Below are 104,458 nucleotides of genomic sequence, written 5' to 3' on the forward strand. Positions count from 1 at the left end.
CTACGTAGCTCAGCTGGTTAGAGCACATCACTCATAATGATGGGGTCACAGGTTCGAATCCCGTCGTAGCCACCATTGATTAGATTGCCAGTTCAGGCTGACAGTCAGTAGATTTAAGATGCGGAAGTGGCGAAATTGGTAGACGCACCAGATTTAGGTTCTGGCGCCGCGAGGTGTGAGAGTTCGAGTCTCTCCTTCCGCACCATCTTAAATTAATCTACAATATCAAAACTTGCGGAAATGGCGGAATTGGTAGACGCACCAGATTTAGGTTCTGGCGCCGTAAGGTGTGAGAGTTCAAGTCTCTCTTTCCGCACCATTCTTTCTTGAAAAAGAAAGACATAGTCTCTAATGACTATACCTGTAGGGCTATCGCCAAGCGGTAAGGCAGCGGCTTTTGATGCCGCCATTCCCTGGTTCGAATCCAGGTAGCCCTGCCATATACAATGTTTTCGAGGTTCACCAATAACCTTGATGACTACAAGATAAGTTGCGGAAGTGGCGAAATTGGTAGACGCACCAGATTTAGGTTCTGGCGCCGCAAGGTGTGAGAGTTCGAGTCTCTCCTTCCGCACCATCATTGAAAACCCAGCATTAAGTTCGCTGGGTTTTTTCTTTTTCTGGACCCGGTAGATCGTTAGATTTATCGGATTAAAAAAGCGAGCTTGATGCTCGCTTTTTTTCTATCTATCTGAAAACCTGACGGTTAATTACATACCTAGGGCGTATTTGAGAACTTGAGCTTTAATTGGCCCTGAATGTTCAGCCAGCTTTAACGCGGCATTTCGTGCAAACTTCAATGGGCCAAGATCATTGCTAAAGCCTTTATAGAAGAAGTCCATACCGGTCTGCATTAACAAATTATCCGGGCGGCGAGCACGCTCATATTTAGCCAACAGCGCATCAGTAAGTTCATCTTGCCCCTGCGTTACAGCCAGCAATACATCAACGTCTTTAAAACCTAAGTTCACACCCTGACCAGCTAACGGGTTGATGGTATGAGCCGAATCTCCGACAAGTACACAGCTTTTATTGGAATACGACTGCGCATGACGACGAGTCAAAGGAAAAGATCCAAACTGAAGTACTTCAATATCACCTAACTCATTTGGAAAATGACGCAGTATTTCTTCTCTCAATTGAGGCTTAGTCATTGCACTCAGCTGTTTAATGCGTTTTGGCGAGTCATACCAGACTAAAGAACCTTGCCCGACTTCCTGACCTTCTTCATATAACGAACACAGTGGTAAGAAAGAGCGAGGACCACTTGGGGTAAACTGCTGCCAGGTAATATCTTGTTGCTCTAATTCGGTCTTAACATTGATCAGCATACAATGCTGGCGATAATCCCAGGCCGTGATCCCTATCCCGGCCAGTTCGCGTACTTTTGAATTTGCACCGTCAGCACCGATGACCCATTGCGCTTCAAACTGCTTACCGCTTTCTAACGTCACGCGATTAACATCGCCAAATTCGATGGTTTTCAAACGTGCCGGACATTCAAGAGCGAGGTTGTCATATTCTGCAAAGGCTTGCCATAACCCCAATTGAATTAAACGGTTTTCGACAATATAACCAAGTTGCTCTAAAGACAGTTCATCGGAATGAAATCGAGTGCGGCACTCTGGGTGTTCCCACGTTTCCAAACGACGGTAAGGACAGACACGCATTGCTTGAATCGATGCCCAGGCACCAAGTGACTCAAGTAATTGAACCGATTGATGCGAGATGGCGGATACGCGAATATCCATTGCTTGTGACGGTTCAAACGCCTTTGGCTCTGTGCCTTCGACGACAGCAACACTTCTGCCCTGCTGTGCGAATCCTATCGCGATTGCAGCACCAACCATACCTCCACCAATCACGGCGATGTCATATCTGTTCATTTTTATTCTTCATTACTTCGATTAAATGGCACTTTGAATTGTACGTTCAGCCATTCCATTTACAAAACAGTTTATCCCTTCGCTTCCCAAAGATGCGTAGCCTGCACAATTTACCCCTGCTAAAACTGCGTTTTGTGCCTAGTTATCGAGCATTAAAACCTTGTTCAATATAAGGCAAAAGCCTAGATTTCATCAGGCTTTGCAGAGAATTGGCCAGATCACTAGTCAGGTGCTTTTTAAAGCAGTACAATACGCCGCTTACCGCCGAGATGGCGGCTATAATTTGAGCAATAGCTCTCCGATTTAAGTACAACTGAACGAGCGAAAGTGAGATGAGTAAGAAACTGCTAATTAAAACCTGGGGCTGCCAGATGAACGAATACGATTCATCAAAAATGGCCGACCTGCTTAATGCTGCAAACGGCTATGAGCTGACGGAAGAGCCAGAGGAAGCAGACGTACTTCTACTTAACACCTGTTCGATCCGTGAAAAAGCGCAAGAAAAAGTATTCCACCAGCTTGGCCGTTGGAAAACACTAAAAGATAAAAAACCTGGCGTAGTTATCGGCGTAGGTGGTTGTGTAGCAACGCAAGAAGGCGACCATATTCGTGAGCGTGCACCGTACGTAGACGTAATTTTTGGCCCACAAACTCTGCACCGCCTACCAGAGATGATCAAACAATCTCAATCTGACGATGCACCAGTAATGGATATTTCTTTCCCAGAAATTGAAAAGTTCGACAGCCTGCCAGAGCCACGCGCAGAAGGTGCAACGGCTTTCGTTTCAATTATGGAAGGCTGTTCTAAATACTGTACTTACTGCGTAGTGCCTTACACACGTGGTGAAGAAGTAAGTCGCCCAATGGATGACGTACTGTACGAAATCGCTCAGCTGGCGGAACAAGGCGTACGTGAAGTAAACCTGCTAGGTCAAAACGTAAACGCGTACCGTGGCCCAATGCACGACGGTGAAATCTGCTCATTTGCAAACCTGCTTCGTTTGGTTGCGTCTATCGACGGTATTGATCGTATTCGTTTTACCACTAGCCACCCGCTAGAGTTCACAGACGACATCATTGCCGTTTACGAAGATACTCCTGAGCTAGTAAGCTTCCTGCACTTACCAGTACAAAGTGGTAGTGACCGTATCTTAACGATGATGAAGCGTCCACATACAGGCATAGAGTACAAGTCTATCATCCGTAAACTTCGTAAAGCGCGTCCTGATATTCAGATCAGTTCTGACTTTATTGTTGGTTTCCCAGGTGAAACAGACAAAGACTTCCAAGACACGATGAAGCTGATCAAAGACGTAGACTTTGACATGAGCTTCAGCTTTATCTTCTCTCCACGTCCTGGTACGCCAGCAGCGGATTACCCATGTGATGTGTCTGAACAAGAGAAGAAAGAACGTCTGTACGAACTACAGCAAACCATCAACGCACAAGCTATGCGTTACTCTCGCTTAATGCTTGGCACAGAACAACGTGTACTGGTTGAAGGCCCTTCTAAGAAAAACCTAATGGAACTGCGCGCTCGTACAGAAAACAACCGTGTAGTAAACTTTGAAGGTAGCGCAGACCTAATTGGTCAGTTCGTTGACGTGAAGATCGTAGACGTATTTGCAAACTCATTGCGTGGTGAGCTAGTACGTACTGAAAAAGACATGGACCTTCGTAGTGTGATTTCACCGACGCAAATGATGGCGAAAACACGTCGCGAAGATGAGCTGGGTGTAGCTACTTTTACGCCATAAGCTCGTACAGATAGCCACAGAGAGCCTGGTCGTTATCAGGCTCTCACAAAGTGGCACAAAATGAGAGGCAACATTGAGCAATAAAATCGTAACTCTAGAAATTAACCTAGAACCTTCAGACAACCGCCGACTTGCTAGCCTGTGCGGTCCTTTCGATGACAACATCAAGCATTTAGAACGCCGTTTGGGCGTTGAAATCAACCACCGCAGTGAGCATTTCACCATTGTTGGTCAACCTCACACCTCAGCCGCTGCGCTGGATATCCTGAAAACGCTTTATGTCGATACCGCACCAGTGCGTGGTGAGATCCCAGATATCGAACCGGAACAGATCCATTTAGCGATCAAAGAGTCAGGTGTTCTGGAACAAAACACCGAGTCCAATATTGTGCACGGTAAAGAAGTTTTCGTTAAAACCAAAAAAGGTGTGATTAAGCCACGTACACCAAATCAGGCTCAGTATCTGGTTAACATGGTGACACACGATATCTCATTTGGCGTCGGTCCTGCTGGTACAGGTAAAACCTATCTGGCAGTAGCGGCGGCGGTTGACGCTCTGGAACGTCAGGAAATCCGTCGTATCCTTTTGACGCGTCCTGCGGTTGAAGCCGGTGAAAAACTGGGCTTTCTACCTGGCGACCTGAGCCAAAAGGTAGACCCATACCTTCGTCCACTGTACGACGCTTTATTCGAGATGCTAGGCTTTGAAAGAGTTGAAAAACTTATCGAACGAAACGTGATTGAAGTGGCACCGCTGGCGTACATGCGTGGCCGTACCCTGAACGATGCATTTATCATTCTGGATGAAAGTCAAAACACAACGGTAGAACAAATGAAAATGTTCTTAACACGTATTGGCTTTAACTCGCGTGCGGTTATTACTGGTGACGTGACTCAGATTGACTTGCCGCGTGGTGCGAAATCTGGCCTGCGTCATGCTATCGAAGTACTGAACGAAGTTGATGACATCAGTTTCAACTTCTTCCAGGCAGATGACGTGGTACGCCACCCTGTCGTTGCTCGTATTGTTAACGCTTACGAGAAATGGGAAGCGCAAGACCAGAAAGAGCGTAAAGAGTTTGAAAAGCGTCGTCGGGATGAACGAGATGCCAAACTGCTCGAGGCAGCAAAAGCAGAACTAAGCGCTCAAGTAGCGGCGGCTAAGGAATAATCATGGCGATTGAACTTGACCTTCAACTGGCAGTCGAAAGTGAAGAAGGCTTACCTTCAAGAGAAGACTTTCAATTGTGGCTGGATAAGACCATCCCTCTGTTCCAGCCGCAGGCAGAACTGACCATTCGCATAGTCGATGAGCAAGAAAGCCATACGCTCAACCATGAGTATCGTGGTAAAGACAAGCCAACGAATGTGCTCTCTTTTCCATTTGAAGTGCCTCCGGGTATGGAAATGGATCTGCTTGGTGATTTAGTTATCTGTCGCCAAGTAGTTGAAAAAGAAGCCATAGAGCAGAACAAACCGCTGCTAGCACATTGGGCTCATATGGTTGTACATGGCAGCTTGCATCTGTTAGGTTATGATCATATCGAGGATGACGAAGCCGAAGAGATGGAGTCCCTCGAAACAGAAATCATGCAAGGTATGGGTTACGAAGACCCATATATTGCTGAAAAGGAGTAACCGCTGGTTGCTCAATTGGGAAAGGCGAATTACTTAAAATACCCTCATGGTCGCCTTTCTATGTGAGCTATCACACATCTGATAGCGTTACTTATTTGAGAAACAATGAACGAAGATAATTCTCCCTCTTCTAGCGAAGGTAAAAAAGAAAAGGCAGAAGGTCCGAGTAGAAAGTCCTTCTTTGAACGTCTAGGTCAACTATTTCAAGGCGATCCTAAAGACCGCCAAGAGCTTGTGGATGTGATCCGCGACTCTGAGGAAAATGACCTGATTGACCATGACACCCGCGATATGCTCGAAGGTGTGATGGAAATCTCCGAAATGCGTGTACGAGACATCATGATCCCGCGCTCGCAAATGGTTACTGTTGAACGCACTTTCGATTTAGATACGTTAATCGCACTAATTACGGATGCTCAACACTCTCGCTACCCAGTGATCAGCGAAGACAAAGACCATGTGGAAGGCATTCTATTAGCGAAGGACTTACTTAAATACTTAGGCTCAGGCAGCAACCCATTTGATATTGAAGAAGTAATTCGACCTGCAGTTGTGGTTCCGGAAAGCAAACGAGTTGACCGCCTGCTAAAAGAGTTCCGTGAAGAACGCTATCATATGGCGATTGTTGTTGATGAATTCGGCGGTGTTTCTGGTCTGGTAACCATTGAAGATATCCTCGAAGAGATCGTCGGCGATATCGAAGATGAGTTCGACGAATCTGAAGAGACCGACATTCGTAAACTAAGCAAACACACGTTTGCTGTCAGAGCTCTGACAACGATTGAAGAGTTTAATGAGACATTCGGCACCAACTTCAGCGATGAAGAAGTGGATACGGTCGGCGGTATGGTAATGACTGCCTTTGGCCACTTACCTTCTCGCGGTGAACTGGTTGAAATTGAAAGTTATAACTTCAAAGTCACCGCTGCCGATAACCGTCGTGTCATTCAACTCCAAGTGACCATTCCAGACGAAGAGACACTGGTTGAAGCCACTCAAGAGTAACGCGATACCCTACCGGGAATATCAGAAAAATATAATGATGAATGTACTCTTTCATCGCCTCAAGCGGCCTCTAATGGCCGCTTTTGTTGGCGCTTCCACTACCCTGGCTTTTGCTCCTTATCAACTATGGCCTATCGCTATTCTTAGCCCTGCGATACTGCTCATCCTTCTTGCCAATCAAACACCTAAACGCGCGCTTTGGATTGGTTACTCATGGGGTATTGGCCAATTTTCTACCGGCGTCAGCTGGGTTTACGTCAGTATTTCTGGTTTTGGCGGCATGCCGCTGATTGCCAATCTATTTTTGATGGGATTACTGGTCGCCTATTTGGCGGTCTATTCTGGTCTGTTTGCCTGGCTAAATAATAAATTCTTCCCTCAATTTACTTTAAGCAAAGTACTCCTTGCAGCACCTGCGCTCTGGCTGATTACCGATTGGCTGCGTGGCTGGGTCATGACGGGTTTCCCTTGGTTATGGCTTGGATACAGTCAGATCGATACACCATTTGCAAGTTTTGCCCCTATCGGTGGCGTAGAACTTCTTACATTGTTCATTCTGATTTCCGCAGGGGCTCTCACTTACGCCTGGGTTCATAAGCAATGGTTAATGCTGGTGATTCCTGCAGTATTGCTGAGTACAGGCTATGGTATTCGTCAATACGACTGGGTCACTCCTCGCCCGCAAGACACGGCCAAAGTGGCACTTATTCAGGGTAACGTAGACCAGAAACTGAAATGGTTACCAAGTCAGCGCTGGCCGACCATTATGAAGTACACCGATTCAACTCGTGAAAACTGGGATGCTGACATTATTGTATGGCCTGAAGCTGCTATACCTGCTTTTGAAGTTGAAGTGCCTTCATTCCTGCAAAATTTAGACAGTGCAGCAAAAATGAACCACAGCGCCGTCATTACAGGCGTTGTGAATCAAGGAGAAGATCGCCAGTTCTACAACAGCATTCTTTCGCTGGGCGTCACACCATACGGTGATTACAGTTTTGATTTGAATGAGCGCTACCACAAACATCATTTGCTGCCATTTGGTGAATTTGTACCGTTTGAGAACATCTTGCGTCCACTTGCGCCCTTCTTTAACTTGCCGATGTCCTCATTCAGCCGTGGTGCATTCATCCAGCCAAATATTGTTGCTAATGGTATGCATATGGCACCAGCACTGTGCTATGAAATCATCTTTAACGAGCAAGTGCGCCAAAACGTGAATGACGAAACTGACTTCATTCTGACACTTTCTAACGATGCGTGGTTTGGTCACTCAATCGGTCCGCTTCAGCATATGGAAATTGCCCGTATGCGTGCTCTGGAACTGGGCAAGCCTCTGATTCGTTCTACGAATAACGGCTTAACGGCAGTAACTGACCACAAAGGAAAGATAGTTGAACAAGTGCCTCAATTTGAAACGGCGGTGCTGCGAGCTGAGCTGACGCCTACCGATGGGCAAACGCCTTACCGCATCCTTGGAACTTGGCCATTGTATATCTGGGTTGCGTTGAGCTTGATGCTTGGATGGTGGCGAAAATCCCGTTTAATTTAATCAGTCATCCTGAACAGCGACGAAGGAGCGTGATTCAGGATCTACTATCCGAGTTTGTCGTATTTAAAGGAGTTCGCTTCAATTTACGCACATGCTTTGAATAGATTCCTGATGTCGCTAATGCTCCTCGGAATGACACGAGTGAGTGAGAGTTATTTTAAAAATTGTCAGGCGATCGTCACTACCAACTAAAAAGAGGCGTTTTAGCCTCTTTTTCCTTTCTTGCTAAGGCTTTAAAGAGTGTCGACTAAAGCCGGTATGACCGCACTTGATACAAGGAATGATAATGGTTGGGTGATTGTACGTCGTTTTATGGCCACATTCATCGCAAACCAAAGTGCCTAAACCTATCACCTCGCCAGCCTCATACAGGCCTTGATGTTCAAGATCATCAAACAACTCAACCCACTCTACTTTGGTTCTGTCGGTGATCTCTAACAATCCTTGCCAAATAGTATCTGCGACAGTTAAGTAGAAAGGTCCACTTTTGCTCTCTTCGTAACTTTCTGAAAACTCTTTTAAATCAGATTTAACGTACGCTTTAATCAAAGCTAACTCATCTTTGGTCAGGTCATTAGCGGCCTCCACCACTTTGCCTGACGTCTCTATCGCTTTGTTAACTTCTTCGGGACTGTGCTTCAAGGTTTCGATCACATCCTCGAGCATTTCCTCATAACCTGTTTTACGTTTAGGCATAACTGACCTCCATCTTTCTCCTGCCTGCGTGACTTGAGTACGCAAGGGTACAGATTGGCTATTGTTGTGATCCCTAGCTTTAGGTATTCTATGACGATCTATTTAAGTCTGTTCTAACCGAACTCACAAATTCCAAGATAACCGGATATCATCGATGCAAGAGCAATACAACCCACAAGACATTGAACAGAAAGTTCAAAAGCACTGGGATGACAACAAGACCTTTGTTGTAAGTGAAGACCCAAATAAAGAAAAATTCTACTGTCTATCTATGTTCCCATACCCAAGCGGTCGACTGCACATGGGTCACGTGCGTAACTACACCATCGGTGACGTAGTATCTCGTTTCCAACGCCTACAAGGCAAAAACGTAATGCAACCGATTGGTTGGGATGCGTTCGGTCTGCCTGCAGAAAACGCAGCGGTAAAAAACAAGACAGCGCCAGCACCATGGACTTACGAAAACATTGAGTACATGAAAAACCAGCTTAAATTGCTAGGTTTTGGCTACGACTGGAATCGCGAATTCGCAACTTGTACACCTGAATACTACCGTTGGGAACAAGGGTTCTTCACTAAGCTTTACGAAAAAGGCTTGGTTTACAAGAAGACTTCATCTGTTAACTGGTGTCCAAACGACCAAACTGTACTGGCTAACGAGCAGGTTGAAGATGGCTGCTGCTGGCGTTGTGACACACCGGTAGAGCAAAAAGAGATCCCTCAGTGGTTCATCAAGATCACTGAGTACGCCCAAGAGCTACTAGACGATCTAGACAATCTTGAAGGTTGGCCTGAAATGGTGAAAACCATGCAGCGTAACTGGATTGGTCGCTCTGAAGGTGTTGAACTGCGATTTGCCTTGAAAGAAGGCCAAGTGAAAGACCAAGCTCAAGACCTGGAAGTTTACACGACTCGCCCTGACACGCTAATGGGTGTGACTTACGTGGGTATCGCAGCAGGTCACCCTCTCGCTACAATGGCAGCGCAAAATAACCCTGAGCTTGCTGCATTCATCGAAGAATGTAAGAACACGAAAGTGGCAGAAGCTGAGCTTGCGACAATGGAGAAAAAAGGTATGGCAACAGGCCTTACTGCAATTCATCCATTGAATGGCCGTGAAGTACCAGTATACGTCGCTAACTTCGTATTGATGGATTACGGTACTGGCGCAGTTATGGCAGTACCAGCTCACGACCAACGTGACTTTGAATTCGCAACCAAATACGGCCTGGACATCGTTCCTGTCATCAAGCCAGTTGACGGCAGCGAACTGGACATCTCTGAAGCAGCATACACCGAGAAAGGCGTTCTATTTGATTCAGGCGAGTTCGACGGTCTGGAATTCCAGGCTGCATTCGATGCAATCGCAGCCAAACTAGAAGCTGAAGGTAAAGGCACTAAAACGGTTAACTTCCGTCTACGTGACTGGGGCGTATCGCGTCAGCGTTACTGGGGTGCACCAATCCCAATGGTAACCACTGAAGATGGCGTAGTTCACCCGGTACCAGCAGACCAGCTACCAGTGATTCTTCCAGAAGACGTGGTTATGGATGGCGTAACAAGCCCAATCAAAGCCGATCCAGAGTGGGCGAAGACAACGTTCAACGGCGAACCAGCTCTACGTGAGACTGACACGTTCGATACGTTCATGGAATCTTCTTGGTACTACGCACGCTACTGTTCACCACAAGCGGACGACATCCTGGATCCTGAAAAAGCAAACTACTGGCTACCAGTAGACCAGTACATCGGTGGTATCGAGCACGCTTGTATGCACCTACTGTACTCACGTTTCTTCCACAAACTTCTCCGTGATGCTGGCTACGTAACGTCTGATGAACCGTTCAAGCAACTACTATGTCAAGGCATGGTACTGGCTGATGCGTTCTACTTCGAGAACGAAAAAGGCGGTAAAGAGTGGGTTGCTCCTACTGACGTGAAAGTTGAGCGTGACGGTAAAGGTCGCATCACTTCAGCTATCGATAGCGAAGGTCGCAACGTTGAGCACTCAGGCATGATCAAAATGTCTAAGTCGAAAAACAACGGTATCGACCCTCAAGAAATGGTAGACAAATACGGTGCAGATACCGTTCGTCTGTTCATGATGTTTGCATCTCCAGCAGACATGACACTTGAATGGCAAGAGTCTGGCGTAGAAGGTGCGAACCGCTTCCTGAAACGTGTTTGGAAACTAGTGAATGAGCACACATCAAAAGGAGTTGCAGAAGCGGTTGATGCTGCTGCACTTTCTGCTGATCAAAAAGCGCTTCGTCGCGACGTTCACAAGACCATCGCTAAAGTAACCGATGATGTGGCTCGTCGTCAGACGTTCAACACGGCTATCGCAGCAATCATGGAAGTGATGAACAAGTTAGGTAAAGCACCACAAGAATCAGCACAAGATCGTGCCATTCTTGATGAAGCTCTGAAAGCGGTGATTGTAATGCTTTACCCGATCACTCCGCACATTTCATACGAACTATGGGCGGCGCTTGGTCAATCAGACATCGACAACGCAACGTGGCCTACTTACGATGAGAAAGCACTGGTTGAAGACGAGAAAACTGTCGTTGTTCAGGTAAACGGTAAACTACGTGCAAAACTGACCGTAGCGGCAGACGCGACCAAAGAGCAAGTTGAAGAGCTTGGCCTGAGCGATGAGAACGTGACTAAGTTCACCGATGGTCTGACCATCCGTAAAGTTATTTACGTTCCAGGTAAGCTTCTAAACATCGTTGCAAACTAATCACAGCTTGCAATTTTTCTCAGCTTAGCGAACTTATTTGCTAATCAAGAGTCATTAAACAGGGTAGTTCTCTACCCTGTTTATTTACCTCAACCCATTTGATCTAAAGTGGTTTGAGGTAAATAACCTTCTTCAATTTAGGATGAATACAATCAATGCGCTTTTTCTCTTTGATTAAACTACCTGTGGTATTGGTATTAGCTGGCTTTCTTTCTGCCTGTGGTTTTCACCTTCGTGGCGAGTATTCAGTACCGGAAGAGCTGCATACCATGTCATTCACCAGCTACGATGAGTATAACCAACTAACGCGTTATGTACGTTCTCAGCTAAAACTGAATAAAGTTGACTTGGTTGAGCCATCATCAGCGATACCAAACCTGGATTTAATTGAAGCAACTCTCGACGAGCGTACACTGTCGCTTTATCAAAATAGCCGAGCGGCAGAGAAAGAGCTGACTTATATCGTCCAGTATCGCGTCACTATTCCGGGACATGGTTCAAAAAATTACACAACAACGGTAAACCGTAACTATCTGGATAACCCATTAACAGCTCTGGCAAAATCCGTTGAGCGTGACGTTATCGAGGATGAAATGTACTTACAAGCAGCCAAGCAGATGATGCGTCAGTTAGGCCGCGTCCGTGCAGAGTACGAATCAGGTGAAATTAACGAGCCAATCACGAACACGAATTCTTAATTAACATGCGAGTTTATGCTGACAAGCTGGCGGAACATTTAGCCAAACACATTAAGCCGATTTATCTGATCTTTGGTAATGAGCCGCTGTTGATTCAAGAGAGCCGTCAGGCCATCCAAAAAACTGCACAGCAACACGGTTTTGAAGAAAAACACCGTTTTTCCGTGGATTCAAGTATCGACTGGAACCAGGTTTATGATTGCTTTCAGGCACTCAGCCTCTTCTCCAGTCGTCAGTTGATTGAGCTAGAAATACCGGAAAGCGGCATCACTACTGCCGTAAGCAAAGAGCTACAAACGCTGTCAGATATGATGCATGACGACATCATGCTGGTCATAGTTGGCAGCAAACTGACCAAAGCTCAGGAAAACAGTAAATGGTTTAAAGCACTGAGCACAAAAGGCGACTGGGTAAGTTGCCTGACTCCAGATCTTCAACGCCTGCCAATGTTCATTCAGGCTCGCTGCCGAATTTTGGGGTTAAAGCCTGATCAGCAGTCGTTGCAGATGTTAGCGCAGTGGCATGAGGGGAACCTTTTCGCACTATCGCAAAGCTTAGAGAAACTAGCCCTGATCTATCCTGATGGTGAGCTTACCATCGTTCGCTTAGAAGAAGCCTTAAGCCGTCACAACCATTTTACGGCCTTCAACTGGATTGATGCTCTACTGGCAGGAAAAGCAAATCGTGCGCAACGAATCCTGCGTCAGCTCGAAGCTGAAGGTGTCGAGGCAGTGATTCTCATCCGCAGCGTGCAGAAAGAGTTCAGCCAACTCCTGAGCATGCATCAGGATATGACTCAAATGAGCATCAGCCAAGTGTTTGAAAAGCATCGGGTGTGGCAGAATAAGCGTCCGCTGTATAACTCTGCATTAATTCGACTGTCAGCAAGCCGGATATATAAGCTTCTCTCACTCTTGACACAGGCCGAGATAAAAGCCAAAACCCAATATGAAGAATCTGTATGGCCAACTATTCATCAATTGAGCCTGGAAACCTGCTCTCCTGATATTAAGCTGGCAATTTAAAAATCAAAGCGTGTTATAGTGCGCAACCTATTTTGCCGACGACCGAGCAAAATAAGTCAGATACAAGATACAAACCGAGGAAAACCGAGTGCTTCGCGAAGAACTGAAAGACTTTTTAGCTGATAAAGCCGACGATATGAAAGCGGAAGATATTATTATCCTGAATGTGGAAGACAAGTCGAGCGTCACAGATTACATGATCATCTGTACTGGCACGTCTAAACGCCACGTTTCATCCATCGCTGATCACGTTGCGTCTGAAGTGAAAAAGGCAGGACTTGTACCTCTTGGCATGGAAGGTGAGAACGAAGGTGAATGGGTTGTTCTGGATATGGGCGATGCGATGCTGCATGTAATGCAAGAAGAACATCGCGAACTGTACCAGCTAGAAAAACTCTGGGGCTGATCTTTTGAAAATTCAATTAATTGCCGTTGGGACAAAAATGCCGAAATGGGTCGAGGAAGGATTCCAGGAATACCGCCGTCGTTTCCCACATGACATGCCACTTGAGTTGGTAGAGATCTCAGCAGGCAAACGCGGTAAAAATGCCGATATCGCCCGAATTCTGCAAAAAGAAGGCGAAGCGATGTTGGCAGCAGTACCAAAAGGAAACCGCATAGTCACGTTAGATATCCCGGGCAAAAAGTGGGACACCCCACAATTAGCCGAGCAATTGGAAGCCTGGAAACTGGATGCTCGTGACGTGTCGATCTTAATCGGCGGTCCTGAGGGTCTGGCACCTGCGTGTAAAGCAGCGGCAGACCAAAGCTGGTCTTTGTCAGCATTAACGTTACCACATCCTTTGGTACGTATTGTGATGGCTGAAAGCTTATACCGAGCGTGGAGCATTACTGCGAACCACCCTTATCACCGCGAATAATCGCCATTTAAACTCAGAGACAAGCGTTAATGATTCGTAAACGCCGCACTCAAATTCGAGATTATCAAGCCGAAGCACGCCTGTTTGCCAGTCGTGCTGTCGTGTCATTTGTCGGTATCGTCGTTTTAATGGGATTGCTGGTCGCCAACATGTACAACATTCAGGTTAACCAGTTCCAGGATTATCAAACTCGTTCAAATGACAACCGTATTAAAGTCGTTCCGATCGCGCCTAACCGAGGGCTCATTTATGATCGTAACGGCGTCTTACTGGCTGAAAACCGCCCTGTCTTTAATCTGGAGTTAACTCCAGAGAAAGTAAAAGACATCGACGAGACCATCAAAGAACTACAAACCATTCTGGAAATCACGCCAGAACAAATTGAACGCTTTCATCGTGAGCGAATCCGCACACGTCGCTTTAAATCGGTTCCTCTCCTTACCCAACTCGATGAAAAGCAAGTAGCGGTATTCTCGGTTAACCAATACCGCTTTCCGGGCGTAGAAATCAGCGCAACACTCAAACGCTACTACCCATTCAGCGAAGTGCTTACTCATGTGATTGGCTACGTTTCTCGTATTAACGATCGCGATATACAGCGACTGGTCCGTGAAGAAAAAGATTCAAACTATCAAGCCACTCGTGACATTGGTAAGTTGGGTATCGAAAAATACTACGAGGATCTGTTACACGGGACGGCAGGTTACCAAGAGGTGGAAGTCAACAGCCGTGGACGCGTGATCCGTACTTTGAAATACGTGCCACCTATCCCGGGTAAAGACATTGTCTTAAATCTAGACATTAATTTGCAGTTGTATGTTCATCAATTACTCGATGGCAGACGCGGAAGTGCGGTGGTGATAGACCCAAGAGACAGCGGCATATTAGCCATGGTCTCAAGCCCGAGCTACGACCCGAATGCTTTCGTGCATGGCATCTCAGGGAAAGCGTACCGAGACTTACTCAACGATAACAACCGCCCGCTGGTTAACCGAGCTACATTAGGTATTTATCCGCCCGCCTCTACCATCAAGCCATTTATGGCGGTAGCAGCATTACAAGAAGGGGTTATCACGCCGAAAACAACACGTAGTGATCCTGGATACTGGCGCATTCCTAACTCAGATACGCGCCCTTTCCGCGACTGGTTACGTTGGGGTCATGGCCGAGTTGATGTCATCAAATCTATTGAAGAATCGGTGGATACCTTCTTCTACCAAGTCGCTTATGACATGGGTATTGACCGTATTTCAAACTGGATGATGATGTTCGGCTTTGGTGATTACACAGGTATTGATATCTACGAAGAAAGTAAAGCCAATATGCCGACGCGTGAGTGGAAATACTCTCGCCATAAAACTCCCTGGTATAAAGGCGATACCATTCCTGTCGGTATCGGTCAAGGGTACTGGACGGCCACTCCGATGCAAATCGCTAAAGCGACCACGGTGCTAGTGAACGACGGAGCAGTTACCGCCCCTCACTTACTTAAAGCCTCAATCAACAATGGCGGCGAATTTGACGAGCAACACACAGAAGACTACTTGACCTATCCACCCATTAAGGATGTGCCGAAAAAATACTGGGATATGGCAAAAGAAGGGATGCATAGAGTCAACCATGGCGTACGAGGCACAGCCCGTCGTTCATTTACCGATATGAGCTATGAAACCGCAGGTAAGTCCGGTACTGCGCAGGTATTCGGCTTGGCTGAAAACGAAGTGTACAAAGCTAACGAAGTTGCCGAGCATTTGCGTGACCATGCCTTGTTCACGGGATTTGCTCCGTTTGATGATCCAAAAGTTGTCGTGACTGTGGTACTGGAAAACGCGGGTGGTGGCTCAAGTAATGGTGCGCCAGTAGCAAGAAAAATCTTTGACCGTGTCGTGCTTGGCCCGGAAGAAATTAAACCAGAAGACGATATTGCCAACGAGAAGAAAGAGGCAACACAATAATGAAAATGGATCCCTCTACAGGAAAAAACCGCGCCCTGTTTGAACGCTTCCATATCGACTTGCCACTGCTATTAGGCATATTGGCACTGATGGGATGTGGCTTGGTGATCATGTACAGCGCCAGCGGTCAAAGCTTGACGATGATGGATCGCCAGGCGATGCGTATGGTGCTCTCTCTGGTCGTAATGATAGTACTTGCTCAGCTTTCACCACGTACCTACGAAAGCTTAGCGCCTTTGATGTTTAGCGCCGGTGTTATCTTATTGTTTGGGGTGCTATTTTTTGGTGAAGCATCTAAAGGTGCACAGCGATGGCTCAACCTCGGATTCGTTCGATTCCAACCATCTGAGCTGCTCAAACTTGCAGTTCCGTTGATGGTTGCACGCTACATTGGTCGTCAGCCACTTCCGCCAACCTTTAAGACGCTGACCATCGCATTGGTGATGGTGTGTGTACCAACAATATTAATTGCCAAACAACCTGATTTGGGAACATCCATCCTGATCGCGGCTTCGGGCATCTTTGTTATCTTCCTTGCCGGTATCAGCTGGAAAATCATTGCTGCAGCAGCTGTTGCTCTGGGTGGATTTCTTCCAATATTATGGTTTTTTCTGATGCGAGAGTATCAGAAAACCCGTGTACGGACGTTATTTAACCCCGAGTCCGATCCTTTGGGTGCTGGCTACCATATTATTCAGAGTAAAATTGCCATTGGCTCTGGTGGTATATCAGGTAAAGGTTGGCTACATGGTACACAGTCGCAGCTGGAATTTCTTCCTGAGCGACACACTGACTTTATCTTTGCAGTAATTGCTGAAGAATGGGGTATGATTGGCTTTCTGTGTTTATTATCCATCTATCTGTTTATTATTGGTCGAGGCCTCTACCTTGCGAGTCAGGCACAGACTGCTTTTGGACGAATGATGGCGGGAAGTATTGTACTTAGTTTCTTCGTGTACATTTTTGTTAATATCGGCATGGTAAGTGGCATTCTACCTGTTGTAGGTGTACCACTACCTTTAATTAGTTACGGCGGCACCTCGATGGTGACACTGATGGCAGGGTTTGGCATATTAATGTCGATTCACACGCACCGGAAAGCATTCTCTAAGGCGACCTAGACATGCAAAAACGCGCTTTATATTCCTTAGTTTTCTCTGCGATCATTTTGGCTGGCTGTTCATCAACCAGTGAGAAAAAGCAGGATGGTCGTTACGAACTCGAATCCGATGTTGCTCCAGATACACCGCTTTCGCTCGATCATATCGAAGACGCCTACCCAAAATATGAGCCTTATAGCTTAGGGGGGAATAGAGATTACTACCTGCGTGGTAAGAATTATCAAATCATCCGAGACGCTAAAGGCTTCTCACAAAAAGGTCGCGCTTCCTGGTATGGCAAAAAATTTCAGGGGCATTTAACCTCAAACGGTGAAATTTACGACATGTACTCAATGACAGCGGCACACAAAACGCTTCCGTTGCCGAGCTATGTGAGAGTAACTAATACCGATAATGGCAAAACAACGGTAGTACGTGTGAATGACCGAGGTCCATTCCACGATGGCCGAATTATTGATTTGAGCTACGTCGCCGCTCATAAGCTGGGCGTCATTAAAACAGGTACAGCGAATGTCAAAATAGAAGTCATTAGTGTAGACAAACCAACTGATAAAAAGTCATTAGGCAATCACCCTAAATACGTTATTCAGGTCGCATCTTCAAAAAATGAAAGCAGCGCCCGAACTTTAGGGTCAGAACTTGGTCAAAAGCTGGATACGGAAACTTTCCTTGAAAATGCGAAAGAATCGTATCGCTTGTTATTAGGCCCGTTTAGTGATTATTCTCTGACGCAAGCCACACTGGATAAAGTAAAGTTGCTCGGCTATCCGTCTGCCTTTATTAAAAAACACAACACTGCCAAATGACGTAGGTTCATCGATTTCTCATTGAATCCCCTCTGAATATCATCGGGGATTCTGATAAGATATCCGCAGTTAAACCCAAAAATTTGAATTACCATGAATAAAAATAAGTTTGTGAAATCTATTTTCGTCTCATCCGTTGTTCTTTCAGCAACCTTTGCTCAATCAGCTCTTGCCGCACCGATAGTGGTACCAGATTCTCCTCAAATCGCAGCCAAAGGCTACGTGTTGATGGATTACCATTCAGGTAAAGTTCTGGCAGAAAAAGAGATGAACACAAAATTGTCTCCTGCGAGTCTAACGAAAATGATGACTAGCTACGTCATTGGCCAAGAGCTAGCACGTGGTAATATTTCAGAAGATGATGACGTCACCATCAGCAAGAATGCATGGGCGAAAAACTTCCCGGACTCTTCAAAAATGTTCGTCGAAGTGGGAACTACCGTAAAAGTAAAAGAACTGAACCGCGGCATTATTATCCAGTCTGGTAATGATGCTTGTGTAGCAATGGCAGAACACATTGCGGGCTCTGAGGATGCATTTGTCGACCTGATGAACGCGTGGGCAAATACACTGGGCATGACTAACTCACACTTTGCCAACGTTCATGGCTTAGATAGCCCGGAGTTGTACTCCACGCCATACGACATGGCTTTGCTAGGTAAAGCGCTTATCCGCGATGTACCAAGTGAGTACCGTGTTTACTCAGAGAAGAAATTCACCTACAACGGCATCACTCAATACAACCGTAACGGCTTGCTTTGGGATAAGAGTATGAACGTTGACGGTATCAAAACTGGTCACACAAGCAATGCTGGTTACAGCCTGGTAAGCTCAGCAACCGAAGGCCAAATGCGTCTGGTTGCAGTAGTGATGGGCACTAAAGATGCAAACGCACGTAAATCAGAAAGTAAAAAGCTGCTGAGCTACGGCTTCCGCTTCTTCGAAACCGTTGCTCCGCACAAAGCGGGTGAAACATTCGTAGAAGAAAAAGTATGGATGGGTAACAAAGACACGGTTGCACTGGGTCTGGATAAAGATACGTACGTCACTCTTCCTCGTGGTGAAGCGAAGAACCTAAAAGCAAGCTTCGTACTTGAAAAAGAGCTAGAAGCCCCAATTAATAAAGGTGATGTAGTTGGTAAGCTATACTATCAGATCGATGGTGAAGACATTGCCGAGTACCCATTAATGGCGCTTGAAACTGTCGAACAAGGCAGCCTGTTTAGCCGCATGTGGGATTACATCGTATTGTTAGTTAAGAGTTTCCTCTAAAACTAGCTATAGATTAGCAAACTGATTTGCAAAGCCGCCAACCATGGCGGCTTTTTAAGTTTGCGGGTCTAACCTTGAGTTCACCTCAAATTGACTGTACTATTTCGCACCGCAACGAATACCAACTGGAGTTACCGATATGCTAACCATCAACTCAGATGCTAAATTAAAAGACCTGCTTGAGTTCCCTTGTTCTTTTACTTACAAGGTAATGGGTCATGCAAAGCCTGAGCTACCAGAACTTGTTCTTGAAGTAATCCAGCGCCATGCTCCAGGTGACTACAGCCCAACAGTCAAACCAAGTGCGAAAGGAAACTACCACTCGGTGTCTATCAATATCACTGCGACTTCAATCGAACAGGTTGAGATTCTTTACAAAGAGCTGGGCGAAATCGAGATTGTTCGCATGGTTCTGTAATTATTTGATATTTTAAATTTTTTTTGAAAGCAGCTACGGCTGCTTTCTTTTTACATATCAACAAGATAGTAAAAAACCTTTCACCTTTGAGTTAAAAATCTGTTACTCAACGGTAGAGTAGATGGATTATCCAGTTTATAATCCGAACACTTTATAAAATAGCGACAGGAAATGCCATGCAACACCAACTTGTTGTGAAACGACTTGGCCGCCAGGACTATGAGCCGGTATGGAAGGCAATGCATGAGTTCACAGACCAACGCACCGAAGAAACATGTGATGAAGTTTGGCTGGTAGAGCATAACCCAGTATTTACCCAAGGTCAGGCCGGCAAAGCCGAGCATCTTATTAACACTGGAGATATTCCTGTCGTACAAAGCGACCGCGGAGGTCAGGTGACCTATCATGGTCCAGGTCAGCTAGTGGCTTACTTCCTGATTAACCTGCGTCGCAAAAAATTAGGAGTACGAGATCTCGTTACCAACATCGAGAATCTCGTGATCAACACGCTAAAAGCATACAATATCGATTCTGCTGCACGACCAGACGCTCCGGGCGTGTATGTCGATGGCAAGAAAATATGTTCTCTCGGTCTGCGCATTCGTAAAGGATGCTCCTTTCATGGTCTCGCCCTGAACGTAAATATGGATTTGACACCATTCCTACGTATCAACCCTTGCGGCTATGAAGGCATGGAAATGGTTCAGGTTAGCCAATTGGGCGGACCAGACAATGTAGAATCCGTAGAAAAACAACTCGTACAAGAACTTGTTACTTTGCTCAATTACGAGCAAGTAGAGTTCAGCACAGAAGCACCTTCTCAAGGTAATAAAGCATGAGCAAACCAATCCAGATGGAAAAAGGCGTTAAATATCGTGACGCCGACAAAATGGCATTGATTCCAGTAAAGAACATGCCTTCAGAGCAGAAACAAGTGCTGCGTAAGCCTGATTGGATGAAGATCAAGCTACCAGCCGATAGCAAACGAATTCAAGACATCAAAGCCGCGATGCGTAAGAACAAGCTTCACTCAGTTTGTGAAGAAGCTTCTTGCCCTAACCTGGCTGAGTGTTTTAACCACGGTACTGCGACCTTTATGATCCTGGGCGCAATTTGTACTCGTCGTTGCCCTTTCTGTGACGTTGCTCATGGCCGTCCTCTGCCTCCAGAAGCAGAAGAGCCACAAAAACTGGCGAAAACCATCGCTGATATGAAGTTGAAGTATGTGGTAATCACCTCAGTAGACCGTGACGATCTACGTGATGGTGGTGCTCAGCACTTTGCTGACTGTAACCGCGAGATCCGTGCGCTGAACCCTGAGATTAAGATTGAAACTCTGGTTCCTGATTTCCGTGGTCGTATGGACGTCGCACTGGATCTGATGAAAGATAACCCGCCAGATGTGTTCAACCACAACCTGGAAACTGCACCGCGTCTTTACCGTAAAGCTCGTCCTGGTGCGAACTACAAGTGGTCTCTGCAACTACTGCAGAAATTCAAAGAGCAGCATCCAGACGTACCGACTAAGTCAGGTCTGATGATGGGGCTTGGCGAGACAAAAGAAGAGATCATCGAAGTACTGAAAGATCTGCGTGAACATGGCGTAACTATGCTAACACTTGGTCAGTACCTGGCACCAAGTCGTCACCACTTGCCAGTAGAACGTTACGTTCCACCAGCAGAGTTTGACGAGCTAAAAGAAATCGCACTAGAACTAGGCTTCACACACGCCGCGTGTGGTCCATTTGTTCGCTCTTCATACCATGCCGACATGCAAGCACAAGGTCTTGAGATCAAGTAAGTAACTCGAGATAACTCACTGAAAAGGTTGGCACTACGCCAACCTTTTTTGTATCTATCGTTCAGAAAAAGAGATTCCCTATCCCACTCGTTCCTAGATTGTAGGGAATACCGAACCCATTCCAAACGCCAGACAAACAAAAAGGCCCTCAATTGAGGACCTTTAATATATCAATGTTCAAAATAGATGAGTCGAGTTCTAGGAGAACACACGGAATTTGCGCGAGCAAATGAGTATGTTCGACACCGAAATCGGCTCACTCTATGAAGAAGCTATCGTTTACAAAGCAAATTATGCGTAAACTGGCAGACGCTTACAGATATCTAGCACTTTTTGCTTAGTAGCTTCGATAACTTCTGCGTTGTCGATGTTATCAAGAACATCACACATCCAGTTCGCTAGCTCTTTTGCGTCTTCTACAGTGAAGCCACGACGAGTGATCGCTGGCGTACCAACACGGATACCAGACGTTACGAATGGGCTACGTGGGTCATTTGGTACTGAGTTTTTGTTTACTGTGATGTTCGCTGCACCTAGTGCTGCGTCCGCTTCTTTACCAGTGATGTTCTTGTCGATTAGATCAACCAGGAACAGGTGGTTTTCTGTACCATTAGAAACAATTTTGTAACCGCGCTCTTGGAACTGAGCAACCATTGCTTTCGCGTTTTCAACTACGCGAGCTTGGTATGCTTTAAATTCAGGTTCCATCGCTTCTTTGAACGCTACTGCTTTACCAGCGATAACGTGCATTAGAGGACCACCTTGACCACCAGGGAAGACAGCTGAGTTCAGCTTTTTGTACATCTCTTCGCCAGCGTTAGACAGGATAAGACCACCACGTGGACCTGCTAGTGTTTTGTGCGTTGTTGTTGTTACAACGTGTGCGTATGGTACTGGTGTTGGGTAAACGCCTGCTGCGATAAGACCAGCAACGTGAGCCATATCTACGAAAAGGTAAGCATCAACTTTGTCTGCGATTTCACGCATGCGTTTCCAATCAACGATTTGAGAGTAAGCTGAGAAACCACCGATGATCATCTTAGGCTTGTGCTCAAGCGCTAGCGCTTCCATCTCGTCGTAGTTGATTTGACCAGCTTCGTCGATACCGTAAGGGATAACGTTGTAGTGCTTACCAGAGAAGTTTACTGGTGAACCGTGAGTCAGGTGACCACCGTGCGCCAGGCTCATGCCTAGTACTGTGTCGCCTGGGTTTAGAAGCGCCATGTATACTGCGCTGTTTGCTTGAGAACCTGAGTGAGGCTGTACGTTTGCGTACTCACAACCGAACAGTTCACACGCACGATCGATTGCTAGTTGTTCCGCTTTATCTACGTACTCACAACCGCCGTAGTAACGCTTGCCTGGGTAGCCTTCAGCGTATTTGTTCGTTAGCTGAGAACCTTGAGCTTCCATTACACGTGGGCTTGTGTAGTTTTCAGAAGCGATAAGTTCAATGTGTTCTTCCTGGCGAAGAGTTTCTTCCTGGATAGCTGCGAACAGTTCCGCATCGTAATCTGCGATGTTCATATCACGCTTAAGCATCTGTATCTCCTGACTCAGATTAATACTGAAATTGGCAAAAAAACTGTTTAATGACCGAGCGCAAACGTTTTCGTCACTCTAATGGCGCGCATTCTACATAATTTGATCTGGGTCATAAAGAGAAAATTAAAATTTTTCTCATGCAGTTTTTTCATGATGACCAGTAATAAATATCATGTCGATGTTGCAATCATTTTAACAACGACATTACTGTCAATTTTGTGCTTTACACCCTGTAAAACAGCAATTACATAGGTTTACCGTAAATTTTAGCCTCTAGCTACCGAAAAGATCATCTTTTTACTATCATGCCTGCCTTATTTCTCACCGGCGACTGAAAATTGATGGAAAAACACTCACTAAAAGAAGACTGGGTAGCAATTCTCACGGGTACCTTTTTGGTTGCTCAAGGCGTTTTCTTTCTCCAATCTGCGCAACTCCTTACAGGAGGAACCACGGGATTGGCATTGCTTATTAGCCAATTTACACCTTTTACCTTTGGTGTGCTGTATTTTTTGATTAACACTCCTTTTTATTTGTTAGCCTGGAAACGTTTTGGGCGTCATTTTGCAATCAATAGTGTCATTTCTGGTGCTTTAGTCTCGATTTTTGCCGATCATCTTTATTTACTGATCTCGTTAGAATCAGTAAATGAAATCTACTGTGCGGTTGCAGGCGGATTACTGATGGGATTAGGTATGCTGATCTTGTTCCGCCATCGTTCGAGTCTGGGCGGCTTTAATGTCTTGTGCCTGTTTATCTACGACAAATTCGGCATTTCTGTCGGCAAGAGTCAGATGGCGATTGATGTGTGTATTGTATTGGCGTCGATGTTCTTCGTCTCACCTTGGGTAATCGCGTTGTCAGCCTTAGGGGCGTTTGCGCTTAATCTGGTACTTGCGATGAACCACAAACCACATCGCTATTCCGTGACCTACGGTTCGTAACGAAAAGCTAAATGAAAAAAGGCTTTGGGGAGCATTCCAAAGCCTTTAGTGGGAACAAAAGTCCTAGAGGGGCGTTTTCTTATTCTTCAATCAACAATATTCGCGTTTCATACGGACGCAGTGTCTGATGACGAGAAGCAACCGCACTTGCCGAATTATGGTAGTTGGACAACAAACGCTTGGCTTTAGTCATCTCAAAGTACTCTGGCAATACACATTCTACCTCTTCACCATAGTAGTTATTGATACACAAAAGAGTCTGAGTTTCATTCTGGCGAGCGTAAGCAAAAATACGCGAATGCTCTGGCAGCAAATCTTCATAGCTGCCGTCCGTGATGACTGGGACCTGTTTGCGCAGCTCAATTAAGCGCTTGTAGAAATAAAATACGGAGTTTAAATCTGCTACAGCAGACTCGGCATTGATTTGCGGATAATTCTGCGCGACCTCGAGCCAAGGCGTTCCTTTGGTGAAACCAGCATACGGTTGGCCATTCCATTGCATAGGAGTTCGAGAGTTATCTCGTGATTTCTGAGCCAGAATAGCCATCATTTCCTGATGCGATACCCCGTCGCGATTGACCATAATGTCGTACATGTTAGTACTCTCGACATCACGATACTGACTGATCTCGGTATAACCCGGATTCGTCATGCCAATCTCTTCACCCTGATAAACATAAGGCGTACCCTGCATCATGTGAACAGACGCTGCCAGCATCTTCGCAGACTCTGTGCGGTACTGCTGATCATTACCAAGTCGACTGACCACACGTGGCTGATCGTGGTTACACCAGAACAGTGCTCCCCAGCCTTTACCGTTTAATCCTGTCTGCCAGTGATTAAAGATTTGTTTGAGCTGAAGAAAGTCAAACGGCGCTTTTGTCCACTTTTCGCCATTGGGGTAATCCACTTTTAAGTGGTGGAAGTTAAACACCATAGACAGCTCTTTGCCATCTAAAGACGAATATTGCTGGCAGTGCTCAAGAGTGGTCGAAGACATCTCTCCTACGGTCACACTGCCGTGTTTTTGAAATACCGCGTTACTTATCTCTTGCAGGTACTCATGCACCCGTGGGCCATCGGTATAAAAACGACGACCATCGCCAATATCATCGCTCGGGAAATCTTGCTGCTTGGAAATCAGGTTAATGACATCCAGACGGAATCCGTCCACGCCCTTCTCTGCCCAAAAGTTGATCACGTCTTTAACTTCTTCGCGAACGACCGGATTCTCCCAGTTTAAGTCCGCTTGTTCTTTCGCAAACAGGTGCAAGTAGTACTGACCAGTGGCTTCGTCCAGTTCCCATGCGTTACCGCCAAACTTAGACTGCCAGTTGTTTGGCTCAGCCCCGTTTACAGGATCTTTCCAGATGTAGTAGTCACGATAAGGGCTGTTTTTGTCGCCCAATGCTGACTGGAACCATTTGTGCTCAGTTGAGGTATGGTTGACGACAATGTCCATGATGATTCGGATACCAAGCTGATGAGCCTCCACCAGCAAAGAATCAAAGTCAACCATTGTGCCGAATTCAGGGTTGATCGAGTAGTAATCGGAAATATCGTAACCGTTATCGATCATTGGCGATGCGTAAACCGGTGTCAGCCAAATTGCATCCACACCAAGGTGTTTCAGGTAATCCAGCTTAGAAATGATCCCTTTGATATCTCCGGTGCCTTTGCTGCCACTATCGCAAAAGCTTTTCGGGTAAATTTGGTAGATAGTTGCGGTTTTCCACCAGCTATCAACTTGCTTGGTCATTGTCATTTCTAACACTCACTTACCTATAATTTAAAGAAGGTTGCGATGGCCTACTGGGTGAGTAGCCATCGCTTGTTTAAGCTTATTACGCGCTTGCTGTCTCAAGCTCGCCTTTGGCTTTCGCACGTTTATAAAGAATCAGCGTCAATCCAGCAGGCACCACTATCGCCACTAACATTGCGAGGGCGAACACACCCCAGAACTGTGGCTGGATAGACAAGATACCTGGCAAACCGCCAACACCAATGCCGTTTGCCATTACGCCAGCACTGCCACACACAGCGGCTGCACATGCACTACCAATCATTGCGCTCAGCATTGGGAATTTGTATTTAAGGTTGATACCGTACATCGCAGGTTCAGTAACACCGAGATAAGCGGAGATAGCGGCTGGAACGGAGATTTCACGCTCATCTTGCTTTTTGCTGATGATAATGATGCCTATAACGGCCGATGCCTGAGCAATGTTTGAAAGTGCAATCAAAGGCCAGATTGGTGTACCACCAAGCTCTTGCATCAGTTGGAGGTCCACGGCGTTGGTGGTGTGGTGAATCCCCGTGATAACTAACGGCGCGTATAGGAACCCGAAAATTGTTGAGCCAATGATGGCAAAATCACCAGTCATGGCAGCTTTAGCGGCGAATGCCACGCCATTACCCAGCATGCGTCCAAATGGACCGATGATAGAGTGCGCAAGAATCACCGAAACAATGATGGATACAAACGGTACGATAACCAGATACAGGTAAGATGGTGTGATGCGTTTTAGGTATTTCTCAATATACGCCAGTACCACACCCGCGAGCATGGCAGGAATCACCTGCGCCTGATACCCTACTTTTTCAATCACAAACCAACCGAAATCCCACACTTCCGGTGCTTGTTTACCGATCAAATAGGCGTTCATCAACTGTGGAGAGACCAGCGTCACACCCAATGTGATACCGAGAATCGGCGTCCCACCAAGCTTTTTCACCGTTGACCAACAGACTCCTACTGGGAGGAAGAAGAAGATCGCTTCGCCAATCAGCCATAAGAATGAATGCACCGTCGCCCAGAACTGGCTGATTTCCGTCAGCGTTTGGCCATCAAACATCTTGATGTCGCCAATCACGTTACGGAAACCAAGAATCAGACCGCCGGTGATAATGGCTGGTAACAGAGGAACGAAGATTTCTGCAAGGTGAGAGATGCCACGTTCAACGATATTCATGTTCTGACGCGCCGCATTTTTTGATTCATCTTTGCTGGCTTCGCTTTTACCAGTTATCTCGATCAGTACCTTATAAACCTCATCAACTTCAGTGCCGATAACGACTTGGAACTGCCCTGCATTGGTAAAACAGCCTTTAACTATTGGCAGTGCTTCTAACTGCTTTATATCAGCCTGCTCCGTCTTATTCAGCACAAAACGTAAACGAGTTAAGCAGTGGCTCACACTAGCAATGTTGTCAGAGCCCCCGACCAACTCAATAAGACGCTGTACATCTTTACGCGCAATCTTACTCATAACTTTGCCCACCCTGTATTGGATATGTTTAACTTTTCATTGTATTTATTATTAATGGGAACATTCCCATGAAGTGGTTTTATATTGCCACCTGAAGATAAAAAACAAAATGGGAACAGTCCCATTAATTGAAAAGGATCACAAACTAAGTCTAGGGCAGAATATCCGTTATGCGACTACAGCATATGAACAAGTCACTACTGACTAACGGGCTTCTGGGTAAAGTGAAGTAAAGAAGCATTGCCGTTCAACTGATTAATCAGCATGTTAGAGGCTTTTTTACCGGCATGAGCATAGCCGGGATCAACGCTGAATACTTTTGGGAAAAGAAAGGAGAGAAGTTCATTACCACCAACACCGGTGACCACCACATCTTCGCGGCCCAGTTCTTGTAAACGCTTGATAACGCCCAGAGCAAGTGTATCACTGGCACAAACAATAGCTTGAGTGTCCTCTTGCAATACTTGCTCTGCCAACTGGTAAGCACTCTCATGGCTAAGCGCTCCGGTCTTAAAACAAGGCGGGATATTTCTGCTCTGGCACCACAATAGGTAAGCATTCAAACGCGCGAATCCCGTTGTTCTGTCGTCAGAGTCCACGCCAATATAAGCAATTCGAGAAAGCGATTGTTGCTCTAAATGGGACAGGGCCATATCAATCACACCCTCGTTATCGTAATTGATAGACGAAACGTCACTCGTATCCATGGCGATCACCACAATGCGATTGCCCCACTCCGCGAGTGCTTGTTCATCACAGCCGGTAAAACCAAACACAATTACACCATCGACATTACGCCTTCTGAGCACTTCTAAATGCTCAATGGTTTTTTCACGATCGAACTGACTTTCCATGATCACTACGTCATACCCAGCAGAATATAACTCTTTGAGCATAGTGCCCACGGCCTGATTTTCTGATGGAGAATCCAAACGAGAAATAATCACGCCCACCACCTTTTGACTGCCACCTCGCATCGACTGAGCAGACTTGGAAGGTACATAGCCTGAATCACGAATGATATTTTCAACCTTCTTACGCGTTTCTGGCTTTACTTTCGGATCGTTAGTGAGCACACGGCTAACCGTCGACTTGCCAACGCCAGCCAATTTTGCGATATCAAGAATGGTGAGTTTTTTGCTCATAGGTGATCAAACTCAAGTAGGTAGAAATTTAGGTAATTGAACTTTAACAACAAATAGAGAAAAGGGAAGCCAGTGCTTCCCTTTATAATAGACAGACAATGCTATTTATTTAAATAAGCTGGGACGTCGGCAATACTATCCAGCACCACAGTCGCCAGTGCTTCACCTTGCTCTGTAATTGGTTTGCCAGTACGCACTAGAATCTTGGTTCCTACGCCAGCGGCTTCTGCTGCCATCATATCTTCGGCTTTATCACCGACCATTACCGACTTTTCCATATCGATCTTCAGGAAATCGCGTGCAGAAATGAACATGCCTGGTTTTGGTTTGCGGCAATCGCAATCTTGTTTGTATTCACCGACACCATGCTCTGGATGATGCGGACAGTAATAGAAGCCATCGAACTCAACGCCGTGGTCGACAAAATTCCAGTCCATCCACTGAGTCAGGGACAAGAAACGGTCTTCACTGAATTTACCGCGTGCAATACCTGACTGGTTAGTAACGAGCACCAATAAGTACCCCTGGTCCTTCAGCGCTTTCGTCGCCTCAAACACACCGTCAATGTACTCAAAATCATGTTCGTCATGAACGTAACCATGATCAACGTTAATCACGCCATCACGATCGATAAAAACAGCTGGTTTTGCCAAAACGTATTTCTCTATTAACTCGGTTTAAGCAGATTATTACATACCTTATAAGCTTCAACACTATCTATTTGGATTGACATCGCGACAAAATAAGACGCGACATCTCAAGAATCGTTGAATATTGGGGGCTGAAATATCATGCGTAAAAATACAGGTCTAATATAATCAGGTTTCTATATCAGAGCGCTTGCACATTTAGACGTCTAGACGTAAAAATATCTATTGACTTAAATCAACTTACCCCATAGCATCAACTGTAAATTGAGATAGAGCTCAACATTAAGTTCTGTCAAAAGCCGTTTTTGACAACGAAGTTACCCATATCTCTATGCAGGTTGAAACATGATAGAAATACAAAACGTCAATAAAATGTTCTACCAAGGCAATAAAGAAATACTTGCCCTGAAAGACATTAACCTACATATCGCCAAGGGCACCATTTTTGGGGTGATCGGCTCTTCAGGTGCTGGTAAAAGTACTCTGATCCGCTGTGTGAACATGCTAGAAGCACCGACTTCTGGCTCAATCATCGTAGATGGCGTTGACCTGACTAAATTAAGTAAATCACAACTGGTAGAAACACGTCGTAACATCGGCATGATCTTCCAGCACTTTAACCTGCTGTCGTCTCGTACCGTGTTTGATAACGTGGCACTGCCTCTTGAACTTGCAGGTAAAGATAGCTCGCATATCAATGCAAAAGTAACCGAACTGCTTAAATTAGTCGGCTTGGAAGACAAACACGAAAGCTACCCTGCGAATTTAAGTGGCGGTCAAAAACAGCGTGTGGCAATTGCCCGTGCACTGGCATCCGATCCAAGCGTTCTGCTGTGTGATGAGGCCACCAGCGCACTCGATCCAGCAACCACTCAATCGATTCTTGAGCTATTAAAAAAGATCAACCGTAAGCTCGACATTACTATTTTGTTGATCACGCATGAAATGGAAGTGGTAAAAAGCATCTGTCACGAAGTGGCGATCATCGGCGGTGGTGAACTGGTTGAGAAAGGCACCGTTGGTGAAATTTTCGCTCACCCTAAAACAGAATTGGCGCACGAATTTATTCGCTCGACATTGGATCTTTCGATTCCAGAAGATTATCAAGCCCGACTTCAATCAAATCGTGTTGAAGGCAGCTACCCTCTGGTCCGTATGGAATTCACTGGCGCGACGGTTGATGCTCCTCTGATGTCTCAGATTTCACGTAAATACAATATTGATGTGAGCATCCTAAGTTCAGACCTTGACTACGCTGGCGGCGTGAAGTTCGGCATGATGGTCGCAGAACTGTTTGGTAATGAAGAAGATGATAACGCAGCCATCGAATATCTGCGTGAGCATAACGTGAAAGTAGAGGTACTTGGCTATGTCCTTTAATACTGTATCTGAATGGCTGAGCCTGAATAGCTCTCTTCTACTAGGGGCGACTTGGGAAACCTTATACATGGTAGCGGTTGCGGGCATTGTAGGCTTCGCCATCGGTATCCCATTGGGTGTCGTTTTACACACGACCAAAAAAGGTGGCCTGTTAGAGAATACTAAGCTCAACAGCATTCTGGGTGCCGTTGTTAACGTTGGCCGTTCCGTACCTTTCCTAGTACTGATGGTTGCAATTATCCCAGTAACAAAAATTTTGGTTGGTACCTTTATCGGCACAACCGCAGCAATCGTACCACTCACCATTGGCGCAATCCCTTTTGTTGCTCGCCTAATCGAAGGTGCCTTGCTTGAAGTACCAACAGGTCTGGTGGAAGCGGCACAATCTATGGGCGCTACACCTGTACAAATCATTACAAAAGTTCTGCTGCCTGAGGCAATGCCGACTATTGTTAACTCAGTAACGATTACACTAGTGACGCTAGTTAGCTACTCAGCGATGGCAGGTACCGTTGGTGGTGGTGGCCTTGGTGACGTTGCTATTCGATACGGTTTTCACCGCTACGATGTGACCATCATGGCTGTAACCGTGGTAATGCTGATTGTTCTGGTACAAATTATTCAATCTATTGGCGACGCAGTGGTACGCCGTGTAGATCACCGATAAGCAATAAATTATAAGGAGATACAGATGAAATTTAGCCTTAAAGGTCTTTTGACTGTCGTAACAGCAGCTTCTGCTCTTGCACTTACTGGTTGTGGTGAAAAAGAAGTTGATGTTAGCAAAGTAAAAGTCGGCGTTATTGCTGGCGCTGAAGCACAAGTTGCTGAAGTTGCAGCGAAAATTGCAAAAGAGAAATACAACCTAGATGTTGAGCTGGTTACTTTTACTGATTACGTAACACCAAACGCAGCACTAGACGACGGTTCTGTTGATGCAAACGCATTCCAGCACAAACCATATCTGGATCAGCAAATCCAAGACCGTGGCTACAAACTGGCGATCGCTGGTAACACCTTCGTTTACCCAATTGCTGGTTACTCAAAGCAAATTAAATCTGTTGACGAAATCCCAGATGGCGCACGTATCGCAGTACCAAACGATCCAACGAACCTAGGTCGTTCACTGCTTCTTCTGCAACAACAAGGTTTGATTGAGCTACGTGAAGGCGTTGGTCTGCTTGGAACAGTACGTGACGTCGTAGGCAACCCTAAAAACATCGAAATCATTGAGCTTGAAGCACCACAACTTCCTCGTTCACTGGATGACGTAACGCTGTCTATCATCAACACAACATACGCAAGTTCTATCGATCTCTCTCCAGAGCGTGACGGTGTATTTGTTGAAGACAAAGAATCTCCATACGTAAACCTAATCGTAGCGCGTGAAGACAACGTTAACGCTGAAAACGTACAAAACTTCGTGAAAGCTTACCAAACTGAAGAAGTTTACGAAGCAGCAAAAGAGCTTTTCAAAGGCGGCGTTGTAAAAGGTTGGTAATCAATACAGGCCGTAGTAGATAACTCTGCTGATATACGCACAAACAAAAGGGCTGATGTGAAAACATCAGCCCTTTTACTATTATTCAGTAAGTTAAAAAGACAGTAACTTAAACAAAAGCCTTACTTAAGATGATCCCAGGATATATTCGAGACAATTCGGCAGTCATCGCACTTAAAGTAGAAGATGTCATGCAATGGTTCTTCTAATAGCCACTCCCCTTCACACTTCGGGCACTTACGCGCTTTTTCACTCTCAAGAGACTGACCGCCCACACGATACTGATAGTAGTAAGTCGGAATTTTAGTGATGTATTCAATACGTCCACGCAAATCCCAGCCTCGACGGAACAACACGCTGTCAACGTCACAGATTTCGTGCAGTGCGGCGTGCTCAGCACGGCATCCGCCCGCCATTTGGATTTCATCGCAGGCTTGCCATTCTGTTTGCCACTTAATGACCGCTTTGTGGTCACCGTTCAATGTTGGTTCATTGCGGTACAGAGGGATTGGCAACAACGTTTCACCGCTACGCAGAGGTGAGCAGGTATGCACGTAAGTGGTGTAAAGCACTTGCCAGCTCGGTGTTGCTTCTTCCGCGGCTTGCTCAGAATTCAGATCACGACCAAGCATACGCATTTTGGGGGCGAGTAAGGATGCGTCCGATAACCGATTCATGCACACTTTGACAAAATCAGAATGGTAACGCGGATGCAAACTGTCTTGCTCAGGGCAAACCACACGAACAAAAAACTCACCATCTCCCATCACAATCGGAAACTCACGACCCAGTACCTGACCGTTATAGCGCAGCGCATCCATCAGACCATTGATGGCCTTATCTACTGCACTGATAGTGGTGTTATCAAAGCACTCAAACTGTAACTCAACAACGTACATGCTTACACCGCTGCCTCTAGGTTGGTCAGAAACTCACTCACATTATCTGCAAGCACATCACGCTGAGACGTCCCCAGACGTTCAAGAATCACGTTACCAGTTAAGTTACAAATCGAGATCACATCCAGCTCTGCGTCGGTCGCGGCAATAAATACCGTTGGCTTGAGCTTAAGACGACGCTGAGTCACCAGATGACCAAGAATGTTTTCTTGCAGACGTTCAAAATCGTCATCGCTCCATACCTGCAGCAGTGTCAGTTCATTTCCCTTCCAGGTGGCGTCCATGTCTGCACTGTATTGCGAACCATAGAAAGCTTTAATGTCATCGTGCAACTTCAACTCAATCGCATTTTCTACATTAGTAAAATCCGCCATTTCTTCACGTGGGAAAGATTTCCATAGTACAGCCCCATCACGTTTCTCTTCGACACATGGAGATACAAGATCCGCAAGCTCTTCGCTGCGAGGCAAGTCATTGTGTTTAGTTTGCCAGGCTTGTTGGTAGCGCAGGCTGAAGTCTTGTAACGCCTGAGTAACGGGTTGGGTCATGAATATCTCCTCATTCCTTAGTTGTCAGATAGCAGATTGGTTCGAAAGCGAGATTGTTAGGTAGCAGGTTTGTTAGAAAGCAAGTCTGCCGGATAGCAATTAATCAGCGGATTCAGTAAAATTCTTGTCATTCTAATCGAAAATGACCACAAAGTATGAGCAAATATTCTGACTCGAAAGAGCTTGCTGGCCTGACTCTGGGCAAAAAGACCGAGTACGCTAACCAATACGACGCAAGTCTGCTGCAGCCGGTTCCTCGTAGCCTGAACCGTGATGACCTTGAACTGGGTGAAACCCTGCCGTTCCTTGGCCATGACATTTGGACGTTATATGAACTGTCGTGGCTCAATAGCAAAGGCTTGCCACAAGTTGCCGTTGGAGAAGTATATATTCCGGCAACCAGTGCCAACCTGATTGAGTCAAAGTCATTTAAGCTATACCTGAACAGTTACAACCAAACCCGTTTTACGAACTGGGAAGAAGTGACAGAGCGTTTAGTACAGGATCTTTCAGCTTGTGCTGGTGAACAAATCATCGTTGAAGTAAACCCGGTAACGCATTACACCGATAAGCCTATCGTCACGATGCAAGGCGAGTGTATCGACGATCAAGATATTGAAATCAACAGTTACGACTTTGATGCAACGCTTCTTCAAGGTGCTGCTGGTGAAGAACAAATTGAAGAGACACTGCACAGCCACTTGCTAAAATCAAACTGTTTGATCACCAACCAGCCTGACTGGGGTAGCGTCGAAATCCGCTATCAGGGTGCGAAGATTGATCGAGAAAAACTGCTGCGTTATCTGGTTTCATTCCGAGAACATAACGAATTCCATGAACAGTGTGTGGAGCGTATTTTCACTGACCTGATGAAATATTGCCAACCAACCAAGCTAACCGTGTTTGCTCGTTACACGCGTCGTGGCGGTTTGGACATCAACCCTTATCGTTCGACAGAGCAAGACAAGCCAGAGCACAACCATCGTATGGCTCGTCAGTAATTATTTAGTAGCAGAGACACGTTCAGCAATCTATTGGATTGCTGAACTTTTTATCGGCCAAGCATGATATTATACCTAAGCATCTCAAGGTAACTTGGGGATATCAGCTAAATCTAAACCAGTTCGAGGGAACGAAAGGATGTTTTGGGACAGATCGCGTCTATTCAGATTATTAGGCTTTTTCTGCTTGTTATTAGCACAGCCACTTCACGCGACCATTTTATCTTCCGCTTTGCTCAATGAAGCCCAACAACTGGCCGAAATCGACCCATCGAAAGCGAGGCAGGCTGCGACAAACTACCTGATGCAGCGAGAGCTGATTGAGCGCAGTGAAAGCGATAGCCCTTCGGCAATGTCTCGCGAAGAAACTGACCGCAGTATCCGCACACCCAGCAGTACGATAGAAGCCTTTAAAATCATTGCCCAGGCAAACTACACGATGGGCGATGTAAGCGCGGCAATTAAAAATCTCAATGAAGCACAAGTTTTAGCCAAAAAGTACGAGTTGCCTTACCTGAATTTGGATGTAAAGCTTATTCGCAACCAAATGATATGGATGGGCAATAAAAACTACGCCGCAGCGGAAGAAAACCTGAATCAGATTGAAAAAGAACTGGACCAAGCAGATGCCGTATTGCAACGAACAGATAGTATCCGCTATCGATTGATCATGCAGCGCGCCTTATTAGAATCTTATCGTGGTGACACGGTAAGCGCTGAACGCTTTTATACACAAGCGAAAGCAATGCTGGAAATAAACCGCTCCGACTTAACGCTGATCGATTACTACACCACAGTCGGAGAGTTTTACCTTAACGATAAAAAGTACAACCTGGCACTTTCAGAGCTTTTGTACGGTTACTGGCAGTCGATTGAAAGTGACAGTGGAGCCAGACTGGCGAAAGTAAATCGTTTACTGGCCAGGCTGTTTCAGGAGCGACGCGTATACGACAAAGCCATGGAGTACTTGTCGCAGGCTGCAGATTTTTATGATGCGTATCCAAACTCACCAATCTTAGCTGACGTGCTCGAACAAATGGGCGACGTTTACTTTTATCAAGGCAAATTTAATCTCGCTTTGGTCCACTACTTCAACGTGTTGGACCACGAGAGCACGAGTAAAAGCATTAATCGCATGATTCAGATTCGCTTGAGCCTTGCCGCAACGTATCTGCAGCTTTTTAACTACGCGCTTGCCGAGCAATACTTAGACAGCTCCACCGAGCTGTTGGAATATGCTGATCTACCGGAATTAAAAGCGAAGGCCGCCCTTCTTCAATCCGGGCTTGCTTACCACCAGAACGACAGTGCAAGCGTGATTAAAAATGCGACAAAAGCACTCACGTTCATCGAGTCATCACCAGAACAAAACAATTTTATCAGGCAACAGTCTTACCGTTATCTCGGACTAGGTTACGAGCAGGCGGGTGAATATCAACGCTCTTTGGAAGCGCATAAGCAATATACCCGCCTTGTGAAACTGGAGCAGGTACAGCTAAACCAAATCAGCGAAGACGCTTTCCGCCAACAAAAAGAGTTCGCAGAGCAGACAATCCATTATGTGGGATTGACCGATCGCCTAACTCAAGTGGAACGGGAGCATCGTAAATTCCAGAAAATCTCCTTTGCGTTGTTCATTACCGTACTGGTCATGTTTCTGTTCATCATGCGCCGTGGTGTCATCATTCAACGCCAAACAACCGAGATCGAAAAGTTGCGTAATGATTTATTTACCCACTCACGCTCGCGATTAAACAACTTGCGTATGCTTAATGTAAAACTATCCCGATCTCTGAAGAAATCGAGCGATACCTTCGAACAATGGCAGTTGGGCGAGTTAATCCACGAACCGCTTAATGACCGTTTGCGCTTTGTGATGATAGACCTGCCTTTTCTACGCAGCATGTATGTTCAGAACGGCTATAAAGCCGGGCTAGAGTTAGAGCGCGCATTTGGTGAATTCCTGGCAGAAAAAGTCCACAAGCCAGCGCGTTTGTATCACTTCTCTGACGCGAATTTGCTTTATATCGAACCAAATGCAGATCGAGATTCATCGGCGGAATTAATGTTTGATAAGTTCCAAACCTGGGTAGATGAATTCGCGAGACAGCATAATGTGAGTCGTACCGTCCGTATGGGGATCAGTGATTACCCGTTCTTACCAAGAGCATACACGGCAATAAATGATGCAGAGTTACTGGATCTGTTGCTGCTTGCTACTCATATCGCGCGCGAAATCAGTCTGAAAGATAAGCAAAGCCACTGGGTATTCCTGAAAGCGATAGACAATGCGCCCGCAGCCAGCTTTGCTACGGGTGATATCAGAAAGGCGTGCCAACACGCTATCAATCAAGGATTAATCAAGATTCACTCTTCATATAAGAATGAGGATGACATCAAGAAAATATTAAAAAATGGATAATTAACTGGCTCTTAGAATTAATAACAGATGACGCTATAAGGATTTTTGTTATTATCAGGTGATTGTCAATCGTACTTGGATTTAAACACAGTCGTTTCATGGGAATCTTGGAATCCGATATTCAGGCGCAGCTTCATCAGCTAAGTTGTCAACTTGATCAGCTCAAGCTGACACACCGTGATAGCTCGCTGAAATTTAAGCGCGAACAACAAGTACTCAAACGCGTTGTGGCATCGTTGTCTGCAGCTTGTTATGGATGCGATTCGCAATTATCCCGCTCCCTGCATGAAGTTCAGCAAGAGCTGCAACATCAATCTGACATCAGTGCTTTAATCCCGCGTTTAGCGGTGCTGGAGAGAATGCTCAAACAGCAGGCTAAAACGTCGGAAAAACAGAGTGCACACTTGTCCACGCAAGCCAAACGAAGCGGGGAAACATTACAGCGTGTGACCGGATTACCGCCCCAACTCAAGCGAGAATTACGAGATCTGCTGAGCTTTTCTGAAGTTCACTCGGAAACAACCATCGCGCAAGCGACCAAACTGCTCAGCATTTACGACCGAGCGCTAAAAATCATCACCGCGAATTCCCGCTTACATCTTACCAAATTCGATAATCATCCAGATAAGTCTCAGATCGACTGCCTGACTAGCGACTTGCAGCACACGATTACCGAGCTGGATTTTGTTGGTGAATTCGGAGAAAAACTGCTTGATGTCAGAACCAAGCTGCTCTTAGGAGTGAATGTAGAGTCTTTGATTGAGCTGACATTAACCACACTAAAATTCGTGGTTGAAGCGACAAAATCCGAGCGAGAAGCATCAAGTCAGTTCCTGGATCAGTTAAATACAGCGATTGCAAGTAACATAAAAACCGTTCATCAAAACGCAGAACAACATCAAACTTACTTTGAGCACCGCCAAGAGCTGAATACTGAAATGAACACGTTGGTTGAACAGAGCCAACGGTCTTTGAGTCAGGCTCAGGACCTGTCCGAGCTGAAGAAGGAAATGTCACCGCTGCTTGCGCAAATGGCCTCATTGACCGAGCGTTTGCAAATGTTCGAGTCACGAGAGCAAGCACTGCAAGAGCGTATGAATTACAGTAAAAATCAACTGGATGATGTATTTGAGACGACTAAAGACTATCGCCGTCGCCTCGAAGACCAAGCGCAGCGTATGTTGCTTGATCCACTGACAAAGGTCTACAACCGCACGGCGTTTAATGACCGTCTGGAACTGGAATATCGTCGTTGGATCCGCTCACAGCGAAATCTGCGTCTGGTGATGTTTGATGTTGATAACTTCAAGTCAGTGAACGACAGTTATGGCTATACGGCGGGTGACAAAGCGTTGAATATCATTGCCCGTACCATCAGCAAACGGGCGTCAGATTTAGAAACTGTGGCTCGATTCGGTGGTGAGGAATTCATCTTACTGATCCCAGAACAAGCGGAAGAGTACACGCTGGAGTTGATGAAAGGTATCCAGCGAGAGATCGGCCAATTGCCATTTAAGTTCCGTGAGAAAAGTATCATGATTACACTGACTGCAGTATCGACTTCATTCAGAGAATCCGACACGCCAGAACACGTTCTTAGTCGTCTTGGGAAGATGTTACAAGATACGAAAAAACTCGGTACGAGCCAGCTCAACTGGAGTTAATTTGTTCAAAAAACGAGCAAACAAACAGGTTTCATCCTTTTATCCTGCTTATATTCACCAATTTTCAACAAGTTATCACATTTATCCTTTTGTAGTCTGCTAAGCTTCTATTATCCAACCTACCAGTCACCTACCTCAAACAACACGTATAAACCAAAAGGTGATGTAGTACTTTCCCTCATAATAACCACAACAAGGAGGCGTTATGATTACCCATATAAGCCCCGCTGGTAGCATGGAGTTGCTATCACAACTGGAAGTTGAGCGTTTAAAGAAAACCGCTTCGAGCGACCTTTACCAGCTTTATCGTAACTGTACGTTAGCGGTCTTAAACTCTGGCAGCCACACGGACAATTCAAAAGAGCTGTTAGACCGCTACCAATCGTTCGATGTGGATGTGCTTCGCCGTGAGCGCGGCATCAAATTAGAACTGACTGATCCGCCAGAACATGCCTTTGTCGACGGAGAAATCATTAAGGGGATACAAGAACACCTATTTTCAGTGCTACGCGATATCGTGTATGTGAACATGCATCTGGCCGATAGCCAGCGTCTGAATCTGACCAATCCTACTCATATTACCAATCTGGTTTTTGGCATATTGCGTAACGCTGGCGCACTAACGCCGGGTATCACCCCCAATCTGGTGGTTTGCTGGGGTGGTCACTCTATTAATGCGACCGAATATCAATATACCAGAGAAGTTGGTAACGAACTCGGTTTGCGCGAGCTTAACATTTGCACTGGTTGCGGTCCCGGAGCAATGGAAGGCCCGATGAAAGGAGCGGCAATTGGCCATGCAAAACAGCGATATACTGAGCAACGTTACCTTGGCCTAACAGAGCCATCAATCATCGCTGCTGAGCCGCCAAACCCTATCGTAAATGAGTTGGTTATCATGCCAGACATAGAAAAACGTCTGGAAGCATTTGTCCGTATGGCGCATGGCATTGTGATATTCCCGGGTGGCCCGGGTACCGCCGAGGAGCTGCTTTATGTTCTGGGCATTATGATGCACCCAGAAAATGCGGATCAGCCGATGCCGATTGTTTTGACGGGTCCAAAAGAGAGTGAGGCCTATTTCCAGTCTATCGACGAATTTATTCGCGATACACTCGGCGAAGAGGGTCGAAAACATTATCAGATCGTGATTGATAACCCGGCAGAAGTAGCCCGGATAATGAAACGCTCGATGGATGATGTTCGTACGCACCGTAAAGAAAAAGGCGATGCATACAGCTTTAACTGGTCACTCAAAATCGATCCTCAATTTCAGCTGCCATTTACACCCAACCACGATTCGATGGAACAACTGGATCTGCACTTTGGTCAGGAGCCCCAAGTGTTGGCAGCCAACTTACGTCAGGCATTCTCTGGCATCGTCGCCGGCAATGTTAAGGCTGAGGGCATCCGCGAAATCGAATGCAGAGGCCCATTCACCATTCATGGCGATCCAGTTTTGATGAAAAAGCTCGATAAAGTGCTTCAGGACTTTGTTGAGCAGCACCGAATGAAACTCCCTGATGGTTCCGCGTATGAACCTTGTTACCGAATCGCTCATCCTGAAAATGATGGTCGATAGTCAGGCTAGCATTCGTTACACTAGGGGCATTACGCCCCTTTTTATTGCTAAGTCATTATGTCTATTCATCTTGTTATTATTGATGCCCTAAACCTAATCCGTCGAGTGCACTCCGCTCAGCCGGATCCTAGCGACATAGCAAGAACCATCACCACCACACAAAGAACCCTGACTCGCATCCTGTCAGAGTCTCAACCAACCCATATCATTGCGGTATTTGATCATCATGAACAAGACCGAGGTTGGCGAGCGAAAATACTTCCCGACTACAAACAGAATCGTAAACCTATGCCAGAGCCATTGATGCAAGGTCTCGATGCGATTCAGCAAGCCTGGTGGGAACAGGGTATTGATTCATTACTGTCGGAAGGTGATGAGGCCGATGATCTGGTCGCAACACTGGCCACCAAAGTCGCTGGTCACGGCGAAAAGGTCACCATAGTTTCGACCGACAAAGGGTACTGCCAACTGCTCTCACCTACGCTGCAAATTCGTGACTACTTCCAGCATCGCTGGCTGGATGAGCCCTTTATTGACAAAGAGTTTGGGGTTAAGCCGAATCAGCTGGCTGATTACTGGGGACTGGCAGGTATCAGCTCCAGTCAGGTGCCTGGTGTACCGGGCATTGGTCCTAAAGCAGCGAAAGAGATCCTTACCCAATTTGAAGATATTGAAGCCGCTTACGTCAGCGATGAACTCGCACCTAAGTATCGTAAAAAGCTGGACGAACATATCGAATCAGCTCGTTTATGTAAGCAAGTCGCCGCCCTTAAATGCGATATCGAGCTTGGTTTCAACCTACAAGACATTCGCTTTACTGGGCCAAATAAAGTGGAGTAACAAACATCATGTAACAAAAAGTACCTATTCGAAGAGAATAGGATTCTATAGATTGAAAGTGTTCACTGTACACTCATCACCGTCATTCCAGCGAGCCTTAGCGAGACTAGGAATCTAATATCAGCATGCGGTGAAGTATTAGGAACGACCTTAGCGACAAAGCGCTCGGAGAGTAGATTCTGAATCACGCTCGTGCCTCGCTGTTCAGAATGACGAGGTGGCATGGCCATGCTGCTCGATAAGAAAGCTGCATGGCCAGTTCAAAAGGCGCTTTTTGATCCTAGAAGATTAGTGCGGAGAGATGTTTGACAGACACTGAATGTGAATCGTGATCTCTTCACGGTCGTGGTAAAGGTGCTTCGCTTGCAGCTTAAACTTCACTTTGTTCTCAATCAGGAAGGTTTTTAAGTTCTCAAGATCTTGCAAAACCTCGTCGTAACGACCTTTCATCGGCAGTTTTAAGTTAAAGATGGCCTCTTTCGCCCAACCTTTAAGAAGCCACTGTCCCATCAGGTGTGCAACACGCGCTGGTTTCTCGACCATGTCACACACAATCCAGGTGACATTCTTACGGTCTGGTTCAAACTTGAAGCCATCCACCATATGGTGCTTGATCTGGCCAGTTTCCATCAGGCTGTCTGCCATCATGCCGTTATCTACACAGTGAACGAACATCGAGCGCTTCACCAGTTGGTAAGTCCAGCCACCCGGACACGCCCCCAGATCGACACCCCACATGCCAGGCGCAAGACGCTCGTCCCACTCTTCACGTGGAATAAATACGTGAAACGCTTCTTCAAGTTTCAGTGTTGAACGGCTTGGAGCATCTGCCGGGAACTTCAGACGAGGGATCCCCATGAAGAACTGCGAGTTATTACCCGGGAATGAGTAACCCACGTAACAATGACCCGGTGCGACAAAACAGATATGCAGTACTGGCTTCTTCGCGTTGTCTTTATCCCACATCAGGCCTTTACCACGCAGAGCCTGACGCATTGGCACGGTAAATTTACGGCAAAACTTGAGTAACTCTTTTGCTTCATTCGTATCTGGCGTTTCAATACGCAGATCACCACAACGAGGGAAGTCTTCGACTTCAGACAACGCCTCAAGAATTGGACTGATACGATCTTCGCTTGGCAAAGATTCACACTCAGCCGCAACAGCAAACATTTGGCGTGCAAAGATCAACGAGCTGAAGTCCAGACCTTTAACCAGTTTGTCTGCGTCTCCATCCTGGTAACACTCGAAGACAACATAACCTGAGTTTTTCTTCACTCGCGGGAAGCCATACACTTCCAACTGTGTCGCTTTGTCCTGAATTTCACCAGCACACTCTTTCTCAAAGCCTGAACGGCAATAGAGCATTAGTTGTTTCACTTGGAGACCTCTTTGATATTAAACGCAGCAAAAAAGAACAGACACCAACCGATCATGAACATCAACCCTCCCATAGGAGTGATTGGTCCAAACCACTTAATACCCGTCAGCGCCAGCGCGTATAGACTGCCACTAAAACAAAAGATGCCGATGATAAAGCAAATCGCAGCGATGAAAAAATACTTTTGTGCTTTTTGTCCCAAATTCATCACCAGTAGAATTGCACAAAATGCGATCGCTAAAGTATGGATGAACTGGTACAAAACTCCGGTTTCAAATACATCAAGGAGATACGGCGCTAACTTCGCTTTTAAACCATGAGCAGCAAACGCTCCCAACGCCACAGAAACCAGACCGGACAATCCCGTAAAAGAGAGTAACCACTTACTTTTCACTATTAATCTCCTCAATAAAGCCAGCTAAGTGTTCAACAGCCAGTGCAATGTTTTCCGCTTCCGTGTAACCAGAGCGCTTGCGTGGTTGAAAACTATGGTCGCCATCTGGAATAAAAGTCACCGTAACCTGATCCGATAAAGTGAAGTTTTCAAACTCTTCTCGCTTTCCAAAGGTATCCCGCTCGCCTTGAAGAATCAGCGTTGGTTTCTCAAGCGTTGCCAGATGTTCACCTTTGTATTTTTCTGGCTTACCGGGTGGGTGAAACGGATAGCCTAAACAGGCGATTCCCGCCACCAGCTCGTTATCGGCTAACAAACTCGACATCCGGCCACCCATTGATTTACCACCAATAACAATCGGTTTATCAGTAAAGTGAGTGATTACTTCGCTATAAGCTTCAAGCAATTTAGGCGCACGATCTGGCGGACGCTTTTTACCATCTTCGCCACGTTTCATCATATAAGGGAAATTAAAACGCACCACTCGAGTCCCCTTATCAACCAACCCTTTAGCGACGGCAGACATGAAGTCATGCTCCATGCCTGCCCCTGCACCGTGTGCAAAAATAAACAATGGACCGTTCTCAGGCCCCTCAACTATCCACTGGCTCATCTAATACTTCCTCTTGTTCTTTTCTTGCCGTTGCCAGCATCCAGTCTCTGAATGTCGCGATGCGTCCCATATCCGCTTGCTGCTCATGACACACAACGTAAAACGCATTTTTAGAGATCAATACCTCATCAAATGGCGCGATAAGGCGTCCTGCTTCCATTTCAGGCTGAGCTAACACGTTATTACCTAATGCCACGCCTTGCCCGTGCACTGCCGCCTGCAGAACCATCGTCGAGTGGCTGAATATCGGACCATGATTCACATTAATACCTTCGATGTTGTAGTGACGAGTAAACTGCTTCCAGTCTTTACGAGAAGTATCATGTAACAAAGTGTGTAATCTGAGGTCGTTTAGGGACTCCAGCGGCTTACTCCCTAAAAGTAGCGAAGGGGAGCAAAGTGGGATCAAAAACTCTTGATACAATTTGTCTGCACGCAAACCCGGCCAATTGCCGCGGCCATAATAGATAGCGACATCCACATCATCAGTCAGAGAGCCCTCTTCCATATCCACAGCTTTAATTCGCACATCAATATCTGGCTCCTGAGCATTAAAGTCAGCCAGACGTGGGACTAGCCACTGTATCGCAAAACTGGGCGGCAAGCTGATGGTCAATGCACCTTTTTCACTACGTTCCAATACCTTATCAGTTGCTTCCGCAATTGAAGTAAAGATGTCTTTAATGTCTAAAAAGTAACTTTGCCCTTCTTCGGTCAATAACAAAGAGCGGTTGCGACGACGGAACAACTTAAGCGATAAAAACTCTTCCAGCGCTTTGATCTGGTGACTGACTGCGGCTTGAGTAACAAACAGTTCTTCCGCTGCGCGAGTAAAACTAAGGTGACGTGCTGCAGCTTCAAATACTCGAAGAGAATTTAAAGGAGGCAATCTGCGAGACATAGGGGACCTCAAATAGGATTAGTTTTTTTTATCTGAAACATTATAAAATGTCCATTGTCGAACAGCCAGATAAATTCTATATTTCACCCCGCAACACGAGCCTGAACGGCTTGATTTCCTTTAGAAATCAATTGGCTTCGTTGTTGCGATGTTGTGTTTGCAAACTCGTTTTTCGAGTTAGGTAGATTTCTACCGTGATGTTTTGTCTACAATCCCTGAGGCAAAACAAATACTTCCTGTATTTATTTTTGACCTGTCTGTCAAATTTCTTACACCGCCTTTTTTGGGCGGTGTTTTTTTATCTACCGAAAACAATCCTAGCAAAATAACACTCCATATCAAGATTCAATTACAGTGATTTTTGCCACCATTTCATATTCCAACCTTTGAATATATAACAACACAAAACCAGAATTTCTCGACAAAAGCACACTCTGATTTCAAGCAACACGAGAGCGAGAGACATAAATTCATATTCATATGTCCTACAATCAACTCAAACTTACTTATGGAATCGGTCTCACTACTCTGGCGCATTTCGGATTAATTATCGTTATATCAACGCAAGCCAAAAAGACTGGGAGATTCTCCAATATAGCCAGCCAATTTGAACAAATGTCGGCGAATCGAGATATAAAAAAAGCGCAAACTGATCGCTCAGTTTGCGCTTCTCTATGGTTGATTCACCAGATAATTAAGGGCGGTAAACCTTAACGTTGTTAAAGCCTTGCTCTTGCAGGTAAAGTGCTTGCAGACGGCTCATGACACCACGGTCACAGTACAGTAGGTAAGTTTTAGATTGGTCTAAGTCACCGAACTGAGTGCCAAGCTTGTAGAAAGGAATGTGTTTTACATCAACACCATCAATTTCTAGCGGCTTATCGTCTTCCTCTTCAGGACTGCGGATATCAAGAACGATCGCATGTTCTTCGACGGCTTGAACTTGCTCAACTTCAGGCGCTGCTTTCTCGGACTCTTTCGCGATATCACGAATATCCATGACGCGTGCTTCTCTCACGACATTTTCCAGAATGCCGAAATCGAACTTCTGTTCTTCCGCTTCTAGCTTCGCTTTCACTGCTTTTACTGTTGGCTTCTTAGAAATAACACCACAGTATTCAGGCATGGTTTTAGCGAAGTCTTCCGTACCGATTTCACGTGCAAGATTGATGATATCTTCTTTGTCCCAGTTAATCAGTGGACGGAGGATAAGTGTATCTGTCACATTATCGATATGACGAAGGTTTGTTAGCGTCTGGCTGGAAACCTGACCCAGAGCCTCACCAGTAACCAAAGCTTCAATCTTGAACTTCTCAGCGACCATACCTGCTGCACGCATAAACATACGTTTCAGGATTACACCCATCTGGCCGTCATCCACTTTCTCAAGGATTTCTGCCACGACAGGTTCAAAATCGACCGAGATAAAGCGTACTTTTGCTGAAGAACCGTATTTATTCCATAGGTAGTAAGAAACCTGTTTAACACCGATTTCGTGCGCAGGACCACCTAAGTTAAAGAAGCAGTAATGTACTTTTGAACCACGCTTAATATGCAGGTAGCTTGATACACCAGAGTCAAAACCACCAGAGATCAGGCTAAGCAGATCTTCTTGGGTACCCAGAGGGAAACCGCCCAGACCTTTGTGACGCGCCAGAATCTGGTTTAGCTTGTCATCCGAAACTTCGACTTTTACTGTCACATCTGGGTTTTGCAGTTTCACACTTGCGCTTTCTACTGCCTGATTCAGACCACCGCCTACATAGCGTTCAAGCTCGATCGAGGTAAAGTCATGCTTACCTCGACGCTTGGCTCGTACCACGAAGGTTTTGTTTTCAATCAGTGGACCGTTGAGTTCCAGCACTTGCTCATAGATGTCGTGCAAGTCTTTAAACCCAGACTGCTTCACTTCAAGCACGTGGTGAATACCAGGGGTGTGCGTCAGGATTTCTAACACTTCAGCGTAATATTTGTCGCTCTCAGAGGTCACTTCTATGTGATCACGACGGTTAAATACCGCAACGGATTCCGTACGGCTCTTAACGATGTTACGAATGTTACACTCTAAAATCTTTGTGAAGCGCTTACGCACCGATTCACTTTTTACAAAAATTTCTGGATGGGGCTTTACAATAAATTTCATAGTCTAATTCGCAGGTTAGTTTCGCAATCAACAAAGAGTGATGCTCAACCTCAATGCTTCATACGCAGTAAAACCGCGTTCTGGTCACAAAAGATTGTCTGAGCTCACTTCAAAGGCGCAAGATTATACACCCAAGCCGATTAGAAAGACAAAAAAAGCGAGCTCTCGATCACTTTTTATCGCTCATGATCATTCAAAACTCGCTGTTATTGCTCTCCGTTATTGAATCACAGGCACCTCATCACTGTAGAGCGGCTCACCCTGCATAATGCTGATTTCGATACGGCGATTCAGAGCACGATTATTATCTGAATCGTTAGGCCCCAACGGCTCAGTATCGGCCATTCCCCTAACTCGCAAACGCTGATGAGAAAACCCTCTGACCTTCTCCATCTCTTGCGCGACGGACACCGCTCGCTGAGAAGAGAGATCCCAGTTTGATCGATACAATTCTGAGTCCAGCACCTGGTTATCGGTATGTCCCGACACGCGTACAATGCCCGGCACATCTTTCACAAGCTCTGCAATCTGCCGCACTAATGGGCGGAATTTAGGCTGCAAAAATGCGGACCCTTCCGGAAATGCGCCTTTCTCACGCATACGAATAACAATCTGCTGGCCTAGATTTTCGACGTCAATGGCACCTTGCTCAATTTCCCGCTCCAGCGCTTTCTTGATGCTCTCCATCAAGGTGTCCATCTCTTGTGACATCTGTTGAGATTGCTGCTGTTGTAGGTCAGATTGCGTTGCCTGACTGGTGTGAGCCGATGTCTCCGGTGACTGACCACCGGTCAATTTACCTTGGTCTCTCTTGGTACCACCAGCACGATCGGATTCACCTTCGTGAAACTCCAGCGTCTGCTGTGTGATGTCCATGGTCTGCTGCATAATCACATCAATCGGCGTTGGCTCAGGGCGACCTGGTCTGAACTCCTGTGCGATGATACTGGTGCCTTTCGGAATATCTTTTACTTCAAGCTGACTCTGTACACCAAAGGCGTATTTCATTGAGCCCGCGATCTGTCTGAATTTGAGCACATCCATCTCTGAGAACGAGAGCAACAGGACAAAGAAACACATCAACAATGACATTAAGTCAGCGAAAGTACCCATCCACAATGGGAGGCCAGGCGGCGGACAATTGCAGTTGTTTCCATCATCATCCATCTCAACTCTCCCGACTACTCATCCATCTCAAGGGCACGCTTGCCTTCATTGAGATAGTTTTTCAGGAAACTGTCTATCACTCTCGGATTCTGACCGTCCTGAATCGCAAGAACCCCGTCCATAATCAAACGGCGGTTAAGCGCTTCCTGATCTCGGCGTAAGGAGAGCTTGTCGGCGATTGGGAAAAACACCATGTTCGACAGAATCGCCCCATAAAGTGTAGTTAAGAGCGCAACCGCCATGGCCGGGCCGATGGATTTTGGGTCATCCATATTAGAAAGCATCGCGACCAAACCAACTAAGGTGCCAATCATCCCCATCGCGGGTGCAACATCGCCAAACGCGCGGAAAACCCCTGTCCCCTGGGAGTGTCGTTCACTCGTCAGTGCAATGTCTTTTTGCAGTGCTGAACGGACGACATCAGCATCGTGCCCATCCACGAGTAAGTCGATACCTTTTTGCATGAAGCTGTTATTAATTTCCATCTCTTCTAATGCCAGAAAACCACCTTTACGTGCGGCATCTGCCATTTCTACTACTTTCGCGATCAAGTCTTCCGGCTGGTCCGCTTTAAACATAAATGCTTTGCCCGCGATTTTTGTCGCACCGAAGAACTGTCCCATCGTAAACTTCATCAACACGACAAAAATTGAGCCACCGACAACGATAAGGATCGAGGTGACATCGACGAACATGCCGATGCTGCCACCTAGCACCATCGCCATCACGACGAAAGCCATACCACCGATCAAACCTACTAGGGTTGCTAAATCCACAAAGCACTCCTCTCGCTCTATTTAACGATTGCCTGTTTAGGCGAATTACTCACTGTATCGACAACCTGCAGAGAACTTTTAGCAAAATCTTAGCTAGCCGATCACAAATTAATACCCGCAACCTTTAGTAAAATGAGCACTTTCACCGCCAAGACACATTTAGAGCCAATTTTGTGACAATTATGTAAGGTTAAATTTGACCAAGTTACTAGGCTAAGGTAACTTTCGTGCATTCCATGAAAGGCTTAATTAAGGCAGAGAAGAGATGGCGGTTAAGAAACCAGAAAACATGACCTTCGAAGCAACCATTGAAGAGCTTGATAGCTTGGTTGATCAATTAGAAAATGGCGATCTTGCCCTGGATGATGCCCTCCGTAAATTTGAGCGAGGCATTGCCTTGGCTCGTGCTGGCCAAACAAAGCTAAGCGACGCAGAACAACGCGTAAGCATTCTTCTCAGTGAAGATGATGAAGCACCACTCAGTGACTTCACCCCAGATTCAGAATAACAATCAGTAGTGAGCAATGTGATGCAACAGACATTGACGTCTTTTCAACAAAGAAACAATCAGCAATTGAATTTGTGGCTCGAACAGCTCCCATATCAAGAGCAGCCGTTGATTCAGGCAATGAAATATGGCCTTTTGTTAGGTGGAAAACGCGTTCGCCCTTTTCTTGTCTACATCACAGGTCAAATGCTTGGTTGTGAACCAGAAGATCTGGACACACCCGCTGCTGCGATTGAATGTATTCACGCTTACTCGCTTATTCATGATGATCTGCCTGCGATGGATGATGATGAGCTGCGCCGTGGTCAGCCTACTTGTCACATCAAGTTTGATGAAGCGACAGCGATACTTACTGGTGATTCACTGCAAACTCTGGCTTTTACCATTCTTGCCGATGGCGCTTTAAATCCAGAGGCAGAAAAACAGCGTATCAATATGATAAAAGCCTTGGCTCAAGCGTCTGGAGCCAATGGTATGTGTGTAGGCCAAGCGCTGGATTTAGGTGCAGAAAATCGTCAAATATCTCTTGCAGAAATGGAAGAGATACATCGTAAAAAAACCGGAGCCCTGATTGACTGCGCTGTCAAATTAGGCGCGCTGGCTGCTGGTGAGAAAGGTATCGAAGTTTTACCTCATTTAGAGCGCTATTCGAAAGCAATTGGTTTGGCGTTTCAGGTTCAAGACGATATTCTTGATATCATCAGTGACACAGAAACATTGGGTAAGCCTCAGGGTTCTGATCAAGAACTTAACAAAAGCACTTACCCATCCCTGCTGGGTTTAGAGGGAGCCGTCGAGAAAGCTCACTCTCTGTTAAAGGAAGCACTTCAAGCATTGGAAGCTATCCCATACAATACTCAGTTACTAGAAGAGTTCGCCCGATATGTCATCGAGCGCAAAAATTAACACTATAAGCGCGCATTTATATGACTCTTGATATTTCAAAGTACCCAACACTGGCGTTAGCAAATACACCGGAAGAGTTGCGTCTTCTTCCTAAAGAAACATTACCAACACTGTGTGATGAGCTTCGAACGTATCTGCTAAATTCAGTGAGCCAATCAAGCGGACACTTAGCGTCTGGCTTAGGCACAGTGGAGCTCACCGTTGCCCTGCATTATGTTTATAACACTCCCGTAGATCAGTTGATTTGGGATGTTGGCCATCAGGCTTACCCACATAAAATCCTGACCGGACGTCGTGACAAAATGCCGACTATCCGCCAGAAGGGTGGGCTTCATCCATTCCCTTGGCGTTCTGAGAGCGAGTACGACACCCTGTCAGTGGGTCACTCTTCGACTTCTATCAGTGCTGGACTTGGCATTGCCATCAGCGCACAAAAAGAAGGCAAAGGACGTAAAGTCGTTAGCGTAATTGGTGACGGAGCCATTACCGCTGGTATGGCTTTCGAAGCCATGAACCACGCTGGTGATGTTCATCCGGATATGCTGGTGATTCTGAACGACAATGAAATGTCGATTTCAGAAAACGTTGGTGCACTGAACAACCACTTAGCCAAATTACTGTCTGGTAGTCTGTACACGTCTATTCGTGAAGGTGGCAAAAAAGTACTTTCTGGTGTTCCGCCAATCAAAGAGTTAGTTCGCCGTACTGAAGAGCATCTCAAAGGCATGGTTGTGCCGGGGACACTGTTCGAAGAGTTCGGCTTTAATTACATCGGTCCAATTGACGGGCACGACGTGAATGAGCTGGTTCAGACTCTTAAAAATATGCGTGAGCTAAAAGGCCCTCAATTCCTGCACATCATGACCAAGAAAGGCAAAGGTTATGAACCCGCAGAGAAAGATCCCATCGGCTATCACGGTGTACCTAAGTTTGACCCGTCACACGATTGCCTGCCAAAAAGCAGCGGTGGTAAGCCAACGTTCTCAAAGATCTTTGGTGACTTTCTGTGTGATATGGCCGCGCAAGATCCTAAGCTAATGGCTATTACGCCTGCAATGCGTGAAGGCTCAGGTATGGTTCGTTTCTCGAAAGAGTACCCAGAGCAATACTTTGATGTCGCTATCGCAGAGCAGCACGCTGTAACGCTCGCTACAGGCATGGCTATTGCTGGCAATAACCCAATCGTTGCTATTTACTCGACCTTCTTACAACGCGGTTATGATCAGCTCATCCATGACATTGCGATTATGGATTTGCCAGTGATGTTCGCTATCGACCGGGCAGGTTTGGTTGGTGCTGATGGCCAGACTCACCAAGGTGCGTTTGACTTAAGCTTTATGCGCTGCATTCCGAACATGGTGATCATGGCGCCAAGCGACGAGAATGAATGTCGTCAAATGCTGTACACTGGTCACAAGCACACGGGTCCAAGTGCGGTTCGCTACCCTCGTGGCAACGGCATGGGCACTGAAATTGAAAGCGAGTTTACCGCGCTTCAAATTGGTAAAGGTCGAATAGTTCGTGAAGGCGAAAAAGTCGCTATCCTGAGCTTCGGCACCTTCCTGCCTAACGCTCTAGAAGCAGCAGAAAGCCTGAATGCGACTGTAGCTGACATGCGCTTTGTTAAACCACTTGATGAAGCCTTGATTCGTCAATTAGCTGAAGAGCACGATGTTCTTGTCACTCTTGAAGAGAACGCCATCGCTGGCGGTGCGGGTGCGGGCGTACTTGAATTCATGATGAAAGAAAAAATCATCAAGCCAGTGCTCAACCTCGGCTTGCCTGATAAATTCATTCACCAAGGTACTCAGGAAGAACTGCACGAAGAACTTGGTCTGGATGCAAAAGGGATTGAACAATCCATTCATGACTATCTGGCGAAGTAACCTTCACTGAAGTTAACCTTTGATACTAAAAGGGATGCATGATTGCATCCCTTTTCTATTTTGCACTGATTGAGTGTAAAGCTTACTAGTTCATCCAGCCTGCATAGTGAGCGACTAAAAACAGTACAATACCCGCCATAATGCCTGCCACGATGTCATCGATCATGATGCCTAGTCCACCATGAACCCGCTTATCCAGCCAGCCGATTGGCCAGGGCTTAACCATATCGAAGAAGCGGAATAAGATGAAACCCGCTAGCAGCCATTTCCATTCGCTCAATGGAATGTTCAGCGCAGGCACAATGCTCATCGTAATCCAAAAACCGGCAAATTCATCCCACACAATCGAGCCATGATCGTGAACGCCCATATCATCAGAAGTCACCTGACAGATCTTCACGCCAATCACACACGAGATAAGTACCACAACAACATACGCGGTGAACGGCAGCTGAGCTAACAACAAAAAGAAAGGTACTGAGGCTAACGTTCCCATGGTTCCCGGAACAATAGGTGACAAACCGCTGCCAAACCCTGTCGCTAACAAATGCCATGGGTTCTTTAATGAAATCAGTGAAAGAGGATTGGTCATATCCTTAAACCTATACTGCGAGTTTGATGTCTTTCTTAGTTACTTAAAGTGGTCGAAACCGCTTAAGTCCCAGTCGAGAGATTGATTGTTATCGTGAAGCTCAAACGTACCATTTGGTCGAATCTGACCAATGCATGTCACTTTACACCCGATATGAGATAAAGCACTTTGTAATGAGCCATGGTTTTGTTCTGGTATGGTAAAACACAACTCATATTCTTCACCGCTGGATAAAGCATACTGCTGCGCACTGACCTTATCATCTAAAAACTGTACCAGTTCTGAAGATATTGGCAATTGGGACACATCGATGCTCACTCCAACTTGTGAACGTTTGAGGATATGCTTGATATCAGAAATCAAACCATCCGAGATATCGATAGCAGAAGACGCCAAACCCACTAACGCCTGTCCAGCTAAAACACGGGGAGTACTTAAGTAGTGGGCTCTTTCCAGGCTATCTGCGCCAACACGACTACGTAGTGATTCATCTAAGATGACATCCAGTCCCGCTTTCGCATCGCCGAGATTACCGGTCACATAAACCCAGTCCCCTACTTTTGCCCCTGAGCGCATTAAGGCTTTCCCTTCCGGAACAAAGCCTTGTACTGTCAGAGTTAAGCTCAGAGGGCCTTTCGTCGTATCCCCGCCGATGAGCTGAATACCGAAATAATCCGCCAGTTCAAAGAAAGCATCACAGAAAGGTGCTAACCACTCCTCATTAGCTTCCGGCATGGTTAACGCGAAACTCACCCATGCAGGTGTCGCCCCCATCGCAGCCAAATCACTGATGTTTGATGCGAGTGCTTTATGTGCGACCCAAGCAGGATTCGCATCAGCAAGAAAATGCGTCCCCGCAACCAAGGTGTCAGTGCTAATCGCAATCTGAACATTAGCTGGAGCCTTGACCAGCGCACAATCATCCCCTGCCGCAAGGAAAACATCTTTTCGTTGGCTTTGGCGGCCAACAAAGTACTTGTCGATCAGGTTAAATTCACCAGGCATAATTCATCTATCTTTTTAAATAAACAGCTTTTGATATAAAAGCTTTTGACATAAAAAAGGTCAGCAAGTGCTGACCTTTTTAATGAAGAAATATTATTTCTTACGAACGTGAGGCGCTGCTTTATCTAGCACCCCATTCACAAATTTGTGACTGTCTTCTGCTGCGAAAACTTTTGCAAGCTCGATCGCTTCATTAATCACGACTTTGTAAGGAACATCTTCGCGACGCGTCATTTCATACATAGCAAGGCGAAGAAGCGCAAGTTCCATCATATCCAGGTCCTGCATAGGACGTGATACGTATGGACGAATCTTACTGTCTAATTCAGTGTGGCTAAGTACAACACCGCTTAGTAGTTCACGAAAGTACTCTACGTCAGTTTCTGGAGCTGCTAGAGCCGGTTCTGATGCATGAAGTTCTTCTTCATCGTATTTGTCACCAGACAAAAACTGTTCTTCAATCTTGGCAACATTCTCTTTAGTAATTTGCCATGAGTAGATCGCTTGTAGAGCGAATTGACGTGCATTACGACGTGCGGCTGGTTTCACACTGGCCCCCATTAGGAATCAATTTCAGATAGTACATTAATCATTTCAAGTGCGCTTAGTGCAGCCTCTGCACCTTTATTACCAGCCTTGGTTCCCGCGCGTTCAATCGCTTGATCGATAGTATCAACAGTCAAAACACCAAACGCCACTGGAATGCTAAATTCCATCGACACTTGTGCCAGACCTTTATTCATTTCACTACAAACATAGTCAAAGTGAGGCGTTCCACCGCGAATAACTGACCCTAGAGATACAATAGCATCAAATTTGCCGGTTTTAGCAACACGTTGAGCGACTAGAGGTAGTTCAACGGCACCTGGACAACGAACAACAGTAATGTTGTCATCGCTTACTTGTCCGTGACGCTTTAGTGTATCGATCGCACCAGATAGTAGGCTTTCGTTAATAAAACTGTTGAAACGAGAAATAACGATAGCAATTTTTGCATTTGGCGCTGGGAAGCCACCCTCGATCACTTTCATAAGCTTTCCTTTAACTCTATTTTTAAGTGAAATATGTTCATCAAGTGAGAATCGCCGGATTCTAGCACAATTGTGTGAGCAATATCTAATGGAAATTGGCTGCGAGTAGCCTGTTCCTGGTCATGAGCAGTATCCGCTCGTTCAAGACCAGGAACTTATCGTTCAGTTGTTACTCGCAAACGTATTCAACTACGTTAAGGCCAAAACCGCCTAACGCATGGTATTTTTTATTGGTTGACGATAGCAGGCGCATATCACCAACACCTAGATCAGCTAAGATTTGTGAGCCAACACCAACTCGACGTGATGTGCCCTGTTTCTTCGCTAACGTAGGAGCTTCGCCTTTGTCCTGCGCTTCAAACATCTTCACGCGATGGATCAGAAGTTCGCTTGAGTCCTCATGGCCAAGAACAACCAGAACACCACCTTCTTCGCCAATGCGCTTCATCGCTTTCTCCAGTGTCCAGCTGCGCTCAGCATTGCGGTCACTGCGCAACAAATCCGTGAAGACATCTTGCAGGTGTACACGAACTAACGGCGCTTTTTCTTGCAGGTCACCCTTACACATCGCGTAGTGTACCTGGTTATCGATCGTGTCTTTGTAAGTCACTAACTTAAACTCACCAAACTCTGTCGGCAGCTTACACTCAGCAACACGCTCGATGGTGGTTTCAGTGTTGTTACGGTATTCAATTAAGTCAGCGATGGTACCCAGTTTGACACCGTGCTTTTCGCCAAAGATTTCAAGATCTGGTCGACGAGCCATAGTGCCGTCATCGTTTAGGATCTCAACAATAACTGATGCTGGCTCAAGACCTGCCAGACGAGCTAAATCACAACCCGCTTCTGTGTGTCCTGCACGTGTTAATACACCACCATCCTGAGCAGCCAGAGGGAAGATATGACCCGGTTGAACCAAATCAGCCGCTTTCGCATTAGGCGCGACTGCTGCCTGAACAGTGCGAGCTCGGTCTGCGGCCGAAATACCCGTAGTCACACCTTCAGCCGCTTCAATAGAAACAGTAAAGTTCGTGGTATATTGCGCATTGTTATCTTGTACCATTGGAGGTAAGCCTAGATCTGCACAACGCTCTTTTGTCATTGTCAGACAAATCAAGCCACGTCCATAAGTAGCCATAAAGTTGATCGCTTCCGGCGTAATATGCTCGGCAGCCATGATCAAATCACCTTCATTCTCACGGTCTTCGTCATCCATCAAGATGACCATTTTACCCGCGCGAATATCATCAATAATTTCTTTTGGTGTACTGATTGGCATATTCTGTTTCCCGTTATTCTAAATAATTTATTCTTGTGGCAACAAAGTGTTAAAACCTGATGGCAAGTCACTCACGCATAGTTTGTGCCTTGCATACGGTAAGTCAATTGCCCAGCTAAGGTTCTGTGAATGTTGTCGTTATTAAGCAAAACCGTTTTGCTGCAAGAATTCCATGGTAATACGGGACTCTTGCTTCTCTTCTTGCTGTCCTTGCAACAAACGCTCCATGTAACGAGCGAGTACATCCACTTCCAGATTAACTTTGCGGCCAACCTGAAATTGATCAATGGTGGTTTCTTCACTTGTATGAGGCACAATCGTCAGCTTGAATGCATTCTTACGTAAGTCATTCACTGTCAGACTAATCCCATCAACGGTAATTGAGCCTTTGCCCGCGACATACTTGCTTAGCTCAGATGGCATTGCCACCCAAAACTCAATAGCACGACCTACCTGATTACGTTCAACAATTTCACCCACGCCATCAACATGACCAGATACAATATGCCCACCAAAACGTGTGGTTGGCAGCATGGCTTTCTCTAGATTAACCTTGTCACCAACTTGATATTGTGCAAAACCCGTCATTTTCAGTGTCTCTAACGACAGATCCGCACTGTAATAATTGCTTCCGAAATCAATGACAGTCAGGCAAACGCCATTGGTAGCGATACTGTCACCCAGCTTCACGTCGGACATGTCCAAATTACCCGTTTCGACTGTCACCGTGATGTCTTCGCCTTTCGGCGTAATTGCAGCAAGTTTGCCTACTGCTTCTACAATTCCTGTAAACATAATGCTTCTTTTCTAGATTTCATTGCGCACGATGTTGGCGGTGATGCGAATATCGCAGCCCACCATACGTACGTCAGTAATATTTAAATCGATGACTTGAGCCATTTCAGTTAAACCAAGCGCACCAATCAGGCCACGACCATCGCTACCCATTAATTTTGGAGCAAGATAAACGATCAGCTCATCTACAAGATTAGCCTTAATTAGAGCGCTTGCGAGCGTCGCACCCGCCTCAACCCATAAGTGATGGATTTGATACTCGCTCGCGACTTCTTTCAGCGTTGGGACGAGATCGACTCGACCTGTCTCATCCAGTTTAGGCGGTATATCCCCGGTCTGGCTGACAATGATGCGATCACCGTCTGTGCTGAACAATTTGAGTTCATCCGACAATTGGCATTGGCGATCCAAGATAATACGAGCGGGTTGGCGAACCTCTTCAAGCGCATACTGCACCTGTACACTTTGGGGCAAATCATCCCAGCGCACATTCAATGACGCATTGTCATCAATCACGGTTTTACTGGTCGACAGGATACCGCCACTGATGGCTCGGAAACGTTGAACATCCTGACGAGCTTGTGGGGAGGTGATCCACTGGCTCTGACCGTTACTGAGTGCACTTTGCCCGTCTAGGCTAGCTGCCATTTTTAACTGGACGAAAGGCATGCCTGTTTGCATAAACTTGATGAAACCTCGATTCAGCGCAATAGCATCGCTTTCCAGCAAGCCCACCTGAACTTCTATCCCAGCATCACGCAGCATTTGAATACCACGACCCGCTACTTTGGGATTTGGGTCTTGCATCGCACAAACGACTCTCGCCACTTTTGCTTTTATCAGCCCCTCGGCACAAGGCGGAGTGCGCCCATAATGGGAACAGGGTTCGAGAGTAACATATGCCATTGCGCCTTCTGCTTTATCCCCTGCCATTCGCAGTGCATGAACTTCGGCGTGTGGCTCTCCCGCGCGGTGATGGTAGCCTTCACCCACTATATGTCCATCGCGAACAATAACGCAGCCAACATTAGGGTTAGGAGAAGTCGTATAGATGCCGCGCTGTGCGAGTGAGATCGCACGCGACATCATAGAAAAATCTTGAGGGGAAAATGCACTCTGAGGTGTGTATTGAGCCATGTGTTATTCAGTCTTCCAGACGGGCTATCTCTTCGCCAAATTCGCGGATATCTTCAAAACTGCGATAAACAGAAGCAAAGCGGATATAAGCGACTTTATCCAACTCTTTCAGTTGGTCCATCACTAAATTACCAATCATCTGGCTAGGCACTTCACGCTCACCTGTCGCGCGAAGCTGGGATTTAATCATACTTATCGCGAGTTCTATGGCATCAGCACTTACCGGGCGCTTTTCTAACGCACGCTGAATACCGCCAACCATTTTATCTTCATCAAACGGTTCACGGTTGCCATTCGATTTGATCACCTTAGGCATGACCAATTCCGCGGTTTCAAACGTCGTAAAACGTTCATTACACGTTAGACACTGGCGACGACGACGTACCTGGTGACCATCCGCAACCAGGCGAGAATCTATAACTTTTGTTTCGTTCTCGGAACAAAAAGGACAATGCATATCACCTCCAAACAAAGCGCTCTTAAAAGCCAAACTAGTGTAGCGGAATTGGTAAGTGAGAGAAAACAAAAAGGGGCATTTCGCCCCTTTTTCGTTCAATATCGTGTTGAATATGTTAGCTACGTGCTAAGTAGTTTGCTTTACCTACCCATTTGTAGCTGGTCAGCTCTTCTAAGCCCATAGGACCACGAGCGTGCAGCTTCTGAGTTGATACGGCAACTTCTGCTCCAAGGCCGAATTGTGCACCGTCAGTAAAGCGTGTAGCCGCATTCACATATACTGCTGCAGAACCCACCGAATTGATGAACAATTCAGAGTTTTCCAGACTGTTGGTCATGATCGCATCAGAGTGGCTGGCATTGTGCACACGCATATGGTTAATTGCGTCTTTTACATCAGCAACGACTTGTACACCTAACGTGTAGCTTAGCCATTCTGTATCGAAATCGCCTTCGGCCGCATCGCGAATCTGTTTTGCGTCGCTCATCAGTGCTTTTGCTTTTGGCTCAGCAACAAACGTGACTTTATCGTTCATGCGTTCCACCAGCATTGGCAGAAACTCAGCCGCAATCTTTTCATGTACCAACAAAGTATCCAGCGAGTTACATGCAGACGGGCGCTGAACTTTTGAGTTTTCAACGACGTTGAGCGATTTCACAAGATCCGCTGATTCATCAACAAAAATATGGCTGATACCAAAACCGCCAATGATGACTGGAATTGTGCTGTTTTCTTTGCACATTTTGTGCAGGCCAGCACCACCACGAGGAATGATCATATCCACGTAGTCGTCCAGTTTTAGCAACTGTGACACAAGCTCTCGGTCTGGTTTTTCAATGTATTGAACTGAAGCCGCAGGAAGATTCGCTTTTTCCAGCGCAGACTGAATAACTTTAACCAGTTCCATATTAGAGAAGAACGTCTCTTTACCACCGCGTAGAATGCTCGCATTACCGGTTTTCAGGCACAGTGCCGCGATATCAATGGTCACGTTTGGACGCGCTTCGTATATCACGCCGACGACACCCAGAGGGACACGACGGCGAGACAATGACATGCCGTTCTCGAGTACTTTGCTATCAATTTCACTGCCCACAGGATCATTTAGGCTGATCACGTTACGAACATCATTCGCAATACCTGTCAGGCGCTCTTCATTGAGCAGAAGACGATCTAATAACGCATCAGTCAGACCTGCTTCGCGGCCGAGTTCAATGTCTTTTGCGTTAGCCGCCAGAATAGCCGCTGAATTTTGTTCCAGCTCATCAGCGATAATGGCCAGAGCTTGGTTTTTTTGTGAAGTTGACGCTGTCGCCAATTCGAAAGCTGCATCTTTAGCAGCTTTACCCATGTTCGTTAAATCCACTTTGCTTTCCTTAATTTCTATTCCTGAATGACGACAAGATCATCTCGGTGAATAACTTCTGAACCGTAATCATGGCCCAAAATCAAGATGATATCTTTACTGTGCTTACCAGAAATTTTTGCCAGATCGTCACTTGAGTAGGCGCTAATACCACGCGCGACTAATTTACCGTGGGAGTTCGTTACACGAACAACTTCACCACGAGCAAAATCACCACTTACTTTCGTCACGCCTTTGGCTAACAAACTGCTGCCAGTACCCACAACGGCATTCACAGCACCATCATCGATAATGATATCGCCCGATGCTGTTGGACCAGCTAAGATCCAGCGCTTACGGTTTTCCAGTGCTTCAGAGCAAGGTAAGAAACGCGTCCCTTGTGGATGTTCACTCAATGAGTCCACAATCACGTTGATTGCACTACCCGCAGCAATGATAACTTCAATACCTGCGCGACGAGCAATGTCTGCGGCTTGAAGCTTGGTTGCCATACCACCAGTGCCGAGCGTTGTACCACTGCCACCTGCAATTTTACGCAGTGTGTCATCAATGGTTTTAACTTCTTTGATCAGCTCTGCATTCGGGTCTTTACGCGGATCCGCAGTAAACAGGCCTTTCTGGTCAGTGAGGAGCATTAATTTATCTGCACCACATAAAATCCCCACTAAAGCAGACAGGTTGTCGTTGTCGCCAACTTTAATCTCACTTGTTGCTACGGCATCGTTCTCGTTCACTATCGGGACAATATCATTTGCGACCAGAGCATTGATGGTATCGCGCGCATTCAGGAAACGTTCGCGATCTTCCAGATCAGCACGCGTCAATAACATCTGCCCAATCTTAATACCGTAAATACTAAACAAAGACTCCCAAGTTTGAATCAAACGGCTTTGCCCTACTGCAGCAAGCAGCTGTTTGCTCGCCATTTCGTTGGGCAGTGCGGGGTATCCAAGATGCTCACGGCCTGCTGCAATTGCACCAGACGAAACTATTACTACTGAATGGCCTTGTTTCTTAAGCTCTGCACATTGACGCGCCAGCTCAACCATATGAGCACGATCTAGCGCTAATGTACCGCCTGTCAGCACACTTGTACCCAGTTTCACAACGACAGTTTGTGGTTGCGAAACAACTGCATTTTGTTGATTCGTTGTCATGATGTCTTCTGAAGTGAAAAACAAATAAAGAGGATGTTTTAACAATCAAATGGGGATTTAACAAGAGAAAAGGTGCGAAAACGCACCTTTTTGTTTTATAGCAATAGAAAAGGGTCAAATTAAGCGAAGTCAAAGGACTCTGTGTGGTATTCGACCTCTAATTTGAAGTTCTCTTCTAAGGTATCAATGAGCTTTTGATGGAAAGTACTTTGAGTCAAGTAAACTTCCTCTACCGACTTTTTAGGCAACGCTTCCGAGTCCCATTGCCCCTCTTTGTTGTACTTTCCAATGTGGTATTTCGCAGTAAAGCCCCCTTCGGTGGATTCTAACTCCATCCACCAGCCCCAAAACTCACGTTTTTCAGGTGATTTTTTATCGTCTACGCACACTGACAAACAATCAAAGTAATAACATCCTTCCTGTGATTGTGGTTCACGCAGGTAAGGCCCTATCGCCTTTAGCTTTGACATCAAGCGAAAGTGTGAAGGCCCCTGAGTCGTCTCTGACATATGAATCTCCGTTTCCATAATAAAAAGTGAAAATCATTATTATTTTTAATTTTCATGAGCTTAATTTTTGCTCAAGTATCCACTTTAACTCAATGGTAAGGTTTGTCATCTTAATAATTCATCTTCCAACCACTTTATGGCTAAATCGAGGGATTGCTCATAACCTTTTGAAATTGACTTAGCACTGATTTTTTTCGCCTGTCCGTACTGACTAAATAGCGCAACCAACTGATTATCACTATACGGTGAGACCGGGTCTCCCTCCAGGCCTAATGCCAGAATTGGCACCTTAGTTCTACGGTTGGTCAAAAAGCCTTGAACCTTCAAGGACCACGCTTTCATTTGCCCCGCCATGCTGTTGATATCTACAACACTTTTACCTAATCTCGATGCAAACAGGTCCAGATACATCTTCGGCATTTTCTGCAGTTTCGCAGGAGATGAAAACAGATCATGCACAGGGGCTCCCAACGCCACACACGCTTTGATCTTCTCTTGTTCAAGGAACGAAAGACGAACCATCGCATTTCCGCCAAAACGAAAACCAACCAAGCCGACTTTATGATGATCAACATAAGGAATCGAGTAGAGCTCATTTAAAACTGCCTGGTGAAGACAACTCGTATCTTCAGTTAAAGGCCAGTGAGAGCTGTATCCTACCGAAGGCATATCGACGGTCACCATCGCAATATCTCTAGGCGCTAAGCGATTTCGGAACAAGCGCCACATATCCGTTTGCAAACTGTCCAAACCCGCGCTGACCATGACAACGGGCAACTGTTTGTCCGTCCTCGGCAAATGTAAGTTGGCAATAATTTTGCGATTTTGGTATGGCACTTCTATTTGCTTGATCGTGTATTTGGTTTTCTCGGCTGCTTCTGAATACGCTTTATTAGCCAGAACCTGAGCCTGAAGTGCCAAATTATCACTCTTCAAATGCGGGTAACCTGCGATACTAAAACACAGTGATGCCGAAAAAAGCTGCTCCGCGGCCTCTTCTCCTTGTAACTGCTCCGAGCGTTTTTGATGCTCCATACCCAATTTGATCCACTCGAATGTCCAGTTACCACTGTGGTAGCCCATTACGGTATCTAACCATTCATCTTTGGTACGTGAGTGCGTTGAAGAAGCAATTCTGGATAACACCTCTTCGATCTCTATTGGAGAAACACCTTGCCATGCCCACTGCAGACGCAGTAAATGACGATACCAAGCACTGTCACCCATCTCTTCCCGTTCGTCGAGAATTTTTTGGCTGGATGGCATGTACTGAGTAAGTGCAGAGGTTTCTTTTGCTTGCTTATGGTTCACAAACAAAGTTTCAGAGAGATTTTTACTGATTTCTTCAGGCATATGAAGAATCCTAGGCTATTTGCAATAGATATAATGATAATAAAAAAAATGCCCCTAAACAGGGGCACTTCTCAATATTCTTTTGACTGCAATTATTTTTGCTTGCGATTTACAGGTTCAACATACTGGATTGACATATCCCATGGCTGTTCAATCCACGTATCTTGTGCAATATCAACCACGTAATCGTCAAGCAGCTCTTTACCAGATGGCTTCGCGCATACTGCAATTAATTTTGCTTTCGGGTACATTTCACGTAGTTGACGTGCAGTATCACCACTATCTACCAGGTCTTCAACGATTAAGTAACCTTCACCGTCACCTTCTGGCGCTTTAAGCACAGACATGTCACGCTGATGGTCGTGGTCGTAGCTTGAAATACAGATAGTATCCACATAACGAATGCCTAGTTCACGAGCCAGGATGGCGCCAGGAATTAAACCACCACGGCTTACTGCCCAGATACCTTTCCATTGCTCAGCTGGCATTTGTTTTTCCGCCAGTTCACGACAGTAAGTCTGCATCGTATCCCAAGTGATAATGAATTTTTTACTCATTGTAATAACCTAATAATTTGAAAATATGCATCCCCAATCTTTAGTCGAATGGCTCTTGAGTTATCATTTCAACTGATATCTCAGATTCAACTAATCTCTCAAACTGAACGAGACGGGGCTATAAGCTGCGCAAGCGATTATTCTACCGAAAGCCCATTTTAATACCAATGGTGATATCAAATTTCTCCACATTTGTTCCCAAAGGACGTCAAAGTGCAGAAAAATCGATTTCGGTGAACAACGTTAAAATAAAAGCCAGTGCGAACGAGTGCCCGCACTGGCTTTTTTCGAGATTGGATTAACCTACAAGGTATTTCACGATGAAGATGGCAGACATCACCCAAACACTCATCGATACATCACGACCTTTACCACTAAATAGCTTGATAGCCGCGTAAGAGATAAAACCTAGTGTGATACCTTCTGCAATAGAGAACGTCAGTGGCATAACAAGGCACGTTACAACGACCGGAGACGCTTCAGTCAAGTCACGCCAGTCTATGCTTACCAGACCAGAAAGCATTAGAATCGCGACGTAGAATAGTGCACCTGAAGTTGCGTAAGCTGGAATCATACCGGCAAGAGGTGAGAAGAACAGAGCCAGAAGAAACATAACGCCGACAACAACAGCAGTTAGACCTGTACGACCTCCAGCAGCAACACCAGCAACACTTTCAATGTAAGATGTCGTGTTTGATGTACCTAATAAAGCGCCAACTGAAGTCGCTGTTGAGTCAGCAAGCAGCGCTTTGTTCAAACGAGGAATGTTACCGTTTTCGTCTGTTAGACCCGCTTTCTGTGAAACACCAACCAGCGTTCCTGCAGTATCGAACAAATCAACGAATAGGAAAGCAAAAACCACGGAGATCATGCCAACTTCAAACAGGCCTGAGAAGTCTAGTTGTAAAAACGTTGGCGCAATGCTTGGTGGTGTTGACATAACACCGCCCCACTGAACATCACCGAATACTAGTCCTAAGCCTGTTACAGCCAGGATCGCAATCATCACCGCACCTTTCACGCCGCGATGAACCAGTGAAATAGTCAGGAAAAAGCCAACCGAAGCCAGCACTGCTGGTAACGAGGTAATATGTCCCATAGAAACCAATGTTGCTGGGTTATCAACCACAATGCCGGCATTTTTAAGTGCAATGAACGCAAGGAAGAGACCAATACCAGCCGAGATACCGGTACGCAAAGAGTGAGGGATTGAGTTGATGATCCATTCACGAATCTTAAAAATACTCAACAAAATGAACAACAGACCTGAAACGAATACCGCAGCTAGTGCTACCTGCCATGTGTAGCCCATACCCAATACAACAGAGTAGGTAAAAAAGGCGTTAAGTCCCATGCCCGGAGCCTGTGCGATCGGATAGTTCGCGACTAAGCCCATAATAAAACAGCCAATTGCTGCTGCAAGACAGGTCGCTACAAAAATAGCGCCACGATCCATACCGGTATCAGAGAGTATTGCTGGGTTTACAAAAATAATGTAAGCCATGGTAAGGAAGGTAGTAATCCCTGCGATGATCTCAGTGCGCACATTTGTGCTATTTTCACTAAGTTTAAAGAGCCTTTCGAGCATGATCGAATCCTGTTAGAGGTAAAAAGTAAACGGTTGCGTAATCGATTGGTGTGAATTATAAAGTTATCAAATAGCAAATTCCAGATAGAATTTTCACTCTAAATGGATTTTTTTGCAGGATATGAAACCCGTTATCTAGCATTTTTAGTGCTCATTAGATTTAAAGCTTATGAAACAATAATTAGCAAGTTTTCATCCAGAAAGCGAAAAGAGTGCAAACTGAACAATGTACTAAACTTTCAGACGAAAACACCGACTTTATCGTCAAATGTATGCTGCAATCAGGTAAGAATTGGAATAAGACAGGCAAGCTTGATTGGAACCGGGACTCAGCGACTATATTTTAGTCAAAGAGAAGAAAAAGAGATAAAAAAACGCCACTCAATTTGAGTGGCGCTGAATCATGTCAGTAGTGATACTGAAAAAAAATTCCAATTTATAGGGGTGAACAAACTGTTCAAGTCACATGCGTTGACTACTAGTCATCATCCAAAGAATGAATCAGTAACCAAAACTTGTTGGGTATACAAAGTTGCCGGTATAAACAGACTTGCTATTCCAGAACATTGTACTCGGTAAACCTTTCATAACTATCACCTTCTCTCGCATTTAATCATTCGTTGATTTCTCGGTTCCCTGGAGGCGATATACGGACTCATCCTTTGAGCATTTCATTCTTCTCTACTGAAGATGGTTACAAATATACCACAAGGAAATTAAGTTACAACACTTTTAGTGATACAAATCACATAAAATTCAAAATTAAGCTAAATTCTCCGACTTAATTGTAATTTAATTACAATATTGTAAATAAAGTTATCTTTATTATATGAGAATAGTAGCACTTGCTCTTCAGCTTGTTCATAAACTGTGACAATAGAGGGAGAAATCCTTACACATACGACTACTAGTCGCACTCTTCAAATGGTATTCTTGCTCTAATTCCTATCAAATATCATTAGCATTTTCTGCTAGATATACGCAACTTTTAAATAAGATATTTGGTAAATTAGATTACAAGGAGCTTTACGTGTCTGACTTTCATTCAGAAATTAGTACCTTATCACCAACTCCGCTATGGCGTTTTTTCGATAAGATTTGTTCTATCCCTCATCCATCAAAGCATGAGGAAGCTCTCGCACAATACATTATCAACTGGGCAACAGAGCAAGGCTTAGATGTTCGTCGTGATCCTACCGGTAACGTATTCATCAAAAAACCTGCAACTCCAGGTATGGAAAACAAAAAAGGCGTGGTTCTTCAAGCACACATCGACATGGTGCCGCAAAAGAATGAAGAGACAGACCACGACTTTACCAAAGATCCAATTCAGCCTTACATCGATGGTGAATGGGTGACTGCGAAAGGCACTACCCTTGGCTCAGACAACGGCATTGGTATGGCCTCTTGTCTTGCGGTTCTTGCTTCTACTGAGATCAAGCATGGTCCAATTGAAGTGCTGCTGACCATTGATGAAGAAGCGGGTATGACGGGTGCTTTCGGGCTTCAATCAGGCTGGTTAGAAGGTGATATCCTGCTAAACACCGACTCAGAGCAGGAAGGCGAAGTGTACATGGGTTGTGCTGGCGGCATTGATGGTGCGATGACATTCGATATCACTCGCGATGCCATTCCTGTCGGCTTTATTACACGTCAACTGACACTCAAAGGTCTGAAAGGTGGTCACTCTGGATGTGATATTCATACTGGTCGTGGTAATGCGAATAAACTGCTTGGCCGCTTCCTGGCTGGTCACGCACGTGAACTGGATCTGCGTTTGGTTGAGTTCCGTGGTGGTAGCCTACGTAACGCGATTCCACGAGAAGCATTCGTAACCGTTGCGCTTCCGGCAGAAAACCAAGACAAGCTTGCAGAATTGTTCAACTACTACACAGAGCTACTAAAAGCAGAGCTAGGTAAAGTAGAAACCGGTATTGTTACCTTCAACGAAGAGATCGCAACAGACGCTCAAGCGTTTGCTTCTGCAGACCAACAACGTTTCATTGCCGCGCTAAATGCTTGTCCAAACGGCGTAATACGTATGAGTGACGAGATCGAAGGCGTGGTTGAAACGTCTCTAAACGTTGGTGTGATCACCACTGAAGAGAATAAAGTAACCGTACTTTGTCTGATTCGCTCTCTGATTGATTCAGGACGTAGCCAAGTTGAAGGTATGCTGAATTCCGTTGCAGAGTTGGCTGGTGCCCAAATCGCATTTTCTGGCGCTTACCCAGGCTGGAAGCCAGATGCAGACTCTGAGATCATGGCAATCTTCCGTGATATGTACGAAGGTATCTACGGTCACAAGCCGAACATAATGGTGATTCACGCGGGCTTGGAATGTGGTCTGTTTAAAGAACCTTACCCAAATATGGACATGGTTTCGTTCGGCCCGACGATCAAATTCCCTCACTCTCCAGATGAGAAAGTGAAGATCGATACTGTTCAGCTATTCTGGGATCAAATGGTAGCTCTACTTGAAGCTATTCCTGAGAAAGCATAACAGTGTGTTCGATAAAATTAAAAAGGGTGCCCGCCGAGGCACCCTTTTTTAATTTAGTAAATCTTGCACTCATTACGCACGAGTTTGCGCATACGCAGACAACTCATCCATAGAAGTTTTCGCGACTACTTCACCATCAATATAGTAAGTAACAAAATCACCTTCACGTACACCCATTAGCTTCGCTGTGTCGCCATTATTGTAGGTGATGTCCATTTGAATCGTATTCTCGTCAATTTGTTGCATCTGCCCTTGCTCAATAACACGGATATTAGTTAATGGACTCATTGGGGCAGTCGTTAGAGATTTATCTAACTGGTGGTTAACATCAATATAAGTATCCACCTTAGAATCGAAAATATGTGGTTTACCGTTTAGTGGGTTTTTACCTGTCCAGAATTCCAATGAGTTAAATACGATGTAATCTGCTGCGATCGCAACGCCGTATACTGGTGCCATAAGCATATTTAGACCACCACGAGCATAACGGTTATCAACAGCTTTTAGGTTAAACCCCATTACATAACCAGTTACTGCATTACTGCCCACACAGCCAGAAAGTGAAACTGCAACAGCAGTCATTACGCCGATTTTAGTCATTGTCTTTTTCATCAAAACCTCAAGATAGATATTAAATAAAAATCGGCGCGGATATTAGCGAATAAAAAATGAGGTAAAAAGGTCAATTTTGTCTCTAAAAGTTTCATTATTATTTTTAAGACTCAAACAATTACCTGAACAATAATTAACCCCAAAATCTATAGCGGTGACGATGTATAACGCCAAAAATAAAAGTAATATTGACAACATAAATCTCACAAGAGATTATTTTTTATTCTCATTAATTAAAATATTTTGTCGTATCCTTAACTAGAAAGATTAGTGTGATTATGACGCGATTGTTACATTGTTGATAACATATATGACAGAGATGTTTTATGGCTAGAAGTAGAAATAAAAGAAATAGAGTATTTGAACTACTCGGGCATCAAATACAGCCAGGACAGCGATTAGAGATCGAATTCGAAGCGGCACAACTTTACACCCACTCACCTTTATCCATTCCGGTGGAAATCATCCACGGTAAACAAGAAGGTCCGGTGCTGATGGTGAATGCCGCAATCCACGGAGATGAGCTCAATGGCGTAGAAATCGTTCGTCAGATCATAAACCAATTAGATCCATTAAAGCTAAAAGGCACGGTGATAGCAGTACCTATTGTCAACGTATTTGGGTTGATACATAAATCACGTTATTTACCTGACCGCCGCGATCTAAACCGTTGCTTTCCCGGCAGCGAAAAAGGTGCTCTCGCTTCTCGAATGGCGCACGGTTTCTTCAATAACATTGCCAAGCGCTGTAACTATATTCTGGATTTACACACCGGTGCGATACACCGAACGAACCTGCCACAAATCCGTGCAAACCTAAGTAACCCAGAAACACTACGTATTGCCAAAGCATTTGCGACACCAGTGATTATTGATTCCGCTTTACGTGATGGCTCTTTGCGCAGTGAAGCCGAGAAATGTGACATTCCGGTTCTCACTTACGAAGCGGGTGAAGCATTACGTTTCGATCCTCTATCAATCAGTGCTGGCGTAATGGGTATTCAGCGTGTAATGCAGGCGATTGGTATGCTACGAGCGAGCCGTAAGAAGTTCCCTGACCCAGTGATAGCAAAATCCACCAGTTGGGTACGTGCTCCAGGCAATGGTATTTTGCGTACTGTCGTTAATCTGGGAGATAAAGTTGAACAGGATGAAACGCTGGCTTATATCAGCTCACCTCTTGGACATGTTGAGATAGAGCTTAAAGCACCTAAAGGTGGTCTGGTCATCGGTCAGCAGACATTGCCACTGGTCAATGAAGGTGATGCTATTTTCCATCTTGCTTATTTCAATCAGGGAGATGACGAAGTAGAACAAGCGGTAGAAAGCTATATTGAAGAATTGAATGAATTTGATGTTGATCCTGTGACTACAGGGCAAATACCGCTCGACGTTCAATAAAAGTTTGCATGCTCTAATACACCAAAGTCGGCATATTATGTGCCGACTTTTTTAATCCAAAAAAATAGCCCCGAAGTGGACTTCAGGGCTTTTTCTAGCACTACCGACTCAGTAAAACACAAGTCGGAAATAGGCCATTATTCTTCGTCAGCTTCAGCGTCGCGCGCTTGACGAGCTTCTTCTTTGCGAGCTTTTGCCGCAAGCTGTTCTGCTTCACGCTCTTGACGTTGAACTGCTTTTCGCTCATTACGAACGACTTGGTTTTGAATAAAGCCAGCCAGTTCTTTTTCAGCCCAAGCTTGTGCTTGTTCTTCACTTTCAAAAGCACTCTCACGTTTTGAGACAATCGTCTTGCGAGAGGTGACTTGACGAGTAATTTCTGCAGTCCAGCCGTTACGTTTTTCAGTTACACGGATAGCAAATTTTGGATTTTTAGACATCTATTTCAATTCCTAAGGGATTAATCAGGGATTCGGTCAACTTGATCACTCTATCTAAGCTGTATAACCACCATCCCTTGGTAAGCGCGGTATTAGAGCATAATTGCTTCGTCTTTGCGCGACTTTTTTAACTGTAGGTGAGAATTTTTGTTGGTAAAAACAAAAAGCGCAGACCTTTTGATCTGCGCTTTGCTCTTTGGATAAGAGTCAGAATTAACCGATGTTCTTACGTGCGTTTTGGAACATACGCATCCAAGCACCGTTTTCACCCCAGCCTTCAGGAGACCAAGAGTTTGCAACCGTACGGAATACACGCTCTGGGTGAGGCATCATGATGGTTACACGGCCGTCTGCTGTCGTCAGACCGGTAATCGCATTTGGTGAACCATTCGGGTTATTCGGGTACTGTTGCGTTGGGTTACCGTTATTATCTACGTAACGTAATGCTACTGTACCTGATGCTTCAATTGCGTTCAGGTGCTCACCGCCACGAACTTCCACACGACCTTCACCGTGAGAAACCGCGATAGGCATGCGAGAACCAGCCATACCATCAAAGAATACAGAATCAGATTTCTGTACTTCTACCAGGCTAAAGCGAGCTTCAAAACGCTCAGATTCGTTGCGGACAAAACGTGGCCACAAGTCTGCACCAGGGATAAGTTCTTTTAGGTTCGATAGCATCTGACAACCGTTACATACACCTAGAGAGAAGGTATCTTCGCGGTTGAAGAATGCCTGGAACTGCTCACGAGCCTGCGCATTAAACAGGATAGACTTCGCCCAACCTTCGCCTGCACCTAGTACATCACCGTAAGAGAAACCACCACAAGCAACAAGACCTTGATACTCATCAAGCACCGCTTGGCCTGTCAGAATATCGCTCATATGGATGTCGGTTGCTTCAAAGCCAGCGCGGTCAAATGCCGCCGCCATTTCAACGTGAGAGTTAACACCTTGCTCACGAAGAATTGCCATCTTAGGTTTCGCGCCTTTAGCAATGTATGGAGCTGCGATATCTTCGTTCACATCAAAGCTTAGAGATACGTTCAAACCAGGATCTGAGTTGTCTTTCTTCGCTTCAAACTCTTGGTTTGCGCATGCTGGGTTGTCACGTAGAGCCTGCATCTTGTGCGTCGTTTCTGCCCAGATAACTCGTAGGTCTGTACGTGAACGCTCAAGTACTACTGAATCACCAGAAGTGATAACAAAGTTGTCAGAAGCTTCAACAGAACCAATCACGTGTGAGCACGCTTCCAGGCCATTCGTTGACAGCGTTGCCAATACAGAGTCCAGCTCTTCGTTCTTAACCTGAATAACTGCACCTAGCTCTTCGTTAAATAGAACTGCCAGTGCATCGTCGCCCAGACCTTCGATGTTCGCTTTCACGCCACAGTGACCCGCGAATGCCATCTCAGCAAGAGTAACAAATAGACCGCCGTCGCCTTTATCGTGGTAAGCAACCAATTTGTCGTCACGTACCAGTGTTTGCATCGCATCGAAGAAGCCTTTTAGCTGCTCAGCGTTGTCTACATCTGCCGGCTTATCACCAAGCTGCTTGTAAACCTGCGCCAGTGCTGTTGCACCCAGACGGTTTTTGCCGTTGCCCAGGTCAACAAGAACAAGTGAAGAGTCACCTTTGTCAGTACGAAGCTGAGGCGTTACTGTCTTACGTACGTCTTCTACGCGGCCAAAAGCTGTGATTACTAGTGATAGCGGTGAAGTGACTTCTTTGCTCTCACCATTCTCTTCCCATTTGGTCTTCATCGACATTGAGTCTTTACCAACAGGGATAGTCAGACCAAGTGCAGGGCATAGCTCTTCACCGACTGCTTTCACCGCTTCGTAAAGACCGGCATCTTCACCTGGGTGACCAGCTGGAGACATCCAGTTCGCAGACAGCTTAATACGTTTAATATCACCGATGTCGGTTGCAGCGATGTTAGTCAGAGACTCACCGACTGCCAGACGAGCAGATGCGCCGAAGTCTAATAGAGCAACCGGAGTACGCTCACCCATTGACATCGCTTCACCGTGGTATGTGTCGTAACTTGCAGCCGTAACCGCACAGTTAGCCACAGGGACCTGCCAAGGACCAACCATCTGGTCACGAGCAACCAAACCCGTTACCGAGCGATCACCGATAGTAATCAGGAACGTTTTCTCAGCTACAGTAGGAAGACGAAGTACGCGATCTGCCGCTTCGTTGATTTCGATACCATCGCGTGCAATCGCCGGGCTATCTACTTTCAGTGTCGTTGCTTCACGGTGCATCTTCGGTGTTTTACCAAGCAAGATATCCATTGGCATATCAATTGGTGTGTTATCGAAGTGAGAGTCTTCCAGAGTCAGATGACGTTCTTCTGTTGCAACACCAACTACTGCGTATGGTGCACGTTCACGCTTACAGATTGCATCAAATGCTTCCATATGCTCTGGCGCAACCGCAAGAACATAACGTTCCTGAGATTCGTTACACCAGATTTCCAGTGGGCTCATGCTCAATTCATCATTTGGTACATCACGTAGCTGGAACTTACCGCCACGCTCGCCGTCGTCACAAAGCTCAGGAAGTGCGTTAGAGATACCACCCGCGCCCACATCGTGGATAAATGCGATTGGGTTATCTGCACCTAGCTGCCAACAACGGTCGATAACTTCCTGACAACGACGCTCCATCTCTGGGTTTTCACGTTGTACTGAAGCAAAGTCCAGATCTTCTGCTGACTGGCCAGATGCCATTGAAGACGCAGCACCACCACCAAGACCGATATTCATTGCCGGACCGCCAAGTACGATTAGGCTCGCACCAACTGGGATCTCTTTCTTCTGAACGTGTTCGTCACGAATGTTACCCATACCACCAGCAATCATGATTGGCTTGTGGTAACCACGCACTTCTTCACCAGCGTGTGAAGTCACTTTTTCTTCGTAAGTACGGAAGTAACCTAGTAGGTTTGGACGACCAAATTCGTTGTTGAATGCTGCGCCGCCTAGTGGACCTTCTAGCATGATATCTAATGCGTTTACGATACGACCAGGTTTACCGAAGTCGGTTTCCCATGGCTGTTCAAAGCCAGGAATACGTAAGTTAGACGTTGTGAAACCAACCAGACCCGCTTTTGGTTTACCACCGATACCGGTCGCACCTTCATCACGAATTTCACCACCAGAACCGGTTGATGCACCTGGCCATGGAGAAATCGCTGTTGGGTGGTTGTGCGTCTCAACCTTCATCAAGATGTGCGCATCTTCATGGTGGTAAGTGTATTGACGTGTTTTCGGATCAGGGAAGAAACGACCTACTTTAGAACCTGTCATTACCGCTGCGTTATCTTTGTACGCAGACAGAACGTGGTCCGGAGTCGTTTCAAACGTATTTTTGATCATCTTAAACAGAGACTTCTCTTGGTCTACGCCATCGATAGTCCAGTCTGCATTAAAGATTTTATGGCGACAGTGCTCTGAGTTCGCCTGAGCAAACATCATCAGCTCAATGTCGTTTGGATTACGACCTAGCTTAGTGAAGTTCTCCACCAAGTAATCAATTTCATCTTCTGCTAGCGCTAAACCAAGTGAAACGTTGGCTTCTTCAAGTGCAAGACGACCACCAGCCAAGACATCAACGTGTGCCACTGGAGCAGGCTCAGCAACGGTAAACAGAGCAGAAGCCGCTTCAAATTCAGTGAATACCGTTTCCATCATGCGGTCATGGATAAGGGCTTTTACTACGTCAACTTGCTCTTGAGACAGTTCAGACGAAACTTCAACATAGTACGCCGTACCACGCTCAAGACGCTTAACTTTAGTCAAGCCACAGTTTTTAGCGATATCGGTAGATTTAGAAGACCATGGTGAAATAGTGCCAGGACGAGGCGTAACAAGAAGTAGAAGACCTTCAGGCTCGTGCTCTTCGATCGTTGGGCCGTAAGTCAGCAACTTTTCTAGCTTTTCTAACTCTTGGTCATCAAGGTCAGATTTTAGATCCGCAAAGTGCATAAACTCGGCGTATATGCCGGTTACAGGCAGATCTTGTTCACGACAAAGTTCCAATAGTTTATTAACACGGAACTCAGAAAGAGCTGGGGAGCCACGCAAAATTCTCATGTGCTTAGGTCTCTTATGCAATTGATTAAGGTGATATTGGAATAAATTCATACAGTTAGCTACAAAAGCTCGAACTTATGCCGATTCCACCTCTCCTTTGCGAGCGCATTATATAGTAATTGTTTTTGTGATGTAACACCAAAAGCAACCGTTTGCGTCAATTTTTTCATCAAATTTGAATTATACCCAAATAACCTCAAGGTGCTTGGTTCAGCGAGAATGACTTGGCTGGCAGACGCGGCAACGATTTGAAGTTTTAGTGGTTCTAAATCAAAAATCGTTAACAAAGTATGCAAGCCAAGGCAACTCTCCCTTCGGGAGCGTGTCACTGAAACAATTTCAGCGTCAAATAACTTGGAAAGAGCTGGCTATTACGCTGCGTTATCTTCCTTGAACTTGAGTCAGTGACAGCGCTCTGAATCCTGCACCTTGAAGTCATTTGGGTATATCACCAAAATGTCGATAAAACACGCAATGTCGCACTCAATCGGTGCGATTCACTTTGCCCCACCACTTCGCTTTGATATAAAGGTGATTAGAAATTTTCCGAGAAGTACCAATTAATGCAAATTAGCCAGTTCAACCGACTTAAGCGCAGCGTCCTACTTTTCGCTTCTGTGCTCCTACTTTCTGCCTGCCAAATCGAGTCGGCTCCTAAAAGTGAATTCCAAAAAATCCAAGAGCGTGGCGTTCTTCGCGTTGGCACACTTAACAACCAACTCTCTTACTACATCGGTCCTGATGGCCCTGCGGGACTGGATTACGAACTTGCACGTAAGTTCGCCGAAGAGCTAGGTGTAAAGCTTGAGATCAAACCAGCGTTTAGACAAGCTGATCTTTTCCCTGCTCTTAAAAAAGGCGATATTGATATTATCGCAACGGGCTTGAACCAGACTTCTCAAGCGATAAAACGTTTTCGACCTGGGCCTGCCTATTACTATGTCAGCCAACAAGTTGTCTACAAAAAGGGGCACTTCCGACCACGTAATATCGAACGCTTAATTAAGTATCAAGCAACGCAAGGTGACGATACGGAACAAGAGGTACCTGTCGGCACGGGTACTCTGCAAATCGTCGAACAATCTCAATATGTTCCAACACTGACGTCATTAAAGAAACAGTACCCAGAACTACAATTTGAAATCATCGGAGATGCTGACACGAGGGATTTATTGAGAAAAGTCTCCACCGGAGAACTGCGCTTTACGGTGACCGATTCCGTTGAGTTATCTCTGGCTCAGCGACTCTATCCAGACTTAGCGTTAGCCTTCGAGTTAACAGAAGATCAACCCGTATCCTGGTTTACTCGCCGTTCAGAAGACGAAAGCTTATATGGAATGTTGATCGAGTTCTTCGGCAACATTAAACAGTCAGGTGATCTCGCCTTGCTTGAAGAGAAATACATCGGCCATATTGAAGCCTTCGATTATGTTGACACTCGCGCTTTCATTCGTGCTCTTGACGATAAATTACCTAAGTGGTCTCCTCTGTTCCAGAAATACAGTGAAGAGTTTGACTGGCGTTTAATCGCCGCTCTGGCTTATCAAGAGTCTCATTGGAAACCAAGAGCAAAATCGCCTACTGGTGTTCGGGGAATGATGATGCTGACTCTTCCTACCGCAAAAAGTGTCGGTGTCAACAATCGCCTGGATCCTGAGCAATCGGTTCGTGGCGGTGTGGAGTATCTGCGTCGTATCGTTGCTCGGGTTCCCGATACCATCAATGAACACGAGAAAATTTGGTTTGCGCTTGCCTCTTACAACATCGGTTATGGGCATATGCTGGATGCACGGAGACTGACGAAAGCGCAAGGTGGAGATCCAAATGCGTGGGCCGATGTGAAAGACAGACTGCCTTTACTGCGTCAAAAACGTTACTACAGCCAAACACGCTATGGTTATGCCCGTGGTGATGAGGCTCGTAACTATGTGGAAAATATTCGACGGTACTATCAGTCTATTATTGGCCACGTGAGCCAAAGTCCAGCGGTAGACGATGACACCGATGACTTGCAGGTTATCCCCCCGCTGAATCCGGATATCATCATCTCAGGTGCGGTAGAGAGTGTTGCAGCTGAGGTTTCCGGTGCTGTTGAAAGCGTAGAAAACTTAGACGTAGAAAACCTAGAAACAGATGAAGCCGTTTCAGGCTCAGTTGAGACGGTCACCGAAGAAATTTCCAGTGCTTCCGACAGCACAGCGGAAGAAGAGTCAGAAACAGAAACAGAAACAGAAACAGAAAACATCGTAGACTAGCGAACAAAAAATGACGAGTAACACGCTCGTCATTTTTTGTTGAGTCTAAGAAAAAACTTCACTAAAATCGACGGTTCCGAGTCAGGTCAACATAATAACGTACGTGCAAACAAACTTTATTGACCAACACCATAACCTGCTAATATTTAAGATTTTATTTGGATATATCGAATATGGAAGACTCGGTTGGTTACCCTCTCCCGATTAAATGTAACTCTGATCATTAGCCTGTCATCTAATGAATGTTAACTAATCTGAGATCGGGATCTGAACGTCGTAACGATTTAACGCAAAATTGGTTACGCTCGGCCTTCTGTCAGTCATATTATTTTCCACGTAAAACGAAGACGTATCAACCAATAGCTAGCTAAGCGCTATTATGTTGATAAGTATGACTTTTAGCTCAAAAATATGGGACTGACAAGCTTGGTTCATCGACGTTTAGAATAATAAGGCGCTGCAACATGCAGCTTCTTAAAGAGGGATGTTCGTAGTCTTGTCTACTAGAGGTTTCGAATATGAGAAGACGTAAAGTGCAGTCGAAGCGCTTAAATAAAACCGTGGCTGCAATTCGCCGTAAACGCAAACTAACGTGCATGAAAAAGAAGATCAGTTCGCGTCATCGTGTTTTCGTTCACTTAGTGAATCACTGAGAACTTGAAGCAAACATCTACCAATACGTAGATGTTTGCTGAAATTCACCTACTCGCTTCGATTTTCCTGCCCACTCTGCAACACTTTTTCTGCCTGTTTCTTGGCTTTAATTTCTTTACGGCGTCGCTTAAAGAATGCTTGCAACTGATCACGACACTCTTCTTCCAGCAACCCTTTTTCAACCGTTGCGTAGTGGTATGCAGCCTGACTTTCAAACAAGTTTAATACCGTCCCCGCAGCACCTGCTTTAAGATCAGGAGCACCGAAGACCACTCGCTTTACACGGCTGTGTAGTATTGCCCCGGCACACATCGGGCAGGGCTCTAACGTCACGTATAGCGTGGTGTCTAATAATCGATAATTCTCTAACACTTGCCCAGCTTTACGTAATGTCTGAATTTCCGCATGAGCGGTAGCGTCATGAGCACAGATCGAACGATTCCAACCTTCAGCAATGATCTCTCCATCTTTTACCAAAACTGCACCAACGGGTACCTCGCCTTCCGCTTCAGCCAGTTCTGCCAGCGCCATCGCACGGCGCATAAATTGTTCATCTTGGAAAGTGAATTGAAGGTCTGACAAGGGGGCTCCTGATCGATAAATTAGCGTGAGACGCGCCAATATTACCACTAACTCGCTATACGCTACAGTAACGCTAGCGATTCCCTATCCTATCAACAACAAAAAAGCGCAGACCTTACGATCTGCGCTTTCCAGTTTAAGCTTTATGCCAATTACATTGTGTAAGTGTAAGGCGCTTGTATACCTAGAGGAATACCAATCATCCAGTATACGATTAGGAAAATCGACCAACCGATCAGCATAGCTATCGAGAATGGCATCATCAGTGAAGCAAGCGTACCAATCCCCGTAGATTTAACGTAGCGCTGGCAGTACACCACCACAAGCGGGAAGAATACCATTAGAGGTGAGATGATGTTTGATACAGAGTCACCTACTCGGTATGCCGCCTGAGATAGTTCAGGAGAGATACCAACTGCCATTAACATAGGAACCAGAATTGGACCAATAAGAGCCCACTTCGCAGATGCAGAGCCAATAAGCAGGTTCACAGAAGCGGTTAGCAGAATCATACCGATGATGGTTGCTTCACCCGGAAGGTTCATTGCTTTCAGGCCTTCCGCGCCGTATAGCGCCAGCATAGTACCAATGTTTGACTGCGCAAATGCAGACAGGAACTGAGCACAGAAGAATGCCATCACAATGTAAGCACCCATGGTCGACATTGTGTCAGCCATTGCTTTGATAATGTCGTTACTAGACTTGAATGTGCCAGAAACTTTACCGTAAACATAACCCGGGATGATGAACAGAATGAAGATCAACGGAACGATTGACTTCATGATCGGTGCAGAGAATGCCGTAATCTCACCTTCAGGCGAACGCAGCGCTGAGCTTTCAGGAATCAACGCCACCACAAGAAGTGCGATACCCGCCAGCATTGCCCAGCCTGCATAACGGAATGCTTTTGACTCTATCTCAGTGAATGACCCCAGATCAGGAGCCGTTTCTGCATCTTCATCTACTGGTGTTCTTGCCAAACGAGGTTCGATAATTTTCTCTGTAACGTACCAACCGATAGCTACGATGATGACTGATGAGATGCCAGTAAAGAAAATGTTTGCTAACGGGTTTACTACGTATTCAGGGTCAAGAACCTGTGCTGCTGTCTGAGTGAAACCAGCAAGTAGAGGGTCAATACCAGAAGGAATAAAGTTTGCTGAGAAACCGCCCGACACACCCGCGAATGCAGCCGCAATACCCGCTAGAGGATGACGACCAGCTGCATGGAAAATGATACCGCCCAGAGGGATAACTAACACATATCCGGCATCTGCTGCCGTATGCGATACGATAGCAACCAGAATCAGCATCGGTGTAAGCAGCTTCGCTGGTGTAAAGCTCAGCATCTTCTTAAGACCGGTGGTGATAAAACCCGAAGAATCGGCTACACCGACACCCAACATCGCGACCAACACGATACCTAGTGGTGCAAAGCCAGTAAATGTCGTCACCATATTCGCAAGGAAGCTTGCTAGTGCATCACCAGTTAGAAGGTTTGTAACCGCCAAAGCTTCGCCAGTTCTAGGGTTCACCAGATCGAAGGTCACATTCGATAAGAGTGCAGACGCACCCCATGTGATAATTAGTGCCCAGAAAAATAAAATCGCAGGATCAGGAATCTTGTTACCTGCTCTCTCGATAAAGTTTAAAAAGCGATCCATCCCACTCGGCTTAGAAGATGGCGCCTTATCAATTGCTTGGTTACTCATGGTAACTCCATAATAAATGATGTTGTTACTTTAGCCTTTTGGAATAATTTATTGCGGCCTGTTATCAAGCAAGTATTCTAGTAAAAACCAAGAGTAAAAGGATAAGCTGCTAAGTTTTTTTTCATATTTGGAGACATATTTTGCAAAAACAGCATCTCAATTAAACATAATAAAAACAGTAGCACATCATTCATGTTAACAGTTCAAGAACCCTCCATTAACTGATGAAAATAAAGCCGAAAAGTGCGTAGGAAAAAGGCGACAGCGTTTTCGAGAAGGAAAAATAAAACTCAAGTCTGTTTATTTATCGAATTCGCTGTAGCGTGAAAGCATCGTTTTCAATTGAACAGATTGCGTTTGTCCCATTCTGTCTTCCCAGCTTGAGGTAATAACAATTGTCTTGAGCGATCCTGAGACTGTCGCGGGCGGTACTTGCCACTGAAGGGTGTAATCTCCTGCCGTGGAAGAACCTGTAGCAATAGCATCAAAGTTAGCGATGGGCATCACTGGTACAGCTTCAGAAGCACCTCGGGTTCGGAACCATTCGAGTTTCTGCTCTGCAAGGTTAAGCGCTTGAACACTGTGCTTCGCGTAGTCTGCTCGTTGCTCCACGTTAATCTGCAGCTTAATTAACCCTAAAGACGCAATACCAACAAGCAAGAAAGAGAGCAGAACTTCAATCAAGCTAAAACCCTTTTGCTTAGTTTGCATACCAACTCCCTGATTTCCACTTGAGCTTCTTCAATTTACTTAACGGTCTATCAATAACATCCCGGTTGTAAGTAAAACTGACTGATGAGTTATAGACGGCATAGGTTCCCGGCGCGTCCATTACGTATCCGCCGATAGGATAAAACGAACCATTTTGAAAATATGCGGTGTTGGCAGTTTCTACCCCTGATACGGGCCCTACAGTACCATCCAAAAGGTTTTTTTGCCCCTCATCCAACGCCTTCCATAAACCTGCATCTGGAACAAATTCAGGGTTGCCATCACTATCATTCGAAACAAAATGGTAGATCATGCCTTTAAAATCTAAACTTCCCGATGTAGATAGCAATCCGTTGTGAATCATTAAAATCACACCACCAGGGATTGGTGAAGCACCAGATGTTGGGGTAATAGCTGTTCCCATATTGGTTAAGTCTGAACTATTAAGGTGGCAGCTTCCGTACACCCAAATTAAGTCTTTACCGGATTTAATGGCGTTAGTAATTTTTGTTCCGCAATTATTGACAACGGCTGGTTCAGGAAGGTCCGATTGCTGATACCGCATATTTCCATTCGCATTCGTTAACGGGTCATTGGCAATTTTTACAAAGCCGTTTAACGACATGACATCAAACCATTCATCTCGAGGTACATCAAAAAGGTCTTCAAACGGTTTCTGTGAGGCATCGAGGACAAAGTCTTGTTGCAAGCCTGCAGGCGTATTGCGATTACCAGTGGTTGTGGTTGAATAGCTATCTCCAGAATCTTTTTTACATTTCTGACCGGAAGGGAATCCGTGATAGGGCAGAATACTATTGTCCAGGTCTTGATTATGTATCGTTCCATACACTTTAAAATCGTTGCTATAGCGAAGCATCGTGCATCCCCACTCATTATTGCCTAGCCTTTTTCCAGGATCTGGTCTCATCGTCATTCCACCAGCAAAGTACAAATTGGACGTTGCTTTCATAACACCGGAGGCACCCGTACCGGGTTGCTTAATGATCTTCTGGATCGCAGCATTACCGTATTTAGAGGTCACTTCTTTTAACCTATCTTCTGGTGTTGAATAGGTAAATTGGATTGCTCCATTGGTGTTGCAGTCAGGTATGGAGCTTGCGGTAGGAACAGCATTGTTCAAAAGAGCTTTACTAAAAATGCATTCTAAACCGCCCTCAGCAATCCATTGCTGCTGCCGAGTCTTAACTTCATTATGGGCACGCTTAATCTGGTAGAACAACGTCTTGTATGAGCCCAAAGTAAAAACTAATGCGGCAACCAGTAGTAAACTCGTAACCAGTAATGTGGTCGCTCCTGACTGATTTCTATACACCATTACCAGTTCCTCTGTTGTGCTTTAATTACCATGGTATGGGTGACACTGGCATCATTCACTAGCGAAGCACTCATCGAGATAACATTAAAAGCACTACTAATTGAGTCACTCATTGTTTCAATAGTCGATACATGAAAACTGTCTACGCTAATTTGATTCGGATCGAATAAGCTGTAGCAATTTCCTTTAACACCCGATACCGCAGCCGACATTGGAGTTAAAGGTACTGAGTGGTGTTTTTCACAGAGTTGAAGCAAGTCGGCACTGGAAGGCTGAGGCTCATGCTTATACACGACACTGCGAAATACCCTCACTCCAGCTGAAGTCGTTCGATAGAGAAACCCCAACATATCGGGAGATGTCTGAGTATGTAAGACATGAGTTGCGCCAGACAGGATGCCACTACCAGCATTGATACCGTTGTAGCCCGCTCGCAACATGTCCTCTTTCATCTGATGCATGACACTGGTCATATTCTGTAATAGCAGCAATTCCTTACTGCGCTCGGTTGCGGTTTTCTTTCCAGAAATAAATACATTCCCTACAATGCCTAAAGCAATCAACCCAAGTAATGAGGCAACCATAAACTCTATTAGGGAGCTCCCTCGTTGCCTAACTTTCGCATTTTGGATAGCCATAAACCGCCTCCTTTTTTCCACATACGACTACCCTTGATGCACCATAAGATCCTCGCAAGCGCATAGTTTGGTTGCTTTTTCCAACAGGGCTGAAATAGATACTGCCGTTTTTTACTTTTCCTCTCACGCCATCAAACTTTATTTGCTGAGAGGTATAATCAGGGTCAAAGGTGATATTGGTATAAGGTGAACCCGATAAAAAAAGAATCGGGTTACCACCAGGAACAACTGAATCTGTCAATGTAATTGACCACTCACCGGTATCTACTGGGTCACTCGCGACATCAATATGTGCCCACAAGTCTTGATTGCGAAATACTGCTTCCGATTTAGCCTGGATCATAAACCCATGTAGTTCGTCGGCTAGTCTCTGCATTTTGTTGGTTTCAATAACATTTTTGAAAGACGGCGTAGCTGCAGCCAGTACAATACTCAGCACCGATACCGTAATAAGTAGCTCCAACAACGTAAACCCGCGAGGCATTTCCCAAATTCCTATGCAAACAACTAATTAGCTGTAATTCATCTTGCACAGATGCTATCACCTGCCAAAAATAGGCGGAAAAGTGAAAAGGAAACTACTCGTAATGATTCGAATTTATCGTTGTAACAGCTACAAAATAAGATTAAGCGGGATGACATTGATCGAATTACTGATAGCAGTCGTGATCGTCGGGATCATTTCTGCTGTCGCTTATCCCTCGTACACAAACCATGTCATTAAGTCGCATCGAACAGTGGCACTAAGTGATATCAGCCGTATCCAACTCGCGTTGGAAACCTCTTATGATGGAGGATATAACTGGAGCTCCATTATTGTAGGTGGCAATTGTGCCATCTGTGACTCAGATAGTGACCGATTTACTTTTTCGATAGTGAGTTCCGCTACAGCGGCTTATACCATCACGGCAACGGCCAAACCTGATCGGGGGCAAGATGGAGACCATTGCTTTCCTGCTGGGGTAAATACCATCACACTGACTTCAGCAAATGTTGAATCACCAAACACGTGTTGGAACTGATAGTCGTTAAAAACGAAAAAGGCCTGCATCTCTGCAAGCCTTTGTCATTTTTTAATTGGTGGTCGCTTTAGCTCGTCAGATCATCGAAGAACTTTTTAACGCCATTGAAGAAACCTTCTGACTTAGGTTTGTGTTTTGTCGCCGCTTCACCACCACAAGACTCTTCAAACTCTTTCAGCAATTCTTTCTGACGTGAGCTTAGGTTCACTGGTGTTTCGACAACCAACTTAACGATTAAGTCGCCAATACCACCACCGCGGACGCCTTTCACACCTTTGCCACGCATGCGGAACATACGGCCAGTTTGTGTTTCAGAAGGCACTTTCAGATTGACTCGACCATCCAGTGTCGGTACTTCAACTTCCCCACCAAGTGCTGCCATAGCAAAGCTTACTGGCACTTCACAGTAGAGGTTGTTACCGTCACGCTCGAAAATATGGTGATCTTTTACGTGAACCTGAACATATAGGTCACCCGCTGGTGCGCCCATTTCTCCCGCTTCACCTTCGCCTGATAGACGAATGCGATCGCCAGTATCCACACCGGCAGGGATCTTAACGTTAAGTGTTTTAGTTTTTTGCTTACGGCCCTGGCCATGACATTCATTACAAGGGTCTTTAATGATCTTACCTTTACCATGACAGGTCGGACAGGTTTGCTGCACAGCAAAGAAACCCTGGCGCATTTGAACTTGACCGTGGCCATGACAGGTACCACAGGTTTCCGCTGAAGTGCCTTTCTTCGCACCGCTGCCATCACACGAGTCACAATGGACAAGCGTTGGAACTTCGATCTCTTTTGAAACACCACGGACTGCTTCTTCTAACGTCAGTTCCATGTTGTAACGAAGATCAGCTCCACGTTGTGCACGATGAGCACCACCGCCACCACGACGACCACCGCCAAAGATATCACCAAATACGTCACCAAAGATGTCGCCGAAATCAGCACCGCCGCCACCAAAGCCGCCGCCACCGAAACCACCGCCGCCTTGCTCAAAAGCAGCATGGCCGTACTGATCATATGCGGCTTTTTTCTGAGAATCGGTTAGAATTTCGTACGCTTCTTTTACTTCTTTAAACTTATCCGCAGCAGAATCATCACCCTGGTTACGGTCTGGGTGGAATTTCATAGCAAGACGCTTGTAAGCCTTCTTGATATCACGTTCTGATGCATCACGGCCAACGCCTAATACTTCGTAAAAATCACGTTTTGACATGTTCTTCGTCACCAATGTAGTACTGCAAACGGCCACTGCCGCTTGGTGTTAATATCGTTTTAGATAAAAGCTTTCTTGTAAAAGCGTTTAGCTAGAAAGACTGGGCTATTCACAAACATGCGGGCGTCAGAGTCACCTCAAACGCCCGCAAAGATTCAGATAAGTGAGTTTCCAACCGGGCAATTTTCTGCCACCGCAGCAAACTACCCTAACGTTGAATTACTTCTTATCGTCTTTAACTTCTTCGAACTCTGCGTCTACAACATCGTCATCAGCAGACTTTTGAGACTCTGCTTCAGCACCTTGTTGTGATTGAGCTTTTTGCTGAGCGATTTCCATCAGTTTTTGAGCAGCCGTCATAAGCGCCTGAACTTTAGCGTCGATAGCTTCTTTATCTTCGCCTTTACGCGCTTCTTCTAGCTCAGAAATAGCAGCTTCAATCTTCTCTTTCTCTTCAGCCGGAAGTGCATCACCTGCTTCTTCAATTTGCTTACGAGTACCGTGAATCATTTGGTCTGCTTGGTTACGTGCAGTTGCTAGCTCTTCGAACTTTTTGTCCGCTTCTTTGTTAGCTTCTGCTTCTTGTACCATTTTCTCGATATCTTCATCGCTCAGACCGCTAGAAGCTTGGATAGTGATCTTCTGCTCTTTACCAGTCTGTTTGTCTTTCGCTGATACGTGCAGGATACCGTCCGCATCCAGGTCGAAAGTTACTTCGATTTGTGGCATACCACGTGGCGCAGGCTGAATGCCTTCCAGGTTAAATTGACCTAGAGACTTGTTGTAGTTCGCTTGCTTACGCTCACCTTGCAGAACGTGGATAGTTACTGCGTTCTGGTTGTCTTCTGCTGTAGAGAAAACCTGGTTCGCTTTAGTTGGGATAGTTGTATTCTTCTCAACTAGCTTAGTCATTACGCCACCCATTGTCTCGATACCCAGAGACAGTGGAGTTACGTCTAGAAGAAGTACGTCTTTCACTTCACCAGCAAGTACACCACCTTGAACTGCAGCACCCATTGCTACTGCTTCATCAGGGTTTACATCGCGGCGTGCTTCTTTACCAAAGAACTCAGCAACTTTCGCTTGAACCATTGGCATACGAGTCTGACCACCAACCAGGATTACGTCAGTGATGTCGTTTACTGATAGATCAGCGTCCGCCAGAGCGACTTTTAGAGGGTCAAGAGAACGTTGTACCAGGTCTTCAACTAGAGATTCTAGTTTCGCACGAGTCACCTTGATGTTCATGTGCTTAGGACCCGTCGCGTCTGCAGTAACGTAAGGTAGGTTTACGTCAGTTTGAGTAGTAGAAGAAAGCTCGATTTTCGCTTTTTCTGCTGCTTCTTTAACACGCTGCATCGCTAGTGGATCGTTCTTAAGATCAATGCCTTGCTCTTTCTTGAACTCGCCTACTAAGTAGTTGATTAGACGGTTATCAAAGTCTTCGCCACCTAGGTGTGTGTCACCGTTAGTTGCTAGAACTTCGAACGTTTTCTCGCCTTCAACTTCATCGATTTCGATGATTGAAATATCGAATGTACCACCACCAAGGTCATATACAGCGATAGTGCGGTCACCGCCTTTCTTATCCAGGCCGTACGCTAGCGCTGCTGCTGTTGGTTCGTTGATGATACGTTTAACTTCTAGACCTGCGATACGGCCAGCATCTTTTGTTGCTTGACGCTGAGCATCGTTAAAGTAAGCAGGTACTGTGATAACTGCGCCAGTTACTGGCTCACCAAGGAAGTCTTCAGCAGTTTTCTTCATTTTCTTTAGAACTTCAGCTGAAACCTGAGGAGCTGCCATTTTTTGGCCTTTCGCTTCTACCCAAGCGTCACCGTTATCTGCCTTAACAATTTTGTAAGGCATGATTTCGATGTCACGCTGAACTTCTTCGTCTTCAAAACGACGACCGATAAGACGCTTAATTGCAAATAGCGTGTTTTCTGGGTTAGTTACTGCTTGGCGTTTCGCTGGTTGACCTACTAGTGTCTCACCATCAGTGTAAGCAATAACCGATGCAGTAGTACGTTCACCCTCTGCGTTTTCAATTACACGAGGTTTGTCGCCGTCTAATACAGCAACACATGAGTTAGTAGTACCTAAGTCAATACCAATGATTTTACCCATCTGGCTATCTCCGAATAAATTCTATTTTCGTCTGGTTATAACCCCAATGTGGGGGGAGGAGAATCGGGTTTCAACCCTTGCTCACAAACAAAAATAATCAATGTTTGCTTCTCTATGCCACATAGATAAGGGCGGCAAAATGCTTTTCAAGGGCAGAATTAAAAAAAAGCGTCTTTTTTCTAATTTATTGGCTTTCTTTATGATTAGTTGGCAATACGTCACAGAATCGTCGCTGGGTAAATCACCGCTTTAACTGCCTCTAATTACTTACTTAAAACAGAAAGCGAGCCCAATGGACTCGCTTTCTGTTTGATATCGTAAAGATATTCAGAACATTACGCGCTTGCCTGAACAGGCTCTGCATCAACAACTTCTTCTTTACCTATCTCACCTTCTGATTTCGCAACGATAGTATTTACCGCCGTATCACCGACAACATTAGAAGAGGTACAGAACATGTCATTAATACGGTCAACGGCTGCAACAATTGCTAAACCTTCAGGCGGCAAACCTAGTTGGTGAAGTAAGACGCCAACCATCACAACACCACCGCCAGGAACACCACCCGCACCAATCGATAGCAGAAGGATCGTCAAACCAAGGGTGAAAATGTCGGCTGTGTTAATTGGCTGGCCAAAAGCGTTTGCCACAAACAGCGTTGCCAATGCGATATAAATAGATACGCCAGACATGTTCATGGTTGCACCTAGTGGTACACCGAAACCAGCCACTGATTTTGAAACCTGCAGTTTTTCTGTCAGGGTGCGCATGGTGACAGGAATCGTTGCGTTTGAACTTGCCGTAGATAGAGAGAACAGAATTTGTTCATGTGTCGCACGTAAGAAGGTCTTTGGAGAAGTACCTGTCGCAAGACCGACCGCAACTGGATAGAAGAAGAAAATCCAGAATACCAGCATCGACACGACGAGCGCGACATAACCAGCGACAGACATCAGCGTGTTCGCATCCAACGTTGCACCCAGTTGAATCATGAGAGCAAATACACCGTAAGGCGCTAGGCTCATAACCAGACCAACGAGTTTCATCATGATTTCGTTCGCCATTTTAAAGGTACGAATAGCCGGACCACCACGAGAATCCAGAGCTTGAATTGCCAGACCAGTCAGAATCGCCATAAAAATGATTTGTAGCATGTCACCACTTGCAAACGCCTGAATAGGGTTGCTAGGTACAATATTCACTACCAGAGAAAAGATATCCGGCGTTTCAGTTGTGGTCAGGTGAACGGATTCAGAAATCGTTCCCGCAAGGTTCGCACCCGCTCCTGGTTGGAAAATAAGGCCAACCGTCAGTGCCGCGGCAATCGCAATAATCGTGTTGACGATATAAAGCGCGAAAGTTTTACCACCAAGACGTCCAAATGCACTGATATCTTTAAGATCGACAATACCACATACAATTGAGACATAAACCAAAGGAACCACAAGCAGTTTGATAAGCGATACAAACATACCGCCTGCGCCCTCTGCGGCTCCAAGCAGATAAGTATCAAAAATCGCAATACCGCTAAACAAATACTGAATAGCCGTCCCCAGCACTAAGCCGGCAAACAAACCTATAAAAATCTTTTTAGAAAGCGATTTATCCATCGTAAATCTCCAATACGTTATGTTTACTATTTACGTTTTTATAGTTATATCTGCTTAAATATGAAGCAGACGTCGCAAATCATACACAGAGAAGTTACAAAATAAAGTGAATCTTTTCATTTTTGTTAACAGAAAATCTCAGCAAAAATCACCACGTTCTGAACAAGATTTCAACACAAGTGTTTTCAGCCCTTGTAATTACAATAGGTTATGAAGCCAAACTTCATAATGCGGGGGAAAATTGAACGGAAATTTACTATTGGAAAAAACATTCCCAATAAGAAAAATTATGAAGAAGATCAAATTTTGGTTTTTAAGGCAGTAAAGCGGCAAAATGCAATGAATTGTATAAAAAAATGCCTGTCACAATGTAACAGGCATTTTTAGGATTATTTCACCAGTAAAGAAACTTACTTAGCAACCATTACCATTGCAGGACGAACGACACGGCCGTTTAACTCGTAACCTTTTTGCATTACGAACATAACCGTGTTTGATTCGTGATCCGGACTTTCTTGGATCGACATCGCTTGGTGTAGCTCAGGGTTAAACGCTTCACCCTCAGGATTAATTTCTTTCAATCCAAACCTAGCGACAACATCGACAAACGTTTTATGAGTAAGCTCAACACCTTCAAGTACCGGCTTAATCACTTCGTTTTCTGTATCAGCCGCTTGGATTGCACGCTCTAAGTTATCAATCACAGGAAGCAGTTCTTCTGCAAACTTGTTCAGCGCGTATTTACGAGCTTTATCGATCTCTTGCTCTGTACGGCGACGCATGTTCTCTACTTCTGCTTTTGCTCGAAGAACAGAGTCTTGCTGATCTTTAACTTTTGTCTCGCTAGACAATAGCGCCGCTTCTAGTTGAGCAATCTTAGCGTCTTTCTCATCACCAATGTCTTCAAGTTCAGCTTCAGCTTCTTGAGCTGCTGCTTCAGCTTTTTCAGCCTCTTCGATGATTTGATCAAGCTCTTCTTCGGTAACTTTATTTTCTTCGTTGCTCATGATATCTCCAGAATTCAACGTAATTCTCTTAAAGCAATGCGTGTTCTGTGGATTTTAACCACATAAAAATTCGCATATTTAGTTAACTTGCCATTATTATGGGGATGAAGATTCCTGATTCAAGCCTCTTTAATGCGGAAATGCTATGAAAAATCCATGTAACGTGATCGCGATTATCGGAAAACCAAGAGATCAACAAGCGATTCAGACTCATAGAGAGTTATATCAATGGTTGACCTCCGAAGGTTACAAAGTATTTATTGACGATCGTCTTGCTGCAATTTTAGACGAGATCCCGCAAAAACAGTTTGCGAGTTTAGTTGAGTTAGGGAAAAACTCAGACCTTGCGATAGTGGTTGGTGGTGACGGTAATATGCTCGGCGCCGCACGTATTTTGTCACGCTTTGACGTGCCCGTTATCGGTGTTAACAGAGGTAATTTAGGCTTTCTAACCGATTTAAACCCGGATGACTTTCAAGCGGCTCTCAAAGCAGTACTCGATGGTGAATACATTGAGGAAGAGCGTTTCTTGCTAGAAGCAGAAGTGCATCGTCATGGTCAAATAAAAAGCCATAACGCCGCCTTAAACGAAGCGGTTCTTCACCCTGGCCAAATCGCACATATGATTGAATTTGAAGTTTATATTGATGAAAGCTTCGCTTTTTCACTGCGAGCTGATGGATTAATCGTATCGACACCAACAGGTTCAACCGCGTACTCACTTTCTGGTGGTGGCCCAATCCTTTCACCGAGCCTAAACGCAATTTCTTTAGTGCCAATGTTCCCACATACGCTTTCCAGCCGCCCATTGGTTGTCGATGGCAATCGTCGTATCAAATTACTGGTCTCTCCAGAAAATCGTGGCACGCAAGAAGTCAGTTGTGATGGACAAGTTTCGTTGCCAGTCTCCCCTGGTGATGAGATCCACATATACCAGAGCCCTAACGTACTAAAACTGATCCACCCGAAAGATTACAGTTACTATCACGTTTTGCGAAACAAACTGGGCTGGTCAAGTAAACTGTTTTAGCCCCCTTCCCAATCTACACCGCGCAAGCCTTTATACCGCTTGCGCTTGTTGATTATCCAGCTAGGCATTACTTACCTACCCCCATCACTCTACGTACCGACAAGTTTTAGAACCACTTCCGTAACTCTTTCAATTTAAATAAATCATAATGACACAGAGCATTATTCTTCCTACCTCATCACAAAAAATCGTACCAGCAATAAAAAAGTTCAAACCCACCTTTACTGTATAAAGAAACAGTATATACTGTTTTCTTATACAGTATTGTTCAGTTATACAGGTAGATAAAAATGCTGGCTCATCTAAGTGTTAATAATTTTGCGATTGTTAAGTCTTTACAACTCGAGCTTTCTAAGGGAATGACCACCATTACAGGTGAAACAGGCGCAGGTAAATCTATTGCAATTGATGCCTTAGGCCTCTGCTTAGGTGGGCGGTCCGATGCAGGCATGGTGCGACAGGGAGAAGAAAAAACCGAAGTGAGTGCCGCATTTTTACTGGATAACAACTTACATGCAACGCGTTGGCTAGAAGATAACGATCTGCTCGATGGCAGTGAATGTATTTTGCGTCGCATCATCACGAAAGAAGGCCGCTCAAGAGCCTTCATCAATGGCAGCCCAGTACCACTTTCACAACTAAAATCACTCGGGCAGCTTTTGATTAACATCCATGGTCAGCACGCTCATCATCAATTGATGAAAAGTGATCATCAGATGGCCATGCTGGATCAATATGCTGGTCACTTAAATCTACTAAAAAGTACTCGAAGTGCCTATCAACACTGGCGTCAAGCAGACAATAATCTCAGACAGCTAAAGGAAAATAGCCAGCAGAATCAGGCACAAAAGCAGTTGCTTGAATACCAAATAAAAGAACTGAATGAGCTATCGCTAGGTGAAGAAGAATTTGCAGAACTCGAACAAGAGCACAAACGACTGTCCAACAGTGGTGAGCTCGCCGCTACCTGTCAGCAAGCCATCGAACTTATTTACGAAGGTGAAGAAGTCAATGCGCTTGGTATTTTGCAATCAGCCAATCACTCCCTAATCCAACTAGCAGAGTTGGACGAGAAACTGTCTGAGCTACCAAATATGTTAGCGGAAGCCATGATTCAATTGGAAGAGACTAAGAACGAACTGCGCAATTACCTTGATGGTATCGATGTCGATCCCGGCCGCATGGCATATGTGGAAGAACGTTTTTCCAAAGTCATGTCGATGGCACGTAAACACCACGTTATGCCAGAAGAGCTTTACCAGCATCATCAGGATTTATTAGCACAAATAGAAGCTTTGGATTGTTCTGATGAAAGACTCGATGAACTCGCTCAGGAAGTTGAACAAAAATACCAAAACTTCTTAAGTTCAGCCGAGAAACTGAATAAATCACGCACCCGTTACGCAAAAGAACTGAATAAACTCATCACCCAAAGCATGCACGAATTAAGCATGGAAAAAGCCGTGTTCAATATTGAAGTAAATAACGAAAATACGCACCCTTCTCCATTGGGTATGGACAGTGTTTGCTTCTTAGTTTCAACTAACCCAGGCCAACCACTACAACCAATAGCGAAAGTCGCTTCTGGTGGTGAGTTATCGCGTATCTCGTTAGCGATTCAAGTTATCACGGCTCAGAAAGTAGATACTCCTAGCCTGATCTTCGATGAAGTGGACGTAGGTATCAGCGGGCCAACCGCAGCTGTAGTTGGCAAAATGCTTCGTAAACTAGGGGAATCGACACAAGTATTATGTGTGACTCACCTTCCGCAAGTAGCAGGTTGTGGCCATCAGCAAATGTTTGTCGCGAAGCACACCAAAAAAGGACAAACAGAGACCCAAATGCATGCTCTGGATGAACAACAACGTGTGGCAGAATTAGCCCGTCTGCTCGGTGGTAGTCAGATTACCGACTCAACCCTTGCTAATGCCAAAGAACTGCTTATCGCTGCATAAATTATTCTACAGAGTCATTGGAAGTACCAATGACTCTTTGTTTATCCCCCAACTTCCACTACCTTTACGCTTGTGCTAAAACATCTCTAACAGTGAACGTGAGTGAATATCTAGCAATAAATGCAACTCAACTCAAAATTCGTTGTCAGATTCCCTACCATACGACGCATAGCTTTTTACATCTGCGTCGAGCTTGTTTATTATCAGCGCAGTATTTTAAAGGTTAGTAAGAAATTATTATGCAATTAAAGAAGTGGTTAGTTGCCGTACCATTAGCAATGACATTGCTGACAGGATGTTCGGTATTAGAAAAACTGGTTTATCGCATTGATATCAACCAAGGCAACTATGTAGAACAAAGTGCGGTAGATAAATTAAAGTTTGGGATGACTAAAGCACAGGTTCGCTTCGTACTTGGATCGCCAATGCTTATCGAGAACGGTTATCCAAACACATGGTATTACATATACCATCACACCCCTGGACACGGTGATCCTGTTCAGAAAGACCTCGTCGTTAACTTCGATGATCAGGGTACACTGGCTGACATTAACGGTGACTTCCCGAAAAGCGACGAGTTTTACGAGAAAATCCAGTAAATCAAACCTTTATACAAAAAACCTCCCAATTGGGAGGTTTTTTAGTAATTCTGAGTTTAACTCTTACGTACTGCGTTAGTCTTACTACCAGTAACTGGTTCGGCATTGCCCGCCTCTTTCGCTTGTTCCGCACGTTTACGGCGAATCTCTTTAGGGTCAGCAAGTAGTGGACGATAAATTTCGATTCTGTCTCTGTCACGCACCGTCGCATCCAGCTTCACATTACGGCTGAATACACCAACTTTATTCTTCGATAAATCAATTTCCGGATATAGCTCAAGCACGCCAGATAGACTAATGATCTCTTCAACCGTTTCGTGCTTATTCACCACTAGATTAAACACACGCTGTTCATGTGGTAAGGCGTAAACAACCTCAACATGAATCATATCTGATTCAATACTCATAACACTCGTACACCTGTTTCGCACGTTTAGTAAAGGCATTGACCATGTTGCTAGTCAGCTCGTTAAAAATCTTACCAAAAGCCAATTCGATCATTTTACTAGAGAACTCAAATTCTAGTTTGAGTTCAACCTTACAAGCTTGCTCATCCAGAGCAGTAAAAAACCAACCGCCACGTAAAGTCTTAAAAGGGCCATCAACCAAGTTCATCATGATCGACTCGCCAGGAATAAGTTCATTTGAAGTGGTAAAGGTTTTACTGATCCCAGCTTTCGCCACATCTACAGAAGCCACCATACCATCATCCGAAGCGTTTATGACTCTAGATCCCGAGCAACCAGGTAGAAACTCAGGGTATTTAGCAACATCATTGACCAGATCAAACATCTGCTCTGCACTAAACGATACCAACGCTGAACGGCTGATTTGCTTCATACTTACTCCTATCGATACATGTCCAGATTAAAAGCGAGAGCCAATTTTACTTTTATTCAGCGATTGCGCAAACAAAAGGATTTCCTAACCGATATCCAAGCCGTATAATGAGGCCATTATGGCAAAGACAAAATCAAAACAAAAAGCGGGTAGTAGCACTATCGCGCTTAACAAAAAAGCTCGCCACGAGTATTTCATTGAAGATGAAATCGAAGCTGGCTTAGAGCTCCAAGGTTGGGAAGTGAAAGCCCTTCGCCAAGGTAAAGCCAATATTTCAGAAAGTTACGTATACATGCGTAACGGTGAAGCCTTTGTGAGTGGCATGACAATCACTCCTTTGAATCAGGCATCGACACACGTAGTGGCGAACCCTACCCGTGTGCGTAAATTACTTATGAGTCGTCGTGAACTCGACAACCTACTCGGTCGTGTGAACCGTGAAGGTATGACATTAATAGCACTTTCTCTGTACTGGTCTCGCTCTTGGGTGAAGATAAAAATTGGCGTAGCAAAAGGTAAAAAGCTGCACGATAAACGTACGGATTTAAAAGAAAAAGATTGGGCAAGAGAAAAAGCGCGCGTAATGAAGAGTTCACTGCGTTAATCTTGACCACTTAAACGCATAGGGCTGGACAGCTAATACTTTTCTGTTACTATGCGAACAATACCTTGGGGCTGATTTAGGATTCGACGGGAATTCAGAAGTCTGAGGTGCATGCCGAGGTGCGGTAGGCCTCGTTAACAAACCGCAAAAAAATAGTCGCAAACGACGAAAACTACGCACTAGCAGCTTAATACCCTGCTCAGAGCCTCTTTGCCCTAGCTTCCGCTTGTAAGACGGGGAATTACAAAGAGTCAAACCCAAACTAGCTAGCCCGGATTCTCCCGCCTGAGAGATGAACGGCGAATTATAATTCAGGATAGTCATTCATTAGCGTGTCGGTTCGCAGGTGGGTGGTGAATTTAAAGATCGACTAAGCATGTAGTACCAATGATGAAAGGTTTTCGGACGGGGGTTCAACTCCCCCCAGCTCCACCAAACGTTTGGAAAGGGCGATAACTCTCTGAGTTATCGCCCTTTTTGTATTTCTATCTTCGTGTTTAGGCAGTTTGTACTCACTTTTGGTACTAAAACATATTACGAACAACCTGCATGACTGAACAAACAATTAACGCCCCACTCCCTATCGCAGCTTTCATAGCTAAAACCATCCATTCGGCTCATCAACAATTTTGACTTACAGGTTATGAGTAACTATTTACTCACAAAGAGTCTCATTACACATTAATGAGTAAATAGTTACTCATAACTTGAAGGTAAAGGACTTTAAGCGTAAAGTTTTACTCATTGCTAAGTAGAGGTATTGTCGATGGAAGAACTAACCGTACAAGCTTTTATCAAAGGTGAATGGATAGATATTGGGATCATCTCGTTCCCTAAAAGTAGCCAACATAATTTCCGAGTGACAGAACTCAACTACCTCAGCGACTATGCACTAGAACATCTTGATAAAGATGACTTTCACGCTGTTTCACTAAACCACCCTGTCTCGTTCTTCTTTGATGACATGGGTAAACCTGGATGGTTAAAGTTTGTAGACGATATTATGCCTAGCGGCGCTAGTAGACGATACTGGGTTAAACACCTAGATATTGAAGATCTTAGTTCAGACGAGCAAGACTATGTTTTGCTCAAGTTTGGCACGATGTCGCCTATTGGCAACTTAAGAATAAAAGACTCTCTTCCTGAACGCTACGAAGTAGCAGACAACCTCTACTTCTCTGTGGATGATGTTAAAAATAGAGCAGGTGATTTCCTCGACTATGCACAGCAAAGAGGGGCAGCCGCAGGTGGTGCAACAGGGGCTGGAGGTGAAGCGCCAAAACTGATCCTCCGATGTGGTTTCGATCATAAATCTGGCAGCGAAAAAATATGGATTGATCCATACCAAGATGACAATAGCAACCACGACTTACATTACTTAGTAAAGTACCCTAGAGGCTCAAGAAGCACCATAGACTGTAATATTCTAAGAGCAGAGTTCTACTTCTACCACGCGCTAACTGATATGGGGGTCGAAACAATCTCCACCGAAGGTATGCGCTTGGAGGAAGGATTAAGCTATCCTTCCTTATGGCTTCCTCGATTTGATGTTCAAATTACTAATCAACAGATAGAGAGATTTGGCATGGAATCTGTGTATTCCATTTTGAACAAAGGCGCAGGAGTCACTCTTGACCACGAAACGACCATCCGAACTCTCATAGAAAAAATCACTGAAAGTAATATGGTTAAACACCAAGGATATATGTTTGACACCCAAGCTTTCGTCATTGAATGGGTGAAGAGAGATCTACTCAACATCTTGTTTGGTAATAGTGACAACCATGGCAGAAACACCTCATTCTTAAAGGGTGATGGAGTGATAAAACTTGCTCCCATTTACGATTTCGCACCAATGAAAGCTGACCCTGAAGGAATTCCAAGAACGACAAAATGGAAAGCCCCACTAGAGGTTGGCGGAACTTACGACTTCGTCGGAATAGCGGATACCTTATCTGATCTCGTGCCAAAGGAAGTGTTATTACAAGAGCTAAAGGTAACTGCAAGAAAATGCATTGACCTGAAGCAGAGACTGACTTTACAAGGAGTGCCAGAACAAATCTTGGAGATGCCAGCCGTTGGACTTAATTATATATCAGAAAAGCTCACTAAATGGGGGCTACTATGAATAAGCCAAGCAACAAAGAGTCCGTACAAGAAACGGTGGCTCGTCTAAGAGCAAGCCGAAATCAGCAGCAGGCCAAGACCGGGAAGAATACAACTTATTCGACCGAAGAGCGTTCTCCACTTAATACTCCGACCAGATCGAAAGCCTCAAAAAATGCCAAAGCAGTAAATGCAGCAGAACGCAAAACCGAGGCAAACAAGATCATCAAACACTTATTACTTGGAGAGCTAACACAAGGCCAAGCGTTGAAAAGCTTACGCGTTAATATACTGGGACTCAAACAGGATGTGTTCGCAAGACTTGTCGATGTCTCAAGAAAAACACTCTCAGATATAGAGAATGATCGGGGAAGCTACAATACAGAGATTCTCAACAAGGTATTCAGGCCATTTGGCTTAAAAGTCGGACTGCTACCCTCTTCTCCCGACGTGTTAAGATCGCTATTAACAGATGGTGAGGAAGGGCAATGATTCTTTGATTTATTGACATTTTAAAGTAAGAGGACGCGGATTCAGTTCCTTTTGAAGCAGGAAATGGATGTAACATTCAATGCAATACCAAACTAAAACAAGCGAATAACCTAATGCATTGAATAGTAGTTATTCGTCACTATGGTTTTGCATGAGGCGCAAACATTATTATCCCCATCCCAATCAATGCCACACTCACTCCGACGAGATCCCAAACTGTCGGACGTACTCCATCTACAAGCCATAACCAAAATAACGCAACGAAAATATACACGCCACCATAAGCCGCATAAACGCGTCCTGCGGCAGTCGGATGCAACGTCAATAACCAAGCAAAAATCATCAAACTTAGTGCTGCTGGAATGAGTAACAACGCTGATTTATCTTCTCGCAGCCATAAATAAGGGAGATAACATCCGATAATTTCTGCTATAGCCGTCAGTACAAATAGCGATAGCGTTTTTATTTCAGGCACGTTGTTCCTTACTTAACAGAGTATTCGTCGGAGACCAATAGAGTAATCGACGACATATCAAAGGTATTAACACAGAAGGGTATCCTTTGTATTCGCTCAGTCACCTGATCCAGAGTTTAATCTTAAGTGACCGAGCCAAAGAGGAAGGATTCACATGGCTAATGCCTTTATCCTTACCCATGTTGTTATAATTTATACCGCGCTGTAAACGAGATAACCGTTGTAGGCTACGTAACACAATAAAAGCAATAAGCCTTCTGCGCGAGAGATAGTTTGTGCCTTCCCAAAGCGCACAGCGGTTAACAGTAGAAGTGCCGTGACAAAAATCATTGACGTCCAGTCACGCCAGAATACTTCTGCACCTATATTCGAGATCGGTTCAATAGTGCCCGCAATCCCGACTACGGCTAACGAGTTAAACATATTCGAGCCAACCACATTTCCAACCGCAATGTCGTGCTCACCTTTACGAGCGGCGACAATAGATGCGGCTAGTTCAGGAAGAGAGGTACCTAACGCAACGATAGTTAAACCAATAAGCAAATCACTGACGCCAAGTTGCTGGGCAATTTCAACCGCTCCCCATACGAGAATTCTCGAGCTGATAATGAGTAACACTAAACCTGTAACCAGCCAAAAAATCGACGATTTGAGCGACATCGCCTGATTGGCTAATTCCTCATCCATCTCCTGCTCTAAATGATCGCCTTTTGCGCGAATAGCACTCCAGATCGACCAGCCTATGAGTAGAAAGAAACCACCTATCAATATCCAGGCTTCAAGTGCACTAATGTGGTGGTTCCACAACATCCCCCCAATCACGAGAGTAACCATCAAAAGGATAGGTAACTCTTTGCGAATAATGCTTGAGTGGACGGCAATCGGAGCAATGATCGCTGTGACGCCGAGTATTAAAGTGATGTTTACAATATTAGAACCAAGCGCATTTCCCAAAGCCAGCGCAGGATTTCCATCCATTGCTGCCATTGCAGAAACCACCATTTCAGGGGCTGACGTGCCAAATCCCACGACCAACATACCGATGAGTAGTGGCGGCATTCCCACGTAGTTGGCGCTTGCGGCTGCGCCCTCTACAAATTTATCTGCGCTCCACACAAGCAACGCGAAGCCAGCAACAATGGCCAATATTGACAATAACATGTTGATTACACCTAAATGAGATAACGTGAAAGTAGAAAATAACCACCAACTTGAATCAACAGACAACGTAAAGCACCACTCAGAAAGCGGTATACAAGTCTGAAAAAATCATCAAGAACAAGATTGGCAGTCACAGACGAGGCTCTAGAATCCATAGCAATTTATGCCATACAACTGGGTTCAAGACGCTCTGTTGTCGAAAATAAATAAGTAAGGTGTCAATGTGCGGGGAGATCGAAGCTGGTAAGTGGATTAACTGAGCAAAACTGGAAAATGAGAGAATTTCCCTGTTCTCTTGTTGAACGCCCCCAAAAAACAAAGCACACCATACTCTCACAGTAGGTTTCCTTTTATCAATTGGGTAGGCAAAACGACAAGCAAAACTCCGACCCTACCCGAATCGATGTTTTGCTTAAGTCTTGCCAGAACGTAGTGAACGTGAATACCACAAGCGTGTTGCTTGGAGACTGTTGATATTCACTCCTCTTCAAAAGAGGAAGGCTACTCCCTTAAACGTGACTGATTGTAGCGAATGAATTCACTTTATATCAACCATTAAGTGAATGAATACATTTCAGCCCCTAATATAGCCAATCAAAACAACTACATAACACACTCACCGCTAGCTTTCGCATATTCAATGGCTTTTTCTATCAATGATTTCACTTCGTCGCTCTCCATTGATGCCATCATACCGCTCACAGTACTGTCTGCTTCCGATTCAGATGTCGACTCGACAAAACATTGATAGCTGTTAGCAACGCTATTTGTCGCACTCTCAACGGCTTGAGAATCACTAAAATCTACATTCATTGCCTCTTTTACTGCTTCTGAAAACGCCTTTGCTACCTCAGAGGTTGCTGCGAGTTGTTCGAAATCAAACGTAACAGAGTCGGCTTGTTCCTGCATAGCGTCCATCTGTTCTTGAACAACTTCAGTCGCCTCGCTGGCGGTTTCCTGAACTTTATCCATAACTTCAGCCGCTGACTCTTGTGCACTATCCACAGCTTCAGTAACTGACTCTTTTACACTATCCGTTGCGTTATCACTCTTTTCACAACCAAATAGTGCAACGGCCATCATTACAGCATAAATCGCATGTTTCATTTTTTAACCTTCATCCGTATACGCAAACACTTTGATATTTTAGTCTATCTTCTCGAATAGTGTGCAAAAGTCGCTCTACAATTTGTATGGCGATTATGATTACCAACAAGCCAGAGATCTTTAAGTAATTCCCCATTGAAAACTTCTTGATATTTGTTTCAGCATAATTCTGCTTTGTATCTATTAGAAAGGGCGATAATTCATAGAATCATCGCCCTTTTCATTTTGTCTGTTTCGAACATAACAACTGATAAGCATAAACACTTAAGTAGTTGTAACTAGTATCTTATTCTCTATAGCAAATCGAACAAGATTAGGAATATCAGAGATATTTAACTTCTTCATGATGTTTGAACGATGAGTTTCAACCGTTTTGATACTGATGCAAGTATCATCTGCTATTTTGTTTGTTGAATAACCTTCAACGATTAATTGAAGAATCTGTCTTTGTCTGCTGGTTAATAAGTCCAGAGGTACCGCATCTGGTCTTCTACCCAACAGGTCATTGAGCATAGACTTATCTATCTTTCGGCTAATATAATTTCCACCACTCATGACAGAAGCGACCGCCAGTTCTAATTCTTCTACGGCTGAATCCTTAAGTAAATATCCTTGCGCACCATTTCTTAAGCTTCTTGCAACGTATTCGATATTTTTATGCATAGAGAGCATCAAAATATTAACGGGGATCTTATGCTTTCTGATGATACTAATTAGCTCTATTCCATTGATTCCTACAATTGAAATATCCAGAATAAGTAAATCTGGTTTTAATTTCTTCAAGTTAGGGATCAAATTTAAACCTGTATTGCTCTCCCCAACCACCTCAATATTTGGCAGTGTTTTTAATAAACTACAGATCCCTGCTCTGACTATATCATGGTCGTCAACAATGAATACTTTACTTGTATATATCATAATTCAATTCTGCCAATATTCTTGTTCCAGCATTTAACTCTGATTGGATATGGATTTTTCCGTTATGACGCGCAGCTCTTTCCTCTATACCCAGTAGACCTAGATGTAGGTGAGTATTAACTTTACGTTTTATTTTATCTATTTCAAATCCAATCCCGTCATCAGAGATTTCGACAGTAACTTTATCTTTATCAAAATCTAGATTAACTAAGATATTACTCGAATTTGCATGGCGGATGGCGTTATTTACTGCTTCCTGAATTATTCTGAATAAGTCCGTTTTTAATTGTTGATTTATATCTGGAAATTGTTCTTTGAATTTAAATTCTATTTTATTGTTTAATGTCGAAGACATTTTTTCAAGAAGACGCCTAATTGCGTTGATAAAACACACTTCACTGATAATACCAGGTCTCAGTTCAGCAGATTTATGTCGCACTTTTTCTATAACATCCTCAATCAATAAAATCGAATCATCAACTCTACTACTATTATTGCAATGTTCTTTTTTATGTAGCTGTAAGTTGATTTGTATAGCGGTTAGTACCTGACCAAGGTCATCATGCAACTCCCTTGATATACTGGCTCTCTCTTCTTCCTTGCTAACTTGTAATTTTTCATTAAGAAACCGTATCCATTTATACGGATCTTCTAATTTTGCACAATCCATGTGGCTCTTACCCCGATTTATAGAACCATTTAACTAGCAATGAATTCAACACTCTACTAAACTAGTTTACTAGTACACATACAAATAGTATGTTGTTCCAAGAGTGCGCATTTATCCTTAATGCATTCATTTACATTTGAATAACACTATTGATTTTTTATATCAACTTAAATAAATAGACAGGACTAAATTAAGAGCGTAGCAATATCTACTGCTACTGATTGGTTTATTGATTAACTATTTTACAGATAGGACTAAACGTTAGTAATTAACACCGATTTACAATGGTTAATTAGATTCTTGTCGTGGAGGCGGTCTTACTTAAGCTTTAAATTTTTGGAAGCAAGGTCAACCATAAAACTAAAGACTTGTTGAGCAAGTACTCTAGATCACAAAAATAAGATAAAAACGGCAACAAGAGACACCATAAATGTTATGTCGCTCAAAAACAAGCATATATCCACTAAAGAGTAAGATGTAGCCCGAAATATTCCCACCTTTACACTACCGCCCTATTCTTCGCGTACTTTTCATTGAATCTCATACAATTTAAAAAATCAGGGATTCCCTGATATCAGAAAGTAAGGTCATTCGTTATTTTGATTTGATGGTAGAGGATCTACCTGAATAAATTGCTTAAAAATATATAGTCAAGGATAACTAATGAAACTCAGATCAAAGATGGCTGTGTTGCTGTCAGCGTTCACGCTGCTCACATCTGTCGCACAAGCGGCGCAGCTCCAATCACAGAACCTAAAACAACTCATCGCTGATTCTGAAAGTATTATTTCGGGTCAGGTTCAAAGCGTCACTGATGGCATTTCTGAACAAGGCTTCCCTTACACAGAAGTCACCATCAAAGTAGGCGAAGCGGCTTTAGGTAACCACGCCGAGGGCTCTGAATACACATTCCGTCAATTTGGCTTGCTTAAGCCTCGTATTCTGCCAAATGGCAACAAAATGATAGCGATGACTCCAGAAGGTTTCCCTCGTTGGCACCAAGACGAAGTCGTTGTCGTCTTCATGCATAAAGCAGCGTCATTGACAGGCTTGCGCTCTACCGCAGGTCTGGCGAACGGTAAGTTCATCCTCCAAGGTGGCAAGGTAGTCAACGAATTTAATAACCAAGGCATTTTTGACAATCTAGAGTTTGCTGAAGACACGCTGACTCAATCAGAACAGCTAATGGTAGAGACTCAAGGTGCCTTCAACGCGCCTGAATTTATGAGTGTTCTGGGTAAAGCCGTATCTGAGCAGTGGATCAGCAATGGGAAGATGAAATAATGAAACGTAATACATTAACAATTGCGATTGCAGCTCTACTTACGACCAGTGCGGTACAAGCGGGTGGTCCTTTACTCACAACTGACGATGGCAACCCGACGCCTTTCGTGTGGGATACCTCTAATGGCCCAATTCCCATCTATGTCGATGGCGGCGAAGCTTTTACGTACGACTACGATGGCACGACGCCATTTTTATCCATTGAGCAAGCACGACAAATCACTCAGTTTGCTTTCAGTCAGTGGAATAATGTTGAAACGTCAACGTTTAGCGCCGATGTAGAGAATCTCATCACAATTGAATCGCAAACAGGCGTTGCTGACGTAACGGGTTCAAATGCACTACCGTTTTATACTCAACAAAATGGCTATGGCTTTTGGGTACTTTACGATACCGATGGCAGCATCTTAGAAAATATGTTCGGTGTTTCTAAGGAATCCGTATTAGGTATCTCCTTCCCAAAAATTGTCGATGGTAACAACAAGATTATCGAAGCAACGACCGTCATCAACGGTTGGAACGTATGGGATAATGACAATGAAGGCCTGCAAATTGCTGGCGTGTTTACGCACGAAATCGGACACGCGATCAACCTGTCTCACTCGCAAACCAATGGTCATATAGGTTACTCCAGTACCCAAGCTTCACCGAAATTCCCTGGTGTTGCAGGGTGTGACGTAGAAGCGGTTTATGCTCATGACTCAAAAAGCGCAGTAAACCGCGCTGATCCTGAGATCATTGAGACCATGTATCCGTTCATCGGCCACCATGGTGCAGGTGCGGTAGCGCAAAGCACTGTGAACGTATCGGATGACCGTGTGGCGATCTCCAACCTTTACCCTACTCAAGAATATCTGAGCCAATTGGGGTCAATTGAAGGCACTCTGCACTTAAAAGATGGTTCTACTGGTTACAGCGGTGTAAACATCATCGCCCGTAATGTAAATGACCCTCTGATTGATGCGATATCAGTGCAATCGGGTAACTTAACCCAAGGCAAAGTCGGTCCTGATGGGTACTTTAAAATCAATGGTCTGACTCCAGGTCAGAGTTACGTGTTGTACACCGAAGAGATCACCAGCGGCTCCTACCCAACAGATACGACGGAGATCCTTTCTGCTGCCGAATACTGGAATGATAACGAAAGCAACAACCCTATCTCAGATGACCCATGTGACGTGACACCGATCGTCGCAGAAGCCGGTCAAACCAAACAAGCTGATTTAGTGTTTAACGGCTACGAAGATGGCGTCGATTTCAAACCTATTGTCTACGCACACCTCACGGATTTGGCAAAAAATGGTAAATCGTCAATCGGCATGTTAGGCAGCACGCCGTTCGTTTGGGATGAAAACAAGGGCATTAGCACACTGCCGAGTTTTCTCAGTACTAGCTCAGCCAAAATGAGCGCGAATGGTAATAAACTTCTACTCAATTCTGATCATGACAAAAACGGAGTAACCGCTCCGGTCATTTGGACGGCTTCGAATGGCGTCCTACCTTTGGGTGATCTTAACGGCAATACTTGTGGTGGTAGCAGTCAGCAAGGCACCTCTTCTGCAGTAGGTTGGGATATTGACGCGTCAGGCAATACCGCTGTTGGTACTGCATACAAGGACGTCGATGGCAATGGTACATGTGTCACATACTTCGGAGGTGAAATCGTTCCGTTCATCTGGACCGAGAAAAAAGGTATGCGCGAACTAGACACCAGCAGTGTTGATTGGGCAAAAACCTCTTGGGCTCGCGCCCATGCGATTTCAGGTAACGGCGAAGTGGTACTCGGTTCACTTGGTGGCAACAAAGCGGTGGCGTGGGTAAATGAAGGCAAAATGATTAACCTCTATGAAGCGGCTGGAGCACTCGGTGCCTACGCCTCTTCTTATGACGGTAAACAAGTTGCTCTGCAAACCAACACAAATAACGTTCTATTGTGGGACCACACTAAAAAAGGCGATGCGGCCTTTACCGACATCGGCAGTCTGGAATGGTGTAACGATGTGCCACTGGTATTGGTAGGTCGTAATTTCTGTGAAAACTTCGGTGTTGACTGGGTTCATGCCAATTACGCTAAATACGTTGCGATGTCACCTGCTGATATGAGCGACAATGGTGACGTGATCATTGGACGTGGTGGTAGTGTTAAAACTGGATACGTTGGTGCCATCTACATCAAAGGTCTTGGCTGGATGACATTAGACGAATTCTACGAGAAACAAGGGGTATTAGAAGCGGAAAATGCCTACATGGATAACCCACTATCCCTTGATGGCGCAGGCTCGAAAATGGTAGGTGGTCTCGCAGGTTACTCAGTCTCTTTCCACGTAGACATGTCTCAGGTATATGTTTGTGAAAACGGGGCTTCGGTTAAGACCGGCTTCCCGAATGGACTGGTTAATAAGATCAAGTCTGGCGCGGAATTTGGTCGCTGTGAACACTTGGCGGATTAATTTCCACTGAAACGAAAAGGTGGCTAACGAATCGATAGCCACCTGCTTAAAACTAAATAGTTTTGACAGACACCTTAATATCCTTCTACAGCAGGATAACGAACAAAAATTGAACATCCAGAGGATCACTGGATGCGACTCTCTTTAGGGATGATTATGAAAATTTTGAATAAATCGCTTATCGCGATGGGCATTTGCTTGTCGTTTGGCGCACACGCAGCCGATGACCGATACATCATTCAAGTTGACAGCGCTAACAAAGGCGTGGTTAAAAACCTGGCCAAAAAACTCGGCGCAGATATCAATGTTGAAGGTCAGGAATTTTTTGCAGCGACGTTTACAGGTAAAGATTTAGCAACCGTTAAAGGCCTGCTAAACAACCCGCACATCCAACTTATCGAAGAAGACGCAAAGCGTAAACTGCTTAGCTACAGCGATGACATTGGAGACGCACGTGAAACTCAGCTGACACCATATGCCGTATACCAATCTCAAGCTGATCAACTGACTTTTCAACCAAATAGCGCAATTAAGGTCTGTGTGATTGACTCGGGCTTAGACCGTTCAAACAATGACTTCGACTGGGCAAGCATTACTGGTGATAACGACTCGGGTACTGGTAACTGGGATGAAAACGGTGGCCCTCACGGCACACACGTAGCCGGTACGATTGGTGCAGCA

92 protein-coding genes, 4 tRNA genes and 1 other RNA gene are annotated in these 104,458 nt (G+C 45.1%); 47 read left to right on the plus strand and 50 right to left on the minus strand.

Annotated features, from left to right (window positions below; genetic code table 11):
- Nucleotides 1-120: 120 nt before the first annotated feature.
- From ACWYU8_RS19090 to ACWYU8_RS19105, 4 genes are all read left to right on the plus strand, one after another.
- A tRNA-Leu gene (locus ACWYU8_RS19090) sits at nt 121-205 on the plus strand.
- 29 nt (nt 206-234) lie between these two features.
- Nucleotides 235-319: transfer RNA gene (locus tag ACWYU8_RS19095), tRNA-Leu, on the plus strand.
- A 46-nt stretch (nt 320-365) separates the two neighbouring features.
- A tRNA-Gln gene (locus ACWYU8_RS19100) sits at nt 366-440 on the plus strand.
- Between the two features lie 52 nt (nt 441-492).
- Nucleotides 493-577, plus strand: a tRNA-Leu gene (locus tag ACWYU8_RS19105).
- Between the two features lie 133 nt (nt 578-710).
- Here ACWYU8_RS19105 and ACWYU8_RS19110 read toward each other — a convergent pair.
- Nucleotides 711-1,886, minus strand: a complete 1,176-nt coding sequence (locus ACWYU8_RS19110) for a 2-octaprenyl-3-methyl-6-methoxy-1,4-benzoquinol hydroxylase (RefSeq protein ID WP_457521351.1) — start codon at nt 1,884-1,886, stop codon at nt 711-713.
- A gap of 332 nt (nt 1,887-2,218) precedes the next feature.
- Between ACWYU8_RS19110 and miaB the strand changes: the two genes are divergently transcribed.
- The 5 genes from miaB (at nt 2,219) to lnt (ending at nt 7,838) form a co-directional block, all read left to right on the plus strand.
- A complete protein-coding gene (gene miaB, locus ACWYU8_RS19115; RefSeq protein WP_457521352.1) occupies nt 2,219-3,643 on the plus strand; it encodes a tRNA (N6-isopentenyl adenosine(37)-C2)-methylthiotransferase MiaB in 1,425 nt (474 codons plus the stop codon).
- Between the two features lie 73 nt (nt 3,644-3,716).
- The gene (locus ACWYU8_RS19120) at nt 3,717-4,814 is read left to right on the plus strand and encodes a PhoH family protein (RefSeq protein WP_457521353.1); all 1,098 of its coding nucleotides are present in this window, start codon (nt 3,717-3,719) and stop codon (nt 4,812-4,814) included.
- Nucleotides 4,815-4,816: 2 nt separating this feature from the next.
- Nucleotides 4,817-5,281: an rRNA maturation RNase YbeY gene (gene ybeY / locus ACWYU8_RS19125; RefSeq protein ID WP_444494096.1), complete on the plus strand. Its 465-nt coding sequence runs from the start codon at nt 4,817-4,819 to the stop codon at nt 5,279-5,281.
- Nucleotides 5,282-5,386: 105 nt separating this feature from the next.
- Nucleotides 5,387-6,286 carry a CNNM family magnesium/cobalt transport protein CorC gene (gene corC, locus ACWYU8_RS19130; RefSeq protein WP_457521354.1) on the plus strand — a complete coding sequence of 300 codons (900 nt, stop codon included), beginning with the start codon at nt 5,387-5,389 and terminating at the stop codon, nt 6,284-6,286.
- A 34-nt stretch (nt 6,287-6,320) separates the two neighbouring features.
- A complete protein-coding gene (gene lnt, locus ACWYU8_RS19135) occupies nt 6,321-7,838 on the plus strand; it encodes an apolipoprotein N-acyltransferase (RefSeq protein ID WP_457521355.1) in 1,518 nt (505 codons plus the stop codon).
- A 225-nt stretch (nt 7,839-8,063) separates the two neighbouring features.
- Here lnt and ACWYU8_RS19140 read toward each other — a convergent pair whose 3' ends face one another.
- A complete protein-coding gene (locus tag ACWYU8_RS19140) occupies nt 8,064-8,534 on the minus strand; it encodes a zinc ribbon-containing protein (protein ID WP_444494093.1) in 471 nt (156 codons plus the stop codon).
- Between the two features lie 154 nt (nt 8,535-8,688).
- Here ACWYU8_RS19140 and leuS point away from each other — a divergent pair, with 154 nt between their 5' ends.
- From leuS to lipA, 12 genes are all read left to right on the plus strand, one after another.
- On the plus strand, nt 8,689-11,280 hold the full coding sequence (leuS, locus tag ACWYU8_RS19145; RefSeq protein WP_457521356.1) for a leucine--tRNA ligase: 2,592 nt from the start codon (nt 8,689-8,691) through the stop codon (nt 11,278-11,280).
- A 155-nt stretch (nt 11,281-11,435) separates the two neighbouring features.
- On the plus strand, nt 11,436-11,978 hold the full coding sequence (locus ACWYU8_RS19150; protein WP_457521357.1) for an LPS-assembly lipoprotein LptE: 543 nt from the start codon (nt 11,436-11,438) through the stop codon (nt 11,976-11,978).
- A gap of 5 nt (nt 11,979-11,983) precedes the next feature.
- The gene (holA, locus tag ACWYU8_RS19155) at nt 11,984-13,003 is read left to right on the plus strand and encodes a DNA polymerase III subunit delta (RefSeq protein ID WP_457521358.1); all 1,020 of its coding nucleotides are present in this window, start codon (nt 11,984-11,986) and stop codon (nt 13,001-13,003) included.
- An 88-nt stretch (nt 13,004-13,091) separates the two neighbouring features.
- Nucleotides 13,092-13,409 (plus strand): ribosome silencing factor, encoded by a 318-nt coding sequence (rsfS, locus tag ACWYU8_RS19160; RefSeq protein ID WP_457521359.1) that lies wholly within the window; start codon nt 13,092-13,094, stop codon nt 13,407-13,409.
- A gap of 4 nt (nt 13,410-13,413) precedes the next feature.
- Nucleotides 13,414-13,884 carry a 23S rRNA (pseudouridine(1915)-N(3))-methyltransferase RlmH gene (rlmH, locus tag ACWYU8_RS19165; RefSeq protein WP_444494088.1) on the plus strand — a complete coding sequence of 157 codons (471 nt, stop codon included), beginning with the start codon at nt 13,414-13,416 and terminating at the stop codon, nt 13,882-13,884.
- Nucleotides 13,885-13,913: 29 nt separating this feature from the next.
- Nucleotides 13,914-15,839, plus strand: coding sequence for a penicillin-binding protein 2 (gene mrdA / locus ACWYU8_RS19170; RefSeq protein WP_457521360.1), 1,926 nt, complete (start codon nt 13,914-13,916; stop codon nt 15,837-15,839).
- The gene (gene rodA, locus ACWYU8_RS19175; RefSeq protein WP_457521361.1) at nt 15,839-16,960 is read left to right on the plus strand and encodes a rod shape-determining protein RodA; all 1,122 of its coding nucleotides are present in this window, start codon (nt 15,839-15,841) and stop codon (nt 16,958-16,960) included. The genes mrdA and rodA overlap by 1 nt, the downstream gene beginning before the upstream one ends.
- Nucleotides 16,961-16,962: 2 nt before the next feature.
- Nucleotides 16,963-17,766, plus strand: coding sequence for a septal ring lytic transglycosylase RlpA family protein (locus ACWYU8_RS19180; RefSeq protein ID WP_457521362.1), 804 nt, complete (start codon nt 16,963-16,965; stop codon nt 17,764-17,766).
- 93 nt (nt 17,767-17,859) lie between these two features.
- Nucleotides 17,860-19,038, plus strand: a complete 1,179-nt coding sequence (locus tag ACWYU8_RS19185; RefSeq protein ID WP_457521363.1) for a serine hydrolase — start codon at nt 17,860-17,862, stop codon at nt 19,036-19,038.
- 139 nt (nt 19,039-19,177) lie between these two features.
- Nucleotides 19,178-19,456 (plus strand): DUF493 family protein YbeD, encoded by a 279-nt coding sequence (gene ybeD, locus ACWYU8_RS19190; protein ID WP_457521365.1) that lies wholly within the window; start codon nt 19,178-19,180, stop codon nt 19,454-19,456.
- A gap of 176 nt (nt 19,457-19,632) precedes the next feature.
- Nucleotides 19,633-20,295 (plus strand): lipoyl(octanoyl) transferase LipB, encoded by a 663-nt coding sequence (lipB, locus tag ACWYU8_RS19195; protein WP_457521366.1) that lies wholly within the window; start codon nt 19,633-19,635, stop codon nt 20,293-20,295.
- A complete protein-coding gene (lipA, locus tag ACWYU8_RS19200) occupies nt 20,292-21,257 on the plus strand; it encodes a lipoyl synthase (RefSeq protein ID WP_457521367.1) in 966 nt (321 codons plus the stop codon). The genes lipB and lipA overlap by 4 nt, the downstream gene beginning before the upstream one ends.
- A 291-nt stretch (nt 21,258-21,548) precedes the next feature.
- Here lipA and glyA read toward each other — a convergent pair whose 3' ends face one another.
- A complete protein-coding gene (gene glyA, locus ACWYU8_RS19205) occupies nt 21,549-22,799 on the minus strand; it encodes a serine hydroxymethyltransferase (RefSeq protein WP_457521368.1) in 1,251 nt (416 codons plus the stop codon).
- Between the two features lie 344 nt (nt 22,800-23,143).
- Between glyA and ACWYU8_RS19210 the strand changes: the two genes are divergently transcribed.
- A complete protein-coding gene (locus ACWYU8_RS19210) occupies nt 23,144-23,746 on the plus strand; it encodes a YitT family protein (RefSeq protein WP_457521369.1) in 603 nt (200 codons plus the stop codon).
- 79 nt (nt 23,747-23,825) lie between these two features.
- Here the strand turns inward: ACWYU8_RS19210 and treC are convergent, their stop codons facing one another.
- The 4 genes from treC to gmhB form a co-directional block, all read right to left on the minus strand.
- On the minus strand, nt 23,826-25,511 hold the full coding sequence (treC, locus tag ACWYU8_RS19215) for an alpha,alpha-phosphotrehalase (protein ID WP_457521433.1): 1,686 nt from the start codon (nt 25,509-25,511) through the stop codon (nt 23,826-23,828).
- 79 nt (nt 25,512-25,590) lie between these two features.
- The gene (treB, locus tag ACWYU8_RS19220) at nt 25,591-27,015 is read right to left on the minus strand and encodes a PTS trehalose transporter subunit IIBC (RefSeq protein WP_457521370.1); all 1,425 of its coding nucleotides are present in this window, start codon (nt 27,013-27,015) and stop codon (nt 25,591-25,593) included.
- A 197-nt stretch (nt 27,016-27,212) separates the two neighbouring features.
- Nucleotides 27,213-28,160, minus strand: a complete 948-nt coding sequence (treR, locus tag ACWYU8_RS19225; protein WP_457521371.1) for a trehalose operon repressor TreR — start codon at nt 28,158-28,160, stop codon at nt 27,213-27,215.
- 101 nt (nt 28,161-28,261) lie between these two features.
- The gene (gene gmhB, locus ACWYU8_RS19230; RefSeq protein WP_457521372.1) at nt 28,262-28,813 is read right to left on the minus strand and encodes a D-glycero-beta-D-manno-heptose 1,7-bisphosphate 7-phosphatase; all 552 of its coding nucleotides are present in this window, start codon (nt 28,811-28,813) and stop codon (nt 28,262-28,264) included.
- Nucleotides 28,814-29,155: 342 nt separating this feature from the next.
- On the opposite strand from gmhB, the gene metN reads away from it, so the two are divergent.
- From metN to ACWYU8_RS19245, 3 genes are read left to right on the plus strand one after another with little or no spacing between them, the layout of a single operon-like run.
- Nucleotides 29,156-30,190 carry a methionine ABC transporter ATP-binding protein MetN gene (gene metN, locus ACWYU8_RS19235; RefSeq protein ID WP_457521373.1) on the plus strand — a complete coding sequence of 345 codons (1,035 nt, stop codon included), beginning with the start codon at nt 29,156-29,158 and terminating at the stop codon, nt 30,188-30,190.
- Entirely contained in the window at nt 30,180-30,857 is a 678-nt protein-coding gene (locus ACWYU8_RS19240; protein ID WP_457521374.1) for a methionine ABC transporter permease, read from the plus strand. The genes metN and ACWYU8_RS19240 overlap by 11 nt, the downstream gene beginning before the upstream one ends.
- Nucleotides 30,858-30,881: 24 nt before the next feature.
- Nucleotides 30,882-31,691, plus strand: a complete 810-nt coding sequence (locus ACWYU8_RS19245; RefSeq protein ID WP_457521375.1) for a MetQ/NlpA family lipoprotein — start codon at nt 30,882-30,884, stop codon at nt 31,689-31,691.
- 122 nt (nt 31,692-31,813) lie between these two features.
- Here ACWYU8_RS19245 and ACWYU8_RS19250 read toward each other — a convergent pair whose 3' ends face one another.
- Together ACWYU8_RS19250 and syd are read right to left on the minus strand one after the other, a co-directional pair.
- Nucleotides 31,814-32,590 carry a Zn-ribbon-containing protein gene (locus ACWYU8_RS19250; RefSeq protein ID WP_457521376.1) on the minus strand — a complete coding sequence of 259 codons (777 nt, stop codon included), beginning with the start codon at nt 32,588-32,590 and terminating at the stop codon, nt 31,814-31,816.
- Nucleotides 32,591-32,592: 2 nt separating this feature from the next.
- The gene (gene syd, locus ACWYU8_RS19255) at nt 32,593-33,138 is read right to left on the minus strand and encodes a SecY-interacting protein (protein ID WP_457521377.1); all 546 of its coding nucleotides are present in this window, start codon (nt 33,136-33,138) and stop codon (nt 32,593-32,595) included.
- Nucleotides 33,139-33,293: 155 nt separating this feature from the next.
- Between syd and queF the strand changes: the two genes are divergently transcribed.
- The 5 genes from queF (at nt 33,294) to xni (ending at nt 40,647) form a co-directional block, all read left to right on the plus strand.
- A complete protein-coding gene (queF, locus tag ACWYU8_RS19260; protein WP_457521378.1) occupies nt 33,294-34,139 on the plus strand; it encodes an NADPH-dependent 7-cyano-7-deazaguanine reductase QueF in 846 nt (281 codons plus the stop codon).
- 139 nt (nt 34,140-34,278) lie between these two features.
- On the plus strand, nt 34,279-36,561 hold the full coding sequence (locus ACWYU8_RS19265; protein WP_457521379.1) for a tetratricopeptide repeat protein: 2,283 nt from the start codon (nt 34,279-34,281) through the stop codon (nt 36,559-36,561).
- 98 nt (nt 36,562-36,659) lie between these two features.
- Nucleotides 36,660-38,225 (plus strand): diguanylate cyclase, encoded by a 1,566-nt coding sequence (locus ACWYU8_RS19270; RefSeq protein WP_457521380.1) that lies wholly within the window; start codon nt 36,660-36,662, stop codon nt 38,223-38,225.
- Nucleotides 38,226-38,430: 205 nt separating this feature from the next.
- The gene (gene ppnN / locus ACWYU8_RS19275) at nt 38,431-39,807 is read left to right on the plus strand and encodes a nucleotide 5'-monophosphate nucleosidase PpnN (protein ID WP_457521381.1); all 1,377 of its coding nucleotides are present in this window, start codon (nt 38,431-38,433) and stop codon (nt 39,805-39,807) included.
- A 57-nt stretch (nt 39,808-39,864) separates the two neighbouring features.
- A complete protein-coding gene (xni, locus tag ACWYU8_RS19280) occupies nt 39,865-40,647 on the plus strand; it encodes a flap endonuclease Xni (RefSeq protein WP_457521382.1) in 783 nt (260 codons plus the stop codon).
- Nucleotides 40,648-40,935: 288 nt separating this feature from the next.
- Here xni and rlmM read toward each other — a convergent pair whose 3' ends face one another.
- From rlmM to pomA, 7 genes are all read right to left on the minus strand, one after another.
- A complete protein-coding gene (gene rlmM, locus ACWYU8_RS19285; RefSeq protein ID WP_457521383.1) occupies nt 40,936-42,027 on the minus strand; it encodes a 23S rRNA (cytidine(2498)-2'-O)-methyltransferase RlmM in 1,092 nt (363 codons plus the stop codon).
- On the minus strand, nt 42,024-42,422 hold the full coding sequence (locus ACWYU8_RS19290; RefSeq protein WP_457521384.1) for a DUF423 domain-containing protein: 399 nt from the start codon (nt 42,420-42,422) through the stop codon (nt 42,024-42,026). The genes rlmM and ACWYU8_RS19290 overlap by 4 nt, the downstream gene beginning before the upstream one ends.
- Entirely contained in the window at nt 42,412-43,035 is a 624-nt protein-coding gene (locus ACWYU8_RS19295; protein WP_457521385.1) for an alpha/beta family hydrolase, read from the minus strand. Before ACWYU8_RS19295 ends, ACWYU8_RS19290 begins: the two co-directional genes overlap by 11 nt.
- Nucleotides 43,016-43,936, minus strand: coding sequence for a transcriptional regulator GcvA (locus ACWYU8_RS19300; protein ID WP_444494061.1), 921 nt, complete (start codon nt 43,934-43,936; stop codon nt 43,016-43,018). Before ACWYU8_RS19300 ends, ACWYU8_RS19295 begins: the two co-directional genes overlap by 20 nt.
- A gap of 694 nt (nt 43,937-44,630) precedes the next feature.
- Nucleotides 44,631-46,079, minus strand: a complete 1,449-nt coding sequence (gene thiI / locus ACWYU8_RS19305; protein ID WP_457521386.1) for a tRNA uracil 4-sulfurtransferase ThiI — start codon at nt 46,077-46,079, stop codon at nt 44,631-44,633.
- 219 nt (nt 46,080-46,298) lie between these two features.
- On the minus strand, nt 46,299-47,246 hold the full coding sequence (locus ACWYU8_RS19310; protein ID WP_457521387.1) for a flagellar motor protein MotB: 948 nt from the start codon (nt 47,244-47,246) through the stop codon (nt 46,299-46,301).
- A 14-nt stretch (nt 47,247-47,260) separates the two neighbouring features.
- Nucleotides 47,261-48,022, minus strand: coding sequence for a flagellar motor protein PomA (pomA, locus tag ACWYU8_RS19315; protein ID WP_457521388.1), 762 nt, complete (start codon nt 48,020-48,022; stop codon nt 47,261-47,263).
- 265 nt (nt 48,023-48,287) lie between these two features.
- Here pomA and xseB point away from each other — a divergent pair, with 265 nt between their 5' ends.
- From xseB to dxs, 3 genes are read left to right on the plus strand one after another with little or no spacing between them, the layout of a single operon-like run.
- Nucleotides 48,288-48,530, plus strand: coding sequence for an exodeoxyribonuclease VII small subunit (xseB, locus tag ACWYU8_RS19320; RefSeq protein WP_182010435.1), 243 nt, complete (start codon nt 48,288-48,290; stop codon nt 48,528-48,530).
- A gap of 21 nt (nt 48,531-48,551) precedes the next feature.
- Complete coding sequence (gene ispA / locus ACWYU8_RS19325; protein WP_457521389.1) at nt 48,552-49,436, plus strand: (2E,6E)-farnesyl diphosphate synthase; 885 nt, start codon at nt 48,552-48,554, stop codon at nt 49,434-49,436.
- 20 nt (nt 49,437-49,456) lie between these two features.
- Entirely contained in the window at nt 49,457-51,322 is a 1,866-nt protein-coding gene (dxs, locus tag ACWYU8_RS19330; RefSeq protein ID WP_457521390.1) for a 1-deoxy-D-xylulose-5-phosphate synthase, read from the plus strand.
- 85 nt (nt 51,323-51,407) lie between these two features.
- Here the strand turns inward: dxs and pgpA are convergent, their stop codons facing one another.
- The 14 genes from pgpA to ACWYU8_RS19400 form a co-directional block, all read right to left on the minus strand.
- Nucleotides 51,408-51,914 (minus strand): phosphatidylglycerophosphatase A, encoded by a 507-nt coding sequence (pgpA, locus tag ACWYU8_RS19335; protein WP_457521391.1) that lies wholly within the window; start codon nt 51,912-51,914, stop codon nt 51,408-51,410.
- 39 nt (nt 51,915-51,953) lie between these two features.
- Complete coding sequence (gene thiL / locus ACWYU8_RS19340; RefSeq protein WP_457521392.1) at nt 51,954-52,919, minus strand: thiamine-phosphate kinase; 966 nt, start codon at nt 52,917-52,919, stop codon at nt 51,954-51,956.
- 93 nt (nt 52,920-53,012) lie between these two features.
- Complete coding sequence (nusB, locus tag ACWYU8_RS19345; RefSeq protein ID WP_182010430.1) at nt 53,013-53,480, minus strand: transcription antitermination factor NusB; 468 nt, start codon at nt 53,478-53,480, stop codon at nt 53,013-53,015.
- The gene (ribH, locus tag ACWYU8_RS19350; protein WP_319536350.1) at nt 53,480-53,950 is read right to left on the minus strand and encodes a 6,7-dimethyl-8-ribityllumazine synthase; all 471 of its coding nucleotides are present in this window, start codon (nt 53,948-53,950) and stop codon (nt 53,480-53,482) included. Before ribH ends, nusB begins: the two co-directional genes overlap by 1 nt.
- A 169-nt stretch (nt 53,951-54,119) precedes the next feature.
- Nucleotides 54,120-55,229 (minus strand): bifunctional 3,4-dihydroxy-2-butanone-4-phosphate synthase/GTP cyclohydrolase II, encoded by a 1,110-nt coding sequence (gene ribBA, locus ACWYU8_RS19355; protein ID WP_457521393.1) that lies wholly within the window; start codon nt 55,227-55,229, stop codon nt 54,120-54,122.
- Nucleotides 55,230-55,370: 141 nt separating this feature from the next.
- Nucleotides 55,371-56,024, minus strand: coding sequence for a riboflavin synthase (locus ACWYU8_RS19360; protein WP_457521394.1), 654 nt, complete (start codon nt 56,022-56,024; stop codon nt 55,371-55,373).
- Between the two features lie 12 nt (nt 56,025-56,036).
- Entirely contained in the window at nt 56,037-57,161 is a 1,125-nt protein-coding gene (ribD, locus tag ACWYU8_RS19365) for a bifunctional diaminohydroxyphosphoribosylaminopyrimidine deaminase/5-amino-6-(5-phosphoribosylamino)uracil reductase RibD (RefSeq protein ID WP_457521395.1), read from the minus strand.
- A gap of 7 nt (nt 57,162-57,168) precedes the next feature.
- The gene (gene nrdR / locus ACWYU8_RS19370) at nt 57,169-57,618 is read right to left on the minus strand and encodes a transcriptional regulator NrdR (protein ID WP_444494049.1); all 450 of its coding nucleotides are present in this window, start codon (nt 57,616-57,618) and stop codon (nt 57,169-57,171) included.
- A gap of 115 nt (nt 57,619-57,733) precedes the next feature.
- Nucleotides 57,734-58,984, minus strand: coding sequence for a glutamate-5-semialdehyde dehydrogenase (locus tag ACWYU8_RS19375; RefSeq protein WP_457521396.1), 1,251 nt, complete (start codon nt 58,982-58,984; stop codon nt 57,734-57,736).
- Between the two features lie 17 nt (nt 58,985-59,001).
- Nucleotides 59,002-60,141: a glutamate 5-kinase gene (gene proB, locus ACWYU8_RS19380; RefSeq protein WP_457521397.1), complete on the minus strand. Its 1,140-nt coding sequence runs from the start codon at nt 60,139-60,141 to the stop codon at nt 59,002-59,004.
- Between the two features lie 119 nt (nt 60,142-60,260).
- Entirely contained in the window at nt 60,261-60,650 is a 390-nt protein-coding gene (crl, locus tag ACWYU8_RS19385; RefSeq protein ID WP_457521398.1) for a sigma factor-binding protein Crl, read from the minus strand.
- Nucleotides 60,651-60,755: 105 nt separating this feature from the next.
- Nucleotides 60,756-62,003, minus strand: a complete 1,248-nt coding sequence (gene frsA, locus ACWYU8_RS19390) for an esterase FrsA (RefSeq protein ID WP_457521399.1) — start codon at nt 62,001-62,003, stop codon at nt 60,756-60,758.
- A 92-nt stretch (nt 62,004-62,095) separates the two neighbouring features.
- Nucleotides 62,096-62,560: a xanthine phosphoribosyltransferase gene (gpt, locus tag ACWYU8_RS19395; RefSeq protein WP_444494044.1), complete on the minus strand. Its 465-nt coding sequence runs from the start codon at nt 62,558-62,560 to the stop codon at nt 62,096-62,098.
- Nucleotides 62,561-62,858: 298 nt separating this feature from the next.
- A complete protein-coding gene (locus ACWYU8_RS19400) occupies nt 62,859-64,148 on the minus strand; it encodes an NCS2 family permease (RefSeq protein WP_457521400.1) in 1,290 nt (429 codons plus the stop codon).
- Nucleotides 64,149-65,178: 1,030 nt separating this feature from the next.
- On the opposite strand from ACWYU8_RS19400, the gene ACWYU8_RS19405 reads away from it, so the two are divergent.
- Nucleotides 65,179-66,651 carry an aminoacyl-histidine dipeptidase gene (locus ACWYU8_RS19405; RefSeq protein ID WP_457521401.1) on the plus strand — a complete coding sequence of 491 codons (1,473 nt, stop codon included), beginning with the start codon at nt 65,179-65,181 and terminating at the stop codon, nt 66,649-66,651.
- A gap of 72 nt (nt 66,652-66,723) precedes the next feature.
- Here ACWYU8_RS19405 and ACWYU8_RS19410 read toward each other — a convergent pair whose 3' ends face one another.
- Complete coding sequence (locus tag ACWYU8_RS19410) at nt 66,724-67,263, minus strand: DUF3332 domain-containing protein (RefSeq protein ID WP_457521402.1); 540 nt, start codon at nt 67,261-67,263, stop codon at nt 66,724-66,726.
- 326 nt (nt 67,264-67,589) lie between these two features.
- On the opposite strand from ACWYU8_RS19410, the gene ACWYU8_RS19415 reads away from it, so the two are divergent.
- The gene (locus ACWYU8_RS19415; RefSeq protein ID WP_457521403.1) at nt 67,590-68,663 is read left to right on the plus strand and encodes a succinylglutamate desuccinylase/aspartoacylase family protein; all 1,074 of its coding nucleotides are present in this window, start codon (nt 67,590-67,592) and stop codon (nt 68,661-68,663) included.
- A 137-nt stretch (nt 68,664-68,800) separates the two neighbouring features.
- Here the strand turns inward: ACWYU8_RS19415 and ACWYU8_RS19420 are convergent, their stop codons facing one another.
- Together ACWYU8_RS19420 and purL are read right to left on the minus strand one after the other, a co-directional pair.
- Nucleotides 68,801-69,103 carry a DUF3622 domain-containing protein gene (locus ACWYU8_RS19420; RefSeq protein ID WP_457521404.1) on the minus strand — a complete coding sequence of 101 codons (303 nt, stop codon included), beginning with the start codon at nt 69,101-69,103 and terminating at the stop codon, nt 68,801-68,803.
- A 213-nt stretch (nt 69,104-69,316) separates the two neighbouring features.
- Entirely contained in the window at nt 69,317-73,210 is a 3,894-nt protein-coding gene (gene purL, locus ACWYU8_RS19425) for a phosphoribosylformylglycinamidine synthase (RefSeq protein WP_457521405.1), read from the minus strand.
- Between the two features lie 563 nt (nt 73,211-73,773).
- Between purL and mltF the strand changes: the two genes are divergently transcribed.
- On the plus strand, nt 73,774-75,465 hold the full coding sequence (gene mltF / locus ACWYU8_RS19430) for a membrane-bound lytic murein transglycosylase MltF (protein WP_457521406.1): 1,692 nt from the start codon (nt 73,774-73,776) through the stop codon (nt 75,463-75,465).
- Nucleotides 75,466-76,167: 702 nt separating this feature from the next.
- Here mltF and tadA read toward each other — a convergent pair.
- The 6 genes from tadA to ACWYU8_RS19460 form a co-directional block, all read right to left on the minus strand.
- Complete coding sequence (tadA, locus tag ACWYU8_RS19435) at nt 76,168-76,701, minus strand: tRNA adenosine(34) deaminase TadA (RefSeq protein WP_457521407.1); 534 nt, start codon at nt 76,699-76,701, stop codon at nt 76,168-76,170.
- 152 nt (nt 76,702-76,853) lie between these two features.
- Nucleotides 76,854-78,413, minus strand: coding sequence for an AbgT family transporter (locus tag ACWYU8_RS19440; RefSeq protein WP_457521409.1), 1,560 nt, complete (start codon nt 78,411-78,413; stop codon nt 76,854-76,856).
- Nucleotides 78,414-78,713: 300 nt separating this feature from the next.
- Nucleotides 78,714-79,124 (minus strand): type IV pilus modification PilV family protein, encoded by a 411-nt coding sequence (locus ACWYU8_RS19445; RefSeq protein ID WP_457521410.1) that lies wholly within the window; start codon nt 79,122-79,124, stop codon nt 78,714-78,716.
- A complete protein-coding gene (locus ACWYU8_RS19450; RefSeq protein WP_457521411.1) occupies nt 79,114-80,460 on the minus strand; it encodes a hypothetical protein in 1,347 nt (448 codons plus the stop codon). The genes ACWYU8_RS19445 and ACWYU8_RS19450 overlap by 11 nt, the downstream gene beginning before the upstream one ends.
- Nucleotides 80,460-81,098 carry a PilW family protein gene (locus ACWYU8_RS19455; RefSeq protein WP_457521412.1) on the minus strand — a complete coding sequence of 213 codons (639 nt, stop codon included), beginning with the start codon at nt 81,096-81,098 and terminating at the stop codon, nt 80,460-80,462. Before ACWYU8_RS19455 ends, ACWYU8_RS19450 begins: the two co-directional genes overlap by 1 nt.
- The gene (locus tag ACWYU8_RS19460) at nt 81,073-81,582 is read right to left on the minus strand and encodes a GspH/FimT family pseudopilin (protein WP_457521413.1); all 510 of its coding nucleotides are present in this window, start codon (nt 81,580-81,582) and stop codon (nt 81,073-81,075) included. The genes ACWYU8_RS19455 and ACWYU8_RS19460 overlap by 26 nt, the downstream gene beginning before the upstream one ends.
- Nucleotides 81,583-81,685: 103 nt before the next feature.
- Between ACWYU8_RS19460 and ACWYU8_RS19465 the strand changes: the two genes are divergently transcribed.
- The gene (locus tag ACWYU8_RS19465) at nt 81,686-82,120 is read left to right on the plus strand and encodes a type IV pilin protein (protein WP_457521414.1); all 435 of its coding nucleotides are present in this window, start codon (nt 81,686-81,688) and stop codon (nt 82,118-82,120) included.
- A 67-nt stretch (nt 82,121-82,187) separates the two neighbouring features.
- Here the strand turns inward: ACWYU8_RS19465 and dnaJ are convergent, their stop codons facing one another.
- The 4 genes from dnaJ to grpE all read right to left on the minus strand — a co-directional run bounded on the left by dnaJ (nt 82,188) and on the right by grpE (nt 88,086).
- Nucleotides 82,188-83,339: a molecular chaperone DnaJ gene (gene dnaJ, locus ACWYU8_RS19470; protein WP_457521415.1), complete on the minus strand. Its 1,152-nt coding sequence runs from the start codon at nt 83,337-83,339 to the stop codon at nt 82,188-82,190.
- A 219-nt stretch (nt 83,340-83,558) separates the two neighbouring features.
- Complete coding sequence (dnaK, locus tag ACWYU8_RS19475; RefSeq protein ID WP_457521416.1) at nt 83,559-85,469, minus strand: molecular chaperone DnaK; 1,911 nt, start codon at nt 85,467-85,469, stop codon at nt 83,559-83,561.
- Nucleotides 85,470-85,804: 335 nt separating this feature from the next.
- Nucleotides 85,805-87,079, minus strand: coding sequence for a dicarboxylate/amino acid:cation symporter (locus tag ACWYU8_RS19480; RefSeq protein ID WP_457521417.1), 1,275 nt, complete (start codon nt 87,077-87,079; stop codon nt 85,805-85,807).
- Nucleotides 87,080-87,489: 410 nt separating this feature from the next.
- Entirely contained in the window at nt 87,490-88,086 is a 597-nt protein-coding gene (grpE, locus tag ACWYU8_RS19485; protein WP_457521418.1) for a nucleotide exchange factor GrpE, read from the minus strand.
- 145 nt (nt 88,087-88,231) lie between these two features.
- Between grpE and nadK the strand changes: the two genes are divergently transcribed.
- The 3 genes from nadK (at nt 88,232) to bamE (ending at nt 91,670) form a co-directional block, all read left to right on the plus strand.
- A complete protein-coding gene (gene nadK / locus ACWYU8_RS19490; protein ID WP_457521419.1) occupies nt 88,232-89,116 on the plus strand; it encodes an NAD(+) kinase in 885 nt (294 codons plus the stop codon).
- A 290-nt stretch (nt 89,117-89,406) separates the two neighbouring features.
- Nucleotides 89,407-91,071, plus strand: a complete 1,665-nt coding sequence (gene recN, locus ACWYU8_RS19495) for a DNA repair protein RecN (RefSeq protein ID WP_457521420.1) — start codon at nt 89,407-89,409, stop codon at nt 91,069-91,071.
- Between the two features lie 239 nt (nt 91,072-91,310).
- On the plus strand, nt 91,311-91,670 hold the full coding sequence (bamE, locus tag ACWYU8_RS19500; RefSeq protein ID WP_444494023.1) for an outer membrane protein assembly factor BamE: 360 nt from the start codon (nt 91,311-91,313) through the stop codon (nt 91,668-91,670).
- A 56-nt stretch (nt 91,671-91,726) separates the two neighbouring features.
- Here bamE and ACWYU8_RS19505 read toward each other — a convergent pair whose 3' ends face one another.
- Together ACWYU8_RS19505 and ACWYU8_RS19510 are read right to left on the minus strand one after the other, a co-directional pair.
- The gene (locus ACWYU8_RS19505; RefSeq protein WP_457521421.1) at nt 91,727-92,077 is read right to left on the minus strand and encodes an RnfH family protein; all 351 of its coding nucleotides are present in this window, start codon (nt 92,075-92,077) and stop codon (nt 91,727-91,729) included.
- Nucleotides 92,067-92,510 (minus strand): SRPBCC family protein, encoded by a 444-nt coding sequence (locus ACWYU8_RS19510; protein ID WP_444494021.1) that lies wholly within the window; start codon nt 92,508-92,510, stop codon nt 92,067-92,069. Before ACWYU8_RS19510 ends, ACWYU8_RS19505 begins: the two co-directional genes overlap by 11 nt.
- A 118-nt stretch (nt 92,511-92,628) precedes the next feature.
- Here ACWYU8_RS19510 and smpB point away from each other — a divergent pair, with 118 nt between their 5' ends.
- From smpB to ACWYU8_RS19530, 4 genes are all read left to right on the plus strand, one after another.
- Entirely contained in the window at nt 92,629-93,114 is a 486-nt protein-coding gene (gene smpB / locus ACWYU8_RS19515) for an SsrA-binding protein SmpB (protein WP_457521422.1), read from the plus strand.
- A 67-nt stretch (nt 93,115-93,181) separates the two neighbouring features.
- Nucleotides 93,182-93,549: a transfer-messenger RNA gene (ssrA, locus tag ACWYU8_RS19520) on the plus strand.
- 331 nt (nt 93,550-93,880) lie between these two features.
- On the plus strand, nt 93,881-95,242 hold the full coding sequence (locus ACWYU8_RS19525; protein ID WP_457521423.1) for a type II toxin-antitoxin system HipA family toxin: 1,362 nt from the start codon (nt 93,881-93,883) through the stop codon (nt 95,240-95,242).
- Nucleotides 95,227-95,712, plus strand: coding sequence for a helix-turn-helix transcriptional regulator (locus ACWYU8_RS19530; RefSeq protein ID WP_457521424.1), 486 nt, complete (start codon nt 95,227-95,229; stop codon nt 95,710-95,712). The genes ACWYU8_RS19525 and ACWYU8_RS19530 overlap by 16 nt, the downstream gene beginning before the upstream one ends.
- Before the next feature lie 139 nt (nt 95,713-95,851).
- Here ACWYU8_RS19530 and ACWYU8_RS19535 read toward each other — a convergent pair whose 3' ends face one another.
- The 5 genes from ACWYU8_RS19535 to ACWYU8_RS19555 all read right to left on the minus strand — a co-directional run bounded on the left by ACWYU8_RS19535 (nt 95,852) and on the right by ACWYU8_RS19555 (nt 100,043).
- Nucleotides 95,852-96,187 carry a YnfA family protein gene (locus tag ACWYU8_RS19535; RefSeq protein ID WP_457521425.1) on the minus strand — a complete coding sequence of 112 codons (336 nt, stop codon included), beginning with the start codon at nt 96,185-96,187 and terminating at the stop codon, nt 95,852-95,854.
- Between the two features lie 192 nt (nt 96,188-96,379).
- Complete coding sequence (locus tag ACWYU8_RS19540; RefSeq protein WP_457521426.1) at nt 96,380-97,348, minus strand: calcium/sodium antiporter; 969 nt, start codon at nt 97,346-97,348, stop codon at nt 96,380-96,382.
- Between the two features lie 603 nt (nt 97,349-97,951).
- The gene (locus ACWYU8_RS19545) at nt 97,952-98,455 is read right to left on the minus strand and encodes a hypothetical protein (RefSeq protein ID WP_457521427.1); all 504 of its coding nucleotides are present in this window, start codon (nt 98,453-98,455) and stop codon (nt 97,952-97,954) included.
- A gap of 264 nt (nt 98,456-98,719) precedes the next feature.
- Entirely contained in the window at nt 98,720-99,373 is a 654-nt protein-coding gene (locus ACWYU8_RS19550; RefSeq protein ID WP_457521428.1) for a response regulator, read from the minus strand.
- Nucleotides 99,357-100,043 (minus strand): sensor histidine kinase, encoded by a 687-nt coding sequence (locus ACWYU8_RS19555; RefSeq protein ID WP_457521429.1) that lies wholly within the window; start codon nt 100,041-100,043, stop codon nt 99,357-99,359. Before ACWYU8_RS19555 ends, ACWYU8_RS19550 begins: the two co-directional genes overlap by 17 nt.
- A 663-nt stretch (nt 100,044-100,706) precedes the next feature.
- Between ACWYU8_RS19555 and ACWYU8_RS19560 the strand changes: the two genes are divergently transcribed.
- From ACWYU8_RS19560 to ACWYU8_RS19570, 3 genes are all read left to right on the plus strand, one after another.
- Nucleotides 100,707-101,327, plus strand: coding sequence for a hypothetical protein (locus ACWYU8_RS19560; RefSeq protein ID WP_457521430.1), 621 nt, complete (start codon nt 100,707-100,709; stop codon nt 101,325-101,327).
- On the plus strand, nt 101,327-103,777 hold the full coding sequence (locus tag ACWYU8_RS19565) for a hypothetical protein (RefSeq protein ID WP_457521431.1): 2,451 nt from the start codon (nt 101,327-101,329) through the stop codon (nt 103,775-103,777). The genes ACWYU8_RS19560 and ACWYU8_RS19565 overlap by 1 nt, the downstream gene beginning before the upstream one ends.
- Nucleotides 103,778-103,933: 156 nt before the next feature.
- Nucleotides 103,934-104,458 (plus strand): S8 family serine peptidase (locus tag ACWYU8_RS19570; protein WP_457521432.1); only part of this gene is annotated, 525 nt, incomplete at its 3' end.

It is taken from the genome of Vibrio limimangrovi, assembly GCF_054064025.1.

Bases quoted from the DNA above. Each gene is read 5' to 3' on its own strand.
- ACWYU8_RS19110 (WP_457521351.1), bottom strand. From the start codon at position 1,886: ATGAACAGATATGACATCGCCGTGATTGGTGGAGGTATGGTTGGTGCT.
- miaB (WP_457521352.1), top strand. From the start codon at position 2,219: ATGAGTAAGAAACTGCTAATTAAAACCTGGGGCTGCCAGATGAACGAA.
- ybeY (WP_444494096.1), top strand. From the start codon at position 4,817: ATGGCGATTGAACTTGACCTTCAACTGGCAGTCGAAAGTGAAGAAGGC.
- corC (WP_457521354.1), top strand. From the start codon at position 5,387: ATGAACGAAGATAATTCTCCCTCTTCTAGCGAAGGTAAAAAAGAAAAG.
- lnt (WP_457521355.1), top strand. From the start codon at position 6,321: ATGATGAATGTACTCTTTCATCGCCTCAAGCGGCCTCTAATGGCCGCT.
- ACWYU8_RS19140 (WP_444494093.1), bottom strand. From the start codon at position 8,534: ATGCCTAAACGTAAAACAGGTTATGAGGAAATGCTCGAGGATGTGATC.
- leuS (WP_457521356.1), top strand. From the start codon at position 8,689: ATGCAAGAGCAATACAACCCACAAGACATTGAACAGAAAGTTCAAAAG.
- ACWYU8_RS19150 (WP_457521357.1), top strand. From the start codon at position 11,436: ATGCGCTTTTTCTCTTTGATTAAACTACCTGTGGTATTGGTATTAGCT.
- holA (WP_457521358.1), top strand. From the start codon at position 11,984: ATGCGAGTTTATGCTGACAAGCTGGCGGAACATTTAGCCAAACACATT.
- mrdA (WP_457521360.1), top strand. From the start codon at position 13,914: ATGATTCGTAAACGCCGCACTCAAATTCGAGATTATCAAGCCGAAGCA.
- rodA (WP_457521361.1), top strand. From the start codon at position 15,839: ATGAAAATGGATCCCTCTACAGGAAAAAACCGCGCCCTGTTTGAACGC.
- ACWYU8_RS19180 (WP_457521362.1), top strand. From the start codon at position 16,963: ATGCAAAAACGCGCTTTATATTCCTTAGTTTTCTCTGCGATCATTTTG.
- ACWYU8_RS19185 (WP_457521363.1), top strand. From the start codon at position 17,860: ATGAATAAAAATAAGTTTGTGAAATCTATTTTCGTCTCATCCGTTGTT.
- ybeD (WP_457521365.1), top strand. From the start codon at position 19,178: ATGCTAACCATCAACTCAGATGCTAAATTAAAAGACCTGCTTGAGTTC.
- lipB (WP_457521366.1), top strand. From the start codon at position 19,633: ATGCAACACCAACTTGTTGTGAAACGACTTGGCCGCCAGGACTATGAG.
- lipA (WP_457521367.1), top strand. From the start codon at position 20,292: ATGAGCAAACCAATCCAGATGGAAAAAGGCGTTAAATATCGTGACGCC.
- glyA (WP_457521368.1), bottom strand. From the start codon at position 22,799: ATGCTTAAGCGTGATATGAACATCGCAGATTACGATGCGGAACTGTTC.
- ACWYU8_RS19210 (WP_457521369.1), top strand. From the start codon at position 23,144: ATGGAAAAACACTCACTAAAAGAAGACTGGGTAGCAATTCTCACGGGT.
- treC (WP_457521433.1), bottom strand. From the start codon at position 25,511: ATGACAATGACCAAGCAAGTTGATAGCTGGTGGAAAACCGCAACTATC.
- treB (WP_457521370.1), bottom strand. From the start codon at position 27,015: ATGAGTAAGATTGCGCGTAAAGATGTACAGCGTCTTATTGAGTTGGTC.
- treR (WP_457521371.1), bottom strand. From the start codon at position 28,160: ATGAGCAAAAAACTCACCATTCTTGATATCGCAAAATTGGCTGGCGTT.
- metN (WP_457521373.1), top strand. From the start codon at position 29,156: ATGATAGAAATACAAAACGTCAATAAAATGTTCTACCAAGGCAATAAA.
- ACWYU8_RS19240 (WP_457521374.1), top strand. From the start codon at position 30,180: ATGTCCTTTAATACTGTATCTGAATGGCTGAGCCTGAATAGCTCTCTT.
- ACWYU8_RS19245 (WP_457521375.1), top strand. From the start codon at position 30,882: ATGAAATTTAGCCTTAAAGGTCTTTTGACTGTCGTAACAGCAGCTTCT.
- ACWYU8_RS19250 (WP_457521376.1), bottom strand. From the start codon at position 32,590: ATGTACGTTGTTGAGTTACAGTTTGAGTGCTTTGATAACACCACTATC.
- syd (WP_457521377.1), bottom strand. From the start codon at position 33,138: ATGACCCAACCCGTTACTCAGGCGTTACAAGACTTCAGCCTGCGCTAC.
- queF (WP_457521378.1), top strand. From the start codon at position 33,294: ATGAGCAAATATTCTGACTCGAAAGAGCTTGCTGGCCTGACTCTGGGC.
- ACWYU8_RS19265 (WP_457521379.1), top strand. From the start codon at position 34,279: ATGTTTTGGGACAGATCGCGTCTATTCAGATTATTAGGCTTTTTCTGC.
- ACWYU8_RS19270 (WP_457521380.1), top strand. From the start codon at position 36,660: ATGGGAATCTTGGAATCCGATATTCAGGCGCAGCTTCATCAGCTAAGT.
- ppnN (WP_457521381.1), top strand. From the start codon at position 38,431: ATGATTACCCATATAAGCCCCGCTGGTAGCATGGAGTTGCTATCACAA.
- xni (WP_457521382.1), top strand. From the start codon at position 39,865: ATGTCTATTCATCTTGTTATTATTGATGCCCTAAACCTAATCCGTCGA.
- ACWYU8_RS19295 (WP_457521385.1), bottom strand. From the start codon at position 43,035: ATGAGCCAGTGGATAGTTGAGGGGCCTGAGAACGGTCCATTGTTTATT.
- ACWYU8_RS19300 (WP_444494061.1), bottom strand. From the start codon at position 43,936: ATGTCTCGCAGATTGCCTCCTTTAAATTCTCTTCGAGTATTTGAAGCT.
- thiI (WP_457521386.1), bottom strand. From the start codon at position 46,079: ATGAAATTTATTGTAAAGCCCCATCCAGAAATTTTTGTAAAAAGTGAA.
- ACWYU8_RS19310 (WP_457521387.1), bottom strand. From the start codon at position 47,246: ATGGATGATGATGGAAACAACTGCAATTGTCCGCCGCCTGGCCTCCCA.
- xseB (WP_182010435.1), top strand. From the start codon at position 48,288: ATGGCGGTTAAGAAACCAGAAAACATGACCTTCGAAGCAACCATTGAA.
- ispA (WP_457521389.1), top strand. From the start codon at position 48,552: ATGCAACAGACATTGACGTCTTTTCAACAAAGAAACAATCAGCAATTG.
- dxs (WP_457521390.1), top strand. From the start codon at position 49,457: ATGACTCTTGATATTTCAAAGTACCCAACACTGGCGTTAGCAAATACA.
- pgpA (WP_457521391.1), bottom strand. From the start codon at position 51,914: ATGACCAATCCTCTTTCACTGATTTCATTAAAGAACCCATGGCATTTG.
- thiL (WP_457521392.1), bottom strand. From the start codon at position 52,919: ATGCCTGGTGAATTTAACCTGATCGACAAGTACTTTGTTGGCCGCCAA.
- nusB (WP_182010430.1), bottom strand. From the start codon at position 53,480: ATGGGGGCCAGTGTGAAACCAGCCGCACGTCGTAATGCACGTCAATTC.
- ribH (WP_319536350.1), bottom strand. From the start codon at position 53,950: ATGAAAGTGATCGAGGGTGGCTTCCCAGCGCCAAATGCAAAAATTGCT.
- ribBA (WP_457521393.1), bottom strand. From the start codon at position 55,229: ATGCCAATCAGTACACCAAAAGAAATTATTGATGATATTCGCGCGGGT.
- ACWYU8_RS19360 (WP_457521394.1), bottom strand. From the start codon at position 56,024: ATGTTTACAGGAATTGTAGAAGCAGTAGGCAAACTTGCTGCAATTACG.
- ribD (WP_457521395.1), bottom strand. From the start codon at position 57,161: ATGGCTCAATACACACCTCAGAGTGCATTTTCCCCTCAAGATTTTTCT.
- nrdR (WP_444494049.1), bottom strand. From the start codon at position 57,618: ATGCATTGTCCTTTTTGTTCCGAGAACGAAACAAAAGTTATAGATTCT.
- proB (WP_457521397.1), bottom strand. From the start codon at position 60,141: ATGACAACGAATCAACAAAATGCAGTTGTTTCGCAACCACAAACTGTC.
- crl (WP_457521398.1), bottom strand. From the start codon at position 60,650: ATGTCAGAGACGACTCAGGGGCCTTCACACTTTCGCTTGATGTCAAAG.
- frsA (WP_457521399.1), bottom strand. From the start codon at position 62,003: ATGCCTGAAGAAATCAGTAAAAATCTCTCTGAAACTTTGTTTGTGAAC.
- gpt (WP_444494044.1), bottom strand. From the start codon at position 62,560: ATGAGTAAAAAATTCATTATCACTTGGGATACGATGCAGACTTACTGT.
- ACWYU8_RS19400 (WP_457521400.1), bottom strand. From the start codon at position 64,148: ATGCTCGAAAGGCTCTTTAAACTTAGTGAAAATAGCACAAATGTGCGC.
- ACWYU8_RS19410 (WP_457521402.1), bottom strand. From the start codon at position 67,263: ATGAAAAAGACAATGACTAAAATCGGCGTAATGACTGCTGTTGCAGTT.
- ACWYU8_RS19415 (WP_457521403.1), top strand. From the start codon at position 67,590: ATGGCTAGAAGTAGAAATAAAAGAAATAGAGTATTTGAACTACTCGGG.
- ACWYU8_RS19420 (WP_457521404.1), bottom strand. From the start codon at position 69,103: ATGTCTAAAAATCCAAAATTTGCTATCCGTGTAACTGAAAAACGTAAC.
- purL (WP_457521405.1), bottom strand. From the start codon at position 73,210: ATGAGAATTTTGCGTGGCTCCCCAGCTCTTTCTGAGTTCCGTGTTAAT.
- mltF (WP_457521406.1), top strand. From the start codon at position 73,774: ATGCAAATTAGCCAGTTCAACCGACTTAAGCGCAGCGTCCTACTTTTC.
- ACWYU8_RS19440 (WP_457521409.1), bottom strand. From the start codon at position 78,413: ATGAGTAACCAAGCAATTGATAAGGCGCCATCTTCTAAGCCGAGTGGG.
- ACWYU8_RS19445 (WP_457521410.1), bottom strand. From the start codon at position 79,124: ATGCAAACTAAGCAAAAGGGTTTTAGCTTGATTGAAGTTCTGCTCTCT.
- ACWYU8_RS19450 (WP_457521411.1), bottom strand. From the start codon at position 80,460: ATGGTGTATAGAAATCAGTCAGGAGCGACCACATTACTGGTTACGAGT.
- ACWYU8_RS19455 (WP_457521412.1), bottom strand. From the start codon at position 81,098: ATGGCTATCCAAAATGCGAAAGTTAGGCAACGAGGGAGCTCCCTAATA.
- ACWYU8_RS19460 (WP_457521413.1), bottom strand. From the start codon at position 81,582: ATGCCTCGCGGGTTTACGTTGTTGGAGCTACTTATTACGGTATCGGTG.
- ACWYU8_RS19465 (WP_457521414.1), top strand. From the start codon at position 81,686: ATGATTCGAATTTATCGTTGTAACAGCTACAAAATAAGATTAAGCGGG.
- dnaJ (WP_457521415.1), bottom strand. From the start codon at position 83,339: ATGTCAAAACGTGATTTTTACGAAGTATTAGGCGTTGGCCGTGATGCA.
- dnaK (WP_457521416.1), bottom strand. From the start codon at position 85,469: ATGGGTAAAATCATTGGTATTGACTTAGGTACTACTAACTCATGTGTT.
- ACWYU8_RS19480 (WP_457521417.1), bottom strand. From the start codon at position 87,079: ATGGATAAATCGCTTTCTAAAAAGATTTTTATAGGTTTGTTTGCCGGC.
- grpE (WP_457521418.1), bottom strand. From the start codon at position 88,086: ATGAGCAACGAAGAAAATAAAGTTACCGAAGAAGAGCTTGATCAAATC.
- nadK (WP_457521419.1), top strand. From the start codon at position 88,232: ATGAAAAATCCATGTAACGTGATCGCGATTATCGGAAAACCAAGAGAT.
- recN (WP_457521420.1), top strand. From the start codon at position 89,407: ATGCTGGCTCATCTAAGTGTTAATAATTTTGCGATTGTTAAGTCTTTA.
- bamE (WP_444494023.1), top strand. From the start codon at position 91,311: ATGCAATTAAAGAAGTGGTTAGTTGCCGTACCATTAGCAATGACATTG.
- ACWYU8_RS19505 (WP_457521421.1), bottom strand. From the start codon at position 92,077: ATGAGTATTGAATCAGATATGATTCATGTTGAGGTTGTTTACGCCTTA.
- ACWYU8_RS19510 (WP_444494021.1), bottom strand. From the start codon at position 92,510: ATGAAGCAAATCAGCCGTTCAGCGTTGGTATCGTTTAGTGCAGAGCAG.
- smpB (WP_457521422.1), top strand. From the start codon at position 92,629: ATGGCAAAGACAAAATCAAAACAAAAAGCGGGTAGTAGCACTATCGCG.
- ACWYU8_RS19525 (WP_457521423.1), top strand. From the start codon at position 93,881: ATGGAAGAACTAACCGTACAAGCTTTTATCAAAGGTGAATGGATAGAT.
- ACWYU8_RS19530 (WP_457521424.1), top strand. From the start codon at position 95,227: ATGGGGGCTACTATGAATAAGCCAAGCAACAAAGAGTCCGTACAAGAA.
- ACWYU8_RS19540 (WP_457521426.1), bottom strand. From the start codon at position 97,348: ATGTTATTGTCAATATTGGCCATTGTTGCTGGCTTCGCGTTGCTTGTG.
- ACWYU8_RS19545 (WP_457521427.1), bottom strand. From the start codon at position 98,455: ATGAAACATGCGATTTATGCTGTAATGATGGCCGTTGCACTATTTGGT.
- ACWYU8_RS19550 (WP_457521428.1), bottom strand. From the start codon at position 99,373: ATGATATATACAAGTAAAGTATTCATTGTTGACGACCATGATATAGTC.
- ACWYU8_RS19555 (WP_457521429.1), bottom strand. From the start codon at position 100,043: ATGGATTGTGCAAAATTAGAAGATCCGTATAAATGGATACGGTTTCTT.
- ACWYU8_RS19560 (WP_457521430.1), top strand. From the start codon at position 100,707: ATGAAACTCAGATCAAAGATGGCTGTGTTGCTGTCAGCGTTCACGCTG.
- ACWYU8_RS19565 (WP_457521431.1), top strand. From the start codon at position 101,327: ATGAAACGTAATACATTAACAATTGCGATTGCAGCTCTACTTACGACC.